The sequence below is a fragment of the Streptomyces sp. JNUCC 63 genome, from assembly GCF_054366325.1.
Genome location: NZ_CM135963.1, coordinates 1,138,525 through 1,253,867 on the forward strand (window position 1 = coordinate 1,138,525; position 115,343 = coordinate 1,253,867).

Genomic DNA, 115,343 nt, shown 5'->3' on the forward strand with positions numbered 1-115,343 from the left:
CGCCGAGCCGGCGCGCGCCCAGGCCCCCGGCACGCCGGAGCCCGGCCCGCCGGGCACCGCGCCCGCGCCAGGCCCGGTGCCGGACGCCGCCGCGCAGGCCGGGTCGCCGGACCCCGGGGCCGCGGGAAGCCCGACGCCCAACGCTCCCGGAGCCCCGGGAAACCCGGCAGACGACGCCCCCGGGACCACAGAAAACCCGACGCCTGACGCTCCCGGAGCCCCGGGAAACGCCACGCCCCGCGCCCCCACAGCCGCGGGAGACCCGGCAGGCGACGCCCCCGGGACGCACAGTTCCTCCGGTGCCTCCGGCGCCCCCGCGCGGACGGAGGCAGCCCCCCAAGCCGCCGGCCCCGCACACGCACCCGCCGCCGAGGCCGCGAGGGGCGGCGTACACGTCCCGGTCGCGCCTGCCGCCGAATGGGTGAATCCGCTGCGCGATCCCCGGGACCGGCGGCTGCCGCGGATCGCGGGGCCGTCCGGGCTGGTCATCTTCGGGGTCACCGGCGACCTGTCCCGCAAGAAGCTGATGCCGGCCGTGTACGACCTGGCCAACCGCGGCCTGCTGCCGCCGGGCTTCTCGCTGGTCGGCTTCGCCCGGCGCGACTGGGAGGACCAGGACTTCGCGCAGGTGGTGTACGACGCCGTCAAGGCGCACGCCCGGACGCCGTTCCGGGAGGAGGTCTGGCAGCAGCTCTCCGAGGGCATGCGGTTCGTCCCCGGCGACTTCGACGACGACACGGCGTTCAAGCATCTGCGCACGGCCGTGGAGGAGCTGGACTCCTCCCGCGGCACCGGCGGAAACTTCGCCTTCTACCTCTCCGTACCGCCGAAGTTCTTCCCCAAGGTCGTGCAGCAGCTGAAGAAGCACGGGCTGACGAACGCACCGCGGGGCTCCTGGCGCCGCGCGGTCATCGAAAAGCCGTTCGGCCACGATCTGGCCAGCGCCCACCGGCTGAACCGGCTCGTGCACGAGGTGTTCGACCCGGAACAGGTCTTCCGCATCGACCACTACCTGGGCAAGGAGACCGTCCAGAACATCCTGGCGCTGCGCTTCGCCAACCAGATGTTCGAGCCGGTGTGGAACCGCTCCTACGTCGACCATGTGCAGATCACCATGGCCGAGGACATCGGCATCGGCGGCCGGGCCGGCTACTACGACGGCATCGGCGCCGCCCGGGACGTGGTCCAGAACCACCTGCTGCAGCTGCTGGCGCTCACCGCGATGGAGGAACCCATCGCCTTCGACGCCGACGCGCTGCTCACCGAGAAGCTGAAGGTGCTCAAATCGGTGCGGCTGCCCGAGGACCTGGGCGCCCACACCGTGCGCGCCCAGTACGCGGAGGGCTGGCAGGGCGGCGAGCGGGTCGTCGGCTACGTCCAGGAGGAGGGCATCGATCCGGGGTCGAAGACCGACACGTACGCGGCCGTCAAGCTGGGGATCGACAACCGCCGCTGGGCCGGCATCCCGTTCTATCTGCGCACCGGCAAGCGGCTGGGCCGCCGGGTCACCGAGATCGCGGTGGTCTTCAAGCGGGCCCCGCACTCCCCCTTCGACTCCACGGCCACCGAGGAGCTGGGCGAGAACGCGGTCGTGATCCGCGTCCAGCCGGACGAAGGCATGACAGTCCGGTTCGGCTCCAAGGTGCCGGGTACCTCCATGGAGATCCGGGACGTGTCGATGGACTTCGCCTACGGCGAGTCCTTCACGGAGTCCAGCCCGGAGGCGTACGAACGTCTCATCCTGGACGTGCTGCTCGGCGACGCCAACCTGTTCCCCCGCCACCAGGAAGTGGAAGAGTCCTGGAAGATCCTCGACCCGATCGAGGAGTACTGGGACAGGCACGGCAGGCCGGCCCAGTACCCGGCGGGCACATGGGGCCCGCGGGAAGCCGACGAGATGCTCGCACGAGACGGACGGAGCTGGCGCAGGCCATGAAGATCGACCTGACCGACACCACCGCGGGTGACATCAACAAGGCCCTGGTCCAGGGCCGCCGTGCCATCGGCACGGCGGCCGTGGGCATGGTCCTGACGATGGTCATCGTCACGGACGAGGAGAACGCCTACGACTCGCTCAAGGCCGCCGAGGAGGCCTCGCACGAGCACCCCTCGCGCACCCTGGTCGTGATCAGGCGGCACGCCCGCACCCTGCGGGACCGTACGCGCTCCCGGCTGGACGCGGAGGTACGGGTCGGCTTCGAGGCCGGCACCGGTGAGACGGTCGTGCTGCGCACCTACGGCGACGTGTCCGACCACGCCGACTCGGTGGTGCTGCCGCTGCTGCTGCCCGACGCGCCGGTCGTCGTGTGGTGGCCGGTGAACGCGCCCGACAACCCCTCCGCGGACCCGCTGGGCGGGCTGGCACAGCGCAGGATCACCGACCTGTACGCCGTCGAGCGCCCGCTGGAGGTCCTTGAGACCCGCGCCCGCTTCTACGCCCCCGGCGACACCGACCTCGCCTGGACCCGGCTCACCCTCTGGCGCTCGATGCTGGCCGCGGCTCTGGACCAGGCGCGGGCGAAGGTGACCTCGGCGGCCGTGGAGGCCGAGGCGGAGAACCCGAGCGCGGAGCTGCTGGCCCGCTGGCTTCAGGCCCGGCTGGGCGTGAGGACCGACCGCGTGGTCTCCCCCGGCCCGGTGGTCACGGCCGTACGGCTGGGCACCGGCAACGGGGAGATCGTCATCGACCGGCCCGAGGGCCCGCTGGCCACGCTGACCCTGCCGGGCCAGCCGCCGCGCTCCCTCGCGCTCAAGGTCCGTCCCCTGTCGGAACTCATCGCCGAGGAGCTGCGCCGCCTCGACGCCGACGACATGTACGCCGTCGCCCTGCGCGGCGAGGGCATCGAGGAGACCGTCTGACATGTCCGACACCCCCGAGCTCACCCGGCGGCCGGAGTGGACCGCGCTGCAGGACCACCGCGGCCAGTGGCAGGCGCATCTGCGGGAGCTGTTCGCGGCGGACCCCTCCCGCGCGGAGCGCTACACGGTGCGCGTCGGCGATCTGCGCATCGACTACTCCAAGAACCTGATCACCGACGAGACCCTGGCACTGCTGCAGGAACTGGCCGCCGCCACCGATGTGTTCGCCCTGCGCGACGCCATGTTCCGCGGCGAGAGGATCAACGTCACCGAGAACCGGGCCGTGCTGCACACCGCGCTGCGCGCCCCGCGGGACGCGGTGATCGAGGTCGACGGCGAGAACGTCGTGCCGAAGGTGCACGAAGTCCTCGACAGGATGAGCGACTTCGCGGACCGCGTCCGCTCCGGCGAGTGGACCGGGCACACCGGCAGGCGGATCCGCAACGTCGTCAACATCGGCATCGGCGGCTCCGACCTGGGCCCGGCGATGGCGTACGAGGCGCTGCGCGCGTACACCGACCGGGAGTTGACCGTCCGGTTCGTCTCCAACGTCGACGGCGCCGACCTGTACGAGGCCACCCGTGACCTGGACCCGGCGGAGACGCTGTTCATCGTCGCGTCCAAGACGTTCACCACCATCGAGACGATCACCAACGCGGCCTCGGCCCGCTCCTGGCTGCTCGCCGGTCTTGGCGGGGACGAAAAGGCGGTCGCGCGGCACTTCGTGGCCCTGTCGACCAACACGGAGAAGGTCACCGGGTTCGGCATCGACCCGGACAACATGTTCGAGTTCTGGGACTGGGTCGGCGGCCGGTACTCGTACGACTCCGCGGTCGGCCTCTCCCTGATGATCGCGATCGGCCCGGACCGCTTCCGGGAGATGCTCGACGGCTTCCGTATCGTCGACGACCACTTCCGCAACGCGCCGCCCGAGGCCAACGCCCCGCTGGTCCTCGGGCTGCTGGGCATCTGGTACGGCAACTTCTTCGAGGCGCGGACGCACGCGGTGCTGCCGTACTCGCACTACCTGTCGAAGTTCACCGCGTATCTGCAGCAGCTGGACATGGAGTCCAACGGCAAGTCGGTGCAGCGCGACGGAAAGCCGGTTCAGTGGCGGACCGGGCCGGTGGTGTGGGGCACGCCCGGCACCAACGGCCAGCACGCGTACTACCAGTTGATCCACCAGGGCACCGAGCTGATCCCGGCCGACCTGATCGGGTTCGTCAACCCGGTGGCCGAGCTGAGCGGTGGACTCAAGGCGCAGCACGACCTGTTGATGGCCAACCTGTTCGCGCAGGGGCAGGCGCTGGCCTTCGGCAAGACCGCGGACGAGGTGCGCGCCGAGGGGGTACCCGAGGAGCAGGTGCCGCACCGCACCTTCCACGGCAACCATCCCACCACGACCGTGCTGGCGACCGGGCTGACCCCGTCGGTCCTGGGCCAGTTGGTCGCGCTGTACGAGCACAAGGTGTTCGTGCAGGGCGCGGTCTGGAACATCGACTCCTTCGACCAGTGGGGTGTCGAGCTCGGCAAGGTGCTGGCCAAGCGCGTCGAGCCCGCGCTCACCGAAGGCGCCGAGGTTCCCGGTCTCGACCCGTCCACCGCCGCCCTCGTGGCCGCGTACCGCACTCTGAGGAAGTGAGCTGACATGGCATCGATCGAGTTGGGTCTGATCGGCCTCGGCAAGATGGGCGGCAGCATGCGGGAGCGCCTCCGCAACGCCGGCCTCACCGTGGTCGGCTACGACCGCAACCCCGAACTCTCCGACGTGGACAGCATGGTCGAACTCGTCGACCGGCTCGAGGCACCGCGCACGGTCTGGGTGATGGTCCCGGCCGGCTCGGCCACCCAGTACGTCATCGACCAGCTGACGACCCTGCTCAAGCCCGGCGACATCGTCGTCGACGGCGGCAACTCCCGGTGGACGGACGACGAGAGGCACGCCAAGCAGCTGCACGCGCGGGGCATCGGTTTCGTCGACGCGGGTGTCTCCGGCGGGGTATGGGGTCTGAAGAACGGCTACGCGCTGATGGTGGGCGGCGACGAGGAGCACGTCCGGTGGCTCGAGCCGATCTTCGACGCGCTCAAGCCGGAGGGCCCGTACGGCTTCGTCCACGCGGGCAAGGTGGGCGCGGGCCACTTCGCGAAGATGGTCCACAACGGCATCGAGTACGCGATGATGCAGGCCTACGCCGAGGGCTGGGAGCTGCTGGAGACCGTCCCGTCGGTCACCGACGCGCGCGAGGTGTTCCGGTCCTGGACGCGGGGCACCGTCATCCGCTCCTGGCTGCTGGAGCTCGCCGTCAACGCCCTGGACGACGACGAGCACCTCGAGAAGCTGCGCGGCTACGCGGAGGACTCCGGCGAGGGCCGCTGGACCGTGGAGGCCGGCATCGACAACGCCGTGCCGATGCCGGCCATCACCGCCGCCCTGTTCGCGCGGTTCACCTCCCGGCAGGAGGACTCCCCGCAGATGAAGATGGTCGCGGCGCTGCGCAACCAGTTCGGCGGGCACGTCGTGGAGGCGGTGAGGAAGGAGGCGGTGAGGAAGGACTGAACCGGATCCGTCAGCGTGTGGTGTGCCGGGCGTGCTGTGCCGCCAGGCGCACGGACGCGTTCGGGGCGCCGTAGCCGCGGTAGCCGGGGTCGCGCTGGACGAGTTCGAAGAAGAGCCGGCCGACGGTCTCGGTGTAGCAGTGCCTGAAGGCGCCCCCCGCGTCGCGGTCGTAGAGGATGCCGAGGTCGCGGTAGGTCTCCAGCTCCTCGTCGGGCAGGTCGTGGCGTGCCGCCAGGTCGTCGTAGTAGTTCGCCGGGATCGGCAGCAGGCGGCCTCCGGCGGCGCGGAAGCGGCGGGCGGCGGCGACCACGTCGTCGGTGGCCAGCGCGAGGTGCTGGGCGTGGGCGGTGTCGTCGGTGGGTGCCGCGCCGACGCCGAGGGCGATGCGGACGCTGCCGTCGGCGTTGGTCACCGCGCGGCTGCGCAGCAGCCCGTAGGGGTCGGCGACGTCGACGCTCTCCTGGGCGTCGAGGCCGAGCACGCTGCGGTGGAAGAGGGCCGCCTTGTCGAAGTGGTGCCAGGGCTGGGTGAGGGCGAGGTGGTCGACGCGCGCCACGTCCCCGGTGTCCGCCGGGGCGGCGACGTCCTCGAAGTCGGCCCGCCAGTTGGGCAGGTGCGGCTTTCCGGTGGCGCAGAAGAAGAGTTCCGTGCCGTCGGGGGCGGCCACCGCGTCCAGCGGGGCGTCCTCGGGGGCGCGGCGGCGGGGCAGTACGGGCGCCAGCAGGGCCTCGGCGCGGCGGGCGGCACCGGCGGGGTCCGGGGACTCCAGGCCGATCGCGGCGAGCTGGGTGCCCTCCCGGCGTACCGCTCCGGCGGTGTTGACCAGGATGCGGGCCTGCCCCTGCTGCCAGAGGTCGACGGGCTTGCCCCGGTGACGAGCGGTGCGGGTGAAGCCCAGCGCGTCCAGCATCGCCGTGACCGGTTCGACGTCCGGTGTGACCAACTCGGCGAAGGCGATGCCGGTGGGAACGACGGGCGCGGGCAGGTCCGCGATGCCGGCCGCCTCCTGCAGGCCGAGCAGCGAGCGGCGGGCGTCGACGGCGGTGGGGCCCGCGTCGGCCTGCCGGAAGACGTCGTTGAAAATCTCCAGGGAGAGGGGCCCGTCGTAGCCCGCGCGCAGCACGTGCCGCAGCAGACCGGCCAGGTCGAAGCCGCCCTGCCCGGGGAAGCAGCGGTAGTGGCGGCTCCACTGCAGCACGTCCATGGCGAGCTGCGGGGCGTCCGCGAGTTGCAGGAAGAAGATCTTCTCGCCGGGGATGTCCTCGATGCCCTTGGGGTCGGAACCCCGGGAGAGGATGTGGAAGCTGTCCAGACAGGTGCCGAGCGCCGGATGGCCGGCCGTCCGCACGAGGTTCCAGGCGTGGTCGTAGGTGCTGACGTGCCGGCCCCAGGCGAGTGCCTCGTAGGCGACGCGGATGCCGAAGTCCTGGGCGAGATCGGCGAGTCGGCTCAGCTGCTCGGCGGCCAGCGCGTCGTCGTCCACCGCCGTCGGGGAGACGTTGGAGCAGAGGAGGACGGTGTCCGCGCCCAGCCTGCGCATCAGCTCGAACTTGTGCCGGGCGCGGCGCAGGTTGCGGGCGAACTCCTCCTCTGGCACCGCTTCGATGTCCCGCATCGGCTGGTACAGCTCGATGGCGAGGCCGAGGTCGGCGCAGCGGGCGCGGATCTCCTCGGGGGTCAAAGGGCTCGCGAGCAGGTCGTTCTCGAAGATCTCCACGCCGTCGAAGCCGGCCCGGGAGGCGGCCGTGAGCTTCTCGGTGAGGGATCCGCTCAGCGAGACGGTGGCGATGGACGTACGCACCTGGGTACCTCTCTTCTGCTTCCGTGCTCTGCCGCTCGCCACCGGGCACTTACCCGGTGCTCCACCCTTCAGGGCGAGGGTGAGGGGCACCCTGCCCCGTATGGTCTGGAGGGCCGCAGCCGCACGGCTGGGATTGCTTCATCCGGCGACGGAGTCGTCGGATCTACCGCCGGGCGGGCGGAAAGTGACGCCTGTGGAGGCCCCCGTGAGACCGATCTCCCCGGAGAGCGGCAAGGACCGGTGAAGCAGGAACCCGAGGTGGCACCGCGTAGCGGTGCGGACCGGAATCTCCTGTCCCCGGGCAGGGGAGGGCGTCAGTGCCGTGCCGCGATCGCGTCGCCCGCGGGCTCGGCGGCGTCGGCGATCTCGGCGATCCCGGCGATGTCGGCGACCATCCGTGCGCTGTCGGGTTCCCGCCCGGTGAACAGCCGGAACGCGTCGGCGGCCTGGAAGGCTGCCATGCCGCCGCCGTCGAGCGTGGCGCAGCCGAGCGCCCGTGCGGTGCGCAGCAGCTCGGTCTCCAGGGGGCGGTAGACCACCTCGGCGACCCACAGGCCGGGGTGCAGCAGCTCGGCCGGGAAGGGCAGGCCGGGGTGGGCGGCCATGCCGGTGGGGGTGGCGTGCACGAGGCCGTCGGCCCGGGTCAGCAGGTCCGGAAGCGCGTCGGGGGCCGCGGCGGCGGCGCGGTCCGCGCCGAAGTGGCGGCCCAGGGAGTCGGCGAGCGCGGCGGCCCGCTCGGGCAGTGCGTCGACGACGGTGACCCGCCCGGTCCCGAGCGTCAGGGTGGCGTGGGCGACGGCGGCGCCGGCGCCGCCCGCGCCGAGCTGCACCACGCGCTCCAGCGGGGCGTCGGGCAGGCCGCGCGCGAAGGAGGCGGCGAAGCCGGTGACGTCGGTGTTGTGGCCGGTGGCCCGGCCTCCTTCGAAGACGACGGTGTTGACCGCGCCGAGCGCTTCGGCCTGCGGGGAGAGGGCGTCCAGGTGTTCCAGGACGAGCTGCTTGCAGGGGTGGGTGATGTTGAGCCCGTCGAAGCCGAGGTCGCGGGCGGAGCGCACCAGGTCGCCGACCGCCTCGGGCGGGACGCCGAGGGTGTCGATGTCGATGAGCCGGTACAGCAGGCGCAGGCCCTGCCGGTCGGCCTCCCGCTCGTGCAGTGCCGGACTGAACGACGGGCCGATGCCGGAACCGATCAGTCCGACGAGATACGAGTCCTTGGCCACCGGGGTCCTCCTGAGCAGGTTCTGCTGGTCCTAATGTACGAACCGGTACGTTAGCTATATCAGCCCTTCCGTCTGTTCGGGAAGTCCCCGGCGGTGAACCCCGGCCGGGATCGACACCCCGGCCGGCGGCCCGGACCCCTGCTTCTACAATCACGAGCCAGGTACGCGCCCCCACGCCCGAAGGACCGTGATGACCAGCGTCGAGGAACCGGCACGACCCCGCGGGCGGATCCGTGACGCCGCACGCACCAAGGCCGAGATCCTCGACGTGGCCACGCGGGAGTTCGCCCGGGCCGGCTACGACGGGGCCCGCGTGGACGAGATCGCCGCACGCACCCGCACCACGAAGCGGATGATCTACTACTACTTCGGCGGCAAGGAACAGCTGTTCACGGCCGTGCTGGAGCGGGCCTACGGGGTGATCCGCGACGCCGAGCAGCAGCTGGACGTCGAGCACCTGGACCCGGTCGCGGCCATCCGGCGCCTGGCGGAGCTGACCTTCGACCACCACGAGCAGCACCCCGACTTCATCCGCCTGGTGAGCATCGAGAACATCCACGAGGCGGAGCACATCGCGGCCTCCGAGAAGCTGACGGCGATCGGCTCCCCGGCGCTGGACGTGATCCGCCGGATCCTCGCCTCCGGGCAGGAGTCCGGCCTGTTCACGGCCGACGTGGACGCCGTCGACCTGCACGCGATGATCAGCTCGTTCTGCTTCTTCCGGGTCGCCAACCGGCACACCTTCGGCGCCCTGTTCGGCCGCGATCTGGTCGACCCCGCCCGGCGCCGGCACTACCGCGCCATGCTGGGCGACATGGTCATCGCCTACCTGACGGCGGAGCGCGCGGAGGGCTGAACACCGGCCCGGATATCAGGCCGCCGGGCCGTGCGCCACCCCTTGACAGAATGGGAACACGGCTGCAGCATCCCTGCGCAACCACTGCTAACTAACCAGTGGGTTAATTATCTGGCTCGTGCCCTTGAAGGAGCCCCTCCGTGTCCGTCCCCGCCCCGCCCCCCGACGCCGCCACCCCGGCCGGCCAGCCGAAGAAGGCCGCCGCGGCCGCCTGGATCGGCAGCGCACTCGAGTACTACGACTTCTTCATCTACGGCAGCGCGGCCGCACTGATCTTCCCGAAGGTCTTCTTCGACTCCTCCGACCCGGCCACCGCGACCCTGCTGTCCCTGGCCACCTTCGGTGTCGCCTACGCCGCCCGCCCGGTCGGCGCGCTGTTCCTCGGTCACTTCGGCGACCGGCTGGGCCGCAAGAAGATCATGATCTTCACGCTGATGCTGATGGGCGTGTCGACGTTCCTGATCGGCTGTCTGCCCACCCGTGAACAGGTCGGCACACTCGCCCCGGTGCTGCTGGTGCTGTGCCGTGTGCTGCAGGGCATCTCCGCGGCCGGTGAGCAGGCCAGCGCCAGTTCGATGAGCCTGGAACACGCACCGGAGCACCGACGGGGCTTCTTCAGCAGTTTCACGCTCAGCGGCACTCAGGGCGGGCAGCTCATCGCCACGCTCGTGTTCATCCCGATCGCCGCGCTGCCCGAGAAGCAGTTGCTGTCCTGGGGCTGGCGGGTGCCGTTCTGGGCGAGTGTCCTGGTCGCCGTCGTCGCCTACCTGATCCGCCGCAGGCTGGACGAGACGCCGGCGTTCGCACAGCAGGCGGCCGGCGAGGGAGTGGTGAAGCTGCCGCTGGCCGTGCTGCTGCGCGAGCACTGGGCGGATGTGCTGCGGGTGATCGCGGGCGCGCTGGTCGCCTCGGTGAGCACCATCTTCACGGTGTGGGCGCTGGCGTACGCGACCAGTGACGCGGTCGGCATGTCCCGCTCGTCGATGCTGTGGGTCGGCGCGCTCGCCAACGTCGTCGCACTGGGCGCGATCCCGCTGTGGGCCACCCTGTCGGACCGTATCGGCCGGCGCCCGGTGTACCTGGTCGGCGCGGTGGGCAGCGCGGTGACCATGTTCCTGTACCTGTGGGCGATCTCCACGGGCTCCTACCCGCTGACGCTGCTCCTCGGGATCGTCACCTTCGGTGTCGTCTACAGCGCCGCGAACGGTGTGTGGCCCGCCTTCTACGGCGAGATGTTCTCCACCCGGGTCCGGCTGTCGGGCATGGCGATCGGTACCCAGATCGGCTTCGCGGTGGCCGGCTTCGCGGTCACCTTCGCCGCCGAGATCGCCGGCCCGGACGGCACCGGCTGGTCGGCGGTGGCCCTGTTCACGGCGGCCCTCTGCGTCCCGCCGGTGATCGCCGCCCTCTCGGCCCGCGAGACCCACAAGGTCCCGACGGAACTGCTCGGCGAGCGCGGCGGCCGGCGGTCGTCACAGCCGGAGACGGTCTCGGCCTGACCCTCGCCCGCAGACACCTGTCCCGCACCCGCGGCCCACGTCAGGGCCGCGGGTGCGGCGGTTCGTACGGTGTGCCCGCGCCTCAGCCGTCGCCCGCGCCCTTCGGGATGCCGTACGCCCGCTCCACTTTCAGCCGCAGCACCAGGCGCCGGTCGCGGACCATCGCGGCGCGGAAGTCGTCCCAGTCGGGGTGTTCGCCGTTGACGTCACGGTAGAGGCGGACCAGTTCCTCGACCGTCTCGTCGTGCGGGTCCTTCGCGACCGGTGAGAGGTCGGCGGTGCCCTCGGCGACCGTGTAGGCGCGGCGGTCCGGGCTCGTGACGTGGTACGAGGCACGCGGGTCCCGGCGCAGATTGCGGGTCTTGGCGCGGTCGTCGGTGATCGAGACGCGGATGACCCGCTCGTCCGGACGGTAGGCGTGGCTGACGTTCGACAGCTGGGGCCGTCCGTCCCGCTTGAGGGTCACCAGCACTCCGCCGTGCACCTCGGAGAGCAGCGTGAGCAGGGCGTCCTGTGCGGGGTCGTGCACTGTGTCCTGAGTCATACTCCGGTCAACCCTCCCGGCCCGGGCGCGCATTCCGCCGGCCACGCGACCATGGGGTCTCAGAGGGTGCGGGGCGGGGTGGCGACGACGACGTTCCGGGTGGACCCGAGCCGCGACCTGACCTTCCGGTTCATGACCCAGGTCCGCCCGAAGAGCTCGCTCAGGATCCACCCGGAGCTGAAACGGCTGGTGCACGAGGCGGTCAGGGGCTGAGCTCCCGGCAGGCCCGGTGGAAGGTGTCCAGGCAGCGGCCCCACGCCCCGCCCACCCCGTAGTCCAGCAGGAGGGGCAGCAGGGCGGCGGAGAAGTCGGTGCTGGACTCGCGGGGCAGCAGCGAGGGCAGGTTGTCGATGGCGATGAGGTCCAGCGGGGGCTCCTTGCGCAGGCGGCGCACCGGCTCGGCCCAGTCGGTGGTGCGGTCGTAGACCGGCAGCACGTTCAGCGGGGAACCCACGTCGCAGGTGACGTCGCACAGCGTGCGCAGCCGGCGGGCCGGGTCGTCGAGGTCCTCCTCCCGCAGGAAGGGCGGGACCGGACTGGTGGCGAGGACCGCGTTCACCATCACGTCGTGGTCCTTCAGGGCACGGTGGTCCAGGTCGCGGGTCTCGGCGAGGTCCCAGCAGGTCGGGTCGGTCCCGGCGGCGGCGAAGCCGACCCGGGCGCCCCGGCCGCTGCGGCCCAGGGCGCCGATCACCAGCGCCGTGAAGTCCTCGTCCCCGGCGGCGGGCCGCAGCGTCTCGTCCAGCTCCTCCTTCGAGGTGGGCGTCAGCGGCGCCACCAGCCGGCCGCGCTGCTGGAGCACCGCCAGGGCGGCGCCCAGATAGCCGGCCCAGAAGCCGAAGGCGACGAGCCGGCGCCCGCTGTCGTCCACCAGGTACTCCAGGTCGAGCAGCGCCCCTCCCCCGGCGACGAACCGCCGCAGCAGCTCGGCCGCCCCGGGCTGCCGCTTGTAGGCGTGCCCGAAGTAGATGTGGCGGTGGTGCAACTCGACCGGTTCGTCGGGGAGTTCCTTCAAACCGACGACGACCGCGTCCGGGGGCGCCGACACCCACGAGCCCGCGTCCGCCGTGCGGCAGCCGGCCGCCTCGTACTCCTCGACGGGGAAGATCCGCTGCGGGGACCTCTCGACGGTGAGCGTCACGCCCGCCTCGACCAGGCGCCGGGCGTCGGAGGGCACGATCGGGGTGCGGCGCTCGGTCGTACGGACCTCGTGGCGCAGCCACAGGTGCAGCTCGGTCATACCCACGAAGGGTACGCGGCCCGGGTAGGGGTCGCCTGCGACCGCGCCGACCCGGGTCCCCGCGTCAGGACAGGTGGGCCACCGCGTCCAGGTGGGGCAGGTGGTGGTCCAGCCGCTCCCGCTTGGTGCGCAGGTAGGTGATGTTGTTCTCGCACGGCGGGATCAGCAGCGGAACCTGCTCGGCCACCTGGATGCCGTGCCGCACCAGCGACTCGTGCTTGCGCGGGTTGTTGGACATCAGCCGCACCGAGCGCACGCCCAGGTCGCGCAGGATGCCGGCGGCGACGCCGTAGTCGCGGGCGTCCACGGGCAGGCCGAGGGCGAGGTTGGCCTCGACGGTGTCCAGGCCCTCCGCCTGCAGGGCCATCGCCCGCAACTTGGCGAGCAGACCTATGCCCCGGCCCTCATGCCCTCTCAAGTAGACGACGATGCCGCCGCCTTCGGCGACGACGGCGCGCAGGGCCGCGGCGAGCTGGTCGCCGCACTCGCAGTGCTGCGAGCCGAAGGCGTCCCCGGTCAGGCACTCCGAGTGCAGCCGGACCAGAACCCGGTCGGTGCCGATGTCCCCGTGGACCAGGGCCACTTGTTCGTCACCGCGGTCGTGGTCCATGTAGCCGACCGCCTCGAATTTCCCGTACACGGTGGGCAGAGGGGCATTCACGACGCGCTCCACGCCCGTGCGCCGGGGGGACTTCTTGCCGAGTACGCCGAGGTTTTCTGTCATGATCTGGATCCTAAACAGAGACGAAAGGCCGGAAAACAATGAGTGGTTCGGGAACGCGGCCGACGGCATATGGTGTGTTGCCGGCGGACACGACGCAAGACGTACGGACGCGGGGAGCGGACCTCTCACGACAGGTGGCGGTCCTGCCGGTGGGCAGTTTCGAGCAGCACGGCCCGTTCCTTCCGCTGGCGACCGACACGCTGATCGCCTGTGCCGTCGCCCGCCGGATCGCCGACGCGTACCCGGTGCACCTCCTCCCACCGGTGACGATCTCGTGCTCGCACGAGCACGCGGCCTGGCCGGGGACCGTCAGCATCTCTTCCGTGACCCTCCATTCGGTGGTGCGGGACATCGCGGACTCACTGCGCCGCTCCGGTGTCGAGGCCCTGGTGGTCGTCAACGGTCACGGCGGAAACTACGTACTGGGCAACGTGGTTCAGGAGTCCTCCGCGCACGGTGGGCGCATCGCGCTGTTCCCGGCCGTGGAGGACTGGGAGACGGCCCTCGAGCGGGCCGGGGTGCGCACCTCTCTGCTCACCGACATGCACGCGGGGGAAATCGAGACCTCCATTCTTCTGCACGCTCATCCGGAAATGGTCCGCGCCGGATACGAGGGCGCCGACCGTGTGGCGGACGACCGCCGTCATCTGCTCACCGCCGGAATGTCCGCCTATACCGAATCGGGCGTCATCGGCCGTCCTTCCCTGGGCTCCGCGGAAAAGGGGAAGGAACTGCTGGACAGCCTCACGGCTTCCTTCGCCCCGTATTTCTCGCTGCTCACGTCGGAGGACGGGAAACTGCCGGAGAGCGGGCGCGGGTAGTCGCCGTCGGGTGCGCCGTGGGAGGCCCGGTCGGGTCCCGGGGCCGTTTCGGCGGTGCGGGACCCGGCGCGCATCCCCGTGTACCAGCGGGCGACGAGGACGAGCGCGCCCGGCAGGCTGGCCACGAAGCTCAGCACCCCGTACACCACGGCCACGGCCAGTCCGGTGCTCGCGCCGAGCCCGGCCGCGCCGAACGCCCAGGCGGTGGCGCCTTCGCGGGGGCCGAACCCGCCGACGTTCAGCGGCAGTCCCATGGCGAGCAGCGCGAGGACCGCGAGCGGCAGCAGAACGAGCACCGGGCTGGTGGAGCCGGCGACGTGCGCGGCGACCACGAACATCGCGAGGTGCCCGGCCAGGACGACCAGCGAGGAGAGGGCGACGCCCGGCCCGTTGCGGCGGGACAGCAGTCCCTCGCGTGCCTCGCCGAGGGTACGGCGCAGGGCCCGGCCCCGGCGGGAGGGCGCCCGGTTCATGCGCAGGGCGAGGAAGACGGCGAACGCGCCGACGGCCGCGAGGGCGAGCGGCGGCGCGAGGTGCCGGGTCTCGTCGCGCACCGGCGACGGCAGGGTGAGCAGCACGGCGACACCGGTGACGGCGAGGGCGACCTGCCCGGCGACCCGTTCCAGGACCACGGTCCGCACGCCGCGTCCCATGTCACCGGCGCTCTGCCCGTGCCGCACCGCCCGGTGCACATCACCCAGTACCCCGCCGGGCAGCGCCGCGTTCAGGAACAGCGCACGGTAGTAGTCGGCCACGGCCGGGCCGAGCGGCAGCCGGATGCGCAGACCGCGGGCCACCAACTGCCAGCGCCAGGCGCTGAACACGGTGGTGACCAGGCCGATGCCCAGTGCCGTGAGCAGCGTGGGCGTGTCGATCCGGCGCAGCCCCTCCAGGAAGACGCCCGTGCCCAGCCGCCACACCAGGACGGCGAGGATGGCGACTCCGGCGACGGTGCCGAAGTGGGTGCGCACGGCCGGGGTGTTGAGACGGGAGAGCAGCGCGAGCAGCGTACGCCCGCGGCCGGACGTGCCGGTGGCACCGGATTCTCTCGCGTCGGCGCGCACGAGGGGCACGTCCACCGTCTGCACGCTCATGCGGCACCGCCGGTCGGCCGGGACAGCGCCAGCAGGTCGCTGTGGTGGACGACGACCCGCAACTCCCCGGCGGCGCAGGCCTCCAGGCGCTCGGCGAGGTAGCGGTCGGCGCGCGGCTTCAGTTCGGGACGCTGTTCGACGGCCGCGCCGACCCAGCCGCGCAGCCACTGGGCGGTCAGTTCGCGCTGGTCGGGGCCGAGCCGCCAGGGGCTCGGGTGTGTCCGTACGGTGGCGCCGTGCGCGGCGAAGGCCTCGCAGGCCACGTCGACCGCGTCGGGGCCGAGCAGGCCGGTGCGGCGCTGGTGGGCGTTGAACGCCTCGGTGATCTCGGCGTCCAGCGGGTCGGCCGGGGTGATCTCGACCCGGCCCGCCACCGACAGGGTCAGCAGCGCCGGGCAGCCGGCTCCGGCGCAGGCGGCGGCGAGGGTGTCGACCTCCTCGCGGGTGAGCACGTCCAGCAGGGCGGAAGCCGTCACCAGCGAGGCGCCGACCAGGGCGTCCGGGGTCAGCCGGGCCACGTCGCCGCGCCGTGTCTCCACGGTGACCCGGCTGCCGTCGGCGGCGGCGCGCGGGGAGGCGACGGCGGCGAAGTGCAGCAGGTAGGGGTCGCGGTCGTGCAGGATCCAGTGCTGGGCGCCGTCCAGCCGGGGGGCGAGCCAGCGGCCCATCGAGCCGGTGCCGCAGCCGAGGTCGTGCACGACGAGTCCGCCGTGCCGGCCCGGCAGGTTGGCGAGCCTGATCCGCAGCGGATCGAGCAGGTCGGTCGCCCGCGCGGCGGCGTCGGCCACCTCCCTGAGCTGCAGCCACTCGGGGGCGTACCGGGGCGGCTCCTCGGTCTCGCCCTCCCGGAGCCGCACGGTGGTCCGCTCCCCGGGCCGCTGCGCGGGCCCGGCGCCCGGGATCACCTCCGGGTCCCCGGAACCGGCGCCGACCACGATGTGGGGCTCGCGGCCGGCGCCGGGGACTGTGGGGTGGGGCGCCGGGGAGGCGGTGCTCTGCGGGGTGTGCTGCGGGAGAACGGTGACTTCGGCCATGGCCGGCGGTTCCTTTCCTGCGGTCCGGGGCACCACCGGGGCCGGCTGTCCCGGAGCGGCCGTACCTGCCGTCTCCGTCGCGTCACGCCGCACACCGCCCGCCGCCTCCGCGGCGTCGCGCGGGCCCGGCTGGGACGGGATTCCGCCGGTCGGGCGGTCGGTCCCCGTGGAGGTCGTCGTCTTCCTCATGCCGCCCTCCGGGGTTCCTCCGGCAGTCGGCCGAGGACGCCGGCCAGGCTGCGGGCGGTGTTCGCCCAGCCGTCGAGCGCGGCGCGGCGGCCCCGGGCGGCGGCCTTGAGGCGGCGGCGTACGTCGGCCTCGCCGAACCAGCCGCGCAGTTCGGCGGCGAGGGCGGCGGGGTCCTCCGGCGGTACGAGGATGCCGGGCACGCCCCCGTCGGGGGCGCGACCGACCGCCTCGGGGACGCCGCCGACATCCGTGGCGAGCACGGGGATGCCGCGCGCCAGGGCCTCGGTGACCGCCATGCCGTACGTCTCGGCGTAGGAGGCGAGGACCATGAGGTCGGCGGCGGCGTAGCTGGCGTCGAGTTCGGCTCCGGCCTGCGGTCCGGCCAGGTGGAAACGGTCCTGCAGGCCGTACTTCCCGATCAGGTCGCGCAACTCGGCGACATAGGCCGGTTCCTGGGTGAGCGCGCCGACGCAGGTGCAGGTCCACGGCAGGTCGGTGACCGCGGCCAGCGCCTCCACCAGCCGGTGCTGCCCCTTGCGCGGGGTGACCGCGGCGACGCACAGCAGCCGCGAGACCCCGTCGGTGCCGGGGGCGAGCGGCGCGATGTCGGCGCCGGGGGTGGCGACGTGCACCCGGTCGGGGGCGAGCCCGTGGTGGGAGACGAGCCGGCGGACGGCCCAGTCGCTGGTGGCGACGACGGCGGGCACCGCCCGCAGCACCTCGCGTTCGCGCGCGTCCAGCTCCGCCGCCACGGCCGGGTCGAGCCCGGTCTCGTCACCGAGCGGCAGGTGCACGAGGACGGCCATGCGCAGCCGCTCGGTCTCCGGTACGACGATCTCGGGGACGCCGCAGGCGACCAGCCCGTCGAGGAGGACGACGGCGCCGTCCGGCAACTCCCGTAGAACGCGAGCGAGTTCACTGCGGGCCTGGGCTCCCGGCCGGGGCCAGTGGCCGTCCACGGCGTACGGCTGGACCTGCCAGCCGAAGCCGGGCAGGTCGAGGGTGACGCGGCGGTCGTAGGCGTTGCCGCCGCTCGGCGTGGCCGGGTCGTCGACACCGCCCGGCAGGACGAAGTGCACGGTGCGCAGGGACATGGGGATGATCCCGAAGTTCTCCGAAGTCGTGCGCTGGGCGGGCACGTAGGCGAGGGACGGGCCCCGGCGGATGGTCGTGGCGGTCGGCTCGGTCACAGCGCACGCTCGTAACTCGCCCACGCGATGTGCGACTCGTGGAGCGTGACGGTGAGGCCGGCCAGGCCCTTGGCGTTCTCACCCAGGGCGCCCTTGTGGACGCGCTCGGCGAGCCGGTCGGCGATGACCTTGGCCAGGAACTCCGTGGAGGTGTTGATCCCGGCGAAGTCGGGTTCGCTGTCGAGGTTGCGGTAGTTCAGCTCGCTCACGACCGCGCCCAGCTCCTGCGTGGCCAGGCCGATGTCGACGACGATGTTGTCGTCGTCCAGCTGCTCGCGCCGGAAGGTGGCGTCCACGAGGAACGTGGCTCCGTGCAGCCGCTGCGCGGGCCCGAAGACCTCGCCACGGAAGCTGTGGGCGATCATGATGTGATCGCGGACGGTGATGCTGAACAACGGACGACCCTCCAGGTGCGGCGCGTCTGGTCCTCCGGCTGATCCCCGCCGGTGGATGCCGTGTAGTACGGCTCTCCGCTTCCCGTTGTTCAGTCGCTTCTCACTCTTTTCTGAGGTCAGACACCCCATGTCGTACCGCGTTGAACGAGCGGCCGCGGTCATTCGTGTACCTGACCCGATGGCACAGCGCCGGGATCTCCCCGGAGGCGAGCTTCGGCATGACCTCCGGCAGTTCCTCGAACGCGCTCTCCCCGGTGATGAGGGCGTCCAGCGCGGGGTCGGCGAGCAGGTCGAGGGCGAGGGCCAGCCGGTCGGCGTAGCCGCGGCCGGCGCGGCGGGCCGGGGAGACGGCGCCGACCTGGCTGCTGCGGATGACCAGCCGGCGGGAGTGGAAGGCCTCGCCGAGCGGGAGGGCGACGCGCCGGTCGCCGTACCAGCTCAGTTCGAGGACGGTGCCCTCGGCGGTGAGCAGTTCCAGCGCGCGGGTGAGTCCCTGCTCGGTGGCGCTGGCGTGCACGACGAGGTCGCACTCGCCGAGCGCGTCGGCGGGCAGCGCGAAGCCGACGCCGAGCGCGTCGGCGACCTCGGCGCGGGCGGGGTCGGCGTCCACCAACTGCACGCGCACGCCGGGGAACCGGGCCAGCAGGGCGGCCACCGAGCAGCCGACCATGCCCCCGCCGACCACGGCGATCCGGTCGCCGACCAGGGGGGCGGCGTCCCACAGCGCGTTGACGGCGGTCTCGACGGTGCCGGCGAGCACGGCCCGCCCGGCCGGCACGTTCTCCGGCACGCGGGTCACGGCGCTCGCCGGGACGACGTAGCGGCTCTGGTGCGGGTGGAGGCAGAAGACGGTCTGCCCGGCCAGCTCCCCAGGGCCCTCCTCCACCACACCGACGCTGAGGTAGCCGTACTTCACCGGCCCCGGGAAGTCGCCCTCCTGGAACGGCGCCCGCATGGCGGTGTGTTGGCTCTCGGGCACCTGTCCCCGGAACACCAGCGTCTCCGTGCCGCGGCTGACTCCGGAGTACAGCGCCCGGACGACCACGTCGCCCTCCGCCGGTTCCGGGAGGTCCACCTGGCGTATTTCGCCATGGCCCGGCGAGTTGAGCCAGAAGGCACGGGCGGAGCTTTTCATCAGGAGTCCTCCTGAACGATCGGGAAGTTGTTCACGTACCGAGGTGTGCACAGGCCGCGCACAACGTACGCGGCGATGATCGACTCTGTCACTCGGCCGGAGGGTGTTCCGTGGCCCTGAACAACCATTACGACGCGAGGCTGGTCCAGCAGGAGACCGCGGTGGGAGCGGGCGTACAGATCCTGTTGCTGGCCCTGCTCGGCACGGCGATCGGCATGGGACCGGCGGGCTGGGTGACCGGCCTGGTCTTCGCCATCGCAACCTGGGCGGTGCTCTCCCGGGCACTGCACCGGTCGCGGCTGCGCTCCTTCGGCGCGGCGAACCGGGTCACCCTGGGCCGGGCCACTCTCGTCGGCGGTGTGACGGCGCTGGTCGCGGACTCCTTCGTGAGCGCACCGCCGGTGTCGCTGCTGGTGGGCCTGACGGCGGTGGCGCTGATCCTGGACGGCGTGGACGGCAAGGTGGCCCGCCGCACGGGCACCTCCACCGCGCTCGGCGCCCGTTTCGACATGGAGGTCGACGCGTTCCTGATCCTGGTGCTCAGCGTGTACGTCTCGATGAGTCTCGGCCCGTGGGTGCTGCTGATCGGCGGCATGCGGTACGCCTTCGTCGCCGCCGCCCGCGTACTGCCCTGGCTGAACGCGCCGCTGCCGCCGAGCACCGCGCGCAAGACGGTCGCCGCGCTCCAGGGCGTCTGCCTGCTGCTGGCCGGCTCCGGCCTGCTGCCCCTGGTGGCCGACTTCGCTGTGGCGCTGGGGGCGTTGGGCCTGCTGGTGTGGTCGTTCGGACGGGACGTGCTGTGGCTGTGGCGGACGGAGCGGGTGCGGTCGGCTGCCGCCGCCGAGGCCGGCACGGTGCGGGAGGCCCCCGTCACGAAGCCCGTCGCGGCCCCCGTCGGGGAACCCGTCAAGGCGATGCTGGGGGCCGCGCGGGCGGCGTGACGTTCCGCGACGCGGGAGGGCCGGGCCCGGATCACGGGGGATGTGATCCGGGCCGTTTCCGTATCACACAACACACGCGACGCGGCGCGCGCCGACGTCCGACGGTGGGCCATCCACCCATTCGTGACCTCCCCTCCACCTGCATCCATTACGGTGACGACTGGCACACAATGCCGCTGATCAGCCGACCCGCCAGAACGGAACCCGAGGAAGCACGTGCCGACCACTCCGCTGAGTCCCGAGGACCCCGTTGCGTTGGGCGACTTCGAACTCCTGGGCCGGATCGGCCAGGGAGGCATGGGTCAGGTCTTCCTCGGGGAGTCACTGGGCGGCGAGCCGGCCGCAGTGAAGGTCATCAAGCCCTCGGTGGTGGACTCGCAGTCCCGGCAGCGGTTCGCGCAGGAGATCGAGGTGCTCAAGACCATCTGGGGTCCGCGCATCGCGGCCTTCCTGGGGGCCGACCCGGAAGCGGAGCGGCCGTGGCTGGCCACCGAGTACGTCGACGGACCGGACCTCGCCCGTCACGTGACGGAGCGCGGACCGCTCCCGTCGGTACTCGCCGCCGCGCTCGGTGCGATCCTCGCCGAGGCCCTGGCGGCCGTGCACACGCAGGGCCTGCTGCACCGCGACCTCAAACCGGCGAACATCCTCCTCGGCCCCAACGGCCCGAAGATCATCGACTTCGGCCTGGCCGCCTTCACCGAGTCGCACGTGTCACTCACCGCCCCCGACCAGGTGGTCGGCACCCCGGTCTGCATGGCCCCGGAGCAGGCGGCCGGTGAGAAGCCGCTGACGCCCGCCGTGGACGTCTACGCGCTCGGCGCGGTGCTGCTCTTCGCCTCGACCGGCCACTACCCGTACCAGGCGGCGACGCCCTACATGGTCTTCCACCTGGTCACCGACCCCGACGCGGCCCCGGACCTCTCCGACGCCCCCGCCGACCTGGTACCGCTGCTGACGGACATGCTCGCCCACCGCGCCCAGGACCGCCCGTCGCTGCACGAGGTCGTGCAGCGGTGCCGTGCGGCCGTCGAGGCCCACGGCCTGAAGATCGCCCAGGCGCGCCGCCGGCTCACCGCCCACACCGCGCGGCAGCACAGCCCGGCCGTGCCGCCGGCCGTACCCGCCTCGCCGGCCGCACCGTCGCCCACCGTGCCCTTCACGGCCCCCGCCACGGCGATCGCCCCGGCCGCCTCGACCGCTTCGACCGCTTCGACCGCGCAGGAGCCGTCGCCTCCCGCCGGTGACGTGACGCCGACGCCGATACCCATGCACCCGGCACCGCCCGTGGCCGCCAAGGCGACCGAACCCCCGGCACCCGCCCCGGCCGCACCCGGCGACACCACGCACGGCACCCACGGGGAGCACCCGGCGCCGGGCCGTCCCGCGACGTCACCCCGGCACCGCCAGGACCCGTCGCGCACCCTGCTCCACTCCGTCCAGGCCCGTAAAACGGCCGAGCGCATCCGGGCCGCGTACGCGGCGGGAGCACCGTTCGCCCCGAGCCGGACCGCCTGACCATGGCACGGCACCTCCCTTGCCCCGCGCCCTCCCCGGCCGCACGGTGGCACCACCGCCGAACCGGACGCAGCACCGCCCAGCACCTCGACATGACGATCCAGGAGGCATCCGAGTGACCGCCGACCTCGCAACGGCCCCCGCGACGAGCGACCAGGACGCCCAGTTCCCGCCGGGCGCCCAGATCCTCGTGCGCGACGAGGTGTGGCTGGTGCGCAACGCGACGCGGACCGAGCACGACGGCGCCCGCATCGAGGCCGTCGGCGCCTCGGACTTCGTGCGCGACCAGGAGGCGGTGTTCTTCACCGGTCTTGACCGGATCGAACTGCTCGACCCGCGGCGGACGCGCCTGGTGCGGGACGACTCGCCGAACTTCCGCCGCTCGCGCCTCTTCCTGGAGGCGGTCCTGCGCAAGACACCGCTGCCGCAGGCCGAGCGCGGCCTGGCGCTCGCGGACTCCTTCCTCCTGGACTCCCTCCCCTATCAGCAGCGTCCCGCCCAACTCGCCTTGTCGGGCCGCAACCTGCGCCCCCGCATGCTCATCGCGGACGTCGTCGGTCTCGGCAAGACCCTGGAGATCGGCCTCACCCTCGCCGAGCTGATCCGCCGCGGCCGCGGCGAGCGCATCCTCGTCGTCACCCCGCAGCACGTCCTGGAGCAGTTCCAGCACGAGCTGTGGACGCGGTTCGCGATCCCACTGGTGCGCCTGGACTCGGTGGGCATCGAGCGGATCCAGCGGGAGATCCCCGCGGGCCGCAACCCGTTCACGTACTTCAAGCGCGTCATCGTCTCCATCGACACGCTCAAGAACACCGACCAGTACAAGCACCACCTGGAGCGGATCACCTGGGACGCGGTCGTCATCGACGAGTCGCACAACCTCATCAACAAGGGCTCCCTGCGCAACCAGTTGGCCCGCACGCTGGCCCCGCACACCGACGCCCTCCTGCTGGCCTCCGCGACCCCGCACAACGGTGACGCCCGCTCCTTCGCCGAGCTGATCTCCCTGCTCGACCCGGCCGCGATCCGCGACCCGGAGCACTACCGCGCCGAGGACATCAAGCACCTGTTCATCCGCCGCACCAAGGTCAGCCCCGAGGTGCGCGAGCAGATGAAGGGCCAGTGGGCGGACCGCGGCCCCTCCCGCTCGATCCGGGTGACGGCCACGCCCGCCGAGGAGAAGATCTTCGAGGAGCTGGCCGCGGTCTGGCTGCCGTCCGACGGTTCCAAGTCGGTCAGTGACGTCCCCCTGTTCCCGTACACGCTGCTGAAGTCCTTCCTCTCCTCCCACGCGGCGCTGAAGGCCACGGTCACCACGCGCATCAAGACGCTGGAGAAGAAGGACGCCCCGGAGTCGACGGCCGCCGAACGCGCGGCCCTTCACCGGCTCCTGGAGCTGGCCTCGGGCATGACGGAGACGGACTCGGGCAAGTTCGGGGCCCTGCTGGAGCAACTGCGGGAGATCGGGGTCGGGCCGAAGTCCGACACCCGGGTCGTGGTCTTCTCCGAGCGGGTGCAGACCCTGGAGTGGCTGGCGCGGACCGTGCCGCAGGCCCTCGGGTTCAAGGGAAAGGCCGCCCAGGAGGCGGCCCGGGTCATGCACGGCGGCCTGTCCGACGAGCAGCAGATGCAGTGCGTGGAGGACTTCGGCCTCGCGGACACGCCCGTACGGATCCTGTTCACCGGCGACGTCGCCTCCGAGGGCGTCAACCTGCACCGCCAGTGCCACCAGCTCGTCCACTACGACGTGCCCTGGTCGCTCATCCGCATCGAGCAGCGCAACGGCCGCATCGACCGCTACGGGCAGGCGCACCAGCCGCAGTTCCGGGCGCTGATCCTGACCAGCGCGGTCGACGGAGCCAAGGACGACACGCTCGTCGCGGAACGCCTGCTGGAGCGCGAGGCCCAGGCCCACCAGTCGCTGGGTACGGCCGAGGCGGTGTCCGGCCTCTACCGGGCGGAGGCCGAGGAGAAGTCCCTCATCCAGGACCTGCTGCGGGGCCGCACCGTGGACGAGTCTCTGGACACAGACCGCACCTCTGGTGCCGGCCCCGACGAGGCCGTGGACGACTTCCTCGCCGACTTCTTCGGCGCCGTCAACGAGGAACCGGAGGAGGACGCCGCCACGGACGCGGGCGGCGGCGACGACACCGGGGCGGTGCCCAGGGCGCACGTGCCCCGCCTGTTCGCCTCCACCCGCGAGTTCCTGGACGAGGCGCTGCGCGAGGTCTACCCGGACGCCCACGACCGGCTGGACCTGTCCGCCGACCCCGAGACCGGCCTGCTCTCCTTCGTCCCGCCCTCCGACCTGGTCCACCGCCTCAAGGCGCTGCCCCCGGACTACGTCCGCGAGCAGGGCCTGCGCGACCGCCTGAAGGTCACCTTCAACCGGCGGCTCGCCGACCACAGCCTCACGCGTGCCCGTGCCTCGGCGACGTCCAGCTGGCCCGACATCTCCCTGCTGACCGACCTCCATCCGGTCATGGAGTGGCTCACGGACAAGGTCCTGGTCCGCCTGGACCGCCAGGAGGCCCCGGTGCTGACGGCCGACGTGTCCCGGCCCACGTACCTCGTCCAGGGCATCTACTCCAACGCGCTCGGCCGCCCGACCGTCGTCAAGTGGATGGCGGTCACCACGGACGGCGAGGTCGACGACGACATGGTGGCGGTACTGCGCCGCGCGAAGGTCGGCCCGACGATGGCGAACCCGGACCTCGCCCACGACACGACCCGCCTCGCCGAGGCGATCCCCGGCGTCCTGGACACCGCGGAGGCGTTCCTGGAGCAGCACCGCGAGGCGTGGGACGAACCGCTGAGGGCCCCCATCGAGGAGTACAAGACCCGCCTGGGCTCGTGGGAGCAGCCGACGCTGACGAGCGGCGGCTCCGCGCCCACCGGCACCCGCGAACGCCTCGCCTCCCTCGCGGACTCCCTCCTCACCACCGGCCGCCCGATGCTGCGCGTACTCGCCGTCCTCGCCCCGGCCCACGCCGCCTGACCGAATCACCCAGAGGTTCACCACGATGACGTTCGACTCCCTGGTCAACCGCGGCGACTACTTCTCCGCGCACTACCTCGCCGAGGTCCTCCCCAAGGACCTCAAGTCCGGTCTGCTCGCCCAGTGGAAGCAGCGCGAGGAGGACGCCGCCGGCGCCGAGCGGCCCGAGGGCGCGCTGCCGGTCACCCCGCGCGCGGGCCTGCGAGCGCTGCGCCGCCCGTACTTCGCGGCCCGCTCGTACTTCACGATGGACGAGGAGCGGGCGGCGACCGGCGACGACGCCGTGACGTACGACGCCCCCGAGTGGCGCGACCGCGTCCGCGCGCTCAACGCGGAGGTGCTGCGCGCCCTCGGCTTCGACGCCAAGCCGGGCACGCTCACCGTCGTCCGCGCCGACCAGTCGTACGAGGTGACCGTCGCGCACACGGAGAAGGATCTCGTCGCCCTGGACTGCGGCTGGTCCGCCGAGCCCGACGACGCACTGGACCCCGATGGCGCGGGCCGCCTCCTGGACGAGCTGCGCCTGGACGGCCAGCACACCGTCACCACCGGCTCCAAGCTCGCCTCCTTCCTGTTCGCCTGCGAGGACGCCCCCCGCTACGTCCTGCTGCTGGTCGGCGGCGTCGTCGTGCTCGCCGACCGGGCCGCCTGGGGCGAGGGCCGCTACCTGGCGGTGTCGCTGGACACGGCGCTGGAGCGCAACGACACCAAGGCGGGCGGCGAACTCGACACGGTGGCCGCCCTGTTCGGCGCCGACTCGCTGCGCACCCCGGAGGAGGGCGGCGAGAACCCCCTCGCCACACTCGTCGACAAGTCGACGAAGCACGCGGTGGGCGTCTCCAGCGAACTGCGCGACGGCCTGCGGCTGAGCGTCGAACTCATCGCCAACGAGGTCCTGGACCGGCTCCGCGAGGCCGGCGTCCGCCCCGAGCAGGTCAAGGAACTCCCCGAGCTGGGCCGCCAGTTGACCCGCGAGTCGCTGCGCTACCTGTACCGCATCCTGTTCCTGCTGTACGCGGAGGCCCGTCCCGAGCTGGGCATCCTGCCCTCGGACTACCCCGAGTACCAGATGGGCTACGGCCTGGGCCGCCTCGGCGAGCTGATCGCCGAGCGCGACCTGATCGACGAGAAGTCCCGCAAGGGCTTCTACCTGTACGAGTCGCTGGACCTGCTGTTCCGCAAGGTCCAGGAGGGCTACCGCCCGCGCCGCACGCACGGTGTGGACGCGGAGCCGGCCGAGGCCGTGACCGCGAAGACCTCCGAGGACCTGGGCCTGCGCTTCGAACCGCTGCACTCCAAGCTGTTCGAGCCGGACGCGATCCGGCTGATCGGCCGAAACGCCGTCCCCGACCCGCGCGTCGACACCGAGGCCGAGGCCGCCGGTGCCGAGGGTGGGGAGCGCTTCATCGACACCCGGCTGCGCAACGAGACGCTGTACCGGGTGCTGCGCCTGCTGATGCTGACCCGCGGCAAGAAGCGCGAGCGCGGCGGCTTCATCTCCTACGCCCAGCTCGGCATCAACCAGCTCGGCGCCGTGTACGAGGGCCTGATGTCCTACTCGGGCTTCGTCGCGGGCGAGGAGCTGTACGAGGTCGCGAAGAACGGCGACCCGAAGGACGGCTCCTGGCTGATCCCGGCGACCAAGGCCGACGAGTACCCCGACGAGGTGTTCGTCCGGCACAAGGACGAGGACACCGGCGAGGAGCGGCGCGTGCGGTACGCGCCGGGCGCGTTCGTGTACCGCCTGTCGGGGCGTGACCGCCAGACCTCGGCCTCGTACTACACCCCCGAGTCGCTGACCCGCGTGACGGTCCAGCTCGCGTTGCAGCACCGCCTGGACCAGGACGACACGGTCACCGAGGCGCGCGAGCTGCTGGACTGGAAGATCTGCGAGCCGGCGCTCGGCTCGGGCGCGTTCCTCAACGAGGCGATCAACCAGGTCGCGGCGGAGTACCTGCGGCGCCGCCAGGACGAGCTGGGCGTCGCCATCGACACCGAGAAGTACGCGGTCGAACTCCAGAAGGCCAAGGCGTACATCGCGCTGCACAACTCCTACGGCGTCGACCTCAACGACACGGCGGTGGAGCTGGCGGAGGTGTCGCTGTGGCTGAACACCATGCACCCCGGCATGGAGGCCCCGTGGTTCGGCCTGCACCTGCGGCGCGGCAACTCGCTGATCGGCGGGCGGCGGGAGATCTATCCGGCGGAGAAGCTGAAGAAGGGCGGCTGGCTCGGTACGACTCCGGAACGCTTCCCGCTGTCGGAGGCTCTGGCGGGCACCCCGCTGCCCGAGGGCGCGGTGCACCACTTCCTCCTCCCGGCGAAGGAGTGGGGCGCGGTCGCTACCGAGAAGGAGGCCAAGGCGCTGGCCCCGGAGGAGGCGAAGGCGCTCGCGGCCTGGCGCAAGGCCATCACCAAGTCCCCCAACGCCACGCAGACCAAGCGGCTCCAGGGCCTGGCGCGGCGGGCGGAGTACCTGTGGGGGCTGGTCGTCCGCCGGCTGGAGATCTCCGAGCGGGAGATCTCGCGACGGATCGACGTGTGGGGCGCGGAGGACGGCTGGCTGCGCTCGCCCGAGGTCGCGGTCCCGAGGGAGAAAGTCAAGGCGGACCTGGAGGCGGTCGACACCCCGTACTGGCGTCTGAAGACGCTGATGGACGCGTGGTGCGCGCTGTGGTTCTGGCCGGTGCAGGAGGCCGTGCTGCTGGACGGTTCGCACGAGTCGTACGCGCGGGCGGCGGAGGTCGCCTCGCAGTCGGCGGGGTGGACCGTGTCGACGGCCCCGGTTCCGGCTCAGTCGGGTGCGCCCGCGCGGGAGACGTACGAGTCGGAAGACCTGTTCGGCGACGTCCAGGTCGTCGAGGTCAAGTCGAAAAGCGCGCGGGGCGGAAGCCGCAAGGAACAGATCCGGGGCGAGCGCCGCCCGGTGATCGCGTTGGCCTCGCTGGACGACTGGCTGGACTTCGCCGAGTCCCTGCTGGGCACGCAGGACGTGGCCGCGGACTCGCTGGTGGCCCAGTTCGACACCCTGGATGAACTGGAGCGGTACGAGGACGAGTTGCCCGAATGGATGGGCATGGAGCGGTTCACCTCGCTGGAGTCGCGGTATCCGTGGGCGGGGGTTGCTCGGGATGTGGCGGAGCGGCAGGGGTTCTTCCACTGGGAGTTGGAGTACGCAGCCGTCTTCGCGGGGCAGGGTGGGTTCGATCTGCAGGTGGGGAATCCGCCTTGGGTTCGACCTCGGTGGCAGGAGGACCAGGTCCTGGCGGAACTGGAGCCGTGGTTCACACTGGCGGACAAACCGAGTCCAGCGGAATGGCGCCTCCGCAAGGAAGAGGTGCTGAGCACTCGTGCGGAATGTCAGGGCTTCCTCCTCGACGAGCTGGCCGCCCATGCGGGGGCCGTCGCCGTGCTGGGCAGTCCCACCGTGTACCCGCTCCTACTTGGTACCCAGGGCGACCTGTACCGAGCCTTCATGGCTCAGGTGTGGCAGCACATCGCAGAGCACGGTAGCGCAGGCCTGATCCACCCGGACACGCACTTCGGAGGCGTGCGCGAGGGCGTCCTCCGGGCCTCAGCGTACCGGCATCTCCGGATCCACGCGCATTTTGTGAACTCGGCGAACTGGGCGTTCGAAGACCTTGATCGCGCACAGGAATTCGGAATGCACATCTATGGAACATCACAGGAGCCAGACTTCCTACATCTCAGCGAGCTCCGCGACGCCGAGGTCCTGCCTAGCTCGCTGATCCACGACGGACAGGGTGCAACGCCCGGCATCAAGCACAACGGTTCATGGGACATCCGACCGCACCACAAGCGCGTGGTGCATGTGAACACTGCACTGCTGGCCAGTTGGCAGGCCCTGACGGGCTCAACAGGTGGAGCAGCACAGGCCCCTCTGCTGTACCCGGTTCTCGTTGGCGAGCAAGGGGCGATCGAGGCACTGGCCGCCTATGGCAACAGCCTGGCCGACTACCGGCCGATGATTTCAAGTGGATACCATGAAGCTGGCGCCAAGAAGGACGGGCTGATCCGTTGGGGCAACCAGGCCGTCCCTCAGCTCGCAGATGTCATCCTCCAGGGGCCGCACTTCGCGGCAGCGCTCCCCTTCTCCAAGGAGCCGCGGATCCCCTGCCGAAGCAACCGAGACTGGGACTCGACCGCACCAACAGACCTGCCCGGCTCCCACATCCCGGTAACCAATTACGTTCGGGCTGCCGATGAGCAGACATACCGAGCCGCCCAGGATCTATGGCGCGGCAAGCCGTACACCTACCATTTCCGTCTTGCATGGCGCGAGATGATCCCGTTTCACGGTAGTCGCAGCTTGCAGGCCGCCCTACTCCCGCCCGGCCCAGCTCATATCCATGCCGTGCGGAGCATGGCGCTTGAAAGTAACCAACTTACGACCCTCAACGCAGGATTCTGGGCAGCGCTCCCCTTGGACTACCTGCTGCGCATCACCGGTCGCGGGCACCTTGACGTCACCGACGCCCGCAAGATGCCTGCCCCTGCCCTGAACCACCCCCTCGCCCCCTCCCTCCTCCTCCGCACCCTCCGCTTGAACACCCTCACCACCCACTACGCCCTCCTCTGGGAGGAGCTGTTCGACCCTCGCTGGGCGGGCTACGAGGACTGGGCCAACCCCCACTGGCCTCACCTGAAGCCCCTCGCCGCCAGCCTCACCCCCACCTGGGAGTACGGCACTCCCCTCCGCACCGAGTACGAGCGCCGTGCCGCGCTCGTCGAGCTCGACGCCCTCGTTTCCGTCTGGCTCGGCATCACTGCCGACCAACTCGTCGCCATCTTCAAGTCGCGCTACCCGCAGTTGTACGACTACGAGTCGGCCACCTACTTCGACGCAAACGGCCGCAAGATCGCGGGCGACTTCAACACCTACGGCCATGGCCAGACCAAGCAGGACTACTTCGATCTCCTCGCCCACCTGGAGAACCCGGCCACCACCCCGCCCCCCGCCGGCTACACCGCCCCCTTCTACAAGGCCGACCGCGAAGCCGAGATGCGCGCCGCCCATGCCCACTTCCAAGCTCGCCTAGACAAGGAGATCGCCACTGGCCGCTGGACCCCACCGGGGCGCCATGAGGCCTGAGTACCACTCCTCATAGCGCAGGTCGGCGCTTCCTATAATGAAGCGCCGACCTCGCGTGCCACTGTCTGCCTCGCACGACCGACCGTGGAACGGCCAGCTCACATCGCGTCGAGCAATGCAGACCACGCCAGTGAGCCAAGACTCAGCACAGGCCCACTCGTCACCGCCTGCTTCGAGTCCCGCACACGAACGACGCCGCCAGCGACAGCGACCTCCACGCACTCGCCACCCTCGCCGCTGCTGTAGGTGCTCTTGCGCCAGACCAGTTCACCGTTCGCCTTAGCTTCGTCCACGGCGTTCATCTCTCTCCCAGTAGCTTCTCGATCAGTTGCAACGACTCACGCGGCGTCAGTGCCTGCGCTCGAAGGATGCCGTACTGCTCCTCGTGCTCACGCACCGAACTCCGCTCGTGGAGTAGGCGGCTTTCTTTCTGTACCTCTACATAGGCGATCCTCTGGCCTTTGACCGTCTCGATCAAGGTGAACGGTCCAGCCAGCGCCGCATGTTCACTGACCTCGGTCGGCATGATCTGAATCTCGACGTTCCGGCTCCGCCCTCGGAGGGCGGTTTCCTCCAACTGCCCACGCCACACGCCCCACCCACCGATCGGCCGCCGTAGAAGCGACTCTTCGATCACGAAGCTGATCGTCGGCAGGGGCTTTCGGTCGAAGATCTCCTGCCGTGCGAGACGAGCCGCCACCCGCTCGGAGATAACTCTCTCGTCCAGAAGAGGGCGCCGCGCGTCGAACACCGCCCGCGCATACTCCTCCGTCTGCAACAGCCCCGGCACGGCCTGGTTGGCATAGACATGCAGCTCAACCGCCTCCCCCTCCAGCTTCGCCGCATCCCGGAAGAAGGCGGGGTACCGGGCCCGCGCCACCTCCTCCTTCATCACCGTCAGCAGACCGCCGGCCTCCAGCACCGCGTCCGCCCGCTCGATGAACTCCGGTCTCGGGATTCGCCGCCCCAGCTCCACCGACGCGATCATGTCCTCGCCGTACCCGAGCCTCGCGCCCAGCTCCGCCCGTGTCAGCCCCCGACTCGTCCTCAGCAGCCGCACCTGCTGCCCGAAACACCGCAGGATGCCCGTCTCGCCCTCGCCGTTCCCCGTCAACGGTGCCCTCTCACCTCACCCCGCCCACGCGGAGGCGCCGCTGCGGAACCCCGCCGCACGGCGCGCGACCTTCACTCCGGGCCCACCCTAGGGACACGCACCGTAGCTTTCGTGCCACTTCGGGCGGCTTCCCTCGTACCGCGTACGGGGAAAGCCGCCCTCCCCGCGTACAGCACCCTCGGGTGCGCACACCCCGCCAAGGATCCGCCCTCACCCGCCCGTCCACGAGAATGCGGCACCGGTCCCCCCGACGCGGGTACATCACGGGGTGCCCTCGGCAGTGCGCCGACCTCCTGGACGACATCGATGACGGCACTGTCCGGCCGGACGGCGAGGAGACCACCGATCCGCGTATCGGCCAGGACACGGCACGCCACCGGATTGCCGAAGATGATGTTGGTGACGCCGAGTTCCTCGCGAAGCCCTCTATGCTCGCGAGGCAGTTGGTATGAACAGTCCATTGGGGGGCGGAACCGCATGGCCGACGAGATCAAGTACGAGTACAAGACCGTGCGGACAGTTCGCGGGACCGACGGCTTGGTGATCTCGAAGATGCAGAAGGACGGCTGGGAGCTCGTGGAACAGGCCCAGGGCGCCCTTCGCTCCACCCTCGACTTCCGTCGGCCGAAGAAGCCACAGCCGTGGCTCCTGATCGGCGCGGCAGCCGCCGTCCTCGTGATCCTGGCCATCGTCATCGGCGTTGCCTCCGCACTCAGCGACGGAGGCGAGAAGAAGGGCGAGTCAGGCAAGTCGGCGGCCGCTGCGAGCGAGAAGACTTCCGCTGCGCCGACTCCGACCGCGGCCAAGTCGGCCGCCACTGAGGTGATCACGCCTCAGAACAACCCGGAGTTCGCGGCGCTGCTGAAGACGCCGGACTACTGCGACGAAGCGAACCTGGACTTCGCGACCAGGCACAAGGGCCAGACGATCGCGTTCAACGGCTCGATCGTCAACATGGCGCCCCACGGTGACTACAAAACCCGCTACGACTTCCTCCTGGGCCCAGGCGACAAGGGACCGCAAACGACGGTCGGCCCGGCCTTCAAGTACGAGGACATCAACATCCTTAACCTGAACCTGACCGGCAAGAAGATCCCCGCCACCATCGGCGAAGGCGACAAGTTCCGCTTCGTCGCCGAGGTGGGCGAATTCAACGCGGTCCAGTGCCTCTTCTTCCTCGACCCGATCTCTACGGAAGTCCGGTAGTCAAGACGGGCAGCCGCGTCATCACGGACCAGCGTGCCCGACCATTTTCCCAGCGACGACCGAGTACGGGACGTGATCCACGGCTTCAACGCCGACGGCCTGGACAGCGCAGCGGCTGATACGGCGGGCGCCTCGCGGGGACAGGCCGCGGCGGTCCGGAGCGAGGGGGCGTGTTCCTGGACGGCCGGTGCTTCACTTGGAGAAGCGCCGGCCGTCGCGAGCCGTCGTACGTCTTCACTCGACCGGTCATGGGAACGACCGGCTCACGGCGACAGCAAGCTCACATCGCCTCAAGCAAGGCCGCCCACGCAGCCGGGCCGACCTTCAGCACAGGCCCACCCTGCGCCACGCACTTCCAGTCACGCACGTGCACGCCGACAGCGGTAAGGGCGACCTCAACGCACTCGCCACCCGATCCAGTACTGTAACTGCTCGTGCGCCAGGACAGGTTGGTCGGACCGTGCGTCGCGTCTTCCGCGTTCATGGCTCTCCCAGCATCCTTTCGAGGAGCCCCAGCGACTCGCGCGGAGTCAGGGCCTGAGCACGCAGGATGCCGTACTGCTCCTCATACGCGCGTACCGACCTCCGATCACGTGGACACGCCGTGGACGTAAGCCTCCATGATGACGGCATACAGGGCCTGGTCGATGCGGCGGCGCCGCTCCAGCAGCGCGGGGAAGAAGCTCCCCGACCGCAGCTTGGGGATCGCGAGGTCCAAATCGCCGGCCTGCGTGCTGAGCGTCTTGTCCCGGTGGCCGTTGCGAAGCGCGGTACGCGTCTCGGTGTGCTCGTTCCACTCCGCGCCGATCAGGGCCGTGGCCTCGGCCTCGATCAGCTCCTGGAGCATCCGCTCGGCCACACCGCGAACGAGTTCAAGCCCGTCCGCCGAACGTAGTGACTCCAACAACCGGAGTAGGTCATGCTGAGACAGGGCCACCCTGCACCTCCCGCGTTGAATTGCCCCTTCAGTACGGAGAGTTGCACGGTGACCCACCCTGCGGGCCGGGAGCGAAAGCCACATTGGCGCACGCCCCCGGCGCGCTCCCTAACCTTGATCGGCTACACCACGACAAGGGACGTCATCCACGGTCAACTCTGCTGCCTGCTCGGCAAAGGTCCGACGAGCGCAGCGAGCACTATCGCAGAACAAGCGCCGAACACACAGGTCGATGACGACCGGACGGCCGCCCAGGGCGGCATCGGCCAAGTGCCGCCGGTAGCGGCTGCGGACTCGCCGATCCGGCGTACCGCAATCCGGACAGGGCACGGCCGTTCCGTCCCGGGTCCGAGCGACAACCAGTACCTTCTCCTCCCCCACCCGCACCGCGGCCAGGTGCGGGAGGAACTGCTGCAGCATCCCTCACGCGATCGCAGCGTCCTGCCGCCTCGACCGGCGCATCACCGGCACAGCACAGACCGCGCATGTCAGCCCAGCATGACGCTCCGTCACCGCTTCATGAAAATCTTGACTGAACCTCTCGATGGCGCCACCGCCACCCGCGCTCGGATCCGCCACGGCCGCATTCCCGTTGTGCGCGTGCGGGGCCGCTCCCGCCGCTCATCCGTCGCCGCCCGATCCGTCACAGGCTCGGAGGGTCCTTCCGGTTGATCTACCAGTCCCACCCAGCCGGAGGGACGCAGACCCTTTTTCCGGAAGGACCACCGCGGCCTGACCCGGACCGCACACCAGCGGCTCGGCGGTCCGATCGTGTTGATCCGAGGCAGAAAGCTGCGGGACTACGGCTTCATTGCGAACACGTAGCGATTGCCCCGGTACTCATTGAGCCCCCATAGGCGTCCTGTTCCGCCGTGGTAGCTCAGGTCCTCGGGGCCGACGGGGAGGCGCCAGGCTGCGGCGGCCTGGGAGGTGCTGCCCTCCCTCCACGTACGGAGGTAGCCGCGCCTGGAGCCCTTGCTGACGGAGAGGTAGTAGGTACCGTTCACACTGACCGCGCCCTGGGTCTGGCGGGCGTTGAGAATTTCCGCGACGCCCGTGGAGTGAACCCGGTTCTCCGAGTCGACCGGTACGAGCGCGCTGCTGGAGGGGTGCAAATTCCAGCGTACGGCCCGGGTCACGGTGTCGGGATGTTCGTCACCTTCGTGGAACTCGCTCACGAGGAGGGTGTGTGGGCTGGTCGTGCGGTCCACAGCAACCTGGGAGTAGCGGCTCAGGCGGTGCGAGGAGTCGGTGTAGTGGTAGTCGCGGCTCTGCGGGAGTACGTACTCGTAGCCGTACGCGTGAAAGGTCCCGTCGTCCTGGCGGCCGATACCGGAGCCCCGGGGGACCTTGAACATGTCGTCCAGGTTGTAGACGCGCAGGCCACGGCCGGTGTCCGCGATGTACAGCCTGTTGCCGTACCAGCCGATGCCTCCGGCGTGGATCCGAGCGGTGGCGAAGGTGTAGTCGCCGCCGCGGACGTTGTACGGCTGGACGAGGAGTACGTGGCGGTAGCGCGGCCGGGCCGGGTTCGTGATGTCGACGAAGCTGACACGGGCACCGAGCCCCGAGTCGGCGGTGTCGGTGGCGTACCAGGAGACCAGGACGACCTTCTTGCGCGTGCCTCCGCCCGGGCCGGTCGCGTCACCGCCCCAGCCGTCGAAGTTGGTCGTGATGCCCTGAGGCCGCCAGCGGGGGGTGAGGAAGTCTTCGCGGCTCCATCGGAAGCCGTAACCGAAGTGGCCGGACGGAAGACCGGGCACGGAGCCGACCCGGACGGCGCTGTGGTTCAGGTCGGCGAGAACGTCGTCGGCGCCGACCCGGGGCAGCTCGGCGCCGAGGGCCTCGATCCCGGATGTGTAGGGGCCGGACGGTACCCAGTCCGGGTGGGTGTTGATGACGAGGCCGTACGGTTCGGCCGCGTTGGCCTGCGAAGGCGCGGCGAGTTCGGCGGCGGCCAGGGCGAACGGGGTGGCGGCGATGCCGCGGAGGATCGTTCTTCGGGTTGCTCCCCCAGAGGTTTGCTGTACGTTTTGTGGTGTAGGCATGGCAAGCAGAGTAAGGGTGGACGCTCCGCCTCCGGTGGTGGTATCCAGCCCAAAGGCCTCTGAATAGCGTGGATTTGAGCCAGTGACGTTTTCTCAGCGAAGTGATCTACGCGAAGCGGCATGAACCACTCCATGCGTGAGCGTCCCCTTGGTCGTCGCGGACGCCGGCTACGGCGATGCCGCCGCCTTCCGCCACGGGCTGGAGGAGCGCTGCCTGCCCTACGCGGTCGGCATCTCCGGCCGCCACACCGCTCATCCGGCAGACGCCCGGCCCGTCCAGCCCGCCTACGCGGGCACCGGCCGACCGCCCGAAGTGCAGTACCCCGATGCGCCGCAGACCGTGAAAGATCTGGTCACCGCGGCCGGACGGACGGCGGCCAGGCCGGTGTCCTGGCGGGAGGGATCCCGGCCGGGCAGGGGCCGAGGTGGCTTCAAGCGCATGTATTCGCGGTTCGTCGCCCTGCGCGTCCCCCTGCAGGCATGGATCAACGACCCGGCCAGACGCAGGGAACCCGCACCACAAACCTCATAGCGCCACGACCGTCTCACTGGACTTGAAATCTTCCGCCCAAGGGCTCGGCGTCGCGTGGAACACCGCCAGCGACGCGGTCCTGGCCGAGGGCCGACGGGTGCTGATCAACGATCCCGGCCGGTTGAACGGTGTGAAGGTCATCGGGGTCGATGAGCACGTGTGGCGCCACACCCGCCGCGGGGACAAGTACGTCACCGTGATCATCGGCCTCACGCCGGTGCGCGCCGGTACGGGTCCAGCGAGGCTGCTGGACATGATCCCGGGCCGCTCCAAGGCCGCGTTCAAGGCCTGGCTTACCCAGCGCCCCCAGGCGTGGCGCGAGGCCGTGGAGGTCGTCGCGATGGACGGGTTCACCGGCTTCAAGACCGCCGCCGCTGAGGAGATCCCCGCCGCGGTCGCGGTGATGGACCCCTTCCACGTGGTGCGCCTGGCCGGCGACGCCCTCAACGACTGCCGCCGCCGCGTTCAGCAGACCGCCCGCGGCCGCTGCGGCCGTAAGAACGACCCGCTCTACCGTGCCCGGCGAACCCTGCACACCGGTGCCGACCTGCTCACCGACAGGCAGGCCGCCCGACTCACGGCCCTGTTCGCCATCGATGAGCACGTCGAGGTCGAGGCCACCTGGGGCATCTACCAGCGGATGATCGCCGCCTACCGGCACCCCGACCCAGCCGCGGGCCGCGAGCTGATGGTCAAGCTGATCGAGTCGCTCAGCGCCGGCGTCCCCAGTCCGCTGGTCGAGATCGCCAAGCTCGGCCGCACCCTGAGCAAGCGAGCCGCTGACGTACTGGCCTACTTCGAGCGGCCCGGCACCAGCAACGGTCCAACCGAAGCGATCAACGGCCGCCTGGCGCACCTGCGCGGCTCCGCCCTCGGCTTCCGCAACCTCACCAACTACATCGCCCGATCCCTACTCGAGACAGGCGGATTCAGACCCCGACTACACCCTGCATTGGTGAAGAGCCGCTCTTCCTGGGGGTCGGCCAAAGATGCGACGGAAACCGGCAACCAGTGATCTTGAGTTGAACTTGCCGCAGGTGAGATGCCGGGCGGATCGGCGCCGGCTGCCCGACCAGAGACAGCGATGCGCAAACGCAGCCGGAGGCCCGATCTTGTGTCACCGTCCGCAGTGGACTTCTTCGCGTACCCGCTCAGGTCGGTCAACGGCGCACCCGATAGCGCAGGTGAAGCACCCGGTTGCCCTGAATCACCACGTCAGGATCCTCCAACAGGTGCTGCGCGTGGACCGACCCGAAGTAGCGCTTGCCGGACCCGAACACCACGGGTACGACGTCCATGCGCACCTCGTCGATCAGACCCGCGGCAAGCACCTGGCCACCGACGTCGCCGGCGGCGACCTCGACCATGCGGTCACCCGCAAGCTCCTGCGCCTTGGCCACGGCTGCCTCGACGCCGTCGACGAAGTGAAACGGCGCCTCGGGGTCCCAGCCCTCGGGCTCCGGCCGGTGCGTCACGACGACCACGTGGTCGATCCCGCCCGGAGGCTTCCCGTCCCAGCCGTCCGTCATGTCGAAGACGTGGCGGCCGACGACTGTCACCCCGATCTGGTCCCAGTACGGCCGGGTGTAATCGTAGGACGTCTGCGACACCTTCAACCCGCCGCTCTCGTCCAACGGGACGTCACCGCTGGACAACCAGTCGAACAGCGGCCCGGGCTGGTCATTCTCGTCCGCGACGAAGCCGTCCACCGACACCGAGCTGTACATGACCACCTTGCCCACGGAGCCCTCCTCTGCTTTGGGGTGCCCCAAATTAACGTGTCGTGAGCTGTCGCTCTTGTAAGAAATCAATCGGCCGGCAGCGGCCAGCCGTCCAACACGTGGCCGGGATGCTCGCGCAGGAACCGCCGCCGGACTTCGACGTACCGGGTCGGCGTGAGCCCGGTGAACGCCCGGAACTCGTGGCCGAAGTGGGCCTGGTCGAAGTAGCCTGCGCCACCGGCGAGGTCGCCCCAGTCGATCGGTCCGGCGGGGTCGATCGCGAACACGGTGGCGGCGAAGCGGTAGGTGCGGGCCAGCCGCTTCGGCGTGACGCCGATGAGCTCCTTGAACCGCTGCGCCAGATGAGTGCTGCTGACACCGGCTGCCACGCTCAGACCGCCGATCGCCACCACCCCGCTGGTCGCCGCGATGACGCTGCTCGTATGGCGGACCAGCCCCAGGCCGACGGTCTCGCACAGCCGTCGCATCAGCTCCTCCTCGAGCAGCGTCAGCATCTCGTGCGGTCCGTCCGCCGTGGCCAGCCGGTCTCGCAGCTCGGCAATGGCGGACCGGCCCCAAACCTGCTCTACCGTCACCGGCCGGTCACACAGCTCGGCCGCGGGCATCGGCAGGAACGGCGCCAGCCCCCACGGCTTGAAGTGCACGCCGACGGACCGGGTCCGGAGTGGGTAGCCGAACTCCAACGCGCGGGTAGGCATGGTGACCACGCAGCCATCGGCGTACTCGGCCGTCTCGATGTCGGTGCCGGCGCGGATGAGGAACGGCGCCCCGAGGTTGACGATGAGCAACGCCGCCGGCATCGGCGGCAGAGTCAGCCGGGCGTACGGCGGCGCACCCTCCAGGTAGTAGAGGTCGTCGATCAGCCCGTCCAGCGGCGGTCGCGGCACTCTGGACACGTACTCCACGCGCACAGCATCGCAGACGCCCCGCCGGCATCGCGCCGGAATGGTCCAGCCGCGCTGCCGCCAGCATCGAGCCGGCGCCGATCCCGGACGAGCGCCCGGCGCGGACATTTGCGTGGGATACGCGTGCTGCGTGAGAGATGGAGGAGCCTCGGCCCTCCAGTGTCGCCCTGCATGGGGGAGGCGCTAAACCACCCTCTGCTGCGTTACCGTGCCCTGCTACGCGGCCGCGGGCTGTTCGCCGCCAAAGTCGACGTCGTCCAGCGCGGAGTCGAACACGTCCGGCGGGATGTGGAGTCCGTCGGTTGCGTAGGCGCCGAACCGGAGGATGTGGGAGGTCAGGTAGGGCGGGAGCCGGGCCAGATCCTCAGCGGTCACCTGCCACCCCTCGGCAACCAGCTGCCGGATGACCTTCATCATGTCGATCGCGGTGTGGAACAAGACCAGGTTGCACAGCAGCGAGTTCCATTTGACCGACTTTCCTGCTCGGCCGGGTCGTTCTCGGCGATCACGCCCTGGTTGCCGAACCGGGGTCCAGGCGGAGAACCCGTTGTAGGCCTCGGCCTTGTTGGTGGCCGCGATCACCCGTGCCCGCAGCCCCGAGTCGGCGAGAAACCGCAGCAGCGCCACGGTCCGCATCACGCGCCCGACCTCCCGGAACGCCTTGCAGATCTGGTTTTTGCGCGAGTTCCACGACAATCGGCGCATCAGCGTCACCGAAGACACTTTGCATGGTGAAGAGCCCGGTTACCTGCACCAGAACGGCGGATTCCTGACCTTTGAGATCAAGGTGGCGTACGCCTCATAACGACTCGCATCCAGGGCCAGGAGACTGCGCCATCCCGGACAGCTACGGCGTCACTGCCGGGTGCGGCGCCGGTGGAGGTCCACGGCCGCGTCGAGGACGCGGTCGATGTCGGCCGCGATGCCGACGTCCGTGTTATTCAGGTGCCGCACGATCGCCGCGCCCGCCCCTGACACCGCTGCGGGAGGTACGGGGATCGTCCGGAAGAGCGGCGGTACTCCGTAGATGTGGCGGAGGATCTCCTCCACGACGAACTCGTTGACCGGTCGTCGCTCGCCGCGGTGCCCGGCGGCGACCTCGTCGCTGAACGCCGCGAGGTCCTCGACGTCGCACCGGTCGCCCAGTCGCGGCGCGAGGAGCACGGCGACCACCGAGACGAGGAAGTCGTTGAAGGCGATCCTGTCGCGCGGTGAGAGGGCTTCGTCGAGCGCCTTGGCCCTGCGGTCCTTGAGGACGAGGCATTTGATCTGGTCGCGGAATCGTGGTTCGACGCGCATGCGGGCGCCTCCTACTCGACGTAGGTGAAACTCATGAGGACGGCGAGCACGGCGTCCTCGAACGACTCGTACCGGCCGACCTCGTCGGCACGGAAGACCCCGTGGGGTCGCACGACGGCGAAGGCGCACCACAGTCCCAGGTGGTGGTCCACACGGCCGGCGTGGAACGTTCCCCCGTCGCTGTCGAGGACGACGTGGACGGTCTCCTCGCCGGGGCGTGCGTCGGGTTGCGGCCGGAGCGAGAACCGGTGGCGTTCGAGGGATTTCCGGAGTCTCTTGCCGACTTTCGGGATCACCATGTCGTCCCTCCTCTGTCCTGTGGTTCGGTTCGGGTCACTTCTCCCGGCGACGGAGTTCGGCGGCGCGGGCGCGGAGTTTCCCCGGGCCGACGTCCTTGTAGTACCGGTGCGCCTCGCTCGCGAGGTCCGCCCTGCGGGGCAGCCGTGCGGTGAAGTCGGTGAGGATGCGTGCTTGTTCCGCCTCGTCGAGGGCCGCCCACTCGCCGTAGGGGCCGCCGCAGGCGTCGGTGAGGACGTCGAGGCACTGGGTGAGCGCCAGCAGCTCGTCGCCGTCCCAGTCGGTCAGCCATCGTTGCCGCAGTACCCCGGCGGCGTGGCCGGCGATGGTGTCGTCGGTCGGGGGCTCCGGTTCCGGCTCCTCGTCGTCCTCCTGTCCGGGTTGCTCGTCCCCGGGCTGCCGGGACGCGTCGATCCCGAGGCGGATGCGCTGCTCCAGTCCGGTCAGCCGTTCCCGTGCCGCGCTGTTGCCCCGGCGTGCGGCGAGGTCGTACCAGTACAACGCCTGGTTCTGGTCCTTGTACTGCTCCTCGTAGAGCTGTCCGAGGTGAAGCGGGCCGACCGGGTCGCCGGCTTCGGAGGCCCTCGTGTACCACTGCGTCGCCTCCGAGAGCGCCGTACCGTCGACGGGGCCCGGCTCGATGCCCTGCATCCTCGCCTGGACCCGGCCTTCGGCAATCTGCCCGAGCCGGTTCATCGAGGGCGTGTGTCCGGCCGCGGCCGCCGCCTGGTACATCGCGGTGATCACCGGCAGCCGTTCGACGCCCTCCTCGGTCTCACGGCGGTACGCCTCGCGGTAGAGGGCGTTCGGGTCGGCGCCGGGTTCGGGTGGGGCGTCGGGGGCGTTGTTGCGGGCGAACACCCAGCCGGCGGCGTGGTCCTCGATGCGGCGGCCCGGCTCGGGTCTGCCGTCCTCGACGAGCCGGTCGGCGACCACGCCGAAGATGTGGTCGAAGGTGAGGCCGGCCGGTGCGCCGCGGATGCCCTCGCGCACGGTGTCCACGAGGGCCTTGGTGAAGTACGTCTGTGCGTCGGCGACGTCCTCCTTCTCATACCAGGAGGTCTCGAACGCGCTGCTGCTCATCAGCACGTACGCGCCGGACACCGGGGGCAGGCGGGTGGCGGAGAGGCGGCCGTACTCTTCCGTGGCGAGCCCCGCGTAGCAGCAGTCGAGCACGGCGATCTTGACCGCGGCCGGGCTGAAGCGGAACGCGTCCCGCACCGTCTCGAACGGCAGCCCCGTGGCGGCCGTGTAGTGCGCGTCGATCCTCGTGTCGCCCACGGTGAGGCACAGCCGCTCGCGGTGGTCGTAGATCCCGTGTCCGACGTAGTAGAAGAACGCGACGTCCGTGGCCGCGGTGAGCGCGTCGATGAGCTTGACACGGCTCGTGCCGAGCGTGGGGCGGTTCTTGATCTGCACGATGGACTCTTTGGGCCACGGGCCGCACACCGGGTCCCGGAGCAGGTCCCGCATCCGGTTGAAGCTGCGTTTGACCGCGAGGACCCGCTCGAAGTCCTTGTAGTCCCAGGTGCCCATGAGGACCGCACGTGACCGGGAGTAGTCCCGGCTCGCCGGGTCAGTCATCGCCGAGCAGGCGTTCGGCGATCTCGAGGACCTTCTGGGGGTCGTCGAGGTTGTCACCGGTGACGGTCGCGGACCGGTCCCCCCGGGTGAGCGTCACGGTCACGGACGACCGCCGGGACCTGATGAACGCCGGCAGCGTCCGGATCGCGACGGTGAGCACGGCCGCGGAGGGCACGAGCAACTGCAGCGTCTCGACGACGCCGAGCTCGCCCTCGTCCGGGGCGGAGCGCCTCCGGGTGACGGTGGCTTCCGGGACGGTGCTGAGACGGCGGAACAACGGTCCGACGTCGGCCTGCTCGGAGACCGTCACGACGACTTCGAACGGTGTCGCGGTGGCCTCTGCGGCGGTTTCGGGTTCCTGTGGAGCGATCGGTTCGGGCATCGGGGCCTCCAGGTCGGCGGTCCGGTCGGTCACCGGGGCGGCGTTGTCCGCAGGCGTTCGTCTGCTGAGCGTCCTCAGCCGGTCGTCCGCGCAGGGCGTTCACCGCCACCCGGCGCTGCGCGGTGACGTCGGTGACATCGATCGGACCGGCGACCACGCCCCGGGGACGGTCAGGAGGCCGAGGACGTGACCGCGCAACCGGCCCGCCCCGATCCCGGCGCTCCCCCTCCTCGTGCGTCGCCGCGCCGCGGCGGACCTGCTCCGCGGTCACGTCCTCGGTCCACCGCTCGCACACGCTGCGGAGCGGAACGTCCTCCCGGACGTCTACTGCCGGACCCGGTTGTAGTAGAGCGCGACGTCCTCCGGAGCGTGCAGGCGCACGTCCTCGCCGTCGGCGCTCACCAAGCAGACCCACCCGGGCGAAGCGGAATCGGGCTTCGTGAGGGTGAAGGGGCCTTGCCCGTTCACTCCCCACACGGTGCCGCCGAGACCCACGGTGTGACCGTCCTTCGTGCGATAGCTCGAGGTCATGCAGCAGACGTATCACTGCTCCTGCTGCCCTGCGGCCCTTTCGCAGAACTCCGACACCTTTGGGAGCGGCGGTACCGATCCGCGTGCGAAAGGCCGGTCGTCGATGAGCAGGCCGCCCCCCACCACGTGAACGCGTCACCTCTCCGCCCTGCGCCTGACATGCCGTCGGCTGCGCCACGTACAGAAGCGGGCCGTACAGGTGCGGGCCCGTCCCGCTCGGTCCACGACGGGGACCACGTCGGTCGGGTCCCCGCCACGTGAGGCCGGCTCCGCCACGCTGCCGTGCCCGGGCGTCACCCGTGACGTACAGCGCCCCGCCGTACAGGCGTCACCTCTGGTGACACGCCCGTCGCGACCGGGACGCTGCCGCCATGCCCCTCTCGTCATCCCCTCGACACCCGTCCTCCGCGTCCACGACCGCACGCGATTTCGCCATGGCCTTCACCTCCACCCCGCGAGGAGCCCGCCTCGCCCGTCTCTTCGTCGCGCACTGCCTGGACTCCTGGGGCCACCCCTACGACAGCGACGTCAACGAGACACTGACCCTCATCACCGCCGAGCTGTGCGCCAACGCCGTACGGCACGGACGGGTCCCCGGCCGGGACTTCCACGTCCGGCTGGCCGCCGAGGCGGACGGCGGGCGGCTGCGCGTGGAGGTCTCCGACACCCGCACGGAGCGCCGGCCCGTCGTCACCGCCCCTGCGGACCCCGACGCCGAGTCCGGCCGCGGCCTCCTCCTCGTCGCCGCCCTGGCCGACGACTGGGGCGTCACCGACCGCCGCTCCGGTCCCGGCAAGACGGTGTGGGCGGTGCTGGACACCGCGTCGAGCAGCCGGCCCGGTGCCCCTCCGCAGGCACCCGCACCCACCGCAGCGCCCGGTCGACCTGCCGCCTCGAGGACGCCGAGGAGGGGCTGAAGCGGGGGCTCGGCTCGCCGGTCCTCCGGGAGAGCGACGGCCCCACGGCCGCCCGCGAGGCGCTGGAGCACCGGCTGATCCCCTCTCCGCGCGGCAGCAACCGACTGGTACGACCAAAACCGGCTCAACAGTGAGATAGGGCACATTCCGCCCGTCGGATACGACGCCGCCAACCACTGCCCGAGCATCACGAAAGCCCAGGTCACAGGCAACATCTGAGAGCTCTGCCGACCCGGAGTGGCTCACGGAGATCACTTCGTTAGGTGTACTAACATAACTAGGTGGGCCCCACGACAGGGTGCCCACTCTGCACGGCCTCCCCCATCCCTTCGGATCGAGGCCGCGGACGTCTGCCCACGCCGGCGCCCGCCCGAACTCGTCGCCGACAGGAGGAGGACCGCATGACCGAAGCCGTAGACACGCCCCGCCCCGGGGGCGAGCCCCCGAAGGCCCCGATCGAACGCCGCCACCTCGGCGGCACCGAACGGCGGCGCCACGGCCAGGAGGCCGAGAACCGTCCTCCCGTCTCCAGCCAGGAGCTCAGCAAGGCCCCCGCGGAACTCATCGAGGAGCCCGGCCCCAAGGTCAACTGGCGCGTCTTCCTCATCTCCTCGGCCGTCATCGTCGCCTTCTCCCTCTGGGCCATGTTCGCGCCCGGGCACGCCGCCGGCACCATGCGGGCCATGGTGGCCTGGATCGCGGAGAACCTCGGCTGGTTCTACGTCCTGACCGTCACCGTGGTGATCGTGTTCGTCCTCTGGGTCGCGCTGTCCAAGCAGGGCTCCGTCCGGCTCGGCCCCGACCACTCCCGGCCGCAGTACAAGCTCTTCACCTGGGTGGCCATGCTGTTCGCCGCCGGTGTGGGCATCGACATGCTCTTCTACTCCGTCACCGGGCCCATCAGCCAGTACATGGCTCCGCCGGCGGGCGAGGGCCAGACGGCCGCGGCAGCCCAGGACGCCGTGGTCTGGACCATGTTCCACTACGGTGTGGCCGGCTGGGCGATGTACTCGCTGCTCGGCATGGCCATGGGCTACTTCGCCTACCGCTGGGGCATGCCGCTGTCCATCCGGGCCGCCCTGTACCCCCTGCTCGGCAAGCGCGTCCGCGGCGGGATCGGCGACACCATCGACATCGTCACCCTGGTCGGCACCGTCTTCGGCGTCGCCACCTCCATGGGCATCGGCGTCGTGCTGCTGAACGTCGGCTTCTCCCTGCTGTTCGGCCTCCCGGAGGGCCTGGCCCTGCAGATCGCGCTGGTGGTCGTGGCCGTGGTCATGACCATCGCCGCCTGCACCTCGGGCCTGGACAAGGGGATCCGGCTGATCTCCGAGCTGAACATCTGGGGCGCGGCGGCCATGCTGCTGTACATCCTGGTGACCGGGGAGTCGGCCTTCCTGCTCAACGCGCTGGTGGAGAACATCGGCCGGTTCGTCTTCTCGCTGCCGGACCGGACCCTGCAGACCTTCGCCTACGAGGAGGGGGGCTCCGGGTGGATGGCCGGCTGGACCCTGTTCTTCTGGGCGTTCTGGCTGGCCTGGGGCCCGTTCGTGGGCCTGTTCCTCGCCCGCATCTCCCGCGGCCGCACCCTGCGCGAGTTCGTCATCGCCGCCGTCACCGCCCCGGTGCTCTGCGACTTCCTGATCGTGAGCATCTTCGGCAACAGCGCCATGCGCCAGGTCCTGGACGGGAACAAGGAGTTCGCCCAGCAGGCCATGGACAGCCCGGAGAAGGGCTGGTTCGCGCTGCTGGAGATGTTCCCCGGCGCCGGCTTCCTGATCGGCCTCGGCACACTGTCCGGATTGCTCTTCTACCTCACCAGCGCCAACTCCGGCGCCATGGTGATGTCCAACTTCTCCTCCTCGATACCCAAGCCGTCGCAGGACGGGGCGAAGTGGCTGCGCGTCTTCTGGGCGGTGCTCACCGCGGTGCTGACCATCGCGATGCTGGTGGCCGGCGGGGTCACCACCATGGAGTACGCGACGCTCATCTTCGCCCTGCCGGTGACGGTCATCGCCTGGCTGGTGATGGCCTCCTTCTCCAAGGCCCTGCGCATGGAGCGGGCCGAGCGCGAGGGCCGGGTTCTGCACCGGCAGTCGACGGCGGCGCACGGCGGCCACGCGCCCGAGCGCACCTGGCGCCAGCGGCTGGAGCGGATGCGCTCCTACCCCTCGAAGAAGCAGGTGGCCCAGTTCGTGGAGCGCACCGTGCAGCCGGCGCTGGCCGACGTGGTCCGCGAATTCGGCCAGCAGGGCTACCCGGCCACACTGGAGCTGGTCCCGAACGAGCACACCGGTATCCCGGGCCACGCGCTGGTGGCCACGATCCCCGAGCACCGCGACTTCCACTACCAGGTGCAGGCCGTCGAGGCCCCGGTGCCGATGTTCGGCGGACGCATGTCCCGCCAGACGGACGTCTACTACCGGGTCGAGGTGTTCACCCAGACCGGCTCCGAGGGCTACGACCTCATGGGCCTGTCCCCCCAGCAGGTGATCGACGACGTCCTGGACCGCTACGAGGCGCACCTGGGCTTCCTCACCTACTCCACCGAGCACGACTACGCCTCGGTGCTCACGCCGCCGATCGCGACCACCACGGGTGCCGTCCCGGTGGTGGAGTCCGCGGAGCCGCAGAGCGACGCCGGTGGTACGGACACAGCGGGCAGCGGGCCGAAGGCGTAGGCGCCGCTCCACCGGACGCCGGTACCCGCGCCACCCGCTTCGCAGCCCCACGGCGGCCGCCAGGTCTCGCGGCGGCCCCGTCCTCCCGGAGCCGGCCGGGCACGGCAAGGCCCCCGCGCCGACCCCTCGGTGCGGGGCCCGTCTTTCGTCCACCCGGCGCTGGGCCGTTCGACCGCTCAGGTGCACGATGTCGGGCGCCGCCTCGGCTCCTGGAACCACCCCTACGACAGCGGCGTCAACGAGACAACGGTCCTCATCACCGCCGAGCTGTGTGCCAACGCCGTACGGCACGGGCGGGTGCCCGGCCGGGACTTCCATGTCCGGCCGGCCGCCGAGGCGGACGGCGGGCAGCTGCGCGTGGAGGTCTCCGACACCCGCGCGGAACGCCGGCCCGCCGTCGCCGCCCCCACGGACCCCGACGCCGAGTCCGGCCGCGGCCTCCTCCTCGTCGCCGCCCTGGCCGACGACTGGAGCGTCACCGACCGCCGCCATGGCCCCGGAAAGACGGTGTGGGCCGTGGTGAGCACCGCATCGAGCACCCGGCCCGGCCCCTTTCGGCAGGCACCCGCCGGACCACCTTGCCGACCTGCCGCCGAGCCCGTGACGACTGCTCCCACGCCGACGAAAGCAACTCACCGAACCGACGACGCGTCGGAGGCCGCGAACCGCGAGCGCGATGTCAGTGGCCCGGCCTAACCTGCTCCACGTACCGGGTCACCTCGCACCGGACCGTAACCTCGCCGTCGTTCGGGCCGCGCACAAACAGGACGGAGAACACGGCAGCGCGGGCAACGCGTCCGGCCCACTCCCCCGCACCGCGATCACCGACCCGATAGGTTTCGTCCCATGCCTGGCCGTCTCCTCGAACTGCACGTCGAGAACTTCCGCAGTCTGCGCGACGTGACCGTGCCGCTCGGTCCGCTCACGGTGTTAGTGGGTCCGAACGGCGCGGGCAAGTCCAATGTGCTGAAGGTGTTCGACTTCCTCGCCGACATCATCCGCACCGACCTCCAGCCGGCGCTCGACACGCGCGGCGGGTTCGACGAGGTGGCCTTCTGGGGCGGGCACAAGCCGCCGACCTCCCTGCGCATCCACCTCAAAGCGACCTGGACGACCAACTCCACCCTCAACGCGCCGGACGAGTACGGTCTCACCATCCGGCGCCGCTCCCTGCGGTCGAAGCAGACCGGCGAACGGTCGCCCTACTACGCGCTTTCCCGCGAGGAGAGCTTCGCGTTCAAACGCAAGCAGGGGCGCGGCCGACGCATCACCATCAAGGGTGAGGAAGCACGCATCCTCGACGTGCGGGCGGGTGAGAGCAAGGACAGCGGCAGCTTCGGCATCCGGCGGCTCAGCAGCGGCCTGTCCACGCTTCCCCGGCTCGGCCCCTCCGACGGTGGCGACGAGGTGACGAGGGTCGCCGACCGGCTGTCGTCGTTCCGGGTGTTCGACGTCGACGTGGCGGCGGCCCGGCAGCCGACACGCCTGCGCGGGGCGGACTTCACCAGGCTCTCGCCCCACGCCAAGAACCTGGCCGGGTTCCTGATCCACCTCAGCGGCCATGAGCAGACCTGGGACGACCTGGTCGCCGACGCGCGCACGGTCCTCCCGCAGTTGGAGAACATCGAGTTCGAGGAGGTCGGCGGGGCGACCGACCAGCTGACCGTCGTACTGCGCGAGCGCGGCCTGCGCCGCCTGACGCCCCTTGCCGACGCCTCCTACGGAACGGTCCGGCTGCTCGGGCTGCTCGCCCTGTTGTACGACCCCAACCCCCCGGCGTTCACCTGCATCGAGGAGATCGACCACGGGCTGCATCCACAGGCCCTGGAACTCGTCGTGCAGCGGCTGCGCGAGGCTGCCGAGCGGACGCAGTTCATCGTCGCCACCCACTCGCCCGCCCTCGTCAACCGGCTGCGTCCGGAGGAGTTCGTCGTGTGCGACCGCGACGAGGACGGCGCGTCGATCATCCCGGCTCTCACCGTCGACGAAGTGAAGGGCATCGTCGAGGAGTCCGGTGAACAGCCGCTCGGGGAACTGTGGTTCTCCGGTGTGCTGGGCGGCGACCTCACCGGGGGTGCGCTGTGACCCCGAAGGGGCGGCAGAGCGGCGGGCGTACGTCCCGGGCGCAGGAACGGGGCGTCATCGTGCTGGCCGGTGAGGACCAGAACGACTGCGAGATCCTGGCCGCGTTCATACGTGCCCACCGGCCTGACCTCGACGCGGCGGCCAAACTGGTCCGCATCAACGACCCGGTGCGGCTGCGCAGGAAGTCCGGCCCGGACCTCGCCGCCGCCGTGAAGGCGCTGGTCGGCAAAGCGCGGGCCAAGGCACGCCAGCAGCGCGCCCAGTTGCTCGGCTTCGTCGTCCACGAGGACCTGGACGGTTACACCGACGCCCACTATGACCGGATCCGCAGGGCACTGGCCGACGAACTCACGCGTCAGGGGCAGGAGTTCCGGACCGCACTCGCGCTCGCCGCATGGGAGAGCGAGGGCTGGCTGCTGCTCTTCCCGGGCGCCTTCCCGCATGTCCGTCCGCGCTGGAAGGTCCCCGCCCATCTGCTCGACAGGGACACGGGCCGCGTCAAGGACGCGAAGGAGGAACTCAAGCGGGGGCTCGGCCAGCCGGTCTTCCGGGAGAGTGACGGACCCGCGGTCGCCCGCGAGGCACTGAAGCACAAACTGATCCCTTCCCCGCGCGGCACCAACCGCTCGTATGCGGACTTCGTCGGGGACCTGTCGGACTGGGTCTGACGCCGCCCTGCCACGCGCGCCAGAGGAGGCACAGTCGCTCCCTGCCCGATTACTTCCGGCCATCACCGGAAGCTTTCTCACGCTTTGGCGCTATGGATCCCCTTCACGGTGGTCCGGGATTCGACCACCTGGGTACCGTTGTCCGAGGTGGCCGTTATGTTTGGTGCTGATCGTCACGGTGCCGACGCCTGGCAGTCACGGTGGTGCGTACCGGCGGTCCCGATAGCCGACTTGTCCGAAAGGTCCTCGTGAAGCCCACCCTGGCCGCCGCGCAGCTCCGCGGCAGTCTGACGCAGTACCTCACGACGACGTACGCGCTGGCCGACGAGGACACGCGGCTGGCGCTGGAGCGGTTCCTCGGGGATCCGGAGACGGGCATCTTCCGGGGGCCGTACCTGCGGATCAGGACGCCGTTCCACCCGGCCGACGACGGGTGGCGGTCGGCGCTGGAGTGGCAGCCGTCGTTCACACCGTGGCGGCACCAGGCGAAGGCGTGGGAGCGGCTGAGCACCTACAAGGGGGCGGCCGAGCCGACGCTCGTGACGACCGGCACCGGGTCGGGCAAGACCGAGTCGTTCCTGATCCCCGTCCTCGACCACTGCCGGCGGCAGAAGGCGCTGGGCCGGCACGGGGTGAAGGCCGTGCTGCTGTACCCGATGAACGCGCTCGCCACCGACCAGGCCGGCCGTATCGGCGACTACCTGGCGCAGCCCGAGCTGGCGCAGGTGACGGCCGGTCTCTACATCGGGGACAAGCCGGACACGGACTTCCGGCGGGTGATGACGCGGCGCGAGGAGATGCGCCAGTCGCCCCCGGACGTGCTGATCACCAACTACAAGATGCTGGACCTGCTGCTGCAGCGGGCCGAGGACCGTCCGCTGTGGGAGGGCGCCGACCCGGCGTACGTCGTGCTGGACGAGTTCCACACCTACGACGGCGCGCAGGGCACGGATGTGGCGATGCTGCTGCGGCGGCTGGCGGCTGCCGTGGGCGCCTCGAAGCCGGAGCGGCCGCTCGGTTCGATCTGTCCGGTGGCGACCTCGGCGACCCTCGGTGAGGGCGGGGGCGACACCGGCGGCATCCTCACGGTCGCCGAGCAGGTGTTCGGCGTGCCGTTCGGTCCGGACGCGGTGATCGGTGAGGAGCGGCTGAGCGCCGACGACTTCGTCGGCGACATCGACTACGAGCTGCCCGAACCTCCTGGCCCCAAGGAGGTCATCGAGGTCTCGGGCGGGCCGGGCGTGGAGTCCGACCCGGACCGGCTCGACCTGGACGGGCTCGCCGAGCGGCTGCTGGGGCGGCGCGGCCTGGACGCCTTCCAGATCGGGCGGCTGCTGAAGAAGCACGACTTCACCCACGGTGTGCTCGCGCTGCTGAACGGCGAGCCGCTCGACGAGTGGGGGCTGCGGGACCGCATGGCCCGCTTCGGGTACGCGTGGGCGCGCACCGCGCGGGAGAACCCGCGGCTCGCGCTGGAGGCGCTGTCGCGGTTCGTGGCGCTGCTGTCGTCGGCGCGGGACCCGGAGTCCGACGAGCGCCGGCCGCGTCCGCTGCTGCACATCGAGGCGCACCTGTGGGTGCGGCCGGTGGGGCGGGTGCTGAGCGGGGTGAGCGGCCGGCCGGAGTTCCGCTGGTACGAGGACGAGCGGGCCGTCGCGCGACGCTCCGCGCTCACCGCGGCGTCCGCGTCCGAGGACCTGTCCGACAGCGACGAGTGGCCGACGGCGGACTCGCGGCGGCCCCAGGCGCTGCCCGGTTCGGACACCGTGCAGCGGCCGGCCCAGGCCCATCTGCCCGCGATCTACTGCCGCGTCTGCGGCCGTTCGGGCTGGGCGGCCCTGTCCCCGGAGGCCGATCCGCAGAAGCTGGAGACCAGTCCGCTGCGGATCTGGCAGGCCGCCGTCGGACGTGACAAGCGGCGGCTGCGGTACTTCGTCTCGGCGACCCCGGCCGAGGCGCGGGACGCTCTCGCGGCGCTCACCGGCACCGGGCCGAAACAGGCCGGTAGCGTCGATCCGCAGTCCGTCGTGGTGCTGGACGGGGCGCAGAGCACCTACCGCATGCCCGTCGCCGAGGACGGGGAGGGGCTGCAGGACGCCTGGTTCGCGCGGGCCGTCCTGGACAAGAAGACCGCCGACCAGGCCGCTCGGGACGACACCTGCCCTGCGTGCAACACCGACAACGGCATCAGGTTCCTCGGCACCGCGCTCGCCGCGCTGGCCTCCGCCACGGTCACCCAGCTGTTCACCGGCGGCCAGGAGATCGCGCTGGCGCCGGAGGAGCGCAAGACGCTGCTGTTCAACGACTCCACGCAGGACGCGGCGCACCGCGCCGGGTACGTCGCCAACGCCTCGTACAAGTTCTCGCTGCGCTCGCTGCTGGCGCACCAGCTGGACGACTCCGGTGCGCCGCTCCCGCTCAACGACCTCATCGGCAACGTCCTGGACTCCGTGGACGACCCCCAGACACTGGCCGCGGTCGTCCCGCCGGACCTGCACGACGAACCGGGCGTGGACCGGCTCCTGTCGGGGCGCGGCACCGGGGACGCGCGGACCTGGAAGCTCATCGGGGAACGGCTCGCGTTCGCGACCGTCATGGAGTTCGGGCTGCGCTCGCGGCTCGGGCGCACCCTGGAGCTGACCCGGACCACGGCCGCGGAGGTGGTGGTCGCGGAACCGGACCGGATCGTCGCGCTCGCCCGCGACCTGCACCTCACGCTGCCGGGGCAGCTGGGGCTGGACGGCGGACTGCCCACGTCCGAGCGGTACATGGCGTACGTGCGGGGACTGCTGGAGCGGCTGCGGCTGCGCGGCGGCGTGCGGCACCGGTGGCTGGACACCTGGATCAGGGAAGCGGGCGTCAACCAGTACCTCATCTCCGGGCAGCGGCCGGAGGGGATGCCCGCCTTCCCCGAGGGGTACGTGGCGCCGCCGAGGTTCCTGCTCGACGGCCCGAAGGAGAAGACGAAGTTCGACACGGTCACCGGTCGTGGCAACTGGTACCAGGACTGGACGCGGCGCTGTCTCGGCCTGGACGCGGCGCAGGCGGCCGAGTACCTGCGCAGGCTGCTGCCCGTCCTCGCGGACGAGGGCGTGCTGTCCGTGCGCACCGCCAAGGACCGCACGACCCGCGTCTACGGGTTGCAGCCGGGCCACGTCCACGTGCGGCTCCTGACGGACGACCTGGTCAACAAGGCGTTCGTGTCCTGCGAGGAGTGCGGCTGGCAGCAGGTGGTGCCGCCCGAGCGGCGCACCCGCTGGTACGGGCACCCCTGCCCGCGCTGGCGCTGCACCGGCATCCTCACCCCGCCCCAGTACGGCATGTCGTCGACCGGGGCGGGCAGCGGCGGCTTCGGCGGGAAACTGGAGCGTGACTACCGGGCCGACTACTACCGCCGCCTGTATCTGACCGGCGGCACCTACCGGGTCGTCACGGCCGAGCACACCGGCATGCTGACGCGGCCCGAACGGGAGCGCGTGGAGCGGACGTTCCGGCAGGGCACCCACTACACCGACCCCAACGTGCTCTCCTGCACGCCCACCCTGGAGCTGGGCATCGACATCGGCGACCTGTCGGCGGTGCTGCTCGGCTCGCTGCCGGGCGGCCCGGCGAACTACGTGCAGCGTGCCGGGCGCGCCGGACGCAGGACCGGCAACGCGTTGGTGGTCGCCTTCGGCGGGCGCCGGGCCCGCGACCGGTACTACCTGGACGACCCGACCGAGATGATCGCCGGTGACATCGTGCCGCCGGGCTGCTACCTGTCGGCCGTCGAGATCCTGCGCCGCCAGTACACGGCGCACCTGCTGGACCGGGCGGCGCGCGGCGAGTTGACCACGGCGGACGGCGAGCCGCTCATGCCGGTGCCGCGCCTGTCGTCGGCGCTGTTCGGCACGACCGGCTGGTGCCAGGACCTGTCGGACGCGGCGCTCACCCACGGGGCGCGGCTGGTGGAGGAGTTCCTGGCACTGTTCCCGCAGGCGCCCGGCGGCCCGGACGACGACCGGGGGGTGACCCGGCACGCCGCGGACGAGCTGCGCGCGTACGCCACCGGCGGCATCGCGCGGGCCCTGCAGGAGGCCGAGGAGGAGTGGACGGCGCGCCGCGAGGAGCTGCGCCGCCGTATCGCCGCCATCGACACCGCGGTGGACGGGCTGCTCGCCGAGGACCGCGAACAGGGCGCCGAGCGGCGCGAGCTGCTCGCGGAACGGCGCGCCACGGGCGAGCTGCTGCGCGAGCTGAGCCAGGCCAGTGCGCACGGCGCCCTCGTCGAGCTGGGCCTGCTGCCCAACTACAGCCTCACCGACACGACGACGTCGCTGGAGGCCGCGCTCTACTGGAAGGAGGCCCCCGGGGACGACGAGGGTACTCAGGCCCCGGAGGGCGACGACGAGCGCCGGAAGCAGGTGTACCGCAGCGAGGTGCGCGACTACGAGCGCTCCCGCAAGCTGGCCCTGACCGAACTCGCGCCCGGCAACAGCTTCTACGTCAACGGCTACCGGCACGTCGTGCGCGCCCTCGACATCGGCAGCCCGGAGCGGCGCGCCTGGGCGGTGTGGCGCCTGTGCCCGGCCTGCGGTTACGCGCGCACGCACGGCGATCCGAAGAACGACACCTCGCCGTGCCCGCGGTGCGGTTCACGGGAGATCGCCGACGCGGGCTGCGTGCACCACGTGCTGGAGCCCCGGCGCGTGATGTCCCGGGACAAGCGGGACGACGCCCGGGTACGGGACGACCGTGACGAACGCGACCGGAAGCGGTACGCGGTCCTCACCACCGTCGACATCGACCCGGCGCACCTGGCGGCCGGATCGTGGCGGCACGACACCGCGGTCTTCGGCGCGGACTTCACGCGCAAGGCCGTCGTCCGCACCCTGAACCTCGGCGTCGACCGGCAGGACGGCAGCAGCACGGTCCCGCTGGCCGGGGACGACGTACGCCTGAACCCGTTCTACGTGTGCGCCAGTTGCGGCGGGGCGACGGCCGACGGGCGACCGGTCGTCGACCAGTCGCAGCACGCGCTCACCGCCTCGCTCGCCCGCTCCACCCGCGCGAGCGCCCACCACCAGTTGTGGTGCCCACGCCGACGGCTGCGCGGCAGTGGGGAGGAGCAGGGCGCCGGTCTTGACGTGCCGCTGCTGCTGGCGCACGAGCTGACGACGGAGGCCGTGCGCATCCTGCTGCCGGCGTCCGTGGCGCGGGCCAAGGAGCGGCTCGCCTCGTTCACCGCCGCGCTGTTCGCGGGCATAGCGGCCCGCTACGGCGGCGACCCCGACCACATCGACATCACCGCCGCGTCCATGCCGGACGGCGAGGACCGCGACTGGCCGCGCCGGTTCCTCGTGGTGTACGACCGGCTGCCCGGCGGCACCGGTTACCTGCACCGCCTGGCGACCTCCGACGGCTTCCGCGAGGTCCTGCTGAAGGCCCGTGAGGTGATCGAGAGCTGCGGCTGCCTGGAGAAGGGGCTCGACGGCTGTCACCGCTGCCTGCTGCGCCGCGTGCCGCCGGCCGACTACGACAAGGTCAGCCGCAACGAGGTCCGGCAGATGCTGGACGAGCTGCTCGGCGCGGACGGCGAGCGCTGGCGCACCTCGCCCGTCGCCACCACCCAGCACATCCCGATGCACCGGCAGGCCGAGAGCGATCTCGAAGTGCTGTTCATCGACACGCTGCGGGAGTGGGCCGGGCTGCCCGAGAGCCGTGCCAGCGGCGACGCCTACATCACGCCGGCCGGCACCCACGCGCTGGACCTGCGGCTGACCGCGGCCGACGGCACCACGCTGAGCTGGCGGGTGTCGCAGCAGCGCGTCCTCGACGGCACCCGCCCCGACGTCCTCTTCGAACGGGTCGACGCGCCCGGCCCGCGCGTGGCGGTCTACCTGGACGGCTACGAGTTCCACGCCGGCCGGGAGCACAACCGGGTCGGCGACGACGCCGACAAGCGCACGCGGCTGCGCGCGGAAGGGCTCAGGGTCTTCCAGCTCACCTACGGCGACGTGAAGGAGTGGCAGCGCCGCGTCCGGGACACCGGCTACGCGGGTGCGGGCCCGGCCGACCCGGTGTGGGAGCCGTACGGCGACCAGGCCCGCGGCAAGGCCCGCGACTACTACGCGAAGGTGCGGGGCGGGCTGCCCGGGGAGCTCGCGGAGACGGTGTGGGTCAACCCGGCCGTGCAGCTCATGGAGTACCTGCGCCGGCCGGACGCGAAGCGCTGGCAGTGGCGGGCGGAGGCCGCCCTGGCGGGCTTCATGGGCACCGGGGCCCGCCCCGCCCCGTTGCTGCCGGACGTGCTCGGCGAGCAGATCACGGCGGCGCTGCACGGCGGAACGCCCGCAGGACCACGCGGTCCGGTACAGCTGTTCACCGTCACCGACGGCTCGGGGCTGCCGCTGGTCTTCGCCGCGGACGGCCGTGCGAAGCCCCCCGCGTGGACCGGCATCGTCCTGCTCGACGACGCGCCCGGCGTCCATGCCCAGGAGGAGGCGCACAAGCGCCGCTGGCGGGCCTGGCTGTACTGGTCGAACGTGCTCCAGTTCCTGGACACCGGTGGCGGTGACGCCGTCCAGCTCACGACCGGCCGTCTCGACGGTTTCCCCGTCGAGACTCTGGCGGTCACGGGCGGCAGCGGCGTCCTGGAGAGTGTCCGCGCCGCGTTCGCCACCACCGCCACCACCGCGACCGCCGACGGCACGCCCGCACCGGCCGAGACCGCCGCCCCTTCGCCGCAGGCACCGGTTGCCGTGGAGGTGTCCGCGGCGGGCGTCGCCCCACCCGTCCGGGACGCGGCGTGGGACCGGGTCATCGAATACCTCGACCCGGACGAGCCCGGCCTGCTCGCGCTCGCCGAGGCCCTCGCCGCGCGCGGAGTCCCGGTCCCCGAGGACGGCTACGAGCTCGACGAGAACGGATGGCTGGCCGAGTTGGCCTGGCCCGGCGCACGCGTCGGTGTCGTCCTCGGCCCGCGCCCGCCGGAGGGCGAGGCCGAGGACCCGGAGGCCGTCGACCGCGACCGTGCGTTCGCCGCGGCCGGCTGGGAGGTGCGGCCCGCCGCCGACTGGCCCGCCGACGACCTCGCGGACCGCATCGACGGCGCGCCACCGTCCGGCGACCGGAAACGTCCTGACCAGCCTGACGACACCACCGCGGAGAACGGGGAGAACGAACAGCCGTGACCGGCAAGAACGTGACACTGCGCCTGCTCGACAAGGCGGACCGGGAGATCCTCAAGCTCCCCCGCCCGGTCAAGGGCGCGATCTACGACTTCCAGCACAAGTTCAAGACCAACCCCGACTCCGCGGGACTGCGTCTCAAGCAGTTGCAGGGCCACGACAAGCTGTACTCGGCTCGCGTCAACGACGAGTACCGCGCGCTGCTGCTGCGCCTGGCCGACGACGACTGGCTGATCGTCTCGGTCAAGCACCGCAAGGACGTGTACGCACACCTGGACCGGCTCACGTACTCGGTCAACCGCGTCACCGGCGGTATCGAGTACGTGGACCTGCAGGTCGTGCAGGAGGAAGTGCTCAGTCCCGCGGCCCCGCGGGCCGCCGCACCCGCCGAGCCCGTCGAGTCCGCCCGTCCCGCCGAGCCGGCTGCTCCCGAGCCGCTGTTCGCGAAGTGGTCGGAGCAGCAGCTCACCGACCTGGGTGTGGCGCCGTCCCTGGTCCCGGTCGTCGCCGCGCTGACCACCGAGGACCAGCTCCTCGGGCTCGTCGAGTACGCGCCGCAGCTCACCGGCGAAGTGCTGCTTGCGCTGTACGACGGCAAGGAGTACGACGACGTCCTGGAGCAGGTAACCGCTCCCGTCGCGGCGCCCGACCCCGTGGACCCCGAGGACTTCCGGGCTGCCGTCGAACGTCCCGCCACCATCGTCACCACGACCGACGACGCTCTGCGCGAGGCCCTGGAGGGCGAGGACTTCGGACGCTGGAAGGTGTTTCTGCACCCCACCCAGGCCAAGCTGGTCACGCGGGACTACAACGGTCCGGCACGGGTGGGCGGCGGACCGGGCACCGGCAAGACGATCGTGGCCCTGCACCGGGTCAGGCACCTGGTGGAGCAGCTCCCGGCCGGCCGCAACAAGCCCGTCCTGCTGACCACGTACAACAAGAACCTCGCCGCCGACCTGCGGTCCCGGCTTCTGGCGCTCGGCGGCGAGGCGCTGCTGTCCCGCGTCGAGATCAGCCACGTCGACCAACTGGCGTTGCGCACCGTGCGGGAGGCGGAACCGGGCAACCGCAAGCGGATCGTCGACGAGGCGCAGGCGGTCCGTGAATGGCGCTCACTGCTGGACGAGCTCGGCGAGGACGCCTGGGAGGCGGAGTTCCTCCACGACGAGTGGGCTCAAGTGATCCTCGGCCAGGCCGTCACGTCCCGCACCGACTACTTCCGTGCCCGCCGTGCCGGTCGTGGCCGTAACGTCAGCCGAGCGGAACGCGCCGAGATCTGGCAGCTCACCGAGCGGTTCACGCAGCGGCTGGACCGGCTCGGCGTGCAGACCTGGGACCAGGTCGCCGAGCGGGCGGCGCAGTTGGAGGCGGCACGCGCCCGGCGCATCGAGGCCATCGACCGGCAGCGGGAGGAGGCCGGCGGCCTGGACAACGTGCACATGGCCGACGGCTCGGGTGGCTGGCTGCGTTACCGCTACCGGCACATCGTGGTGGACGAGGCACAGGACCTGCGGCCCGCCCACTGGAAGATGCTGCGCGCCATGACCGCCCCGGACCGCAACGACCTCTTCCTCGTGGGCGACACCCACCAGCGCATCTACAAGAACCAGGTCACCCTCGGCAGCCTCGGCATCAACATCCGCGGCCGCTCCTCGAAGCTGTCGCTCAGTTACCGCACGACCCGGCAGATCCTGCGCTCCGCGCTGGACGTACTGGGTGACGAGCACTACGACGACCTCGACGGCAGCAGCGAGAACCTGGCCGGGTACCGCTCCGTGCTCAGCGGCGCCGTTCCCGACCTGCACCCGGCGCGGGACTGGGAGGAGGAGCGCGAGGCGATCGCCGCACTCATCGGGTCGTGGGGCGACCTGCCGTACGAGCAGGTCGCCATCGCCGTTCCGACCAACCAGATGGCGCAGGAGGCCGCGTACACGCTGGCCCAGCACGGCATCCGGGCGGTGGAGATCGGTCCGGACGGACCGCGCGGTGACGGCGGCGTGCACATCGGCACCATGTTCCGGTTCAAGGGGCTGGAGTACCAGCGCATGATCATCGCGGGGGCGAGCGACGGGCTGGTTCCCCGCGCGGAGATACAGCGCCTCCGCACCACCGATCCGGGGCGTTACCGCCGCGAGATGCAGCGAGCCCGCTCCCTGCTGTTCGTGGCCACCACACGCGCCCGGGACAGCCTGGACGTCTTCTGGCATGGAGAAGCGAGCCCGTTCCTCACCGGGCTGATCAGGGCTCGGCAGCCTGTCACGCCGTGACCGCGGCCGATCCGGGCGCACCGGAGAACCCTCGGCGCGCCCGGATCGGAAGCGGACGCTCATGTCGCGAGAAATGCGACGCCCCGCCCGGATCGCCTGGGGCGGGCCTCAGGCGGCCTTCCGGCCCCCTTCCCGGTGCGCGCGCACGATCTCCGCGTACCGGTGGCCGCTGCCCTTGATGGTGCGCACCTGGGTGCGATAGTCGACGTGGACGAGGCCGAAGCGCTTGTCGTAGCCGTACGCCCACTCGAAGTTGTCCAGCAGCGACCAGGCGAAGTAGCCGGCCAGCGGGGCGCCCTTGCGGGCGGCGGAGGCGCAGGCGGCCAGGTGCTGGACCAGGTAGTCCTGGCGCTCGGGGTCGTCGACCGTGCCGTCGGGGCGCACCACGTCCGGGAAGGCGGAGCCGTTCTCGGTGACGTGGATCTTCCGGGCGCCGTACTCGTGGGTGAGACGCAGCAGCAGCGTCTCGATGCCGCCGGCGTCGATCTCCCAGTCCATGCCGGTGCGCGGCACGCCGGGACGGCGCACCGAGCGCACGCGGGGCGCGGGCCCCGACGGATCGTCGGCGACCGTGGCCGGGAAGTAGTAGTTGAGGCCCAGCCACTCCAGCGGCGCCGCGATGACGTCGAGGTCCCCCGGCCTCTCGGGGAGGTCGACGCCGTAGACCTCGCGCATGTCGGTGGGGAAGCCGCGGCCGTGGACGGGGTCCAGCCACCAGCGGTTGACGTGGCCGTCGTGGCGGCGGGCGGCCGCCTCGTCCTCGGGGCGGTCGGTGGCGGGAAGGACGGTGGAGAGGTTGTTGACGATGCCGACCTCGGCGCCGGGGGCGGCGGCGCGGATCGCCCGGACCGCCAGGCCGTGGCCCAGCAGCAGGTGGTAGGAGGCGCGGACCGCGGCGGTCAGGTCGGTCAGGCCGGGGGCCATCGTGCCCTCGAGGTGGCCGATCCAGGCGGAGCAGGAGGGCTCGTTGAGGGTGGTCCAGTGGGACACCCGGTCACCGAGGCGTTCGGCGACGGCCGAGGCGTAGGCGGCGAAGTGCTCGGCGGTCGCCCGCTCGGGCCAGCCGCCCCGGTCCTGGATCGCCTGGGGCAGGTCCCAGTGGTAGAGGGTGACGGACGGGGTGATGCCCGCCTCCAGCAGGGCGTCGGTCAACTCGTCGTAGAAGGCGAGGCCCTTGGGGTTCACCGGTCCGTCGCCGCCCGGCATCACCCGCGGCCAGGCGATGGACAACCGGTAGGCGTTGGTGCCGAGTTGACGCATCAGGTCGATGTCCTGGCGCCAGCGGTGGTAGTGGTCGCAGGCGATGTCGCCGTGATCGCCGTTGTCGGTCTTGCCGGGGGTGTGGGAGAAGGTGTCCCAGATGGACGGCGAGCGGCCGTCCTCGGCGACGGCTCCCTCGATCTGGTACGCCGATGTGGCCGTGCCCCACAGGAAGTCGTGCGGGAGCGCGGCGAGGTCGATGGCGTCGAACACGGAAGTCCCTTCGGAAAGAGGTGCGTCGGTGCTCACTTCACCGCTCCGGCGGTGAGCCCGGCGACGAGGTAGCGCTGCAGCAGCAGGAAGCCGGCGACCACGGGCACGCTGACGACGAGCGAGGCGGCCATGATCTGGTTCCAGTACACGTCGTTCTGCGTGGAGTAGCCCTGCAGGCCCACGGCGAGCGTGCGGGTGGTGTCGTCGGTCATGACGGAGGCGAAGAGCACCTCGCCCCAGGCGGTCATGAAGGCGTACACGGCGACGGCGACGATGCCGGGGATCGCGGCCGGCACCACGACCCGGAACAGCGCGCCGAGCGGCCCGCAGCCGTCGACCAGCGCCGCCTCGTCCAGATCGCGCGGCACCGAGTCGAAGTACCCGATCAGCATCCAGATCGAGAACGGCAGCGAGAAGGTGAGGTACGTCAGGACGAGTCCGCCGCGCGAGCCGAACAGGGCGATGCCGGTGGCGTTGCCGATGTTGACGTAGAGGAGGAACAGCGGGAGGAGGAAGAGGATGCCGGGGAACATCTGCGTGGACAGGACGGTGACCGTGAAGACGCGTTTGCCGCGGAAGGCGTAGCGGCTGACCGCGTACGCCGAGAAGACCGCGATCACCACCGAGCAGACCGTCGCCGCGCCCGCCACGATCAGCGAGTTGGCGAAGTACTTGGCGAGCGGGACCGTCGACCAGATGTCGATGTACGGGCGGATGGTCAGATCACTGGGCAGCCAGCGGAACTTGCCCGTGACGTCCGCGAGCGGCTTCAGCGAGCTGGAGACCATGACGTAGACCGGAACCAGGACGAAGCCGGTCAGCAGGGTGAGGAAGATCCGCCGGGTCCAGAGGAAGGAACGCGGCGGCGCCATCGGGGACTTGCAGGAATCCCCGTAGGAATCCCTGGAGGAGTCAGGCATCGGCGGTCCTCCGCCCGCGTGAGGTGAGCGCGAGGTACACACCCGTGACGGCCAGCAGGAAGAGCAGCAGCAGGACGGACATGGCGGAGCCGGTGCCGAAGTTCCAGGTGACGAAGGAGGCTTGGTAGATGTGGACCGAGATGAGGTCCGCGGCCTCGGGGGCGGCCTTGCCGAACAGGACGTACGGCGTGTTGAAGTCGTTGAACGTCCACAGGAACAGCACCAGGACCAGCACCTGGTTGACCGGCCGCAGTGACGGCAGGGTGATGCGGCGGATCTGCTGCCACACGCCGGCGCCGTCGAGCGCCGCCGCCTCGTACAACTCGCGCGGGATGTTCTGCAGTCCGGCCATGACGATGAGGAAGGCGAACGGCCACCCCTTCCACACCGACACCGTCAGCAGCGCGAAGAAGCTGTTGTCTCCGATCAACCAGAACGACGGCTTGCCGGTGAGGTGCAGCTGGTCGTGCAGGACGTGGTTCACCAGGCCGTTGTCGTGCTGGAACATGAACACCCAGGTGATGACGGCGGCGTAGACCGGCAGCGCGTACGGCACCAGGAACAGCGCGCGCAGCAGACCGCGCCCGCGGAAGGTGTCCTGCATGCAGATCGCGGCAGCGGTGCCGATCAGCCAGCACAGGCCGACCGACAGCAGGGTGAAGCCGACGGTGACGAGGAAGGAGTGCAGCAGCGCCTCACCGACGGGAGCGTCGAAGTCCACCGACATGCGGTAGTTGTCGAATCCGGCCCAGGGCGCCGCGCCCCAGTCGCGGATGTAGAACTGGGTGAGCTCCTTGAAGCTCATCACGACGCCGATCACCATCGGCACCAGGTGGACGAGGAGTTCGAGGAGGAGGGCGGGCAGGAGCAGCAGGTAGGGCAGCGAGACGCGGCGGAGCCACCCGGTGGGTCGGCGCGGACCGCGCGCCGACCCACCGGAGGAACCCGTACGCACGGGCCGCGCACCCGCCTTTGTGGTGACGGTCGTGACCATCTCGCTCACTTCGTCGGCATCTGCTGCTGGGCCTTGAGGAGCTTGGCCTTCACCGACTCGGTGGTGACCGCGCGTCCGGCGGCGGCGTCGGCGAACAGCTCCTTGACGGCCGTACCGACCGTCGTCTCGAACTGGGACTCGTCGGCGACCTGCGGCAGTGCGGCGGCACTTGCGGCAAGGGTGTTCTTCAGGACGGCGTTCGCGGGGGTGTTGAACGCGGCGTCGGACTGGGCGTTCTTGACCGGAGGGATCGAGCTGTAGGCCTTGTTGAGGATCCCCTGCTCCTCGTCACTGGTCATGAACCTCACGAACTTCGTGGCGCCGTCGAGGTTGTGGGTGTTCTTGAAGACGGCGAGATTGATGCCGGCGACCATCGAGTTGACCTGCGTGCCGGCTCCGGGAGTGCCGGACCGCACGGGCACGGGGGCGATGCCGTAGGCGTCCTCGCTCATGCCCTGGGACTTGAGGTTGGCGGAAGCCGACTGCCACAGCAGCATGGCCGTCCTGCCCTTGGCGAAGTCGCTGACCGACTGGTTCTGGGCGTACTCGGCGTTGCCCTGCGGGATGGCCTTGTCCTCGGCCATGAGATCGACGTACTGCTTGACCGCCGCGACCGCCTGGTCATCGGTGAAGTCGGGCTTGCCTTCGGCGGTGAAGAAGTCGGCGCCGTGCTGCTTGGCGAAGACGAAGACGTGGTGGATGTTCTCGGAGACGTTGGAGCCCTCGGCGCCGAGAACCTGCTTGCCCTTCGCCTGGATCCTCTTCCCGTCGGCGACCAGCTCGTCCCAGGTGGCCGGGGGCTCGGTGATCCCCGCGTCGGCGAAGATCCGCTTGTTGTAGTAGAGCGCGTACGCCATCGAGTACAGCGGTACGGCGGCCGGGTCCTCGCCCTCGGCACCGGTCGAGCCGAGCGCGGAGTCGACGAAGCGGTCCTTGCCGCCGATCTTGTCGAAGTTCCGCGCGTCCCACGGCAGCAGCGCCCCGGTGGCCTGCAGGGAGGCGCTCCAGGTGTTGCCGATGTTGAGGACGTCGGGCCCCTGGCCGGAGGTGGTCGCGGTCAGGATCCGGTTGAGCAGGTCGGACCAGGGCACGACTTCGAGCTTCACCTTGATGCCGTACCGCTTCTCGAACTTGTCGAGTTCGGGCTGGAGGACCTTCTTGTCGGCCTCGATGCTCGCGCCCTGGTTGGAGGCCCAGTAAGTGAGCTTCTTCGGCGAGTCGTTGGACCCCCCGCCCGTCGACGACCCGCCTCCGCAGGCCGAGGCGGCAAGGGCGAGGGACATGGTGACGGCACCTATGGCCGCGGCTCGGATGCTGCGCATGGCTCCTGGTGTCCCTTTCCGGGTTCGGACGCACCTCATCACTTAATTTAGGACGTGAGTTAAATGCTCCGGAGAGGGCTCGTCAAGGGTCGCCGCAAGGACGGATCGCAACGGTTGGGCATCGGCGACCGATTCGCACATAACGCATAAAAGATGTGAATAAGGTCAGCGCTACTGGGGGACTCGTCCTCATGACCTCCCTCACGGAACGGAGACCCATCGAATGATCATCAGGAAAATGCACGAAATGGGCATCCGTAGCGAGCACGCCTACCTCGCCGGCATGGTCTCCATCGGACTCACCGTGGCCGCCTGGATGGGCAGCCTGAAGATGGAGGCCGGCGCCGGCCTCGACCGCGCCGACCGCTGGGGCATCTTCGTCGGGGAATGGGCACCCACCTTCTTCGGTCTCGGCCTCGCCCTCTCCCACTACGAGCAGCAGGACGGCACCATCACCGCCGCCAACGTCCACGAACTCCGTGAGCGGCAGAAGGCGAAGGCCGGCTGACCTGACCGGTGCGGAACCAGCACCGCCTCTGGCAGAAGGGGCGGGCGCACCGCACCGAACGTTCCCGCGACACCAGTCGCGGGAGCGTTCGTGCCCCAGGCGCCTGCCGGCGATCGACGACCAAGGCCGCCCCCCTCCCGGAATGACGCGGGAGGGACCGGCGTACGGCTAACCGGCCGGGGTCGGAGCCGGGGCCGGGCTCGGCGCAGGGGCGTATCCCGCGGGGCGGGTCGTGAAGGTGCCCCGGCCCTGGGTCCGGCTGCGCAACCGGGTCGCGTAGCCGAAGACTTCGGCCAGCGGAACGGTCGCGGTGATCACCGCCGTACCGGCGCGCGTGACGTGGCCCGAGACCCGGCCGCGCCGTGCGGCGAGGTCCGCGAGGACACCGCCCACGGCGTCCTCGGGGACGGTCACCGTCGCCTCGACGACCGGTTCCAGCAGGCGCATCGCGCAGGCACGCAGCGCCTCGCGGAGACCGAGCCGCCCCGCTGTGCGGAACGCCATCTCGGAGGAATCCTTCGGATGCGTCGCCCCGTCGGTGAGCGTGACGCGCAGCCCGGTCACCGGATGACCGCCGAGCGGCCCTTCGGCCAGGGCGTCACGGCAGCCGGCCTCGACCGCACGGACGTACTCCCGCGGTACGCGGCCACCGACGACGACCGACCGGAAGGCGAAGCCGTTCCCGCCGGCGCCGGGCTCCACGGACTCCACGGACTCCACGGACTCCATCGGCTCGATGTCCAGGACGACATGGGCGAACTGCCCTGCTCCACCGTCCTGTTTGACATGCCGGTGGAGCACGCCGGACACCCCGCGCACCACCGTCTCCCGGAAAGCCACCCGGGGCCGGCCCTCGTTGACGTCGATCCGGTGGGCCTGACGCAACTTCTCCACGGCCACCTCCAGGTGCAGCTCCCCCATCCCCGACAGCACCGTCTGACCGGTCTCGGCGTCGGTCCGCACGACCAGCGAGGGATCCTCCTCGGTCAGCCGGGCGAGGGCGGACGCCAACCGCTCGACGTCCGCTCGCGTGCGCGCCTCGACGGCCACGGAGACGACGGGCTCGGCCGCACTGGGCGGTTCGAGGACGATCGGAGCCCGGGGATCGCACAGGGTGGAACCCGCGTAGGCGGACTTCAGCCCGACCACGGCGACGATGTCCCCGGCGAGCGCGCGTTCGAGCGGCACCTGCCGGTCGGCCTGCACGCGCAGGATCCGCCCGATGCGCTCGGTGCGCCGCGCGGTCGGGTCCCACACGGGGTCTCCCTTCTCGATCGATCCCGAGTACACACGGAGATAGGTCAGCCGCCCGGTGGCGGTGGCGTTCACCTTGAAGGCGAGCGCGGCGAAGGGGACCGCCGGATCGGCGGCCCGTTCCTGTCCTTCGGGCCCGTCCTGCGTACCGCGCACGGCAGGAACGTCGAGCGGCGAGGGCAGGTAGGCCACGACGGCGTCGAGCAGCGGCTCGATCCCCCGGTTGCGGAAGGCGGAGCCGCACAGCACGACGACACCGTCACCGGTGCGGGTCAGATCACGCAGCGCGGTGACGAGCGTGGACGCGGACAACGTCTCCAGCTCGCAGTACTCCTCGAGCGCGACCGGATGACGTTCGGCCACCGCCTCCTCCAGGACCCGCCGCCGACGCACGGCCTCCTCGCGCAAGGAGTCGGGCACGGGAACGACATCGACGGCGTCGCTGCCGCCGTCCCAGAGCAGGCCACGCATACGCACCAGATCGACGACCCCGCGGAACCCGCTCTCCGCCCCGATGGGCAGTTGCACGACCAGCGGAACCGGATGCAACCGCTCCCGCACGGATGCCACGGCGGCGTCGAGATCGGCCCCGACCCGGTCCATCTTGTTGACGAACGCGATCCGGGGCACCCCGTGCCGGTCGGCCTGCCGCCACACCGACTCGCTCTGCGGTTCCACACCCGCTACGGCGTCGAACACGGCGACCGCTCCGTCGAGCACGCGCAGCGACCGCTCGACCTCGTCGACGAAGTCGACGTGTCCCGGGGTGTCGATCAGGTTGAGCCGGTGCCCGTCCCAGGCACAGCTCACGGCCGCCGAGGAAATGGTGATGCCCCGCTCCCGCTCCAACGGGTCGAAGTCGGTGACGGTCGTCCCGTGGTGCACGTCACCCCGCTTGTACGTGGTCCCGGTGGCGAACAGGATCCGCTCGGTGACGGTGGTCTTGCCGGCGTCGACGTGGGCGAGGATGCCGAGGTTGCGGAGGGTGGCGAGAGGGTTGACGGAGTTGCGCACGGCCCATGGCCTTTCACTGATGCGGAAAAGGGCAGCGCTATTCCCCGGACGAGGGACACGCAGACACGCCTGCCCGACCCACCCGGCCGGCAGTTGGCCGGGCCGTCGGCGGTACTGGCGTACTGGGTCAGATCCTCGACACGGGCATCCGGTACCGGCCGCGCGGCGAGCACCGGACGGACCGAGACACCAGGATCACCTCGAAGCGCGACGGGGGAACGACGACAGCGATGCGGTCACGCACGGCCGGGCTCCCCTCTCTGATCGCGGTGCGCGCCGCCACGGATCGGGCTGCGCGCAGGGTGTGGCGACACTAACAGCTTCGACTACGCGGAACGTATCGAATTTCACGTCTCTTCAAGGCACTTCGCCATGGTGCTCCCCCTGGACAGCAGGAGTGTGCCGCACGGGGGTCAACCCCGCCGGGCGCGGGCGAGGGTGTCGAACACCCACTCATGGAACACAAGTCGCGGGAAGATCCGGCCTTCCACGTCGAAAGTGAGTGAAAATGCCAGGGAGAGCGGATGCGGATTCCCGTGCACGACGCTGACTTGGGCGAAGCTGTCCGGAGAGAACCAGGCCGACCCGATGGGGCCGATCTGGTTGATCCTTGCGTGGATACGGTTCCCGTACACCAGGGCGGCACAGCCGTGCTCTTTGGCCTTCTCCACCGGGACGTTGCCGACCCAGCGGTGGAGTTCGTCGAGGTACCCGTGCGATTTGGACATCTCCCACAGAGTGGTCCTCTCCACCCGCACGTTCTCCGGCCCGTCGAGGAAAACCATGAGCTGAGGCACCCCCTTGCGGCGCCGCCAGTGGGCGGGGAGGCCCTGGACAATGCCGTCCAGAATGCGTACGACGTCCGCGCGCCGCGCGGGATCCAGTCTCTGGAGTTCGTTCAGCATATATTCGCCGGACTTGTTCACCGCGCAAGCGTGCACCAGAACATGCGTCGGCTCAACGGCGCGGCCGAGTACGAGTCGGCCCCGCCGCAACACCGGGCATCCACCAGGGCTCCTCTCTGTTCGTCAAGCCGCTTGAGTGGGGCAGGACTTGGTTCTGCGCTCGTCGATGATCACGACGCGCCAGACGTGGTTCGCCAGGCGGCGTCGTATCCGGCCGCCGTCTTCAGGATCGTCGAAGACGTAGGTCCAGTCATGGCCTGCACTGCTGACGGCCGGACAGGCCTCCAGGCAGGCAGGACCGGTGGCGACGCTCATGCGCACGGTGCCCGGTCAGCGCCCGACAGTCGAACAGGTGCCCACCGACGACCGGCCCGCGCAGCGAGACAGGATGCGAAACCCGACGTCGCGTCGATGTAAGTTTCTTTCATCGAATGCTAGTAGGGCTTTGTTAGGTTCTGTGGTGTGGTTCTGGGGTCGGTGCAGGCCGGCCGCATATGGAGCAGGTGCCGGCCCAGGTGGCCAGGAGGGCCTGGAGTTCACGGAGGACCGCGTACAGCGTCAGGCCGGCACAGGGGCTTTTGGGTCGAGCCTGAGCAGGGTGCAGAACGCCTGGGCGAGGGAGGCGAGGGTGACGTGCCGGTGCCAGCCGGAGTAGTTGCGTCCCTCGAAGTGGTCCAGCCCCAGACCGTCCTTGAGCTCGCGGTAGTCGTGCTCGACTCGCCATCGGATCTTGGCGATCCGCACCAGGTCACGCAGCGGGGTGTCGGCGGGCAGGGTGGACAGCCAGTAGTCGGTGGGCTCGGCGGCGCCCGGTGGCCACTCGGCCAGGAGCCAGCACTCGGGCAGGGAGCCGTCGGCGAAGCGGCGGATGGTGCGGTTGGCGGGGCGGACCCGCAGCGCCAGGAAGCGCGAGCGCATCTCGGCGCGGGGGTTGTGCCTGCTGGTCCTGCTGCCCTGGCGCCAGGTCACCGTCCGCACCACCGACCTTCCTGCATCCAGGGCGAGTTGGCGCAAGGTGGTGTGCGGCTGGGGGTAGGCCGGGACGGGTGGGCGCCCCCGGCCGGAGTACGGCACCCGCTCGGGGACCGCGTCGCCCGGGTAGGCGGTGGTGGTGCCCTTGACCGCCACGGCGTAGGCCAGGCCGCGCTCGGTCAGCCCCTCGCGGAAGCCGGTGGCATCCCCGTAGCCGGCGTCGGCGACGACCGGCAGGTCTGGCAGTTCCCAGTCCTCGCGCACCTCGTCGAGCATCTGAAGGGCCAGGCGCCACTTCTCCCGGTGCCGCTCGGACTCGGGGATACCCGCCCTGGCGCGCCGGCGCCGGATCGCCTCGGCCAGCAGCGCGTCCCCGCCCTGCTGTGCGTCGTCCCAGCTCTCGGGCAGGAACAGGCGCCAGTCGACGGCCGAGGAGGCCCAGTCGGACACCAGATTGACGCTGACCCCGATCTGGCAGTTGCCGCGCTTGCCCAGCGCACCGCAGTACATCCGCGCCACCCCCGGGGAGTCGTAGCCGTCCTTGGGAAAGCCCACGTCGTCGATGGCGTACGCCTCAGGTGAGATGTGCGCTGCCGCCCAACGCGCCAACCTCTCCCTGACCTTGACGTAATCCCAGGTCGAGGAGGAAACGAACTGCTGGAGCTGCTGGTGGTCCACCCCCAGGCGCTCGGCCATCGGCTGCATCGACTTGCGCTTGCCATCCAGCATCAGCCCGCGCAGGTACAGCTCGCCCTTCGCCCGCTGGTCCCGCCGCGGCAGCGAGCCCAGCATCTCCGCCGCGAACGCCTCCAGACGCGGACGGACCTCTTCCATCTCCTCAGGTGTCACACCCGAAAGAAGATCACACCCTATCCGGCAAGGATCAGCCGGGGGACCTAACAAAGCCCTACTAGCGATTTGGTAACTATTTTCACCCCGCTCGTTGACCAGGCACGGCGCGCTGGGAACGGTAGGCCGGTCAAGCCACTTCCGTCTCTCTCCAGGAGTCCGCGTGACCGACACTGCGAACCACGGCTCGGCCGCACATCGCCCCACGCGCCGCGTGCTGCTGCGGGCCGCAGGGCTGATGGCCGGCCTGGCCGCCACGGGGTTGCCCGTCTCCACTGCCGCGGCAGCCGCCGCCACGGTCAAGCCGTCGGCCGCCGCCGACGGCACCGCGACCGCGTCCCGCGACCGCGAACTGCGCGGCGAGTGGATCGCCACCGTCGCCAACACCAACTGGCCCTCGCGGACCGGGCTGAGCCCCGCCGCACAGCAGGCGGAGTTCATCGCGCTGCTCGACCACGCCGGATCGATCGGGCTCAACGCGATATTCGCGCAGGTCCGCCCGACGGCCGACGCCTTCTGGCCGTCACGCCACGAGCCGTGGTCGCAGTACCTGACCGGCACTCAGGGCCAGGACCCCGGCTACGACCCGCTGGACTTCATGGTCGAGGCCGCGCACGAGCGCGGACTGGCCCTGCACGCGTGGTTCAACCCGTACCGCGTCTCACTGCAGTCCGACGTCACCAAGCTCGTGCCCGACCACCCGGCGCGGCTGCACCCGGAATGGATCGTCTCCTACGGCGGCCAGCTGTACTACAACCCCGGCATCCCGGCCGCCCGCGCCTTCGTCGAGAACGCCATCATGGACGCGGTGGAGCGCTACGAGATCGACGGCGTCCACTTCGACGACTACTTCTACCCCTACCCGGTGGGCGGCCAGGACTTCCCCGACGACGACGCCTTCACCGCGTACGGCGCGGGCTTCACCGACCGGGCCGCCTGGCGCCGGCACAACGTGGACCTGCTGGTGCAGGAGATGCGCGACCGGGTACGCGAGGTCCGGCCCGAGGCGGCGTTCGGCATCAGCCCCTTCGGCATCTGGCGCAACGCCTCGAGCGACCCGCGGGGCTCGGCCACCAACGGCACCCAGTCCTACGACGCGCTCAACGCCGACACCCTGGGCTGGGTGCAAAAGGGCTGGCTGGACTACATCGCCCCGCAGCTGTACTGGAACATCGGTCTCGCGGTGGCCGACTACGCCGTCCTCGCCCCGTGGTGGGCGCAGGCGGTCCGCGGCACCGACGTGCAACTGTGGATCGGCGAGGCCGTGTACAAGGTCGGCAACCCCGCCCAGCCGGCCGCCTGGCAGGACCCGGCCGAGCTCTCGCGGCACCTGACGATGAACAGGGGGCTGCCGGAGATCAGCGGCGAGATCCTGTTCAGCGCCACGGAGGTGGCCGCCGACCCGATCGGCGCGATCACCCAACTGACCGCCGACCACTGGCAGCGGCCCGCGCTGCCACCGGTCCTGCCGAGGCTCGCCCGCGGGCCCGCACCACTGCCCCCGCTCGCGTCGGCGGCCCGGACGGCCGACGGCGGGATCCGGATCGAGGTGCGCTCCCGCGGCAGCCACGTCCCCGCGCTGTACGCGCTGCGGCAGCACACCGCCGACGAAGACGGCCTCGTGGCGGTGCTCCCGGGCGCCCGCCACGCCCAGTGGACCGTTCCTGCGGCCCCGGAAGGCGCGACGTACACGGTCACATCGGTGGACCGCGCCAACCGCGAGAGCTCCCCGATCACCGTGCGGATGCCCCGTCGCTGACACGGCATCATCTCCCGCAGCCCGGCCCGTCCGTGCAGGAACGGGCCGGGCTGCGCGAGGACCTCGGAAGCCGGGAGGCGCACCGCCGTACCTGGGCGGCCCAAGGGCGCGGCAGCCGGGAGACGCGATGACACACGTTGCGTCTTCTGGCTGCCGACAGGTTCAGTCCCTCGTCGGACGCAGCACGAAGCAGACGAAGCCCAGCACGCCGCGGTAGACGCGCAGCCATTGGTCGCGGTGGGTGGTGGCCTTCTCGAGCGCCTGGGCACTGTCCGGATCGGTGGGATGGTCCAGGGCCCATGAGGCCAGCGACCCTGTCCAGGCCCACTCGTAGTCGTCGAGCTCCCGACGGGTGCTGATGTGCCCCTGGACAGGTGTCCACCCGTCCGCGACGACCCGGTCCAGCGTGGTCGGCAGGTCGGTGAGGTCCCCCAGCAACTCGACGGCCTCGGGAGAGGGCTCGCCGTCCCAGAATCCGTCACCGACCAGAACGCGTCCTCCAGGAGCCAGGTGCTTGCGCACCGCCGCGAGAGTGGGGAGAAGGCCGCCGAAAGCGTGCGTGGCTCCCACACAGAGCACCAGGTCGAAGGCGTGGGGGGCGGCGAAATGCGCGGCATCCTGATGGTGGAGGACCAAGCGGTCCTGAACACCGAGCCGACGCGCGGCCCGACGCGCGTCGGCCAGTGAGCGCTCAGAGATGTCGGCGCCCTCGGCCCGCAGCTGCGGATACGCGGTCAGGGCCCGCAGGAGCCACTCTCCGCCGCCGCAGCCGAGGTCGAGTACGCGCTCGTCACCGCGTCGGAGACCATGCTCCAGCAGTCGGCGCGCCGAGTCGTCGTCGAGCGGGGCTGCGATCGGATGATCCGCATGAGCACGCCTGGAGATCTGTTCACGGTCCACCGACGGAGCCTGACATGCCCAGCGATGCACACGCACCTGACTTTCCACGGGACCACCCGGACCGGAGGCCGGATCCGGCCGGCTTCACACAAGAAGCCGGGCCCTTCCGAACGTCAGCCACGCATGAGGTCCCGCGTCGGCACCTGCGCCAGCAGCGGAGGTTCCGTCTCGCCCTCGTAGCCGAGGTGGAGTTCGCGGCGGGCACGCGTGGCCAGGACGTAGTACTGCATGCGCAGGGCTGCGGAGGTGGGGTCCTCGGACGCGTCTGTGTGGGTGTCGGGGATGACGACCGTGTCGAAGCCGAGCCCCTTGGCGCTGGCCCGGTGGACGATGACGACGCCCGGACGGCTGAGGTCGAGGTTGCGGTACTGACCGCCTTTCGCCTCGGACGTGTACAGCTGCACCTTCAGCCGTGGCGCCCGGCGTTCCAGGCTGCCCAGTACGGAGAACTGGGTGTGCTTGGAGTTGACGATCACGCCAATGGTCTCGCGCGGGTTCCGCTGGGCCAGCATGATCAGCAGGTCGGCGGCTCCGCGTTCGGGGAAGCGGTGGAGCCGTGGCGGAGGGCCCTGCCGGTCGGGCAGCACCGGCGTGCTGGTACCGGTGTGGAAGTGGGCGGCGAGGGATGCGATCTGCTGAGTGTTGCGGTGGTTGCCGTCGAGTTCGTGACGGGCGCACCGGCCCAGGCTCCGCGTGATGTCCGCGAGGGTGGAGTTGGTGTCGGTGAGCCGCTGGTACTCGTCCGCGCAGACCGTCGTACGGGCCCCCAGCATCCGGCAGAGCAGGTAGAACTCGCGAGGCAGGTCCTGGCCCTCGTCGACGACCAGGGTGAGACCGGGGACCGGGCCGGTGTCGGCGGCCCGGTCGAAGAAGGCGTTCCAGTCGTACCAGCCGTCGGCAGCGCGCAGGGCCTTGCCTCCGTACCACTCGGCGAGCCAGGAGTGCGCGGTCGTGACGCGGACCGAGCGGTCGGCTGGGCCCAGTGCGTGGGCGGCGCCGGCCAGGGACTGGCGCAGCAGGTTGGAGTAGGTCAGCAGGGTCACCGGGGTTCCGGTGAGTGCGAGCATGACGGCCCGTTGCACCGCCAGGAGGCTCTTGCCGCTGCCGGGCGGCCCGCTCACCAGGTGGTTGCCGTCGAACGGGATTTTGTCGAGGCACCCGCGCTGTTCCAGGGTGAGGCCGAGGTAGGTGATGGTCATGCCTGCTCCAGGGCGCCGGCCGCGGCGGCGCGGCCGGCGGTGACGATGGACTCCAGGTAGCCGGGCACGTGTTCGCCGCCGACGACGAGGGCCCGGTCCAGCAGTGTGTTGCCGGTTTCGCAGCTGGTCTCCGGGAGCAGCGCGCAGGCATGGCAGGCGGCACGGTTGAGGTTGCCGAAGCCCTGGCCGGTGTGTTCCGCGCACAGCGGGTCGGCCGAGCACCAGGCGGCGGCCTCGGTCATCCGCAGCAGGGTTTCCGCGAGTCGCGGCGGCTCGCCCTGGCGGACGAGGCCGCCGAGGGTGCCCTCGGCGTCTCCGGCGGCGGTGTAGACGAGGATGCCGTACTGGTCCTGCTCGGGGCGGGCGTAGATCCGCTCGCGCAGGCTGGCCGTGGTGTATCCGGACTCGAAGGAGAGCTGGCGGATCAGCAGGTGGGCGAGTGTGTGCAGCAGGACGAACCGGGGGGCGAGCTCCGGGCCGGTCAGGCTCTCCAAACGGTCCTTCTGGAAGGAGCGGTCCAGGTCGGCACGTATTCCGGCGACGCGCTTGCGCACGTCCTCGTCGTCCTCCCAGGCGGTCAGCTCGGCCCGGTTCAGGGTGAGGAAGACGCCTTCGCCGAACACTTCCACCGCGGGCAGCCACTTCAGGCGGCGGGCGGTGTCGGCGGGTACGACGGTGGCGTCCGGTGAGACCCGGGTGAAGCCGGACAGGGCACGCACCTCGCGCAGCCGGTCGGCGAGGACGACCCTGCCGAAGCGGCGGCCGAGTGAGGCCCATGGATCGGCGGTCTCGCCGGCCAGGCCGAGTGTGCTCTCGCGCAGCGCGAAGTCACGGGTGGCGGGCGGGGCGGGTGCTGTGAACGCGGCCCATTCCTCGCGGCTGAGGTCGGGTCGCGCCGAGCCGGTAGGCGCGTCGGCGGATGCCGCCGGAGCCTGCCCCGTCTCCTCGACGAGCAGGGCCTCCATGAGTGCGTCGTCGGCGCCGGTGTCCTCCTGGATCATCGTCTGGAAGACGGCGGCGCGCGGTGTCCCAGCCACCCGGCACAGCGACACCCACAGGTCGTGGTCGCGCACCTGGGCCGCGACCTCGTCGTCGGCGTGTGCCGGTACGTCCGTCTCGGGGATGTCGAGTGCGGAGTGCGTGATCGGGTAGTACAGATTGCCGGCGGTGCGCTGCACGATCTGGATCGGCCGGGCGCATTCGACGGCCTCGTTCGCCCGCTGCCAGGGGTTGCGTCCGGAGCAGCGCATGCCGTGGGTGCCGAGGATGTCGAGCAGGTCCCGGGCAGCGGCGCAGCCCTTGGCGGTGCAGGCGACGGAGAGCGCTTCGAGGCCGGAGGCCCGCTCGGACACCAGGAAGCGCAGCCTCTCCCGCTCACCGCACTGCCGGCGTTCGCCCGCGTCGCGCCGGGAGTGGGCCCAGAACCACCAGTCGACGTCGCCGAGGTGCCCGGCCTGGCAGATCTGCACGAACCGCATGGGCGCCAGGGTCCGCGTCGGCGAGCAGGACGGACAGCGCGGCGGCTGGCCGGGCTTCTCGTCGGCGATGCGCCAGCGCTTCATCCGCCGGCAGGCGCCGCAGAACAGCCAGGAGGGGAAGCGGATGTACGGTGCTCCGGGCGCGTCGGGGACGTCGAAACGGTCGTTGGCGGTCGCGGGTGCGGCGTAGAAGCCGCTGACGCCGAGCCGGGAGGCGAGCCGGGGCGACTCGATCCGCTGCTTGGCCTTCGCCGGCCAGTCGCCGATGCCGGTGGCCACGAACGACTCGCCCTGGATGTCGAAGACGGCTCCGACCCCGAACGGCAGCACCGTCTGGGACTGGCGTACGCGGAGTGTGCGGCTCACAGGTCGGCTCCCTTCACCGTCACCTGGCATTCCCGGTCGACGCTGCGCATGGAGTTCGGTGTCTCCCACAGGCCGTAGTTCTGTTCGAAGCTCTTGATCAGGTTGGACTGGCCCTTGCCCTGGCTGCGGTAGTACAGCTCGCGGCCGTCCTTGCGGGCTTCCCGTGCGGCGTCCTCCCAGTCGGCGAGGAGGCCCGCGAGTTCCTTGCGCACGGTCTCGCCGGCGCCCGGTTCGGCCGTTTCGGCGCGTGCCGCCAACTGGTCGGCGAGCTGCTCGGCCTCGGGCATCCGGTCGAGTACGTGCCCGGCCTGGTTCTCCGCGGCGAGTCCGAGCCTGTGCCGTACGAGGACGACGAGCGCGGCGTGCAGGGCACGTCGGCGGGCGGGCACGGACCAGGGTGTGACGCTGGTCGGTTCGACGTGCCGGTAGAGGGAGCGGTGGTAGACGTTGAAGGTCTCGTAGTGCGAACGGTCCCTGGGGCGGGTGGCGTTGAAGAAGGTCACGACGAGGCCGGGAACCGAGTGCCGGCCGACGCGACTGGTGGCCTGGATGTACTCGGCGGTGGTCTTCGGCTGGCCCTGCATCAGCATCAGGGCGAGCCGCTTGACGTCGACTCCGACGGACAGCATGTTCGTGCACGGCAGGAAGGACACCGACTGCGGGTCGTCCCAGGGCTTCTCCAGCCGGTCGAGCAGTACGGGCTGTTCCGCGCGGTGCAGGTTGCTGGTGAGTTCCTGGACCTGATGGTCCGTCAATGACCGTACGCCCGAACCGGAGTCGAGACCGGCCAGCTGGGCGGGGATGTCGTCGGCCGCCGCGGTGACCGTACGGCCGAGTTCGCGCAGGCTGTGGTGGTAGGCGACGAGGGTCCAGTAGGCGTCACGGTGTTCCTCGGGCAGCTCCCAGGCGCCCTGGAGCATGGCGGCGGCGGTGGCCACGGAGGCGCGGCCGGCGGTGTGTCCCTGGGCCATGACGCCGAGGTAGCGGCGGCCGGGGCGGGAGGTGTCGGGTTCGGCGAAGTAGGAGTGGCGGGCGTCGAGTCCGCCCGGCGGAAAGAGCTGGACGTCGCCGCCGTACAGGGCGCGCACCTGCTCGCCGGAGCGCCGGATGGTGGCCGTGGACGCCACCACCTTGGGCCCGGTGCCGTCGGATGTGGTGCACAGTCCGAGGACGGCCGACTCGTACAGGCCCACGGTGGTGCCGAGCGGGCCGGTGAGCAGGTGCAGCTCGTCCTGGATGACGAGCGACGGCGGCAGGTTGCCGGTGCCGGACCCGAACAGCCGTCCCGCGCGCGGCTCCCAGGCCAGCCGGGCGAACTTGTCGACGGTGCCGAGGACGAACGTCGGCGGCCGGTCGTACAGCTGCTCGTCCACGACGGCGACGGGCAGTTCGTCGTGGAACACGCACTCCTCGCGCGGGCAGAAGAAGGCGAAGGATTCCGCGGCGGCGCGCACACCGTAGTCGCCGATGTCGGGCGACTTGTGGGCGGGCAGGACGCGGGTGCCGCACCACGGGCAGCGGTCGAGGATGAACACGTCCTCGGGTGCGGCGGCCTGGCGGGCGTTGTCGAAGGCGGCGCGGGCCTTCTCATACGTGTTCGGAGTGGTGGTCTCGCCCACCCACAGGCCGATGGAGAAGGGCTCGTCGCCGTACGTCTCCGGGTCGGCGCGGCGCAGTGTCTCCAGGGCACAAACGGTGGTGGCGGCCCGCTGGAACTGCTGGGTGGTGAGCAGGCTGAGGGTGTAGCGGCTGAGTACGGCCGTGCCGCCGCCGTCGGGTTCCCGGCGCCTGAGCACCATGGTGAAGGCGGCCAGCAGCAGGTATGCCTCGGTCTTGCCACCACCGGTCGGGAACCAGATCAGGTCCGTCACGGCCCGGTCGGGGTGCCGGGGGTCCGCCGCTCCGTCCAGCGCGAGCAGGAAGAACGCCAGCTGGAAGGGGCGCCAGGAGGCGTCGGGCGCGGGCTCGGCGACGGCCGGTACGGCGTCCCGGCGGGAGCGGCGCGTACCGGCGAGGTCGGGGGCGGAGTGCCGCATCTGCAGGGCCATGGCGCGGTTGGCGGCGCGGAAGGCGTGCAGCAGTTCGGGGCGGCGCGGGTCGCACAGGGTGCGCACGCCGGACTCGATACGGGTGACGGCGGCACCTATGCGGGACAGGATGCGGTCGGCGGCCTCGCGCCCCCACTCGGGGACTTCCGTGTGGAGCTGCCCGACGTACCAGGCGCGGTAGTCGGCGGCGAACTCGGTGAGTTCCTCCCGCAGTTGCTCGACCGGAACAGTGGGGTCGGCGAGGTGGCGGAGGTTCAGCACGGGGGAGCCGCTCAGACCCGCGGCGCGTACGCCGGTGACCTCGGCCTCGGGCATGACGGCCGCCCGCAGCCCGGTCACCTCCTCGCCCGCCTCGTCGTGCAGCTCCTCGACCGCGCAGCCGTGGCCGACGGCGTGGGTGCGGACGTGCCGGTACTGCAGCCGCAGTTCCTGCTCCTCCGGGTCGCGGCTGGCCAGTCGAACGCTCGGGTACTGGAGCACACGGCCGTCCACCGGCCGCGCCTCGAGCCCCACCTGGAACAGCATCCGGTCCCAGTGGGCCGCCTTGCCGAGGGCTGCCTCGTGCCGTGCGGCGTTGACCAGGGCGACGGTGACCAGTTGTCCGGTGCCGAACGCACGTCGTCGGATGCGGAGTTCGGCGCGCCCGTCCAGGACCGGGGCGTGGTCGCGGTCGGGACCGAGGACGTGCGTCTCGGTGGGGAGCGGGATCCGCTGCCAGCTGCGTCCGCGCTCGCTGGTGCCGGCGCGGGTCTGGTAGTGGGCGGCCGTGCAACCGATCTCCACGGTGGTGGCGTCGGTGTAGAAGCTGAAACCGAGGGAGGAGGGCAGCCAGGAGTTGGACTCGGGCACGGGGTCGCCGGCCGGGGCGGTGTCCTCGGCCCTTCCCTCCGTTCCGGCTCCGTCGCGCTCCTCGGCGGCGAGGTCCAGCTGCCGCTGGAGGTCGGCCTCCTGGGGGTACAGGGTGCCCATGAGGTACTGCCGGTCGGGCGGGGCGTCGAGGATCTCCTGCTCGCCGCCGGCCGGGCCGACGAGCTGGCGTCGGAGGTAGGAGACGAGTTCTTGTCGGGGGTCCATGGTGTTCCTGGTGGTCGTGGTCGGTGACGTTCTCGGGCGGACGTACGCGTCAGGACCGGCGCCAGCGTTCCCGGAGGGAGGTGCTGCTCCGGGCCGCCTCCTGCGCGGCGACGAGCTGTGTCTGGAGGTCGCCCAGCTGCGTCTGCAGCTCGGTGATGCGCAGCCGGGCGTCGTGCTCGGTCTGCGCGATGCGCTGGACGGCTTCTCGCTCGGCTTCCTCCGCGCGTCGGCGGGCCGCCGTGACGAACAGGTCCCGCTGCTTGACCGCCTCCTCGGCCTCCCGCAGCCGCGCCTCGACCTCGGCGACCCGCACCTGGGCACCCTGGCGGTACTCCTCCCGTGCCGACGCGGCGGCGCGCTCCCGCTCGGCAACGGTCGCCTCTGCCCTGTGCAGTCTCGTCTCCAGCTCGGCGACCCGCGCCTCGGCAGCACGTTCACTCTGGGTGACAGCCGCCCGGGCCTCCCACAGCCGTGCCTCGAGATCCGCGATGCGCGCCTCGGCGCCCTCGCGGTACTCCCGCAGTCTCTGCTCCAAGGCGTGGATCCGCCCCTCGGCGCCGTCCGTCTGCCGGGCGGCCTCCTCCGCGTCTTCGGCCCTGCGCAGCAACGCCTGGTACGCCTCGTGGTGCTCCTGTTTCAGTCGCGCGGCGCGCTCCTCGGCCTGGCTCCGCACGTGCTGCTCACGGCGCTCCCGGGCCCTGTCCGCACGGCACAACAGCTCCTCCTCCAGCGCGTCGAGCTGTCTTTCGGCCTCCACCCGGGCGGCCGCGAGGCGCTCGTCGGCGGCGATCCGCTCCTCGGCAAGCCGGCGCTCGTACTCCTGCGCCAGCCGGGCGAGCTCGGCCTCGTGCTGGGCGCGGGTGGCCTCGTGCTGGGCGCGGGTGGCCTCGTGCTGGGCGCGGGCCTCGGCAAGCGGTTGGTCGGCCGTCGCGGAGGGCGGCTCCGAGGACTCCCCGGTGTCGGTCCGCGGCTCCTCGGGCACGCTCGCATCATCGCTACCCGGCGCCGGCTCGTCGCGTTCCGCCTGCGCGTCGACGAACTCGCGCAGCGCGTCGCGGACGGCGAGACGCGACTCGCTCCCCACCAGAGGTCGCTCAGCCAGGTACGCCCGGGGAGTGACCCCTACGAGGGCCTCAGCAGGCCGCTCGAAGAAGTGCTCGGGGCGCAGCCCCAGCTTCTTGAGCGCGTCGAAGACACCCTCGAGCACTTCCAGGGCCCTGATGACGTGACGGTTGAGCATGCCCCGCTGCTGCGCCGCCCGGACCACGTCGTCCGCAGCGGACGAGCCGAGCAGCACGCCCAGTTGCGGGCGCCCCACGGCCAGCAGCGCGTACTCGGCGAGCCAGGCCACCTCCCCGCCGAAGAGCGGTCGCGTCAGCGTGATGGCCTTGTCCCAGTCGGCGGCGTCCGCGGTCGGCACCGTGTCGGACTCCGGGTCGGTGTCCCCCACGGTCGCGTCAGCCGCTTCCCGCACGGGCTCGAAAACCTCGTCGGACGTCGGCGTCACCGCCTCGACGTCAGCGGTCTCCTCAGTACTCGCGGCCTCTACGGCATCCGTCGTCGTGTCGGACGTCGGACTCATCGCTCCGGCGTCAGTGACCTCCCCCACGGCGGCAGCCCCCTCACCGCCCGTCACCACCTCGACCTCCGGCACTACCGCCGCGGCCTCGGCCGCCGCCTCGGCGGTCGGCGCGTCACCGCTCGCGTCCACCACCGCGGTCCGGGCCGGCACCGCGGACACCCGTGCTTCCTCCGCGGCAGCCCTGGCAAGCCGCTCCGCCCTGGCCCTGCGGAGAGCTCGTCGGGCGCGAGCAGTGCGGGCCGCGTGGGTGGCGCGGGCGATGCGGGCCGCTCGTACCGCCTCGGCGGCCTGTTTCGCCGCCCGCTCGGCCTTCTCGCACTCGGCGTCCAGGTCCACCCCGAAGAGGCCGGCCACACGCAGCCGCTCCTTCAGCTCCGGCCGCAGCTTCACCTCCAGCTGCCGGATGCGCTCCCGGGTCACGCCGAACTCGGCTCCCAGCTCGTCCAGCGTCGACCGTTCGTCCCCGTCGAGCCCCAGCCGCCGTACGAGGATCCGGTGATCACGTCCGCTGAACGTGTTCACCACGGCCATGACCTCTGCGGCGTGCAGGGCGTCCAGCACCTGTTTCTCCACGGACGGCAATGGCTGCGTCCGCCCCACGAAATCCGCGAGCGTCGCCCCGTCGCCGATGATCCGGTCGAGGGAGTCCGTGCGCTGGCTCAGCTTCCGGACCTGCTCCACCTTCTCCAGGCTCAGGTCGCACGCCACCGCCACGTCGGCCGCGGTCGCGGGCCGTCCCTGCGCGGCCAGGGCCCGCTCGGCGTTGGCCACCTTGCGGATCTGCTCGTGCATGTGGACGGGGATGCGGATGATGGCGCCTTCGTCGGCGATGGCGCGGGTGAGCGACTGCCGGACCCACCAGGTCGCGTAGGTGGAGAACTTGTTGCCCATCCTCGGGTCGAACTTCCGAGCCGCCCGCATCAGCCCGAGCGCCCCGTGCTGGACCAGATCGTCGTAGTCGAGTCCCTGTTCCAGATGCGACCGCACAATGGAGTGCACGAGCCGCAGATTGTGCACCACGAGACAGTCGCGGGCTCGGACGCGAAGGTCGTCCCTCGGCAGCGCCTTCAGTTCGTCCTCGTCGGCTTCCTGCTCGATCCGGTCCACTCCGCCCCTCAGCAGGACGGCCAGCCCCACCTCGGCTTCGGCGCTCAGCAGCCGTCTCTCCGGCCGCCGTTCGAGCCGGTCGGCCTCCAGCACGGCCATCGCGGCCGCCACGGCGTCGGCGAGGTCGTTGCCCGCCGCGGCCTCGACTTCGCCCGGCGTGGTCGAGACAGCGGGGGCCTCACGGGATTCCTGGGATGCCTCCGAACCATCGGACTCCCCCTCCGCGGCACCGTCCGGATCCCGCAGCACACTGGCCCCCGCCCGCAGCTCCGCGGCTTCCCGGCTGTCGAGCCCCGCCAGCCGTACGACGCCCTCAAGAGCCCGGGACGTCACGCACCCCGCATCGTCGCCGTACCGCGACAGCAAGGCTCGCGCAAGCGCGACACGCGTGGACACAATTTCCTCACTTGAATGTGCAACCTTTTCACCGCCAAGCGAGTCAGAGTCTGCGTGCATGTGCAAATCCCGCACGGGCAGCCCCAGCCGGGCGAGCTCGCTGCGCAACCGGTCCCGTTCGCCGTCGCCCAAGGCGAGCGCTCGCACGCCCTGAAGAAACTCACGTTCGGGCACCACGCCGTGCACCGCGGCACGCCGCAGTTGCTTCAGCAGGTCACCCAGCGCGGCCTTCGACACGGACGCGCCGGATCCTCCGGCCAGTTGACGCCCCAAGGCCTCCACCCCCAACCCGATTGCACGCCAGAGCGTAGCCCCAACACGTTAACAACGTCAACACATATGAGGTCTAGAAAAGCTGGCAACCCTCGTGTACAGTGCCGGTGACTGTGCTCCCTGAAGGGAAGTCAGCGGAGCACGGCACACCGAGGGGCGGGCGAGTCCCCGCGCGGGGCAGCGGAGCGAGGGAAGAGGGGCGGCTGTGGGCCAGGGGCTGATCGATGGCAGGTTCCGCATCGGGCAGGTCATCGGCAAGGGCAACATGGGGGAGGTTCACCGGGCCGAGGATCTCCAGGCCCCGGAGGGCAGCGCCGAGCGCGCGGTCGCCGTGAAGACGATCCTGCGCCGCCGCACGGGCGCCCTGATCGACACCGGCGCGGACCCCAAGTCGGCGGAGCGCTTCGCGCGCGAGGTCCGCATCATGCGCCGCCTCGAGCATCCGAACCTGACGCGACTCGTCGCCGGTGGGGTCAGCGACGAGGGACTGCCCTACCTGGCGATGGAGTTCCTGGACGGCGAGACACTGCGCGACCTCATAGAGGAGGAGCGCCAGCTGCCCATGTCGTGGGTGGCCGCGATCGGCGCACAGATGGCCGACGGCCTCGCCGCCGCCCACGCCGCCGACGTGGTGCACCGCGACCTGAAGCCCGCGAACGTCATGCTGACCCGCGGCGGAATCGTCAAGGTCCTCGACTTCGGCATGGGTCGCATCGCCGACGACCCGGACGAGGCACGGCTGACCAGCACAGGTGTCAGCCTCGGCACCGCCCGCTACATGGCGCCCGAGCAGTTCCAGGCCCGCCAGGTCACCCAGGCCGCCGACCTGTACGCGCTCGGCTGTGTGCTGTACGAGATGCTCGTCGGCGTACCGCCCTTCGTCAGCGAGTCGCGCTTCGAGCTCGCACGCAAGCATGTCGAGACCGATCCGACTCCCCTCGGCGTCATCCGCGGCGGGATCCCCGCCGAGCTGATCCGCCTCGTCGGCCGGCTGCTCGCGAAGGACCCGGCCGACCGCCCCGCGAACGCGGCCGAAGTCCGCGACGCCCTGCACCCGCTGGCCGTGCGGGACGGGGACACCCCTCAGCTCCCCCACTGGAGCGCCTTCGACCCGACCCGGCACCTGGCCGCCACCATCGCCCGCACCGCCGCTGCCCCGTCCACGCCCGCCCCGCGGCCCGCGCCGGTCACCGCCTCCGGCACCGCGATGGACGTCTTCGGCGTGCACCGCGCGCTCATCAAGGACTACCGCTCCTTCACCGAGGGCGGCACCGTGATCCGCGACGACCGCGTCGCCGCGTTCGTGGAGAAGGACCTCGACGACAAGGCGCAGTGGCCGGACCCGTGGCTGTCGCTCAACCCGTTCTTCCAGAGCGGCGGCACGGTCGCCGAACTGGTCGGGGAGAAGGTGCTGCACCCGGAGTGCGCCCGCATCTTCCAGGCGGGCAAGACGGAGGGAGGCACGGTCCCGGACGGCCGACCGCTCACCCTCCACCGCCACCAGCGCGAGGCCATCGACGCCGCCGCGCGCGGCGCCTCGTACGTGCTGACCACCGGCACCGGTTCCGGCAAGTCGCTGTCCTACATCGTTCCGATCGTGAACCGGGTGCTTCATGAGCGGGACTCCGAGGGCCCGAAGGCCGTCAAGCGGGTGCGCGCCATCATCGTGTACCCCATGAACGCGCTGGCGAACAGTCAGCTCAAGGAGCTGGAGAAGTACCTCCGCGACGGCTACGGCCAGGGCCGCGAACCGGTCACCTTCGCCCGCTACACGGGCCAGGAGGACGACGAGAAGCGCAGGGAGATCCGCGACAACCCGCCGGACATCCTGCTCACCAACTACGTGATGCTGGAGCTGATGCTGACCCGGCCGGCGGACCGGGCCAGCCTCATCAAGATGGCCAAGGGCCTGGAGTTCCTGGTCTTCGACGAGCTGCACACCTACCGCGGCCGGCAGGGCGCCGACGTGGCCCTGCTCATCCGCCGGGTCCGCGAGGCCTGCCAGGCCCCGGACGTGCAGTGCATCGGCACCTCGGCGACCATGTCGACCGAGGGCACCGTCGAGGACCAGAAGAAGGTCGTCGCCGGTGTGGCGAGCACCCTGTTCGGTACGGCGGTCAGCCCGGAGCACGTCATCGGCGAGACGCTGGTCCGCGCAACCGGCGAGGCACCCGACACCGTCCCCGCCGAGCGCCTGACCGCGCCGGCCGCGCCCCGCGCGTACGCCGACCTGGTGCGCGACCCGCTGGCCCGCTGGATCGAGACGCGCTTCGGCCTGGCCACGGACGGGGCGACGGGCCGGCTGGTGCGCCGGCAGCCCACGAAGATCGAGGTCGCGGCGCGCGAGCTGGCCGAGCGGTCCGGCGTCGCCAAGGACGACTGCGTGCAGGCCATCGAGGCGACCCTCGAAGCCGGTTCGCAGGCCCGCCACCCGGTCACCGAGCGCCCGCTGTTCGCGTTCCGGCTGCACCAGTTCCTCTCCAAGGGCGACACCGTCTACGTCACCCTGGAGGACAAGCTCTCCCGCCACCTCACCCGCTCCTACCAGCTGGAACAGCCGGGCAGCGGCGGCAAGCTGCTGATGCCGCTGGCGTTCTGCCGGGAGTGCGGCCAGGAGTACCTGACGGTCTGGCGCACCGAGAAGGACGGCGAGGTCCGCTACGAGGCCCGCCGGGACACCTCCGCCACGGGCGGGCGGCAGGGCGACGGCTACCTCTACATCGACGACGAGCGCGCCTGGCCCTCCAGCGTCCAGTACGCCGTCGACGACCGCCGCCTGCCGGAGTCCTGGCTGGAGCTGGACGGCGGGGGCCAGGAGGTCGTCAAGAAGACGTACCGCGACCGGGTGCCGCGCGCCGTGACGGTCGACCCGCTCGGCTACGAGGGCCGGGGCGAGCTGCGGGCCGCGTTCATCCCGTCGCCGTTCCTGTTCTGCCTGCACTGCGGGGTGGCCTACGAGCAGACGCGCGGCCGGGACTTCGCGAAGCTGGCGACGCTGGACCAGGAGGGCCGGTCGTCGGCGACCTCCCTCATCTCCGCGTCGGTGGTGCGGTCCCTGAAGTCCGTGCCGGAGGAGGCGCTGGACAAGGAGGCGCGCAAGCTCCTCACCTTCGTCGACAACCGGCAGGACGCCTCCCTCCAGGCCGGCCACTTCAACGACTTCGTGCAGATCACCCAGTTGCGGGGGGCCCTGTACCGGGCCGCCCTGGACGCGGGCGGGGACGGCCTCACCCACGAGGAGCTGGCCTCCGCGGTGACGAACGCGCTCGCGATCGCCCCCGTGGACTACACCGGCGACGCCGACCAGCCCCCGTCGCTGGCCCGCGCCGCGGCGAAGACGCTGCGTGACGTGATCGCCTTCCGCCTCTACCTCGACCTGGAGCGCGGCTGGCGCATCACCATGCCGAACCTGGAGCAGACGGGTCTGCTGGAGATCGACTACGCCGACCTGCAGTGGGTGGCCGACAAGCAGGACCGCTGGGCGGACACCCACGCGGCGCTGCGGGACGCCGACCCGGCGCTGCGGGCCGAGATCATGAAGGCGCTGCTCAACGAGATGCGCCGTTCGCTCGCCATCGACGTGTCCTACTTCCGCGACGACTACGACGCGTTGCAGCGGGCGAGCGAGGAACGGCTGGTGGACCCGTGGGTGCTGTCGGCCTCCGACCGCCCGAGCGTCGGCACCGCCTACCCGCACCCGTCGGGCCGCGGACTGGACCGCTCAGGCCTGTTCCTGTCGGCGCGCGGCAAGTTCGGCAAGTACCTCAGGCGCGCCGACACCTCGTTCAAGAAACTTCCCCCCGAGGACCTGCAGCTGGTCATCGCGGAGCTGCTGAAGGTTCTGGTTGCGGGCGGCCTGGTGAAGGAGGTGGCGGAGGCCCCGCAGCGCGCGGGCCGCTACCGCAGGCCCAGCACGCCGGCCACGACCGGTTACCGGGTCGCGGCCCAGTCGCTGATCTGGCGGGCGGGCAAGGGCGAGACGGGTGCGCACGACCCGTTGACGCGCACCTACCCGAGCGGCGACGGCCCGCGGGTGAACACGTTCTTCCGGGACCTGTACAAGGATGCGGCGAGCGCGCTGGCCGGCCTGTTCGCCCGCGAGCACACCGCCCAGGTCGCGCCGGAGGAGCGGGAGCGGCGCGAAGAGGCGTTCCGCAAGGCGGAGCTGAAGCTGCTGTACTGCTCCCCCACGATGGAGCTGGGCGTCGACATCTCCTCCCTCAACGCGGTGATGATGCGCAACGTGCCGCCCACGCCCGCCAACTACGCCCAGCGCTCGGGCCGCGCGGGCCGCAGCGGCCAGCCCGCGCTGGTGACGACGTACTGCGCGACGGGCAACAGCCACGACCAGTACTACTTCCGCCGCTCGGAGCGCATGGTCGCGGGCGCGGTGGCCCCGCCGCGCCTGGACCTCGCCAACGAGGACCTCGTCCTCTCCCACCTCCAGGGCATATGGATCGCGGAGGCCGGTCTGAAGCTGGGCCGCGCGATACCCGAGCTCCTGGACGTGTCGTACCCGGACACCGGCGACCGCCCCGACCCCGCGCTGGAGCTGCTGCCCGACATCCTCGACGCCTCCCTGGACGAGAGCGCGCAACACCGCACGGTGGACGCGGCGCTGCGGGTGCTCGGCCCGCTGCTGCCGGACTTCGCGGACACCACGTGGTGGCACGACGACTGGATCCAGGACCGGGTGCGCACGGTGCCGGAGCGGTTCGACCGGGCCTTCGACCGGTGGCGGCAGCTGTTCCGCGCCGCGCTCGACGACCAGTACATCCAGAACAAGCGCCGCCTGGACTACAGCCTCACCGAAACCGACCGCAACCGCGCCAACGCCCGCCGCCGCGAGGCGGAGACGCAGCTGACCCTGCTGATGAACGAGAGCGTCGACAGCCGGTCGGTCCTGTCCGACTTCAACCCCTACCGCTACCTCGCCTCCGAGGGCTTCCTGCCCGGCTACAGCTTCCCGCGCCTGCCGCTGGCCGCCTACATCCCGACGATCGGCCGCCGCCGCGGCGACGGCGACTACCTCCAGCGGCCCCGCTTCCTCGCCATCCGCGAGTTCGGCCCCGGCGCGCTGATCTACCACGAGGGCGCCCGCTACCAGGTGACCCGCATCCAGCTACCGCCGGACTCCTCCGGCGACCTGGCGACCAGCGAGGCCCGCCGCTGCGCCCAGTGCGGCTACCACCACGACCCGGCCGAGCGCCAGGACCGCTGCCAGATGTGCGACGAGCCGCTGGGCGCGGCCACGCACGGCCTGCTGCAGCTCCACACCGTCTACACCACGCGCCGGGAGCGGATCTCCTCCGACGAAGAGGAGCGGCGCCGGGCCGGCTTCCGCCTGGAGACGTCGTACCGCTTCCAGGACCACGGCGCCCGCAAGGGCCGCCTCAACGCCTCCGTCGCACAGGCCTCGGGCGCGCCGCTGGCCGACCTGGCGTACGGCGACTCGGCGACCGTCCGCATCACCAACCTCGGCCGGGTGCGGGCCAAGCGGGACGAGCCGCCGGGCTACTGGCTCGACCTCGCCGACGGCCGCTGGATGACCGACAAGGACGCGGCGGAGGCGTCGGGCGACTTCAGCGAGCTGGACAAGGTCGACGCGGACGGCAACGAGCGGCGCCGCAAGAAGCGGGTCATCCCCTACGTGGAGGACCGCCGCAACATCCTCGTCGTCACCCTCGACGAGCCGCTGCCCGAGCCGGAGGCGCTCTCCCTCATGTACGCGCTGGAGCGGGGCATCGAGGCCGCGTTCGAGCTGGAGGACGCCGAGCTGTCCAGCGAGCTGCTGCCGCCGGACGGCGGGCCCCGCGACCGGCTGCTGTTTACGGAGGCGGCCGAGGGCGGCGCGGGCGTGCTGCGCCGCCTCCAGGCGGAGCCGGACGCCCTGGCGAAGGCGGCCCGGTACGCCCTGTCGATCTGCCACTTCGACGAGGCCGGCAACGACCTCGACGGCCCGCACCCGGACCGGCCGTGCGCCCGCGGCTGCTACGAGTGCCTGCTGACGTACGGCAACCAGCTCGACCACGCGCTGATCAACCGCCACTCGGCGCGGGAGTTGCTGGTGCGGTTCGCCTCGGCGACGGCGGAGCGCGAGTCGCGCGGGGAGTCGCGGTCGGAGCAGTACCGCCGCCTGCTCGACCAGGATCCCGCGGCACCGACCGCGGTCGAGTCGTCGACCGCCGCCGAACTGGCCGCGCAGGGCGACTTCCTGGGCTGGGCGAAGGCGCGCGGACTGAACCTCCCGGACGAGGCGGGCCCGTTCCTCACCGAGGCGAACGCGATGCCGGACTTCGTGTACCGGCGCCCGGGCGGGAACGTGGCCGTCTTCGTGGACACACCCGACAAGGAACAGGACACCTTCCGGGACGAGGACGCCGAGGACCGTCTCTTCAACGCCAGTTGGGACGTCGTCCGCTTCCCGCTCGGCGCCGACTGGGACGCCATCGCCGCCGCCAACACCCGCTACTTCGGCACCCCTGCCGCCAACTGACCATCCGTTCCAGAGGACTTGAAAACACACATGGCACTCACGTACTCCGCCGGTTCCCTGGTGAAGGCCCGCGGTCGCGAATGGGTGGTGCTCCCCGAGAGCGAGCCCGACCTGCTCGTCCTGCGCCCGCTCGGCGGTTCGGACGACGACATCGCCGCCGTGTTCCCGGTGTTCGAGACGGTCGAGGAGGCGAGGTTCGCTCCGCCGGAGCCGAGCGACCTCGGCGACCAGCGGGCGGCCGGCCTGCTGCGCACCGCCCTGCGCATCGGCTTCCGCTCGGGCGCGGGCCCGTTTCGCTCGCTCGCCGGCATCGCGGTGGAGCCGCGCGCGTACCAGCTCGTCCCGCTGCTGATGGCGCTGCGTCAGAAGACGGTCCGCATGCTGATCTCCGACGACGTCGGCATCGGCAAGACCGTCGAGGCGGGCCTGATCGCGAGCGAACTGCTCGCGCAGGGCGAGGCGTCGGGCCTGGCGGTGCTGTGCTCACCCGCCCTGGCGGAGCAGTGGCAGCAGGAGCTGCGCAGCAAGTTCGGCATCGACGCGGAGCTGGTGCTGGCGTCGACGGTCACCCGTCTGGAGCGCGGCCTGGACCTGGGCCAGTCCCTCTTCGACCGCTACCCCAACGTCATCGTCTCCACGGACTTCATCAAGTCCCCGCGCCACCGCGACGACTTCGTACGCCACTGCCCCGACCTGGTGATCGTCGACGAGGCGCACACCTGCGTGGCCGCCGACGACGCCTCGACGGGCTCGCAGAACCAGCTCCGCTACGAGCTGCTGCGCCGTGTCGCCGAGGACGCCGAGCGGCACCTGCTGCTGGTGACGGCCACCCCGCACAGCGGCAAGGAGTCCGCGTTCCGCAACCTGCTGGGCCTGGTCAAGCCCGAACTGGCCCACGTGAACCTGGAGTCGGAGGCGGGCAGGAAGCTGCTGGCCCGGCACTTCGTGGCCCGCAAGCGCGCGGACGTGCGCCAGTACCTCACCAAGGAGGACGGCCTGGCCGACGACTCGCTCGCCGAGCGCACCGCGTTCCCCTTGGACCGCTACTTCAAGGACGAGACGTACAAGCTGTCCCCGGAGTACCGGACCCTGCTGGACGACGCGATCGCCTACGCGAGCGAGCGGGTGGAGGAGGCGGACAGCCGGGGCCGGCGCGAGGCACGAATAGCCTGGTGGTCGGCGATCGCGCTGCTCCGCTCACTGGTGTCCTCGCCGCGTGCCGCAGCCCAGACGCTGCGGACGCGGTCGGCGGCGGCGGTCGCGTCGTCGGCAGAGGAGGCCGACAAGTTGGGCGCCCCGCTCAACAGCGACGCCGCCGACAGCGACTCGATGGAGGGCATGGACGTAGCGCCCGGCGCGGAGATCGAGGAGGACGACCCGCGCTCGCGCCTGGCCGAACTCGCCGACCGCGCCGAGGAGCTGGAGGGCCCGGCGAAGGACCTCAAGCTGAAGGCGCTGATCAAGCACCTCAAGGCGCTGCTCGCCGACGGCTACAACCCGATCGTCTTCTGCCGCTACATCCCGACGGCCAAGTACCTGGCCGAGCAGCTGGCGAACGACCCGGAGACGAAGAAGCGCGGCCCGCTCGGCGCGAAGACGGTGGTCAAGGCGGTCACCGGTGAACTCTCCCCGCAGCAGCGCATCGACAACATCGAGGCGCTGGCGGCGGAGGCCGGCGAGGACGCCGCCGCACGCCGCGTGCTGATCGCCACGGACTGCCTGTCGGAGGGCGTGAACCTCCAGCACTACTTCGACGCCGTGATCCACTACGACCTGGCGTGGAACCCCACCCGCCACGACCAGCGCGAGGGCCGCGTCGACCGCTACGGCCAGCGCCGCGACGAGGTCCGCGTCATCACCCTGTACGGCGACGACAACGGCATCGACGGCAAGGTCCTCGAAGTCCTCATCAAGAAGCACCGCCAGATCAAGAAGGACCTGGGCATCTCGGTGTCGGTCCCGGACGAGCTGTCGACCGGCGTGACGGACGCGATCGTGGAGTGGCTGCTGATGCGCGGCCGCGAGAACGAGGACGCCCTGTTCAGCGCGGACGCGTTCAAGGTGAGCACGGCGAAGCTGGACAGCGACTGGAACTCGGCGGCGGAGAGGGAGAAGGCCTCCCGTTCCCGGTTCGCGCAGCGCTCGATCCACCCGGAGGAGGTGGCCCGCGAGGTCGCCGCGATCCGGGAGGCGCTGGGCGGCACGGGCGAGGTGAAGACGTTCGTACGGGAGTCCCTGGGCGCGCTGGGCGCGGTGCTGCGAGGTGCGGCCGAGCCCGACGACTTCACGGCCCAGGTGGGCGGCACGCCGGCGGGCCTGCGGGACGCCCTCGCCACGGCCGTGGGCGCGGAGGTGATCGAGCAGGACCGCCCGATCCCGTTCCGAACGGACCCGGCGGTGGCACGGGGCGAGGCGGCGCTGGTGCGGACGGACCCGGTCGTGGGCGCGCTCGCGTCACATGTCCTGAACGCGGCGCTGGACGCACAGGCGGACGGCGCACGCCCGGCACGCCGCTGCGGCGTGATCACGACGGACGCGGTGACGACGCGGACGACGCTGCTGCTGGTCCGCTACCGCTTCCACCTCACCCTGCCGTCGCGGAGCGGCGAGAAGCAGCTGGTCGCGGAGGACGCGAGACTGCTGACCTTCGAGGGCTCCCCGAAGAACGCGGTGTGGCTGTCGCAGGAGCGCGCCGCGGCCCTGCTGGACGCGACGGCGTCCGAGAACACGGACCCGCACTTCGGCGAGCGCATGATGAAGCGCATCCTCGACCAACTCCCCGAGGTCAACGGCTACTTGGAGTCGTACGGCGAGGAACTGGCCGCCGAGCTGGACGCCTCCCACCGCCGGGTGCGCCAGGCCTCCGGCGAGATCGTCCGTGGCCTGTCGGTGACGGCCCAGAAGCCGGCCGACGTCCTGGGCGCGTACCTCTATCTGCCCGCCAACCCCACTGCTTCCTCCCCTGCCCCTGCTGCTGTCTCTGGAGCGTCCGCCTGATGTCCGCCACGACTCGCCACCAGGTGTTCACCGCCGTCCACACGGTCGGAGGGCTGCTGCCGGCCGACATGCTGCTGCGCATCTCCGATGGCAAGGACGTCCCGGGCTCCAAGCCCGCCGACTACGGCCTGCCGTCGTCCCGTTCGGTACGGGACGAGGCGGAGCGCAGCTGGGAGTACCTGAAGCCGCTCTGGCGCGAGCTGCGCAAGCACCTCCCCGAGGACCGGGAGACGGGCCTGCCCGCCACGGACCCCACGGGCCGTGCGGCTGCCGACTGGCTGGCGCCGCTGTGGCGGGAACTGGGCTTCGGCCGCCTGACGCCGATCGGTACGGAGGGCGTCCGGGCCGACTCGGACACGGAGAAGCGGTTCGAGGTCACGCACCGCTGGCAGCACGCGCTCATCCACCAGACACCGTGGAACGCCAACCTGGACAAGCGCCCGGGCGGCGCGGGCACGGTCCCGCCGCAGTCGATGCTCCAGGAGTGCCTGAACCGGACCGAGGCCCACCTGTGGGGCGTCCTGACCAACGGCCGCCAGGTACGTCTGCTGCGCGACTCCAGCGCGCTGGCCACGGCGTCGTACGTCGAGTTCGACCTCGAGGCGATCTTCGACGGCGAGCTGTTCAGCGAGTTCGTGCTGCTGTACCGGCTGCTGCACGTGTCGCGCTTCGAGGTCGCGGAGGACGCGGCGCCGTCGACGTGCTGGCTGGAGAAGTGGCGCACAGAGGCAATCGCGCAGGGCACGCGGGCGCTGGACCAGCTCAGGAAGGGCGTCCAGCGGGCGATCACGACCCTCGGCACGGGCTTCCTGAAGCACCCGGACAACCGGGAGCTGCGCGAGACGCTGGAGGTGAAGACCTTCCACTACGCGCTGCTGCGCCTGGTCTACCGCCTGCTGTTCCTGTTCGTGGCCGAGGACCGCGAGGTCCTGCTGTCCCCGTCGGCGGACGAGACGGCGAAGGAGCGCTACGCCGCGTACTTCTCGTCGGCCCGCCTGCGCCGGCACGCCCAGCGACGCCGGGGCACGGCCCACGGCGACCTGTACCAGGCCCTGCGCCTGGTCCTCTCGGGCCTGGGCAACGACGACGGCCTCCCGGAGCTGGGCCTGCCCGGCCTGGGCGGCATCTTCGACGACACGGAGGCGGACAAGGTCCTGCACCGCCTGTCCCTGTCGAACGAGCCGCTGCTGGAGGCGGTACGGGCGCTGTCGATCGTCCGGGACACGAACAGCAAGCGCAACCGGGTGGTCGACTACCGCCACCTGGACGCGGAGGAGCTGGGCTCCATCTACGAGTCCCTGCTGGAACTGGTCCCCCAGCACAACGCGACCGAGCGCACCTTCGAACTGGTCGAGCTGGCGGGCAACGCGAGGAAGACGACGGGCTCGTACTACACCCCGTCCTCCCTCATCGAGTGCCTGCTGGACTCGGCGCTGGACCCGGTCATCGACGACGCGGTCAAGCGCGGCGAGATCCGCGCGACGCGCTCGGGCCAGCCGGACCCGGGCCCGGCCATCGTCGAGGAACTGCTGAACCTGACGGTCTGCGACCCGGCCTGCGGCTCGGGCCACTTCCTGGTGGCTGCGGCTCGCCGCATCGCGAAGCGGGTGGCTGCGGTACGGGAGCAGAACCCGGAGCCGACGATCGACGCGGTGCGGCACGCCCTGCACGAGGTCGTCGCGCGGTGCATCTACGGCGTGGACCTCAACCCGATGGCGGTCGAGCTGGCCAAGGTGTCGCTGTGGCTGGAGGCCCTGGAACCGGGCAAGCCGCTGGGCTTCCTGGACGCCCACATCAAGCACGGCAACGCGCTGATCGGAGCCACGCCGACGCTGCTGGCCAAGGGCATACCTGATGACGCCTTCAAGCCCATCGAGGGCGACGACAAGAAGATCGCGTCGGCCATCAAGAAGCGGAACGCCAAGGAGCGCGGCGGCCAGCTGAGCTTCCACACGGAGGAGCGCATCTGGGTCTCCAACGCCTCCTTCGCGGCAAGCCTGCGCGACATCACCGCCGCCCCGGCCAACACCCTGCGCGACGTCCGGCTCCAGTCCAGCCGCTTCCGCGACCTGGAGCAGTCCGCGGACTATCTCCGGGCCCTGCACATCAGCGACGCCTGGTGCGCCGCCTTCGTCTGGCCCAAGGTCCAGGGTGCGCCGACCCCGGTCACCGAGGGCGTCTTCCGGGACCTCCAGAGCGCGGGCGCGGGCATCCCTGTGAGCACGAACGAGGAGATCATCCGCCTCGCCCAGCAGTACAAGTTCTTCCACTGGCATCTGGAGTTTCCAGACGTCTTCACCGTCTCGGAGACTGCGGACGGCGACGTCGATCAGTCCACTGGGTGGGCTGGGGGCTTCTCCTGTGTGCTGGGCAACCCGCCGTGGGAGCGCATCAAGCTGCAAGAACAGGAGTTCTTCGCTCAGCGAGACGTGGAAATCGCCAACGCCCAGAACGCGGCCGCTCGTAAGAAGCTGATCACGGCCTTGCCAGTGATGAACCCGGACCTCTTCGCCGAGTTCAGCGCGGCCAAGCGCCGGTCCGAGGGCGAGAGCCACTTCATGCGCAACAGCGGGCGTTACCCTCTCACGGGCCGCGGCGATATCAACACGTACGCTGTTTTTGCCGAAACGGACCGCATACTGATGGGACCGCTTGGGCGAATGGGAATAATCGTGCCGACTGGGATAGCCACAGACGCCACGACACAGTTTTTCTTCCGAAGCCTGGTTGAATCTTCACAACTGGTCAGCCTTTTCGATTTCGACAACAAGGAATCGATCTTCCCAGGAGTAGGAGCAGTCGTAAGGTTCTGCCTGTTGACAATTTCTCGACTCAAAGTGCATGAGACTCAAACATCGTTCCTGTCGCGTCGCACTGAAGAGGTCCGAAGCTCCGATCGACTGGTAACACTTTCCCCTGACCAAATCCTACGATTGAATCCCAATACTGGTACGCTGACCGCCTTCACGGATGCCCGCGCGGCCAGAATCCTGACTTCGATTTACGAAAGCGTCCCAATTTTTTCTAGCAACCGGGCGACCCAAGACAGTTGGCCCCTGACCTGGGGAACGATGTTCCACATGTCGAATGACTCACACTTGTTCCACGCCCGCGAGGACATGGAAGAAAAGGGATGGCAACTGGCGGGAGCAAAACTAGCGAAAGAAGAAAAGAAACTAATTCCCCTCTACGAGCCCAAGAATTTTCAAATTTACGACCACAGGTTCGGCACCTTTGACGGCGTCTCGCGCGAGGTTCGATTCACACGTAAGGCCCCGACTGTGCCAATTGACCACGAAGACCCAGAGGTGGAGATCACTCCACGCTATTGGGTACCAGAAGAGCAATTCCATGAGAAGTGGCAAACGGGGCACGACTGGGCTATCGCGCTGAGAAATATGACGAACCCAGTGACGAATGCGCGAACTGCCGTGTTCTGCATCGCCCCCGCTGCAGCTTTTGGAGATGGCGCTCCGATTCTTTGGTCTGACCTCAGCGCCAGTCAACATTCGCTCGTCATGGCCAATTTCGGCTCCTTCATATTTGACTTTATCGTCAGGCAAAAGATCACAGGCGGCCATCTGACACAGTTTCTTTTGCGTCAGATCCCTGTACTTCCCCCTAACGGGCTGGCTCTGCACGCAAGTTTCATCGTGCCGCGCGTACTGGAACTGACTTATACGAGCTACGCCATGAAATCATTCGCTCGTGATATGGGCGACGAAGGCACTCCTTTCCGCTGGGAAGAGCCCCGCCGCGAAATAATCCGTGCCGAGCTGGACGCTCTGTTCTTCCACCTCTATGAGATCTCCCGAGAGGATACAGACTACATACTCGACACGTTTCCTATCGTGATGCGGAAGGATAAGGCCAAGTACGGCTCTTACCGCACCAAGGAGCTGATACTTGCCGAGTACGACCGCATGTCTGCCTCGGGTCTTACCCTTAAAAATCCGATCCTGGACAATGAGAGCTACATCTCCACTCTCGTTCCGCTCCCGGGTCGTGGGCCGCGCCACCCGGCTTCCTGACGATCGCGAACGCTGTGAGGTCGACCACACCAACCTGACATGCGTGGTCGACCTCACAGCAAGCATCAACTGATGACGTCTCTGAATCCCACCGGTAGTGTTACCTCATGACAGCCGCGCATCTCATCGTCATCAGTGATCGAAACGCTCTGAGTTGGGTGCTCACTGAACAACGCATGGCGTTCCCCTCAGGTAGAGCTAGTGAGTCCCGAAAAATCACCGAAGGTGACGAGTTGTTCATTTACAGCACTCGCGGCTGCTTCCGTAACCCTACGCGAGACATTGGACGAGTCATCGCCACTGCCACAGTCACCACTCCAGTGCGTGTTCTAGAGAAGCCACTGGTTTTTGGAGCACGCCGCTTCACCGTTGGCTGTAACTTGACCATCCAAGAACTCGCGCCCTTTCGGGAAGGTCTCTCTCTCCGTGACCATGTCCATCGCCTTTCCGTTTTCCCTGACCCAAAGACCTGGAGCGTGCGAATGCGTCGAGCTTCCCTCACTCTGCCGCTCTCGGACGCCGTATACCTGCGCGAAGCACTACGCCCCTTCCTTCAACCGTACTCGACAGTAGTAGACGCTTACCGCTGGCCTCAATAAACACGGCGATCACTAGTTCCTCGTACTAACCTCGATCTTTCATGACGGCCTACCGACTAGGGCGATTTCAAAATTAGTTTGACCTTGTAGGCGTCGAGATCGCGACGGTGTGACAATGTTCGGTGGGCACGGGTGCTAAGCAACGAAGCCCCGTTGAGCAGGTGACTTTCCCAAGCTTCCTTCGCCCAACGGAGCTTCGTTGTGCCGCCAGTCTGCCATGGTCTGCCTGATCAAGTCGCTCAACCGTCAGCATCGTGCGATCAGCCTGTTGGCTTTGCGGCTTGAGAGATTGAAGTTTTTCCAACATCAGTTTGAGCAGACCAGGTGAAGGGTGAGGACGGCTTGGACGAGACTGGTGATGCAGGTGGCGCTGCACCATAATTTATGTAGGAGTCGCCAAGCCTCGAGGGTTGCCATAGCCTGCTCGCCCAGGACACGGATCTTTTCGTAAGAGTGGTTGACAGCATACTGGGCTACGACGTTCGCTCTTCACATCGCTCCCAACAGCACTGGGCCACCTGCTCTCGCCGCACCCAATCGAACTAGGCCGACTCCGCAAGGTGGAACAGACTCGCTCCTTCGCCGCCTATGAGCGCTCACCAGACCACAAGAGCACATAGGGCCATGAAGTGCCGCACTATGGTGGCAAGCGTTTGAGCGCTTGCCACCATAGGTATTGCCCTCAGGCCTCCGCCACGAAGGCCACGAAGCACGACCACCCCTCACGCCTCACGGTGAAGGGCCGACGCGTCACATCCTTGGAGTCTCGTACGTGGATGGCCTGTTCGGTGACGGCGACCTCCACACAGTTGTCGCCGGCCGTGCCGCTGTAACTGGACTTGAACCAGGCCAGTTGGGTGCTGCTCATAGCTCTCCTCTGATCCGCTCCAACAGGCCCACGGAGTCGTGAGGGGTAAGGGCCTGTGCGCGGAGTGTTGCATACCTCCTGTGGAGAACGGCAGCCTGCTTCGGATCAGTGATCAATCGACCGCTTTCCTGCCCTTCGGAGTACGCCAAGCATCTCCCGTCCGGGGTCTCCAACAAGGCGAGCGGACCGTCCAACCCCGCATGGGACACAGTGCGAGTAGGCATGACCTGCACGGACACGTTGCGGAGCCGGGCAAAGCCCAGCATGTGGTCCAACTGGTCGCGCAGTACCTGACTCCCGCCAAGAGGGCGCTGCACGATGCACTCCTCCACGACGAAGCTGAAGGAGGTGTTGGGTCGTTCCCGGATGAGGCTCTGCCGTTCCATCCGGGCGGCCACCTGCGCCTCCATCTGTTCATCAGACAGCGGTGGAATACGAGTTTCGAAGGCCGCGCGGGCGTACCCCTCCGACTGCAACAACCCCGGCACCAACCGACACTCATACGTACATAGACTCACCGCAACCCGCTCCAGCCTCGCCCACTGCCGGAACCAAGCCGCCAGCCCCGCCTCCCCCCTCGTCAGAAACTGGGCCGACCTCCGCAACGCCCCCGTGTTGCCCAGCGCCTCCTCCGCCCGCTTCACGAACGACTCGTCCGGCATCCGCCGCCCCAACTCCACCGACTCCACCGTGTGCTTGGAGAAGCGCACCAGCTCCCCGAACTCCACCCGGCTCAGCCCCGCGTGCTCGCGCAGCGCCTGGACGACGGCCCCGAACGTCCGCAGGCTGTCCGACGGATTCGGTTCTCGTTCCGCCTCGTAGGCCGCTGTCTCGCCGCCCGCACCCGCGCCACCTGCCATACGCGCCCACCTCCGCTTGCCTCTGCACGTCGCCCGTCAGCCCTCACGATCGACAGCACCCAGCGTGACGGGTCCGACAACACACCACCCACGGAATGCGCACGTACGCTTACATAGCGTACGCGCTGGGTGTTCGCGTAACGACAGCGAGGCCGTGGCTGTTGAACGTCTTGCCCCCTAATACGAGTCCGGGCCCGACCCGATCCACACCGGAGAACAAGAGCACCCGTGAACCCGTACAGCACCAACCGGCCCCCGTCCCAGCCCTGGTGGAGGGCCACCCCCGCCCTGCTCGGCCTTCTGGCCCTCGTGGCCCTGCTCAGTGCGGTGAGCCTCGGACTCGGCTTCCTCGTGGTGATCGCCACCATGGTGGCGGTGTGGGTCCTGCCCTCATGGCGCTGGTACGCCAAACTCGGCACCACGTTCGGCGCCTTCTTCCTGCTGCTGATCAGCGCCGGCATGAGCGGGCAACTCAATGACAGTGGGGCGGACAAGTCCGAGGCCGAGGCAAAGAACGCGGACGACCCGGGCACCGAAACCACGCCGTCCCCCTCCCTCGCCAAGACCCCCGAACTCACCGACTACACGGGCAAGTCACTGGACGAGGCGGAGAAGGAAGCCCGTGCAGCCGGGTTCACGCCAGGTCGTCACGACGCGTCCGCGGAAGGTCGCTCGGTCGTCGTGCGGTCGGTGTGGACGGTGTGCTTCCAGAAGGTCGACACCACCGCGAAGTCCGTCGCCTTCGCCGCCGTGCGGACCGGCGAGCCCTGCCCCACGAAGGACGGCGACCCGATCCCGTGGCCGACGATGCCGGATGTCGTGGGCGACACCTACAACGCGGCGGTCAAGGAATTGGACCGGGCCGGCATCGACCTCAACAGTGTCACGCTCGACGACGTCTACCTCGACATCGATGCGCCCTCGGCGGAAGAGGCCGCCGAGAAAGGCGACGAGTGGCGGGTGTGCTTCCAGCGCCCGGAAGAGGACAGCGAGGTCACTTCCGCCACCACGGTCCACCTCGACCTGGCCCGTGAACCGACGTCGATCTCGTCCAGAAGTGCCCGTCGAAGAAGGACACGACCTACAAGATCCCCGCCAATGACCCGGACTACCACGACAGTGGCGACAGCGACGACAACAGCAACACTCGAGACGGGGGTTCGGCCGGGGACGACTCCTCGTCGTCGTCCGACGGCGGCAGCAACGTCGGCACCGTGCACCCCGGTTCCTTCTGCTCCCGACCCGGGGCTACCTGCGTGAGCAAGGCAGGAACCCCGATGGTCTGCGGCCCCGGCTCCGACGGCCGCAACCGCTGGCGCTCTTCCTGACCTATAACGTCCCGCCCGCTGCGTACGTCGCCGAGAGTGAGCCTGGTGGAGTGCCGACAGGGACGGCCACCGCCCACTCCACTACGCCTCAGAGCCCGCTGCCACTGCCGCTGCCCGGAGACCCGATGCCTCCCATACAATGACGACACACAAGGTACAAACAGCGGTCACCGGCCGGCCGGGAACGGACCGACCGGTGTTCCTGTCGCTCGACCACGACTTCCACTACGGCATCCTGCTGGGCCGCTGCGGGAAGAAGCTGACCGCGAAGCAAGTGAGGGTGTCTGCATCCGGTCTGGCTCGATGAGTCCAGCACGTACGGAAATTCTAATACCCGGCATTCGGTAACGTGTTGACAACAGTAACAGCTCATCGCCATGCTCGAAGCGCCAACAAGGCGCATCAACAGCATACGTGGCCCCCTTCCGCCGCACCCAGGATGAGGAACGGACGGGTGGCCCCATTGGTTTACGCAGGGTCATGGGGATCAAGGGGGGATTGTGCCATTCTTCATACCGGTCATACTCATCGGTGTCGGTGTGGCGACCGGCGGTAGCGGGGCCGTCCTCGGTGGCAAAGGTATCCACGATCTCAAGCGTTCAAAGGCCCGATTGAAAGAGGCCGGCCAGGACTACGAGCGACGCCGAGCCCAAACCGAGGACGCGCTGGCGGCGACAAACACTGCCCTCAAGGCACTGGGGGAGCAGCAGGAGCAGGCTTTCGTTGATGTCGTCGTACGCATGGTCGACTTCCTGCGTCGCCATGAGCGACAGGTGCGCGAGAGCGAGCGACTGCTGGTGGACGGCGCCGACGCCACCATGACCGAGATCCCTGGGCTGCGCGGCCTCGATGTCGACACGGTGGCATGGATCGGCGGGGCCCTCGGATCCGCGGCGGCGGGCGCGGGCGCGGGCGCTGGAATCGCGGCGGCAGCGAGCAGCTTCGGAGTCGCGAGCACCGGAGCAGCGATCTCCGGCCTGACGGGTGCCGCGGCCGAGAGCGCGACCCTTGCCTTCCTGGGTGGTGGGGCGCTCGCGTCGGGGGGCGGCGGGATGGCACTTGGAGCGGCAGCGCTCAACTTCGTCACCATTGGCCCGGCGTTGCTCGTCGGTGGCCTGGTCTTCAAGGGCCAAGGCCAGAAGGCGATCACCCAGGCAAGGGAGTTCGAGGCGAAGGTCGCCGTGGCAATCGCTGAACTCGATGAGACGGACACCCGCCTGAAGGGTGTCGACGCCCGCGTTGCCGAGCTGCGCGAGCTCCTCGCGGATCTCACCTCCCGAGGGCTTGAGGCGCTGGACCTTCTGGAGTCCGAGCCGTTCGATCCACAAAGTCACGCCGAACGTTTTCAGCGGGCCATGACATTGGTCATGGCGGTCCGTGACGTGGCGACGACTCCGATTGTCGACGCGGAAGGCGAGTTGGACGAGCGCAGCTCAAACCTCACCATCAGGTACAGACCCTTGACCAAGGAGAATTAAGGTGCCCGACCAGACCAAGGTGCACGTCGGCAAGGTCTTCAAGGCGGCCAAGGGCTCCGTCCAGGCGGTGGACGGCTTCGCTGCGCTGAACCAGATCGTCGAAGCCGCCCGTGAGTGCATCCACATCCATGAGGTCGAGAGCACCAAGAGGGCCCGGCTGGAGGCCTACGAGGCCACAGAGGTCGCTCGGATCCGGGCCGCTGAAGCCGTCCTCAAGGACTACTTCACACAGGCATTCGCGGAACGGCGCAACCTCTTCGAGGAGATGTTCGCCAGGCTGGACAGAGCGCTCGACGAGGGCAACGGCGAAGTGCTGCACAGTGTCGTGCGTGGCATCGTCGACATCGCCAAGAGCTCGCCGCTCGCGGACATCGGAGACCTCTCTCAGGTCCGGGCGGCACTGGACGACCCGGACCAAGTGTGGGATCTCTGACCGCAAGGCGTTGAAAGATGACGCCGCCGACGACGAGTCATGCCGGTGGCGTCATCACACTTGACCGCCGGGACGAAAATTGCTCGGGCGCCCACGAACCGCGACTACTCCGCACGCCCGACGGCGAAGTGCAGGCGAGTTCTGACGGCCGGCAACCAGCCCCGCCTCCCCCCGCGTCAGGAACTGGGCCGACTTCCCAACGCCCCCGTGTTGCCCAGCGCCTCCTCCGCCGGCTCCACGAACGAATCGTCCGGCATCCGTCGCCCCAACTCCACCGACTCCACTGTGTGCTTGGAGAAGCGCACCAGCTCCCCGAACTCCACCCGGCTCAGCCCCGCGTGCTCGCGCAGCGCCTGTACGACCGCACCGAAGGTCCGCAGGCTGTCGGACGGGTCCGGCTCGCGTTCCACCTCACAGGCCGTCGGCTCCTCCACGGCCTCACTTACACCGCCCGCCATACACGGCCACCTCCCCTTGTGTCGTACCGTCCGCAGTCGTACTGTCGCCCGCGATCGACTGCACTCAGAGTGACGGTCGGACCGCCGTACCGTCCACAGATTGTGCCCGTACGCTGACGCACCGTACGGGGCGTGCTCCTGGTGTGCGCCTCCGCGCGCTCGTCACCGTGGTCCCATGAACGTGACCACGCCCCATACTCCCGCCGCTGTCCGGACCTTCGCGCAGCAGCTGTCGTCGACCCGCCGCGGCGCGCGGCTCGCTCGTCTGCTCGCGGTGGCGGAGTTCCAGACCTGGCAGGTGTCACCGTCCGTGGCCGAGCGCGCGGAGCAGATCGTGGCCGAACTGGCCGCCAACGCGGCGCTGCACGGCCGAGTCCAGGGCCGGGACTTCCGATTGGAGCTCCGCTTCGAGTCGGTGGCCGGTCTGCTGCGGATCACGGTGACCGACGCGCGGGGTGATCAGTCGCCCTCCCTCGTCGCGGACTTCGCCACGCTCCCGGAAGCGGAGTCGGGCCGCGGCCTCCTCTTGGTCACCGCCCTGGCCGATCGGTGGGCCACGGAACCGTATCCGCCGGCCGGCAAGACCGTCTGGGCGGAACTCGACCTCCCCACCGACCCTGGACCTCGGCATCCAGGAGCAGTCAACTGAGTTGGGCGCGAGCGTTTCGGAAGCACACGAGGTGCTGCGCCCGCTCCCTCGACCTCGGGGTGCCGGCCCCCGATGCTCCTGGCTAGCCCGAGACCGGTTCCTCCCAACGGTAGGCCTCGGCCACCTCGTCGTAGGGCCGCAGCCACGGCCCCAACTGCGCGCGCACCAAGTCGGCGTCGGCCGCGGGCAGCGTCAGCGACGCGCGCCGCATGCGGACGCTCCACGTGGCCGGATCGGGGAACACGGCCAGGCGCGGAACCAGGTCGCGCAGGACCAGCCCCTCTCGGAAGCGGGCCAATCCGGACACGTCCAGGCGGCAGCCTTCCGGGAAGACGCGTTCGCCGAAGACGACCGGCTCGTCCAGGGCCCGCACCGGACTGGCGATCGTGGCGCGGCCGACGAGGCGCCCGAGGTCCCGCGTCGGATTCCGGAAGCAGCCCCGCGTGGTGTAGAGGAAGATCTCGTCGCCTTCCTCGAGTGCATGGGCCGCCTTGGCCCGTCCCGCCGGAAACGCCATCCGCTGCTCGGCGACGACCCAGCTCAGAGCGGCTCGGTCTCCGATGATCAGCAGGTGGGAGGACGGCATGCCGATCACGATAGCCGAGGGCGGACCATTCGCTCCCCCACCGCTCTACAGACCGGCTCGCGCGCGCAGCACAGCCGACGCCTGTGGCTTCACCTTCTGCACCGACCGGACCTGCCCAAGCTCCAGTTCGTCCCGACCCACCGGGTTGCGGCTCAGTGCCTCGGTCGCCTCGGGCAGCAGGGTCGCGGCGACCCGGTAGGAGAAGTCAGGGTCGTCGGGATCCTCGTAGGGCTTCCCGTCTACCTCCGCCACCGCGGCGACGGCCGACTCCGGGTGGCTGAAGAAGAACCAGAGTCGGTCACCGCGGTTCATGCGGTTGCGCCGACTGAGCCAGAGATCGAGTTCGGGGTCCTCGTGGGCGAGACGGTGGATGGTGTCCTTGTCTGAAGGCTCCCCGTCCAGCGTGTCCTTGTTCGGATTGAGGATGTAGATCCAGTCTTCCACGACTCCTCCTCGCCTCGTCGCCGAGTGCCGGTCCGGGACTGACAGTGGCCCCGGCTGGTCATGTTGCCAGCCGGCTGAACGTCACGCGGACGAATGGTCGATCTCCCGTCCGCCGACGGTCGTTGCCGTCCCATCCGGCATCATGGCCGCATGACAGACGCGGCGGAGATGCGTGCGGCAGCGGAACAGTTCGACCGTTCCGCCGTCGCAGAGGCCCAGTCGGCTGCCGAGAACGAGCGCAAGCAGGTACTTGCCCAGTTCCCACTGGATGAGTGGGAGAGACTGCCGCTGGAGCGCTACGCCCTCGGACAGCCCGCGCCCGCCGGGGCGGGGCCGGCGTACTGCCGCCTGCTGGAGTTCCTCACCCCGAACCTGGGCAGCATCAGGGGCGGCAGCGCTGCCAAGCACATCATGTACCGCCACAACTCCGGCGAGTGGCGGCTGGCCGCTCCCCTGCGAGGCATGGAACCGCAGGACGCCTGGCGGGAGCTGCGCGGACAGTTCGTCCAGGCTTTCGACGCCGTGGCGGCGGGCGACTTCGAAGCCTTGGACGAACTCGAACTGCTGCGCTTCGGACCGACCGTGGTGACCAAGTCGCTGGCGACGTACTTCCCCCAGCACTTCATGCCGATCTACGCGTCCGAGCACCTGCGCGGCTTCCTCTCTCGACTGGGTGGCTCCGTCCAGGCCGACGCGCCCGCCTGGCGCACCAACCGCCGCCTGCTCGAACTCGTCCGCTCACGGGAGGAGTTCGAGGGCTGGACCGGGCAGGAGGTGATGCGCTTCCTCTACGAGCGCTTCGACCCGCGCCCCCGGCAGCGCACCGTCTGGAAGATCGCCCCCGGCGAGCGCGGCCGGCTGTGGGACGAATGCCGGGAGGAGGGAGTCATTCGCGTCGGCTGGGACGGGTTGGGTGACCTCAGCCAGTACCAGAACGACACGGAATTGAAGCAGGCTCTGGACAGCCACTGGCCTCGGAAGAGCGGTGGCAGCCTGACCCTGGCCCGTCGGCTGCTGGCCTTCCGGGACCTGGAGGAAGGCGACCGCATCGTGGCCAACAGGGGCGTCGACGAGGTCCTGGCCACCGGCACGGTCAGCGGGAGTTACCGCTTCGAGCCCGACCGCTTCACGGAGTTCCAACACGTCGTCCCGGTGGAATGGGACCTGTCCCACGCACAGAAGCTGCCGGAGCCCCAGCAGTGGCGGTCCACCTTCGCCAGGGTCGACCCCGCCCTCTTCAACAGGATCACCTCACACCAGACCGGCTTGTCTCCGGTCACGCACCATGCGCCGCGAAGCGCTCAGGACGTGCTCCCCGAGGACGTACAGGCCGTACTGGACGCGTTGGAACGCAAGGGGCAGGTGATCCTGCACGGTCCGCCCGGCACCGGCAAGACGCGACTCGCGCTCGGGGCCGCCCTCGCCCTGTCCGGACGTGCGGACGTGCTCGGCGCCGAGCCCGACCGCCGTGCCGAAGCCCAGGCCGAGATGCTGCGCGGTGATCGCGTCCGCCTGGTCACCTTCCACCCGTCCTACGGTTACGAGGACTTCGTCGAGGGCTTCAAACCGGACCTCAGCGCCACCGGCCCCGGGCTCACCCTCGCGCTCACGGACGGACTGTTCCACACCCTCTGCCGCCGTGCCGCCGCCCGACCCGATGAGCACTTCCTTCTGATCATCGACGAGATCAACCGCGGCGACCTGCCCCGGATCTTCGGCGAGCTGATCACCCTTCTCGAACTCGACAAACGGGGGCTGCCGGTCGACCTGCCCGTCAGCCGCCGTTCCTTCTCCGTGCCGCCGAACGTCAAGATCATCGGCACGATGAACACCGCCGACCGGAGCATCAGTCATCTGGACGCCGCCGTCCGCAGGCGCTTCGCCTTCCTGCACGTCGGCCCCGACCCGGACGCCCTCTCGGGGACCGTCGGCCCCTTGGACCTGGCGGCCTTCTTCGAGTCGCTGAACACACGGATCACCCAGCACCTCGACGCCGACCACCAGATAGGGCACGCCTACCTGCTGCGCGACGGCGAACCGATCGCGACCGAGGAGGACCTGGCCGCCGCCTATCACCATGAGGTGATCCCCCTCCTGGAGGACTACTGCCTGGGCCGGGCCGACCTGCTCCACCGCGTCCTCGGCAATCTGGTCGACGCCGGCACGGGACGGCCCGTGCTGATGCCGCCACAGGACCTCGCCGACGCCCTGGCCACCGAGTTCACCAGCGGGTCCCAGGGCCCCGATGCCTGACCCCACCGTGATCGAGCTGGACGAGTACGAGTCCGTCCAGCTCGGTATCCAGCAGCTCACCGCCCGCGACATCGAGCGCCTGCGTGTCCTTCAGGCGCGCGGATGCCTCACCCTCTCCCAGGATCGCCAAGGGTGGCGGCTCAAGGCCGACGCGACAGTCGGCGTGCTGGCCCTGGAGCACGTCAGGCTGGTCATCCGGCCCAAGTTCGCCATACCCGGCGAGCAGCTGATGCGGTGGCTCGCCTACGCGCTGGACACGCCCGTGCCGACGGCGGTCCGGCGCTGGGCCACGGACCTGGAGGGTTACGCCGACCTGGTGGCCGCCGCTCTGCTGGAGGAGTGCGAGGGGCTTGTCCGTGCGGGGCTCCGCCGCGACTACGTGCGCCGCCAGAGTCTGGAACCGGTCCTCCGAGGCCGCTTGGACCTGGCCACCCAGGTGACTCGCCGCTACGGACAGCTGGACCGACTGCACGTACGCACCTTCGACCGGGAGACGGACATCTGGGACAACCGTGTCCTGGGCACCGCGCTGAAGGCCGCGCTCTCCCTGAGCACGAACTCCGAACTGGCCCTAGCACTGCACGGGGTCGCGGGCGCGTTCCCCGACACCGCCACCCCGGTCGCCGCCGTGCGCGCACTCGACCGCACCCAGTACACGCGCCTCAACGCCCACTACCGACCGGCCCACACCTGGGCCCGCCTGCTGCTGCGCGGTGGAGGCGTGAGCGACCTGCTGGCCGACCAAGGCACCACGGCGGGCGGTCTTCTGCTGGCCATGCCCACGCTCTGGGAAGCCGTCGTCCGACGGCTCGCCACCGAGGCCGTCACTCCGCACGGCGGCCACCCCGTCCCCAGCACTGGCGGAAGCGGCATCACCGTCCGCGGCGACTTGGGCAGCACCTCGACGTTCCGCCCCGACCTCCTGCTCAGTCTGCCCGGCCACGGCACGACCCACCGGGTCCTGCTGCCCATCGACGCCAAGTACAAGCGCTACGACCGCCACGGGGTGAGCGCCGGCGACATCCATCAACTCCTGACCTACAGCGCCGGCTACACGCCAGCCGACGCACCGTGCGCGGTCATCGTCCACCCCCAGCCAGGCGGAAATGCTCAACGCACGCTGCGAGTCGGCAGCCCTCAGCGTGATCTCGGCCTTGTTCACGTCGTCGGCGTCGACACCAGCGCCCGCCCGGAACAAGCGAGCGCGTGGCTGCGAACCGCGCTCGGGTAGCTGCCGTCCGTGTCGGAGAGGATGGCCCCACTGGTTCACACCGGACGGCCGACGAGCCTGCCGCCTGCCCGGGCGTCAGGGAAGTCAACTGCAGCACTGCGAGTGGACCTTGACATCAGCAGGAGGCGTATCTTTTCTGGTCCGTCTTGATTGCCGATCTAGGTTGGCTAGTTTGAACCCGTGACGAACGAAGCAGCCCATCGACTCCTGCCCACTGGCACCTGCTGGTGTGGGTGCGGCTCGTCCACAAGCATCGGCGCATTCTTCGCCCGAGGCCACGACAAGGTCGCGGAAGCCGCACTTCTTGCGGCGCGATACGAAAGCTCCGTCGCCCGGCTCCTCGAACACCACGGTTTCAGCCCGATGAACTCCGTCCTCGACGCGGCCGTAGAGCGCGGCGGGTGGGAGATCTGCCCGCACTGCGAGTACGCCGGGGCGCCTGCCAGCGTCCGTAACCACACCCGCAAGTACCACGAGAGGGAGGGCTGACCATGACACAGCGAGAGACCCTGGAAAAGTCCATCCGCTCCCTTGGCGGCACGTGGGACACCTGGAGGGCGGTTACCGCGCTCCGGGATGCCGGATACGGCGATGGGGACCGGCTACAGCAGGAGAAGCGGGCTCGCCAGATCCTCAGGGACCTCGCCGCGGCCGGCCTCATCGTGAAAACCGATCCCGACAACGCCGTCTACCGCCCCGTCGAGGAATGACATCGCTCTGCCCCGCCTGACTGCACCCCTCGTGGACGGAGGTTCTCCCTCTTGCCTCGGAGCGCCTCCGTCTCGGCCTCGGGCCTGTTCCGGACCTCGCTGAGCTTGTGGGATCGGCGATGGGACAGGACACGGCGGCGTTGGAGCTCCCCCAAGCTGTTTCCGGCTTCACCGCCCGTGCCCTCGACCGTGACCTGACGATCTCGGTGGTCAACGCGTCACATGTCCCGGAGCGACAGCGCTTCTCCCTGGCGCACGAACTGGGACCCGTTCTGCCGTCGGACGGAGTGGTCGCCCACCGGACCGCTGCTCTTGAGGATGGTGACAGGCTTTGAGTGACGGCGTCCGGTCGATCTGCGCTCCGTCGACAGATGACGACGTCCCCCGGCCACACCTCCACTCGACAGGAGTGTCCCTTGCCCTTCCCGCCCAGCGACATGGTCGCCGCCTTCAGCAGACACCTGCACTTCAAGAGCCTGGAACAGGCCATGCGCGAGCGGCATCCCGACATGGCCGACCGGGTGCGCTTCGACGACACCGATCGCCTGATGCATCTGAAGGTCTACCTGTCCGAGCGGAATGCGGTCGGCCTGGCCCAGGTACGCATGGAGCACACCGTCGTCTGGGCGGTACTGGACCCGGTGCTGAACAGTGACCCCTCTGTCTGGTCGCTGAACACGCCCGACGAGGTACTCGTCGACGCCCTGCACGCCCTGGCGTCGGCGCGTCTCATCGGCGAGCCGGTCGCCTCGCCCTGGCGCTGGAACGAGAGCGAGCCGTCCGACATGACCAAGCTGGCCGACCTCCTGGATGCCCGAGGGCTTCGGGTGCGACGCGTGGCAGCGGGCAACAGATACGTCGCCTACGGCCCTCGCCAGGAACGGAAGCTCGACATCGTGAGGGGACGGGAAGGTTCGTTCGTCGAGGTGGGATTCCCGGAGGCGTTCGTCCGCGTCTCGCTCAAGCCGACCCTCGGCTGGCTGGTGGACGCGCACTTCCCCGACTGGGGTGCTTGGGGACGGGTCGATCTCGGTTGGCACCTGTGGCACGAGACACTCCCTGCACCCGGCGTGCCGTACGCGCAGACCTCCGTGGCGGAGATCTGCGACCTCCTCGGCAAGGGCCCAAGGGCGTGGGCACCGGAGGCACCGTGGGACGCGCAGGCGCCGTGGGAGCCGTCCGGCCACCGGGCCCCGGTCTCCGACAGACCGCGGTCCGGGTGGCAGGAATCCCTCTTCGCGGACCTGCTCCCCTTTCCCTCCGCGCTGGAGGACGGTGACGGGGGCTTCAGCGGTCTCAGCGAGAAGCCTGTGCCGGCAGGGCCACGGGGCTCGCTCGGCACCGGCAAAATCACTGACGCGGTCCTGCAACAGCTCACGACGTTCGGCTTCGGAGACCTTGAGGAGGGGGACGCCGAAAGCCCGATACGGTCCGACGTGTTCCACGTGGAGTGGCGCGCCGGCGCCAAGGACCTGTCCACGCCGGAGGTTCAGCGGCTGAACGGCCTGGCCGCAGCGGCCGGCGAAGACGTACCGAAGCGGCTGATCGCAATCACGGAAAGCGGCATCAGCCGTCCAGCGGCGGCCTTCGCCGACAAAGCCAAGGCCTTCGTCTTCCACATCGACCGTGCGACGGGCCGGCTCATGGCCCTGAACTCGCGCGCCGAGGAAGCGCTGCTGCCCCACACAGATCCGGGCGAGCTGACGCCGGACCCCTGATAGCCGCCGTCCGTCAGTCGTCGGCTCAGGTGACGACGGCTCGCTCGGCCGCCTGACCCGGTGCCGGAGGGCGAGTTGCACGAGAACCACCGCCCCCCTCCCGCACGTCGTGATCTACGGTGCCTGCAGTGACCGAGGACGAGGGAGGGGCCGTGGAACAGCCCAGGACGGCATTGGCCGAGCGGATCGCCGAGCGGAGGGCAGGGGTTGGTGATCCGCGGGCGTTGATCGGTGAGATGCGGCGTTCGGTTCTTCTGGTTCCGTCCATCGACGGCCGCCTCTGGAGCGCGCACTCGGGTGGGGTGCGGTGGGTGTGCGCCTTCACGGACGAGACGGCGCTGGCCCGCTTCGCGCTTCACCACGGGCCGGGTGACCGGCCGATGGACTACGCCGCGCTGCTGGGTGCCCGGATCGTGGACGAGATCGTGCCGGGTCTGGGCGAGCCCGCCGGCCTGGCCGTGGACATCGCCAGCGAGGACGGGTCGATGTTCTTCCCGCCGGTCACGGGGATCGTTCCCGACGGCGTCGCCGTCGACACCGGCGCGGCCAGGGAGGGGCGCGGCCGTGGGCGGTGACGGGGTGGACCTGAACTTCGACAAGGCGTCGGTCGCGAAGTTCACGAAGGGTGTGGGCGCCACCATCGACGGGCTGGGCGACCTGGGCGGCGCCACCGGTTCGGTGATGGGCAAGGGCTTCTCCGCGCTGTCGATGACCGGGATGGAGGCCGGGCACCACGGCCTGTCGGTCGACTTTGAGGACTTCTGCGAGCGCTGGGAGTGGGGGGTGCGCGCCCTGGTGAACGACGCCAGCCAGATCGCGAACCGTCTCGGTCTGGCGGCGGGAACGCAGTGGGAGCACGACCGGTACGTCGAGGGCACGTTGAAGGTGGGGGTCAACTCCGTGATGGGCGGCAATCCGCACGCCTCCGAGGAGGAGATCGCCCGGCAGGACTGGGGTGAGGTGTTCACGCCGGACTACCTGAACCCGGACTGGAGCGCGGAGTCGTTCGAGCGGGCCGGCCAGGAGATGGAGCAGACCTGGAAGGACACCGGCCGGACGCTGCTCACGGAGGGGCAGGGCGGCCGGCAGTCGCAGATGCTCAACGACGCGCTCGGTGTCTCCGACGACCAGTGGAGCCAGGCGCTGGACGACACCTTCGGCCCGTCGCCGGAGGAGCGCGCCCAGCAGCAACAGCAGGGTGAGTCCGGGGGGAACTGACGGTGGGTATCGGCGACTTCATCAGGGACATCACACCGGACTCGGTGGAGGACGCGGTCGAGGACGGTGTCGAGTGGGTCGGCGACCGGGTCGAGGACGGCGGGAAGTGGGCCGCGGACCGGCTGGACGACGTCGGCTGGGAGTCCGGCGCGGACTGGGTGCGTGAGCAGTCGCGTTCGGTCGCGAACCGGATGGGCGCCGAGGTCGACGAGATGGACCTGGGGCAGACCGAGGACAAGACCAAGCTGGTCTACGGCAGCCCGGAGAAGATCCGCTCGACCGCGGAGAAACTCCGCGCCTTCCAGACGGCATTCGACGACGCCGGCGAGGGCCTGAAGGGCCTGGACTCCTCGCAGCTCAAGGGCGAGGCCGCCGAGGCGCTGCGGAAGGCCGTGAGCACCCAGCCGCCGAAGTGGTTCACCGGCGCCGACGCGGTCGAGAAGGCGGCCACCGCGCTGGAGGCGTTCGCCGGCACCGTGACGTGGGCGCAGGGGCAGGCACAGACGGCGATCGACAAGTGGAAGGAAGGGGTCAAGGCGTCCGAGGAAGCCGCCGACGCCCACCGCAAGAAGGTCGACGACTACAACAAGGCCGTCGACCGCTACAACGCCCGGCCCGCCGATCAGCGTGACCCGTCCACGCTGCCGCCCCGTCCCGCTCCGACGTTCCACGACCCGGGCAAGAAGCTGATGCAGGAGGCGCAGGACATCCTCGCCGAGGCCCGCAAGCAGCGGAACACGGCCGCGGAGACCGCGCGCTCCGCGGTCCGCGCCGCCCGCGACATGGCGCCGGAGAAGCCGTCGTACGCCGAGCAGGTGGGCGACGGTCTGCAGGAGCTGCAGATCATGGGCGACCATGTCGGCGGCGGGATCATCAAGGGCTCGGCGGGGCTGGTGAACTTCGTCCGCTCGGTCAACTTCCTGGACCCGTACAACCTCACCCACCCGGCCGAGTACGCCACGAACCTCAACAGCCTGGCCGCGGGCCTGGTGGTGGCCGCCAACGACCCCGTCGGCACCGGCACCCAGATGGTCAAGGACTTCATGAAGGATCCGGCCGAGGGCTTCGGCCGGCTGATCCCCGACCTGGCGCTGACCGTGGCCACCGGCGGAGGCGGCGCCGGGGTCAAGGGCGTGCGCCTCGCCGCGGACGCCGCCGACGCCGCGCGGATCCGCAGACTGGTCGACGATGCCCCCGACGGCACCCACAACCGGCCCGACGGCACCCGCACCACCGACGGAACCGACCCCGTCGACCTCGCCACGGGCCGCATGTTCCTGCCCCAGACCGATGTGGAGATCCCCGGCATCCTGCCACTGGTCTTCAGCCGCCGCACCGAGTCCGGCTGCACGGCCGGCCGCTTCCTGGGACCGTCCTGGACCTCCACCGTCGACGAGCGCCTGGAGATCGACCCGGTCGGCGTCGTCCACGTCACCGCCGACGGCCTGCTGATCACCTATCCGCACCCCGTCCCCGGCTCCCCCACCCGCCCCGGGTCCGGCACCGCCCGCACCCTGCTGACCCGCGACGGGCACGGCGACTACACCGTCACCGACCCCGACACCGGCCTGGTCCGCCACTTCGCCGCCCCGCCCGGCAGCGAACCCGGCGGCAACGGAACCGCCTGGTTGACATCCGTCACCGAGCGCAACGGCCACACCGTCACCGTCGACCGCGCCGACGACGGCCTGCCGCTGGCCCTGGTCCATTCGGCCGGCCACCAGGTGAGGCTGACCACCGCCGAGGGCCGGATCACCGCCCTTTCCCTGGCCGGCGCCGGCGAGAACGGCGCCGACCTGCCGCTGATGGCGTACGGCTACCAGGACGGCGACCTCACCGCCGTCACCAGACCCTCCGGCGCCACCACCACCTTCGTCTACGACGACCACCGCCGCGTCACCGCCTGGATCGACTCCAACGACAGCCGCTACGACTACGCCTACGACGACCGCGACCGCGTCATCGCGGAAGGCGGCCAAGCCGGTCACATCCAGATCACCCTGGCCTACACCGAACCCGACTTCGAAACCGGTCACCGCACCACCACCCTGACCACCGCCGACGGCCGCACCACCCGCCACCTCATCGGCCCCGGTTGCCGCGTCCTGGCCACCACCGATCCGCTGGGCCACACCACCCGCCACACCTACGACGCCCACGGCAACCTGCTCACCCGCACCGACCCGCTCGGCCGCACCACCGCCTACACTTACGAGGAGAACGACCGGCTGGTCTCCGTGGTCCGCCCGGACGGCTCCGAATCGCACGTCGCACGCGGCCCGCTCGGGCTGCCGACGGAAGTCGTGGGACCGGACGGCGCCCGCACGACCTACGCGTACGACGAGCGCGGCAACCGCACCGCGGTCACCGACCCGGCCGGGAAGACGACCCGTTCGACCTACGACGACGCCGGCCGGCTCACCTCCGTCACCGATGCCCTCGGCGCCACGACACAGGTGGTCTGCGACGCCGCGGGCCTGTTGACCGAGGTCACCGACCCGGCCGGCGGCACCACCCGCCTGGAACGCGACGCCCTCGGCAGGGTCGCACGCATCACCGACTCGGTGGGCGCAGTCACCCGCTTCGAGTGGGACGCCGACGGCAACCTCGTCCTGCGTATGGAGCCGGGCGGGGCCACCGAGTCGTGGACCTACGACGGTGAGGGAAACTGCCTCACCCACACCGACCCGGCCGGGGGAGTGACCCGGTTCGAGTACACCCATTTCGACCTCCTCACCGCCCGCACCCAAGCGGACGGTGTCCGCTACGAGTTCGAGTACGACAACGACCTGCGCCTGACCCGTGTCACCAACCCGCAGGGCCTCCACTGGAGCTACGCGTACGACGCGGCGGGACGGCTGACCTCGGAGACGGACTTCGACGGCCGCACCATCGGCTACCGCTTGGACGGAGCAGGGCAGTTGACGGCCCGGATCGACACGCTCGGCGGCGTCGTCTCCTTCGAGCACGACGAGCTCGGCCGGATGACCCGCAAGAACGCCGGAGGCAGGACCACCACCTACGCGTACGACCCGGCCGGGCGCCTCCTGCAGGCGTCCGGCCCGGACGGCGACCTGATCCGCCGGTACGACCGGCGTGGCCTGCTCAAGACCGAACTCGTCGACGGCTACGCCATCGACTACCGCTACGACGCCGTGGGCCGCCGGGTGCGCCGCACCACCCCCACAGGCCATGTCACCACCTATGCCTACGACATGGTCGGCCGCCCCGATCGCCTGACCACCGGTGGCCACCAGGTCGCCTTCACCCATGACGCGGTGGGCCGTGAACTGTCCCGCGTCTTCGGCGACTCCCTCACCGTCACCTCCGCCTGGGACGAGGCGGGACGCCTGTCCGCCGAGCACCTGACCGCCGGCGGACGCACCCTCAACAGCCGCACCTACACCTATCGCGCCGACGGCCACCTCACCGCGGTCTCGGACCTGCTGTCGGGCACCCGTACCTTCGGCCTCGACCCGGCCGGCCGTGTCACCGCCGTGACCGCCGACGGCTGGAGCGAGCGGTACGCCTACGACACTGCCGGCAACCAGACCTCCGCCTCCTGGCCTGCCTCCCACCCGGGTCACGAGGCGACCGGCCCCCGCACCTACCATGGCACCACCATCACCCGCGCCGGCGGCGTGCGCTACGAACACGACGCCCTCGGCCGCGTCATCCTCCGCCAGAAGACCCGTCTGTCCCGCAAACCCGACACCTGGCACTACTCGTGGGACGCCGAGGACCGCCTCACCTCCGTCATCACCCCCGACGGCACCCGCTGGCGCTACCGCTACGATCCGCTCGGCCGCCGCACCGCCAAGCAACGTCTCGCCTCCGACGGCGAAACGGTCGCCGAGGAGGTCCGCTTCACCTGGGACGGCACCACCCTGTGCGAACAGACCACGGTGTCGCAAGACACCCCCAACCCGGTCGCCCTCACCTGGGACCACCGCGGTCTGACCCCCCTCGCCCAGACCGAACGCATCCTCACCCCGGGTGCCCGCCAGGAGGAGATCGACCGCCGCTTCTTCGCCATCGCCACCGACCTCATCGGCGCCCCCACCGAACTCGTCGACGAGACCGGCGACATCGCCTGGCGCACCCGCAGCACGCTCTGGGGCACCACCGCCTGGGCCCGCGACAGCACCGCCTACACCCCGCTGCGCTTCCCCGGCCAGTATTACGACCCCGAAACCGGCCTCCACTACAACTACTTCCGTCATTACGACCCGGAAACCGGCCGCTACACCATCCCCGACCCCCTCGGCCTCGCACCAGCGCCGAACCCGATCACCTACGTCGACGACCCGTATACGTTCTGCGATCCTTTGGGGCTGTCCCCCTATCCGGGCGACCACAAGCTGAAGGACGGTGAACAATACGTCTACCGAGCGGTCAAGGAGGAGGAACTGAAGCAACTACTCGAGGAACGGCGGTTCAAGAACCCGCCCGGGATTGAGTCGAAATATTTTTCGTCGACCCCGGAGGGCGCAGCACTCTACGCTAAGAGCGTTTACGGGACGCTGCCCCAGGAGGGGCCTTATTGGCTGGTGCGGGGAATCATCCGGTCAGATCACATCCCTATCGAGAGCCGCATTGCCCATTTGGCCGACGGAGGCGGTGGTATCGACGCGTTCGCGCTGTGGGAAGATGCCATGGGAGAGATTGGCCGCGTCAGGGTCATGCCTTGGATGCCGATTCCCCAGTAGGAGGTGGCTGTATGAAGATCTACGTCACGTCGAGAAGTCGTCCAACCCTCGACCTCTGGTCCTCGACGTTGCCGAGACCAAGAGATGTCGAACTCGAATTCGTCGACGAAAACGAGCGGTCTGTGCAGGCCGATGTGCTCGTCATGTCGGGAGTGTGGGCTTTTGACAGATACGGCGGAAAGCCTGAGAGGGAAGTTGCGCAGCTCCTCCCTAACACAAGGGAGGACGGTCTACCGCAATGGATCGTTGTCCCGCCGTTCCGTCCGGTCGTCGAACGGAACGGGAAGGTCGTTGTACGCGAGGACTTCGCATCGGTCAGTCCTGCTTATCACGCCATACTCGAGTCTCTCCGATGCATCCGGAGAGAGTTCGGTGATGCGGTTTCTGTCACACTGCATCTTCCCCTCTTGGGCATGGATGATCCCGACGACGGGTCGACTGTGCAGTCAGTCGGGCGTGCCATTTCTCAGTTCTTGGCCGAGCACGGCATGTCATAGCAGAAACAATCCCGTTCTCCACTGCGTGGCGTAATGGATGTGACGGTTGCGGAAGCAGCCGCGGACGATACAGGGTTGTCGAAGACGAAGGAAATTTCGGGTGTTCGTGGGCCGGGGCCGTGACGCGTGTCAACGAGCACTGACGCGGCCAGGACCTGTCCGGCGAGGCATTGCCCAATCCTCCGCGAGAACGAGCATCACTGGGCGCTGCGGATCTACTACGACGGCAACGTGCCCGACTGAAGGCCTACGGCCGACCGGTCAGGCTGGGCACCTCGCCCCGGCCTCCCTCGTGAGCCCGGAGTTCGGTCCGATTGGCACCCCATCGGCGAACCGAGGGGCTGGCCATGGCGCCCATGCTCGAAGACTTCGAGCAGCAGGGCACCGCACTGCTGACGACGGACGACGACGGCGCCCGGGCTCTGGACGTCAGAAGTTACGGGGCCGTCCCGGCCCACCGGGTCGGACTGATCGGTCCACTACACTCCGACCCACTATCGACGTACATAGTGATGGACACCGGCAGATGAGCAACGCCACCTGGTGGGCACGGGACGAGGCAAGAATCCATGTAGTCCCGACCGACTCCACGCTCTCCGTTGTGCACGCTCTGCCTCCCACCGGGCTGATCTACTCGGCCCGGATGCGAGGACGGGAGATGCACGATTCCGACGGGGTGTTCACCCAGTTCTACGAGGCGCTGCGCCTCCCGGACTATTTCGGCTGGAACTGGAATGCACTGCGGGACTGCCTGACCGATCTCCACTGGCTCAGCGCCCAGCATTTCCTCGTCACCATCGAGGATGCCGACGTCGTGCTCTCCGAGAGTCCCGAAGAACGCGAAATCCTCTTTCGCGCCCTGAATGACGCCGCGAAGTTCTGGGCAGGGAAACCCGACCTCCCGGGCCAGGAGAAGATCACCTTTCAGGCCGTGCTGCTGTGCCCGCCCGGAGCCCAGGAGAAGATGCTCTGCGAAACTCGCACATATTGAACTCATTCGTCTTGTGTAGGGGCAGGGCGGTGTGTGGTGACCGACTCGAAAAACGACATGCCAACCGATCCGAGGGCCGTGCTCGGTACGGACGGCACCTTCACCTCGCCCTGGCTGCGGGACAAATCGGTGACCCCCATTCCTGTGGGTGCGCAGATCGATGCGGCGTTGGCCCGTCGGATCACGGCCGGCTGCCGTGCTGTCGGGGTATCGCACCTTCTTGGCGCGAGTCTCGCCGACACTCCAGGCACGACGACCGGCAGGGCCCCGGCGTTTGCCCGGCTCGTCCGAAGTTGAGTCGGTT

Annotated in this window: 79 protein-coding genes and 9 pseudogenes; 44 read left to right on the top strand and 44 right to left on the bottom strand. The window is 70.2% G+C overall.

Annotation, left to right across the window (positions count from 1 at the left end; all coding sequences use genetic code 11):
• Positions 1 to 421 precede the first annotated feature (421 nt).
• The 4 genes from zwf to gnd are packed head-to-tail and all read left to right on the top strand — an operon-like array spanning position 422 to position 5,416.
• Positions 422 to 1,936, top strand: a complete 1,515-nt coding sequence (gene zwf / locus ACX25U_RS05250; RefSeq protein ID WP_454389365.1) for a glucose-6-phosphate dehydrogenase — start codon at positions 422 to 424, stop codon at positions 1,934 to 1,936.
• Positions 1,933 to 2,859 carry a glucose-6-phosphate dehydrogenase assembly protein OpcA gene (opcA, locus tag ACX25U_RS05255; RefSeq protein ID WP_454389366.1) on the top strand — a complete coding sequence of 309 codons (927 nt, stop codon included), beginning with the start codon at positions 1,933 to 1,935 and terminating at the stop codon, positions 2,857 to 2,859. Before zwf ends, opcA begins: the two co-directional genes overlap by 4 nt.
• A 1-nt stretch (position 2,860) precedes the next feature.
• Positions 2,861 to 4,501 carry a glucose-6-phosphate isomerase gene (gene pgi, locus ACX25U_RS05260; RefSeq protein ID WP_454389367.1) on the top strand — a complete coding sequence of 547 codons (1,641 nt, stop codon included), beginning with the start codon at positions 2,861 to 2,863 and terminating at the stop codon, positions 4,499 to 4,501.
• 15 nt (positions 4,502 to 4,516) lie between these two features.
• A complete protein-coding gene (gnd, locus tag ACX25U_RS05265; protein ID WP_454394101.1) occupies positions 4,517 to 5,416 on the top strand; it encodes a phosphogluconate dehydrogenase (NAD(+)-dependent, decarboxylating) in 900 nt (299 codons plus the stop codon).
• A gap of 10 nt (positions 5,417 to 5,426) precedes the next feature.
• Here the strand turns inward: gnd and ACX25U_RS05270 are convergent, their stop codons facing one another.
• Positions 5,427 to 7,217: a bifunctional sugar phosphate isomerase/epimerase/4-hydroxyphenylpyruvate dioxygenase family protein gene (locus ACX25U_RS05270; RefSeq protein WP_454389368.1), complete on the bottom strand. Its 1,791-nt coding sequence runs from the start codon at positions 7,215 to 7,217 to the stop codon at positions 5,427 to 5,429.
• A gap of 314 nt (positions 7,218 to 7,531) precedes the next feature.
• Complete coding sequence (locus ACX25U_RS05275) at positions 7,532 to 8,437, bottom strand: shikimate dehydrogenase (RefSeq protein ID WP_454389369.1); 906 nt, start codon at positions 8,435 to 8,437, stop codon at positions 7,532 to 7,534.
• Between the two features lie 190 nt (positions 8,438 to 8,627).
• Here ACX25U_RS05275 and ACX25U_RS05280 point away from each other — a divergent pair, with 190 nt between their 5' ends.
• Both ACX25U_RS05280 and ACX25U_RS05285 read left to right on the top strand, forming a co-directional pair.
• Positions 8,628 to 9,293 (top strand): TetR/AcrR family transcriptional regulator, encoded by a 666-nt coding sequence (locus tag ACX25U_RS05280; protein WP_454389370.1) that lies wholly within the window; start codon positions 8,628 to 8,630, stop codon positions 9,291 to 9,293.
• Positions 9,294 to 9,433: 140 nt separating this feature from the next.
• Positions 9,434 to 10,792, top strand: a complete 1,359-nt coding sequence (locus tag ACX25U_RS05285) for an MFS transporter (protein WP_454389371.1) — start codon at positions 9,434 to 9,436, stop codon at positions 10,790 to 10,792.
• A gap of 82 nt (positions 10,793 to 10,874) precedes the next feature.
• On the opposite strand, the gene ACX25U_RS05290 is transcribed toward ACX25U_RS05285, so the two are convergent.
• Positions 10,875 to 11,336 carry a PPOX class F420-dependent oxidoreductase gene (locus ACX25U_RS05290; protein ID WP_454389372.1) on the bottom strand — a complete coding sequence of 154 codons (462 nt, stop codon included), beginning with the start codon at positions 11,334 to 11,336 and terminating at the stop codon, positions 10,875 to 10,877.
• 75 nt (positions 11,337 to 11,411) lie between these two features.
• Here ACX25U_RS05290 and ACX25U_RS05295 point away from each other — a divergent pair.
• Positions 11,412 to 11,549: pseudogene (locus tag ACX25U_RS05295) on the top strand (serine hydrolase); the annotation flags it as partial.
• On the opposite strand, the gene ACX25U_RS05300 reads toward ACX25U_RS05295, so the two are convergent.
• Positions 11,539 to 12,576 (bottom strand): saccharopine dehydrogenase, encoded by a 1,038-nt coding sequence (locus tag ACX25U_RS05300; protein WP_454389373.1) that lies wholly within the window; start codon positions 12,574 to 12,576, stop codon positions 11,539 to 11,541. The pseudogene ACX25U_RS05295 and the gene ACX25U_RS05300 overlap by 11 nt on opposite strands.
• Before the next feature lie 64 nt (positions 12,577 to 12,640).
• Positions 12,641 to 13,300, bottom strand: a complete 660-nt coding sequence (gene ribA, locus ACX25U_RS05305) for a GTP cyclohydrolase II (protein ID WP_454389374.1) — start codon at positions 13,298 to 13,300, stop codon at positions 12,641 to 12,643.
• A gap of 38 nt (positions 13,301 to 13,338) precedes the next feature.
• On the opposite strand from ribA, the gene ACX25U_RS05310 reads away from it, so the two are divergent.
• The gene (locus ACX25U_RS05310) at positions 13,339 to 14,121 is read left to right on the top strand and encodes a creatininase family protein (RefSeq protein ID WP_454389375.1); all 783 of its coding nucleotides are present in this window, start codon (positions 13,339 to 13,341) and stop codon (positions 14,119 to 14,121) included.
• Between the two features lie 167 nt (positions 14,122 to 14,288).
• Here ACX25U_RS05310 and ACX25U_RS05315 read toward each other — a convergent pair.
• The 5 genes and pseudogenes from ACX25U_RS05315 to ACX25U_RS05335 all read right to left on the bottom strand — a co-directional run.
• Positions 14,289 to 15,215, bottom strand: a pseudogene (locus tag ACX25U_RS05315) (lysylphosphatidylglycerol synthase transmembrane domain-containing protein); the annotation flags it as partial.
• Positions 15,212 to 16,249 carry a trans-aconitate methyltransferase gene (locus tag ACX25U_RS05320; RefSeq protein WP_454394103.1) on the bottom strand — a complete coding sequence of 346 codons (1,038 nt, stop codon included), beginning with the start codon at positions 16,247 to 16,249 and terminating at the stop codon, positions 15,212 to 15,214. The gene ACX25U_RS05320 and the pseudogene ACX25U_RS05315, both read right to left, overlap by 4 nt.
• A gap of 185 nt (positions 16,250 to 16,434) precedes the next feature.
• The gene (locus tag ACX25U_RS05325) at positions 16,435 to 17,628 is read right to left on the bottom strand and encodes a glycosyltransferase family 4 protein (protein WP_454389376.1); all 1,194 of its coding nucleotides are present in this window, start codon (positions 17,626 to 17,628) and stop codon (positions 16,435 to 16,437) included.
• A complete protein-coding gene (locus ACX25U_RS05330) occupies positions 17,625 to 18,023 on the bottom strand; it encodes a 6-pyruvoyl trahydropterin synthase family protein (RefSeq protein ID WP_454389377.1) in 399 nt (132 codons plus the stop codon). Before ACX25U_RS05330 ends, ACX25U_RS05325 begins: the two co-directional genes overlap by 4 nt.
• A 100-nt stretch (positions 18,024 to 18,123) precedes the next feature.
• A complete protein-coding gene (locus ACX25U_RS05335) occupies positions 18,124 to 19,158 on the bottom strand; it encodes a zinc-dependent alcohol dehydrogenase (protein WP_454389378.1) in 1,035 nt (344 codons plus the stop codon).
• A 110-nt stretch (positions 19,159 to 19,268) separates the two neighbouring features.
• Here ACX25U_RS05335 and ACX25U_RS05340 point away from each other — a divergent pair, with 110 nt between their 5' ends.
• The 4 genes from ACX25U_RS05340 to ACX25U_RS05355 all read left to right on the top strand — a co-directional run bounded on the left by ACX25U_RS05340 (position 19,269) and on the right by ACX25U_RS05355 (position 29,728).
• Positions 19,269 to 20,099: a CDP-alcohol phosphatidyltransferase family protein gene (locus tag ACX25U_RS05340; protein ID WP_454389379.1), complete on the top strand. Its 831-nt coding sequence runs from the start codon at positions 19,269 to 19,271 to the stop codon at positions 20,097 to 20,099.
• Positions 20,100 to 20,315: 216 nt separating this feature from the next.
• Positions 20,316 to 21,617: a serine/threonine-protein kinase gene (locus ACX25U_RS05345; protein ID WP_454389380.1), complete on the top strand. Its 1,302-nt coding sequence runs from the start codon at positions 20,316 to 20,318 to the stop codon at positions 21,615 to 21,617.
• A 115-nt stretch (positions 21,618 to 21,732) separates the two neighbouring features.
• Complete coding sequence (locus ACX25U_RS05350; RefSeq protein WP_454389381.1) at positions 21,733 to 24,615, top strand: SNF2-related protein; 2,883 nt, start codon at positions 21,733 to 21,735, stop codon at positions 24,613 to 24,615.
• A 25-nt stretch (positions 24,616 to 24,640) separates the two neighbouring features.
• Positions 24,641 to 29,728, top strand: a complete 5,088-nt coding sequence (locus ACX25U_RS05355) for a class I SAM-dependent DNA methyltransferase (RefSeq protein WP_454389382.1) — start codon at positions 24,641 to 24,643, stop codon at positions 29,726 to 29,728.
• Positions 29,729 to 29,826: 98 nt separating this feature from the next.
• On the opposite strand, the gene ACX25U_RS05360 is transcribed toward ACX25U_RS05355, so the two are convergent.
• Together ACX25U_RS05360 and ACX25U_RS05365 are read right to left on the bottom strand one after the other, a co-directional pair.
• Entirely contained in the window at positions 29,827 to 30,030 is a 204-nt protein-coding gene (locus tag ACX25U_RS05360) for a DUF397 domain-containing protein (RefSeq protein ID WP_454389383.1), read from the bottom strand.
• The gene (locus ACX25U_RS05365; protein ID WP_454389384.1) at positions 30,027 to 30,842 is read right to left on the bottom strand and encodes a helix-turn-helix domain-containing protein; all 816 of its coding nucleotides are present in this window, start codon (positions 30,840 to 30,842) and stop codon (positions 30,027 to 30,029) included. Before ACX25U_RS05365 ends, ACX25U_RS05360 begins: the two co-directional genes overlap by 4 nt.
• A 477-nt stretch (positions 30,843 to 31,319) precedes the next feature.
• On the opposite strand from ACX25U_RS05365, the gene ACX25U_RS05370 reads away from it, so the two are divergent.
• A complete protein-coding gene (locus tag ACX25U_RS05370) occupies positions 31,320 to 32,048 on the top strand; it encodes a DUF4839 domain-containing protein (RefSeq protein ID WP_454389385.1) in 729 nt (242 codons plus the stop codon).
• A 280-nt stretch (positions 32,049 to 32,328) separates the two neighbouring features.
• Here the strand turns inward: ACX25U_RS05370 and ACX25U_RS05375 are convergent, their stop codons facing one another.
• The 5 genes and pseudogenes from ACX25U_RS05375 to ACX25U_RS05395 form a co-directional block, all read right to left on the bottom strand.
• Positions 32,329 to 32,532, bottom strand: a complete 204-nt coding sequence (locus ACX25U_RS05375) for a DUF397 domain-containing protein (RefSeq protein WP_454389386.1) — start codon at positions 32,530 to 32,532, stop codon at positions 32,329 to 32,331.
• Positions 32,529 to 32,639 (bottom strand): annotated as a pseudogene (locus ACX25U_RS05380) (transcriptional regulator); the annotation flags it as partial. The gene ACX25U_RS05375 and the pseudogene ACX25U_RS05380, both read right to left, overlap by 4 nt.
• Position 32,640: 1 nt before the next feature.
• Positions 32,641 to 32,985 (bottom strand): annotated as a pseudogene (locus ACX25U_RS05385) (transposase); the annotation flags it as partial.
• Positions 32,986 to 33,093: 108 nt separating this feature from the next.
• Positions 33,094 to 33,405: a transposase family protein gene (locus ACX25U_RS05390; RefSeq protein WP_454389387.1), complete on the bottom strand. Its 312-nt coding sequence runs from the start codon at positions 33,403 to 33,405 to the stop codon at positions 33,094 to 33,096.
• A gap of 380 nt (positions 33,406 to 33,785) precedes the next feature.
• Entirely contained in the window at positions 33,786 to 35,033 is a 1,248-nt protein-coding gene (locus tag ACX25U_RS05395; RefSeq protein WP_454389388.1) for a hypothetical protein, read from the bottom strand.
• A gap of 136 nt (positions 35,034 to 35,169) precedes the next feature.
• Between ACX25U_RS05395 and ACX25U_RS05400 the strand changes: the two are divergent.
• Positions 35,170 to 35,502, top strand: a pseudogene (locus ACX25U_RS05400) (transposase); the annotation flags it as partial.
• Between the two features lie 79 nt (positions 35,503 to 35,581).
• Positions 35,582 to 36,580 (top strand): annotated as a pseudogene (locus tag ACX25U_RS05405) (ISL3 family transposase); the annotation flags it as partial.
• A gap of 145 nt (positions 36,581 to 36,725) precedes the next feature.
• Here ACX25U_RS05405 and ACX25U_RS05410 read toward each other — a convergent pair.
• The 8 genes from ACX25U_RS05410 to ACX25U_RS05445 all read right to left on the bottom strand — a co-directional run bounded on the left by ACX25U_RS05410 (position 36,726) and on the right by ACX25U_RS05445 (position 42,305).
• Positions 36,726 to 37,307 carry a dihydrofolate reductase family protein gene (locus ACX25U_RS05410; protein WP_454389389.1) on the bottom strand — a complete coding sequence of 194 codons (582 nt, stop codon included), beginning with the start codon at positions 37,305 to 37,307 and terminating at the stop codon, positions 36,726 to 36,728.
• Between the two features lie 65 nt (positions 37,308 to 37,372).
• Positions 37,373 to 38,212, bottom strand: a complete 840-nt coding sequence (locus ACX25U_RS05415) for a helix-turn-helix domain-containing protein (protein WP_454389390.1) — start codon at positions 38,210 to 38,212, stop codon at positions 37,373 to 37,375.
• A 216-nt stretch (positions 38,213 to 38,428) separates the two neighbouring features.
• Positions 38,429 to 38,926 (bottom strand): Tn3 family transposase, encoded by a 498-nt coding sequence (locus ACX25U_RS05420; RefSeq protein WP_454389391.1) that lies wholly within the window; start codon positions 38,924 to 38,926, stop codon positions 38,429 to 38,431.
• Between the two features lie 141 nt (positions 38,927 to 39,067).
• Positions 39,068 to 39,511, bottom strand: a complete 444-nt coding sequence (locus ACX25U_RS05425) for a hypothetical protein (protein WP_454389392.1) — start codon at positions 39,509 to 39,511, stop codon at positions 39,068 to 39,070.
• A gap of 11 nt (positions 39,512 to 39,522) precedes the next feature.
• A complete protein-coding gene (locus tag ACX25U_RS05430; RefSeq protein ID WP_454389393.1) occupies positions 39,523 to 39,810 on the bottom strand; it encodes a hypothetical protein in 288 nt (95 codons plus the stop codon).
• Positions 39,811 to 39,844: 34 nt separating this feature from the next.
• Positions 39,845 to 41,392 carry a caspase, EACC1-associated type gene (locus ACX25U_RS05435; RefSeq protein WP_454389394.1) on the bottom strand — a complete coding sequence of 516 codons (1,548 nt, stop codon included), beginning with the start codon at positions 41,390 to 41,392 and terminating at the stop codon, positions 39,845 to 39,847.
• Positions 41,385 to 41,807 (bottom strand): effector-associated constant component EACC1, encoded by a 423-nt coding sequence (locus ACX25U_RS05440; RefSeq protein ID WP_454389395.1) that lies wholly within the window; start codon positions 41,805 to 41,807, stop codon positions 41,385 to 41,387. Before ACX25U_RS05440 ends, ACX25U_RS05435 begins: the two co-directional genes overlap by 8 nt.
• Before the next feature lie 291 nt (positions 41,808 to 42,098).
• Positions 42,099 to 42,305, bottom strand: a complete 207-nt coding sequence (locus ACX25U_RS05445) for a hypothetical protein (RefSeq protein WP_454389396.1) — start codon at positions 42,303 to 42,305, stop codon at positions 42,099 to 42,101.
• Positions 42,306 to 42,739: 434 nt separating this feature from the next.
• On the opposite strand from ACX25U_RS05445, the gene ACX25U_RS05450 reads away from it, so the two are divergent.
• From ACX25U_RS05450 to ACX25U_RS05480, 7 genes are all read left to right on the top strand, one after another.
• On the top strand, positions 42,740 to 43,222 hold the full coding sequence (locus ACX25U_RS05450; protein ID WP_454389397.1) for an ATP-binding protein: 483 nt from the start codon (positions 42,740 to 42,742) through the stop codon (positions 43,220 to 43,222).
• A gap of 401 nt (positions 43,223 to 43,623) precedes the next feature.
• Positions 43,624 to 45,903: a choline BCCT transporter BetT gene (gene betT, locus ACX25U_RS05455; protein ID WP_454389398.1), complete on the top strand. Its 2,280-nt coding sequence runs from the start codon at positions 43,624 to 43,626 to the stop codon at positions 45,901 to 45,903.
• Positions 45,904 to 46,083: 180 nt separating this feature from the next.
• Positions 46,084 to 46,599, top strand: coding sequence for an ATP-binding protein (locus ACX25U_RS05460; protein ID WP_454389399.1), 516 nt, complete (start codon positions 46,084 to 46,086; stop codon positions 46,597 to 46,599).
• 150 nt (positions 46,600 to 46,749) lie between these two features.
• Entirely contained in the window at positions 46,750 to 47,988 is a 1,239-nt protein-coding gene (locus ACX25U_RS05465) for an AAA family ATPase (protein WP_454389400.1), read from the top strand.
• Positions 47,985 to 48,656: a hypothetical protein gene (locus ACX25U_RS05470; RefSeq protein ID WP_454389401.1), complete on the top strand. Its 672-nt coding sequence runs from the start codon at positions 47,985 to 47,987 to the stop codon at positions 48,654 to 48,656. The genes ACX25U_RS05465 and ACX25U_RS05470 overlap by 4 nt, the downstream gene beginning before the upstream one ends.
• Positions 48,657 to 48,904: 248 nt before the next feature.
• Positions 48,905 to 55,828, top strand: coding sequence for a DEAD/DEAH box helicase (locus ACX25U_RS05475; RefSeq protein ID WP_454389402.1), 6,924 nt, complete (start codon positions 48,905 to 48,907; stop codon positions 55,826 to 55,828).
• Positions 55,825 to 58,092 carry a UvrD-helicase domain-containing protein gene (locus ACX25U_RS05480; protein ID WP_454389403.1) on the top strand — a complete coding sequence of 756 codons (2,268 nt, stop codon included), beginning with the start codon at positions 55,825 to 55,827 and terminating at the stop codon, positions 58,090 to 58,092. Before ACX25U_RS05475 ends, ACX25U_RS05480 begins: the two co-directional genes overlap by 4 nt.
• Positions 58,093 to 58,200: 108 nt before the next feature.
• Here the strand turns inward: ACX25U_RS05480 and ACX25U_RS05485 are convergent, their stop codons facing one another.
• Genes ACX25U_RS05485 through ACX25U_RS05500 form a run of 4 tightly spaced genes read right to left on the bottom strand, consistent with a single transcriptional unit; the run spans position 58,201 to position 62,801 of the window.
• Entirely contained in the window at positions 58,201 to 59,565 is a 1,365-nt protein-coding gene (locus tag ACX25U_RS05485) for a GH1 family beta-glucosidase (RefSeq protein WP_454389404.1), read from the bottom strand.
• 32 nt (positions 59,566 to 59,597) lie between these two features.
• Entirely contained in the window at positions 59,598 to 60,437 is an 840-nt protein-coding gene (locus ACX25U_RS05490) for a carbohydrate ABC transporter permease (protein WP_454394104.1), read from the bottom strand.
• 40 nt (positions 60,438 to 60,477) lie between these two features.
• Positions 60,478 to 61,479 carry a carbohydrate ABC transporter permease gene (locus tag ACX25U_RS05495; protein WP_454394106.1) on the bottom strand — a complete coding sequence of 334 codons (1,002 nt, stop codon included), beginning with the start codon at positions 61,477 to 61,479 and terminating at the stop codon, positions 60,478 to 60,480.
• 5 nt (positions 61,480 to 61,484) lie between these two features.
• Positions 61,485 to 62,801: an ABC transporter substrate-binding protein gene (locus ACX25U_RS05500; protein WP_454389405.1), complete on the bottom strand. Its 1,317-nt coding sequence runs from the start codon at positions 62,799 to 62,801 to the stop codon at positions 61,485 to 61,487.
• Positions 62,802 to 63,024: 223 nt separating this feature from the next.
• On the opposite strand from ACX25U_RS05500, the gene ACX25U_RS05505 reads away from it, so the two are divergent.
• Complete coding sequence (locus ACX25U_RS05505) at positions 63,025 to 63,309, top strand: hypothetical protein (protein ID WP_454389406.1); 285 nt, start codon at positions 63,025 to 63,027, stop codon at positions 63,307 to 63,309.
• Between the two features lie 168 nt (positions 63,310 to 63,477).
• On the opposite strand, the gene fusA is transcribed toward ACX25U_RS05505, so the two are convergent.
• From fusA to ACX25U_RS05525, 4 genes are all read right to left on the bottom strand, one after another.
• Positions 63,478 to 65,577 carry an elongation factor G gene (gene fusA, locus ACX25U_RS05510; protein WP_454389407.1) on the bottom strand — a complete coding sequence of 700 codons (2,100 nt, stop codon included), beginning with the start codon at positions 65,575 to 65,577 and terminating at the stop codon, positions 63,478 to 63,480.
• A gap of 413 nt (positions 65,578 to 65,990) precedes the next feature.
• Complete coding sequence (locus ACX25U_RS05515; protein WP_454389408.1) at positions 65,991 to 66,503, bottom strand: hypothetical protein; 513 nt, start codon at positions 66,501 to 66,503, stop codon at positions 65,991 to 65,993.
• Positions 66,504 to 66,605: 102 nt separating this feature from the next.
• Positions 66,606 to 66,797, bottom strand: a complete 192-nt coding sequence (locus ACX25U_RS05520) for a hypothetical protein (protein WP_454389409.1) — start codon at positions 66,795 to 66,797, stop codon at positions 66,606 to 66,608.
• A 243-nt stretch (positions 66,798 to 67,040) separates the two neighbouring features.
• The gene (locus tag ACX25U_RS05525) at positions 67,041 to 68,303 is read right to left on the bottom strand and encodes an IS701 family transposase (protein ID WP_454389410.1); all 1,263 of its coding nucleotides are present in this window, start codon (positions 68,301 to 68,303) and stop codon (positions 67,041 to 67,043) included.
• 238 nt (positions 68,304 to 68,541) lie between these two features.
• Here ACX25U_RS05525 and ACX25U_RS05530 point away from each other — a divergent pair.
• Positions 68,542 to 69,747: pseudogene (locus tag ACX25U_RS05530) on the top strand (glycoside hydrolase family 10 protein); the annotation flags it as partial.
• 477 nt (positions 69,748 to 70,224) lie between these two features.
• Here the strand turns inward: ACX25U_RS05530 and ACX25U_RS05535 are convergent.
• The 5 genes from ACX25U_RS05535 to ACX25U_RS05555 form a co-directional block, all read right to left on the bottom strand.
• The gene (locus tag ACX25U_RS05535; RefSeq protein ID WP_454389411.1) at positions 70,225 to 70,962 is read right to left on the bottom strand and encodes an SAM-dependent methyltransferase; all 738 of its coding nucleotides are present in this window, start codon (positions 70,960 to 70,962) and stop codon (positions 70,225 to 70,227) included.
• Positions 70,963 to 71,075: 113 nt separating this feature from the next.
• A complete protein-coding gene (locus tag ACX25U_RS05540) occupies positions 71,076 to 72,161 on the bottom strand; it encodes a DNA helicase (protein WP_454389412.1) in 1,086 nt (361 codons plus the stop codon).
• Complete coding sequence (drmB, locus tag ACX25U_RS05545; RefSeq protein ID WP_454389413.1) at positions 72,158 to 74,005, bottom strand: DrmB family protein; 1,848 nt, start codon at positions 74,003 to 74,005, stop codon at positions 72,158 to 72,160. Before drmB ends, ACX25U_RS05540 begins: the two co-directional genes overlap by 4 nt.
• A complete protein-coding gene (locus ACX25U_RS05550; protein ID WP_454389414.1) occupies positions 74,002 to 77,127 on the bottom strand; it encodes a helicase-related protein in 3,126 nt (1,041 codons plus the stop codon). The genes drmB and ACX25U_RS05550 overlap by 4 nt, the downstream gene beginning before the upstream one ends.
• 49 nt (positions 77,128 to 77,176) lie before the next feature.
• Positions 77,177 to 80,149 (bottom strand): sigma-70 family RNA polymerase sigma factor, encoded by a 2,973-nt coding sequence (locus ACX25U_RS05555; RefSeq protein WP_454389415.1) that lies wholly within the window; start codon positions 80,147 to 80,149, stop codon positions 77,177 to 77,179.
• Between the two features lie 601 nt (positions 80,150 to 80,750).
• Here ACX25U_RS05555 and ACX25U_RS05560 point away from each other — a divergent pair.
• Genes ACX25U_RS05560 through ACX25U_RS05570 form a run of 3 tightly spaced genes read left to right on the top strand, consistent with a single transcriptional unit; the run spans position 80,751 to position 94,009 of the window.
• Positions 80,751 to 86,981: a protein kinase domain-containing protein gene (locus tag ACX25U_RS05560; RefSeq protein ID WP_454394108.1), complete on the top strand. Its 6,231-nt coding sequence runs from the start codon at positions 80,751 to 80,753 to the stop codon at positions 86,979 to 86,981.
• A 30-nt stretch (positions 86,982 to 87,011) separates the two neighbouring features.
• Positions 87,012 to 89,978 (top strand): helicase-related protein, encoded by a 2,967-nt coding sequence (locus ACX25U_RS05565; RefSeq protein ID WP_454389416.1) that lies wholly within the window; start codon positions 87,012 to 87,014, stop codon positions 89,976 to 89,978.
• Positions 89,978 to 94,009, top strand: coding sequence for an Eco57I restriction-modification methylase domain-containing protein (locus tag ACX25U_RS05570; protein WP_454389417.1), 4,032 nt, complete (start codon positions 89,978 to 89,980; stop codon positions 94,007 to 94,009). The genes ACX25U_RS05565 and ACX25U_RS05570 overlap by 1 nt, the downstream gene beginning before the upstream one ends.
• A gap of 905 nt (positions 94,010 to 94,914) precedes the next feature.
• Here the strand turns inward: ACX25U_RS05570 and ACX25U_RS05575 are convergent.
• The 3 genes and pseudogenes from ACX25U_RS05575 to ACX25U_RS05585 form a co-directional block, all read right to left on the bottom strand.
• Positions 94,915 to 95,079 (bottom strand): annotated as a pseudogene (locus ACX25U_RS05575) (IS5/IS1182 family transposase); the annotation flags it as partial.
• A 211-nt stretch (positions 95,080 to 95,290) separates the two neighbouring features.
• Complete coding sequence (locus ACX25U_RS05580) at positions 95,291 to 95,476, bottom strand: DUF397 domain-containing protein (protein ID WP_454389418.1); 186 nt, start codon at positions 95,474 to 95,476, stop codon at positions 95,291 to 95,293.
• A complete protein-coding gene (locus ACX25U_RS05585) occupies positions 95,473 to 96,336 on the bottom strand; it encodes a helix-turn-helix domain-containing protein (RefSeq protein WP_454389419.1) in 864 nt (287 codons plus the stop codon). Before ACX25U_RS05585 ends, ACX25U_RS05580 begins: the two co-directional genes overlap by 4 nt.
• Positions 96,337 to 96,564: 228 nt before the next feature.
• Between ACX25U_RS05585 and ACX25U_RS05590 the strand changes: the two genes are divergently transcribed.
• The 4 genes from ACX25U_RS05590 to ACX25U_RS05605 all read left to right on the top strand — a co-directional run bounded on the left by ACX25U_RS05590 (position 96,565) and on the right by ACX25U_RS05605 (position 99,575).
• A complete protein-coding gene (locus ACX25U_RS05590; RefSeq protein ID WP_454389420.1) occupies positions 96,565 to 97,596 on the top strand; it encodes a PASTA domain-containing protein in 1,032 nt (343 codons plus the stop codon).
• 207 nt (positions 97,597 to 97,803) lie between these two features.
• Positions 97,804 to 97,971, top strand: coding sequence for a hypothetical protein (locus ACX25U_RS05595; RefSeq protein ID WP_454389421.1), 168 nt, complete (start codon positions 97,804 to 97,806; stop codon positions 97,969 to 97,971).
• A 193-nt stretch (positions 97,972 to 98,164) separates the two neighbouring features.
• Positions 98,165 to 99,142 carry a hypothetical protein gene (locus ACX25U_RS05600; protein ID WP_454389422.1) on the top strand — a complete coding sequence of 326 codons (978 nt, stop codon included), beginning with the start codon at positions 98,165 to 98,167 and terminating at the stop codon, positions 99,140 to 99,142.
• A 1-nt stretch (position 99,143) separates the two neighbouring features.
• Positions 99,144 to 99,575 carry a hypothetical protein gene (locus tag ACX25U_RS05605; protein WP_258308442.1) on the top strand — a complete coding sequence of 144 codons (432 nt, stop codon included), beginning with the start codon at positions 99,144 to 99,146 and terminating at the stop codon, positions 99,573 to 99,575.
• A gap of 114 nt (positions 99,576 to 99,689) precedes the next feature.
• Here ACX25U_RS05605 and ACX25U_RS05610 read toward each other — a convergent pair.
• Positions 99,690 to 100,033 (bottom strand): annotated as a pseudogene (locus ACX25U_RS05610) (helix-turn-helix domain-containing protein); the annotation flags it as partial.
• Positions 100,034 to 100,208: 175 nt separating this feature from the next.
• Between ACX25U_RS05610 and ACX25U_RS05615 the strand changes: the two are divergent.
• Positions 100,209 to 100,682 carry an ATP-binding protein gene (locus tag ACX25U_RS05615; protein WP_454389423.1) on the top strand — a complete coding sequence of 158 codons (474 nt, stop codon included), beginning with the start codon at positions 100,209 to 100,211 and terminating at the stop codon, positions 100,680 to 100,682.
• Positions 100,683 to 100,764: 82 nt separating this feature from the next.
• Here ACX25U_RS05615 and ACX25U_RS05620 read toward each other — a convergent pair whose 3' ends face one another.
• Both ACX25U_RS05620 and ACX25U_RS05625 read right to left on the bottom strand, forming a co-directional pair.
• Positions 100,765 to 101,268, bottom strand: coding sequence for a hypothetical protein (locus ACX25U_RS05620; protein WP_454389424.1), 504 nt, complete (start codon positions 101,266 to 101,268; stop codon positions 100,765 to 100,767).
• A gap of 45 nt (positions 101,269 to 101,313) precedes the next feature.
• Positions 101,314 to 101,712 carry a hypothetical protein gene (locus ACX25U_RS05625; protein ID WP_454389425.1) on the bottom strand — a complete coding sequence of 133 codons (399 nt, stop codon included), beginning with the start codon at positions 101,710 to 101,712 and terminating at the stop codon, positions 101,314 to 101,316.
• 150 nt (positions 101,713 to 101,862) lie between these two features.
• Here ACX25U_RS05625 and ACX25U_RS05630 point away from each other — a divergent pair, with 150 nt between their 5' ends.
• The 12 genes from ACX25U_RS05630 (at position 101,863) to ACX25U_RS05685 (ending at position 115,039) form a co-directional block, all read left to right on the top strand.
• Positions 101,863 to 103,965, top strand: coding sequence for an McrB family protein (locus tag ACX25U_RS05630; protein WP_454389426.1), 2,103 nt, complete (start codon positions 101,863 to 101,865; stop codon positions 103,963 to 103,965).
• A complete protein-coding gene (locus ACX25U_RS05635) occupies positions 103,958 to 105,196 on the top strand; it encodes an McrC family protein (protein WP_454389427.1) in 1,239 nt (412 codons plus the stop codon). Before ACX25U_RS05630 ends, ACX25U_RS05635 begins: the two co-directional genes overlap by 8 nt.
• A 363-nt stretch (positions 105,197 to 105,559) precedes the next feature.
• Positions 105,560 to 105,685: a hypothetical protein gene (locus ACX25U_RS05640; RefSeq protein ID WP_454389428.1), complete on the top strand. Its 126-nt coding sequence runs from the start codon at positions 105,560 to 105,562 to the stop codon at positions 105,683 to 105,685.
• 2 nt (positions 105,686 to 105,687) lie between these two features.
• Positions 105,688 to 105,906 (top strand): hypothetical protein, encoded by a 219-nt coding sequence (locus tag ACX25U_RS05645; RefSeq protein WP_454389429.1) that lies wholly within the window; start codon positions 105,688 to 105,690, stop codon positions 105,904 to 105,906.
• Between the two features lie 119 nt (positions 105,907 to 106,025).
• The gene (locus ACX25U_RS05650) at positions 106,026 to 106,241 is read left to right on the top strand and encodes an ImmA/IrrE family metallo-endopeptidase (RefSeq protein WP_454389430.1); all 216 of its coding nucleotides are present in this window, start codon (positions 106,026 to 106,028) and stop codon (positions 106,239 to 106,241) included.
• A gap of 81 nt (positions 106,242 to 106,322) precedes the next feature.
• A complete protein-coding gene (locus tag ACX25U_RS05655) occupies positions 106,323 to 107,624 on the top strand; it encodes a hypothetical protein (protein ID WP_454389431.1) in 1,302 nt (433 codons plus the stop codon).
• 152 nt (positions 107,625 to 107,776) lie between these two features.
• Positions 107,777 to 108,199 (top strand): hypothetical protein, encoded by a 423-nt coding sequence (locus ACX25U_RS05660; protein WP_454394110.1) that lies wholly within the window; start codon positions 107,777 to 107,779, stop codon positions 108,197 to 108,199.
• Complete coding sequence (locus ACX25U_RS05665; RefSeq protein WP_454389432.1) at positions 108,189 to 108,842, top strand: hypothetical protein; 654 nt, start codon at positions 108,189 to 108,191, stop codon at positions 108,840 to 108,842. Before ACX25U_RS05660 ends, ACX25U_RS05665 begins: the two co-directional genes overlap by 11 nt.
• Before the next feature lie 2 nt (positions 108,843 to 108,844).
• Entirely contained in the window at positions 108,845 to 113,551 is a 4,707-nt protein-coding gene (locus ACX25U_RS05670) for a putative T7SS-secreted protein (protein WP_454389433.1), read from the top strand.
• 11 nt (positions 113,552 to 113,562) lie between these two features.
• Positions 113,563 to 114,048, top strand: a complete 486-nt coding sequence (locus ACX25U_RS05675) for a hypothetical protein (protein ID WP_454389434.1) — start codon at positions 113,563 to 113,565, stop codon at positions 114,046 to 114,048.
• 347 nt (positions 114,049 to 114,395) lie between these two features.
• Positions 114,396 to 114,578 (top strand): hypothetical protein, encoded by a 183-nt coding sequence (locus ACX25U_RS05680; RefSeq protein WP_454389435.1) that lies wholly within the window; start codon positions 114,396 to 114,398, stop codon positions 114,576 to 114,578.
• Positions 114,575 to 115,039 carry a barstar family protein gene (locus tag ACX25U_RS05685; protein WP_454389436.1) on the top strand — a complete coding sequence of 155 codons (465 nt, stop codon included), beginning with the start codon at positions 114,575 to 114,577 and terminating at the stop codon, positions 115,037 to 115,039. Before ACX25U_RS05680 ends, ACX25U_RS05685 begins: the two co-directional genes overlap by 4 nt.
• Positions 115,040 to 115,343 lie beyond the last annotated feature (304 nt).

Excerpts from the sequence above, each read along its gene's own strand:
- ACX25U_RS05465 (WP_454389400.1), top strand. The coding sequence starts at position 46,750 with ATGCCTGGCCGTCTCCTCGAACTGCACGTCGAGAACTTCCGCAGTCTG.
- ACX25U_RS05320 (WP_454394103.1), bottom strand. The coding sequence starts at position 16,249 with ATGGCCGAAGTCACCGTTCTCCCGCAGCACACCCCGCAGAGCACCGCC.
- opcA (WP_454389366.1), top strand. The coding sequence starts at position 1,933 with ATGAAGATCGACCTGACCGACACCACCGCGGGTGACATCAACAAGGCC.
- ACX25U_RS05360 (WP_454389383.1), bottom strand. The coding sequence starts at position 30,030 with ATGAACGCCGTGGACGAAGCTAAGGCGAACGGTGAACTGGTCTGGCGC.
- ACX25U_RS05580 (WP_454389418.1), bottom strand. The coding sequence starts at position 95,476 with ATGAGCAGCACCCAACTGGCCTGGTTCAAGTCCAGTTACAGCGGCACG.
- ACX25U_RS05300 (WP_454389373.1), bottom strand. The coding sequence starts at position 12,576 with ATGACCGAGCTGCACCTGTGGCTGCGCCACGAGGTCCGTACGACCGAG.
- ACX25U_RS05595 (WP_454389421.1), top strand. The coding sequence starts at position 97,804 with ATGACGACACACAAGGTACAAACAGCGGTCACCGGCCGGCCGGGAACG.
- ACX25U_RS05645 (WP_454389429.1), top strand. The coding sequence starts at position 105,688 with ATGACACAGCGAGAGACCCTGGAAAAGTCCATCCGCTCCCTTGGCGGC.
- ACX25U_RS05450 (WP_454389397.1), top strand. The coding sequence starts at position 42,740 with ATGGCCTTCACCTCCACCCCGCGAGGAGCCCGCCTCGCCCGTCTCTTC.
- ribA (WP_454389374.1), bottom strand. The coding sequence starts at position 13,300 with ATGACAGAAAACCTCGGCGTACTCGGCAAGAAGTCCCCCCGGCGCACG.
- ACX25U_RS05425 (WP_454389392.1), bottom strand. The coding sequence starts at position 39,511 with ATGCGCGTCGAACCACGATTCCGCGACCAGATCAAATGCCTCGTCCTC.
- betT (WP_454389398.1), top strand. The coding sequence starts at position 43,624 with ATGACCGAAGCCGTAGACACGCCCCGCCCCGGGGGCGAGCCCCCGAAG.
- ACX25U_RS05585 (WP_454389419.1), bottom strand. The coding sequence starts at position 96,336 with ATGGCAGGTGGCGCGGGTGCGGGCGGCGAGACAGCGGCCTACGAGGCG.
- ACX25U_RS05355 (WP_454389382.1), top strand. The coding sequence starts at position 24,641 with ATGACGTTCGACTCCCTGGTCAACCGCGGCGACTACTTCTCCGCGCAC.
- ACX25U_RS05505 (WP_454389406.1), top strand. The coding sequence starts at position 63,025 with ATGATCATCAGGAAAATGCACGAAATGGGCATCCGTAGCGAGCACGCC.
- ACX25U_RS05495 (WP_454394106.1), bottom strand. The coding sequence starts at position 61,479 with ATGGTCACGACCGTCACCACAAAGGCGGGTGCGCGGCCCGTGCGTACG.
- ACX25U_RS05650 (WP_454389430.1), top strand. The coding sequence starts at position 106,026 with ATGGGACAGGACACGGCGGCGTTGGAGCTCCCCCAAGCTGTTTCCGGC.
- ACX25U_RS05370 (WP_454389385.1), top strand. The coding sequence starts at position 31,320 with ATGGCCGACGAGATCAAGTACGAGTACAAGACCGTGCGGACAGTTCGC.
- ACX25U_RS05560 (WP_454394108.1), top strand. The coding sequence starts at position 80,751 with ATGGGGGAGGTTCACCGGGCCGAGGATCTCCAGGCCCCGGAGGGCAGC.
- ACX25U_RS05310 (WP_454389375.1), top strand. The coding sequence starts at position 13,339 with ATGAGTGGTTCGGGAACGCGGCCGACGGCATATGGTGTGTTGCCGGCG.
- ACX25U_RS05500 (WP_454389405.1), bottom strand. The coding sequence starts at position 62,801 with ATGCGCAGCATCCGAGCCGCGGCCATAGGTGCCGTCACCATGTCCCTC.
- ACX25U_RS05435 (WP_454389394.1), bottom strand. The coding sequence starts at position 41,392 with ATGACTGACCCGGCGAGCCGGGACTACTCCCGGTCACGTGCGGTCCTC.
- ACX25U_RS05635 (WP_454389427.1), top strand. The coding sequence starts at position 103,958 with ATGCCTGACCCCACCGTGATCGAGCTGGACGAGTACGAGTCCGTCCAG.
- ACX25U_RS05540 (WP_454389412.1), bottom strand. The coding sequence starts at position 72,161 with ATGACCATCACCTACCTCGGCCTCACCCTGGAACAGCGCGGGTGCCTC.
- pgi (WP_454389367.1), top strand. The coding sequence starts at position 2,861 with ATGTCCGACACCCCCGAGCTCACCCGGCGGCCGGAGTGGACCGCGCTG.
- ACX25U_RS05675 (WP_454389434.1), top strand. The coding sequence starts at position 113,563 with ATGAAGATCTACGTCACGTCGAGAAGTCGTCCAACCCTCGACCTCTGG.
- ACX25U_RS05395 (WP_454389388.1), bottom strand. The coding sequence starts at position 35,033 with ATGCCTACACCACAAAACGTACAGCAAACCTCTGGGGGAGCAACCCGA.
- ACX25U_RS05375 (WP_454389386.1), bottom strand. The coding sequence starts at position 32,532 with ATGAACGCGGAAGACGCGACGCACGGTCCGACCAACCTGTCCTGGCGC.
- ACX25U_RS05280 (WP_454389370.1), top strand. The coding sequence starts at position 8,628 with ATGACCAGCGTCGAGGAACCGGCACGACCCCGCGGGCGGATCCGTGAC.
- ACX25U_RS05620 (WP_454389424.1), bottom strand. The coding sequence starts at position 101,268 with ATGCCGTCCTCCCACCTGCTGATCATCGGAGACCGAGCCGCTCTGAGC.
- ACX25U_RS05520 (WP_454389409.1), bottom strand. The coding sequence starts at position 66,797 with ATGAGCGTCGCCACCGGTCCTGCCTGCCTGGAGGCCTGTCCGGCCGTC.
- ACX25U_RS05445 (WP_454389396.1), bottom strand. The coding sequence starts at position 42,305 with ATGACCTCGAGCTATCGCACGAAGGACGGTCACACCGTGGGTCTCGGC.
- ACX25U_RS05685 (WP_454389436.1), top strand. The coding sequence starts at position 114,575 with ATGAGCAACGCCACCTGGTGGGCACGGGACGAGGCAAGAATCCATGTA.
- ACX25U_RS05565 (WP_454389416.1), top strand. The coding sequence starts at position 87,012 with ATGGCACTCACGTACTCCGCCGGTTCCCTGGTGAAGGCCCGCGGTCGC.
- ACX25U_RS05430 (WP_454389393.1), bottom strand. The coding sequence starts at position 39,810 with ATGGTGATCCCGAAAGTCGGCAAGAGACTCCGGAAATCCCTCGAACGC.
- ACX25U_RS05615 (WP_454389423.1), top strand. The coding sequence starts at position 100,209 with ATGAACGTGACCACGCCCCATACTCCCGCCGCTGTCCGGACCTTCGCG.
- ACX25U_RS05630 (WP_454389426.1), top strand. The coding sequence starts at position 101,863 with ATGACAGACGCGGCGGAGATGCGTGCGGCAGCGGAACAGTTCGACCGT.
- ACX25U_RS05640 (WP_454389428.1), top strand. The coding sequence starts at position 105,560 with ATGAACTCCGTCCTCGACGCGGCCGTAGAGCGCGGCGGGTGGGAGATC.
- ACX25U_RS05550 (WP_454389414.1), bottom strand. The coding sequence starts at position 77,127 with ATGGACCCCCGACAAGAACTCGTCTCCTACCTCCGACGCCAGCTCGTC.
- ACX25U_RS05490 (WP_454394104.1), bottom strand. The coding sequence starts at position 60,437 with ATGGCGCCGCCGCGTTCCTTCCTCTGGACCCGGCGGATCTTCCTCACC.
- ACX25U_RS05680 (WP_454389435.1), top strand. The coding sequence starts at position 114,396 with ATGGCGCCCATGCTCGAAGACTTCGAGCAGCAGGGCACCGCACTGCTG.
- ACX25U_RS05390 (WP_454389387.1), bottom strand. The coding sequence starts at position 33,405 with ATGCTGCAGCAGTTCCTCCCGCACCTGGCCGCGGTGCGGGTGGGGGAG.
- ACX25U_RS05335 (WP_454389378.1), bottom strand. The coding sequence starts at position 19,158 with ATGAAAAGCTCCGCCCGTGCCTTCTGGCTCAACTCGCCGGGCCATGGC.
- ACX25U_RS05570 (WP_454389417.1), top strand. The coding sequence starts at position 89,978 with ATGTCCGCCACGACTCGCCACCAGGTGTTCACCGCCGTCCACACGGTC.
- ACX25U_RS05290 (WP_454389372.1), bottom strand. The coding sequence starts at position 11,336 with ATGACTCAGGACACAGTGCACGACCCCGCACAGGACGCCCTGCTCACG.